This is a genomic window from Stenotrophomonas sp. 1L-E-5-B-C3 (genome assembly GCF_057292075.1).
The window spans coordinates 1-115343 of the sequence record NZ_JBXAWS010000012.1 but is presented as its reverse complement, the minus strand read 5'-3'; the positions used below and the strand labels follow the sequence as shown (position 1 = coordinate 115343).

General features: G+C 64.1%; 94 protein-coding genes and 2 pseudogenes. 38 read left to right on the top strand and 58 right to left on the bottom strand.

Translation table 11 applies throughout. The features are described 5' to 3' along the window. The first annotated feature begins 101 nt into the window (after positions 1–101). Both AC0Z6F_RS15560 and AC0Z6F_RS15555 read left to right on the top strand, forming a co-directional pair. On the top strand, positions 102–1118 hold the full coding sequence (locus tag AC0Z6F_RS15560) for a class 1 fructose-bisphosphatase (protein WP_014035428.1): 1017 nt from the start codon (positions 102–104) through the stop codon (positions 1116–1118). Between the two features lie 107 nt (positions 1119–1225). Further along, positions 1226–1933: a 2OG-Fe(II) oxygenase gene (locus AC0Z6F_RS15555; protein WP_012509608.1), complete on the top strand. Its 708-nt coding sequence runs from the start codon at positions 1226–1228 to the stop codon at positions 1931–1933. Positions 1934–1993: 60 nt separating this feature from the next. Here AC0Z6F_RS15555 and AC0Z6F_RS15550 read toward each other — a convergent pair whose 3' ends face one another. The 5 genes and pseudogenes from AC0Z6F_RS15550 to AC0Z6F_RS15530 all read right to left on the bottom strand — a co-directional run bounded on the left by AC0Z6F_RS15550 (position 1994) and on the right by AC0Z6F_RS15530 (position 9439). Continuing rightward, entirely contained in the window at positions 1994–2176 is a 183-nt protein-coding gene (locus tag AC0Z6F_RS15550; protein ID WP_012509607.1) for a hypothetical protein, read from the bottom strand. Between the two features lie 5 nt (positions 2177–2181). Then, positions 2182–4398: an RHS repeat-associated core domain-containing protein gene (locus AC0Z6F_RS15545; protein WP_485617593.1), complete on the bottom strand. Its 2217-nt coding sequence runs from the start codon at positions 4396–4398 to the stop codon at positions 2182–2184. Between the two features lie 194 nt (positions 4399–4592). Next, a complete protein-coding gene (locus tag AC0Z6F_RS15540) occupies positions 4593–7817 on the bottom strand; it encodes a DUF6531 domain-containing protein (RefSeq protein WP_012509605.1) in 3225 nt (1074 codons plus the stop codon). A 170-nt stretch (positions 7818–7987) separates the two neighbouring features. Beyond that, positions 7988–8842: pseudogene (locus AC0Z6F_RS15535) on the bottom strand (PA0069 family radical SAM protein); the annotation flags it as partial. Between the two features lie 120 nt (positions 8843–8962). Next, entirely contained in the window at positions 8963–9439 is a 477-nt protein-coding gene (locus tag AC0Z6F_RS15530; RefSeq protein ID WP_485619102.1) for a cyclin-dependent kinase inhibitor 3 family protein, read from the bottom strand. A 602-nt stretch (positions 9440–10041) separates the two neighbouring features. Here AC0Z6F_RS15530 and AC0Z6F_RS15525 point away from each other — a divergent pair. The 8 genes from AC0Z6F_RS15525 to AC0Z6F_RS15490 all read left to right on the top strand — a co-directional run bounded on the left by AC0Z6F_RS15525 (position 10042) and on the right by AC0Z6F_RS15490 (position 19296). Further along, a complete protein-coding gene (locus AC0Z6F_RS15525; protein ID WP_005411765.1) occupies positions 10042–10410 on the top strand; it encodes a hypothetical protein in 369 nt (122 codons plus the stop codon). A 91-nt stretch (positions 10411–10501) separates the two neighbouring features. After that, entirely contained in the window at positions 10502–11752 is a 1251-nt protein-coding gene (locus AC0Z6F_RS15520; RefSeq protein ID WP_005411764.1) for a TolC family protein, read from the top strand. After that, positions 11749–12984, top strand: coding sequence for an efflux RND transporter periplasmic adaptor subunit (locus AC0Z6F_RS15515; protein ID WP_005411763.1), 1236 nt, complete (start codon positions 11749–11751; stop codon positions 12982–12984). The genes AC0Z6F_RS15520 and AC0Z6F_RS15515 overlap by 4 nt, the downstream gene beginning before the upstream one ends. Before the next feature lie 9 nt (positions 12985–12993). Next, complete coding sequence (locus AC0Z6F_RS15510) at positions 12994–16131, top strand: efflux RND transporter permease subunit (protein ID WP_005411762.1); 3138 nt, start codon at positions 12994–12996, stop codon at positions 16129–16131. Further along, positions 16128–16859, top strand: coding sequence for a HupE/UreJ family protein (locus AC0Z6F_RS15505; protein ID WP_005411761.1), 732 nt, complete (start codon positions 16128–16130; stop codon positions 16857–16859). The genes AC0Z6F_RS15510 and AC0Z6F_RS15505 overlap by 4 nt, the downstream gene beginning before the upstream one ends. Positions 16860–16878: 19 nt before the next feature. Further along, positions 16879–17517 (top strand): hypothetical protein, encoded by a 639-nt coding sequence (locus AC0Z6F_RS15500; protein WP_005411760.1) that lies wholly within the window; start codon positions 16879–16881, stop codon positions 17515–17517. A gap of 40 nt (positions 17518–17557) precedes the next feature. Continuing rightward, positions 17558–17797, top strand: coding sequence for a hypothetical protein (locus AC0Z6F_RS15495; RefSeq protein WP_005411759.1), 240 nt, complete (start codon positions 17558–17560; stop codon positions 17795–17797). Between the two features lie 164 nt (positions 17798–17961). Then, positions 17962–19296, top strand: a complete 1335-nt coding sequence (locus AC0Z6F_RS15490; RefSeq protein WP_005411758.1) for an MFS transporter — start codon at positions 17962–17964, stop codon at positions 19294–19296. A gap of 920 nt (positions 19297–20216) precedes the next feature. Here AC0Z6F_RS15490 and AC0Z6F_RS15485 read toward each other — a convergent pair. From AC0Z6F_RS15485 to AC0Z6F_RS15450, 8 genes are all read right to left on the bottom strand, one after another. Beyond that, positions 20217–20672, bottom strand: a complete 456-nt coding sequence (locus AC0Z6F_RS15485) for a hypothetical protein (protein ID WP_032966131.1) — start codon at positions 20670–20672, stop codon at positions 20217–20219. Between the two features lie 86 nt (positions 20673–20758). Continuing rightward, positions 20759–21460: a hypothetical protein gene (locus tag AC0Z6F_RS15480; RefSeq protein ID WP_005411756.1), complete on the bottom strand. Its 702-nt coding sequence runs from the start codon at positions 21458–21460 to the stop codon at positions 20759–20761. A 539-nt stretch (positions 21461–21999) separates the two neighbouring features. After that, entirely contained in the window at positions 22000–22230 is a 231-nt protein-coding gene (locus tag AC0Z6F_RS15475; protein WP_080052396.1) for a metallophosphoesterase, read from the bottom strand. Positions 22231–22232: 2 nt separating this feature from the next. After that, positions 22233–22703, bottom strand: coding sequence for an NIF family HAD-type phosphatase (locus AC0Z6F_RS15470; RefSeq protein WP_005411755.1), 471 nt, complete (start codon positions 22701–22703; stop codon positions 22233–22235). Positions 22704–23534: 831 nt separating this feature from the next. After that, positions 23535–25562: a hypothetical protein gene (locus AC0Z6F_RS15465; RefSeq protein ID WP_005411754.1), complete on the bottom strand. Its 2028-nt coding sequence runs from the start codon at positions 25560–25562 to the stop codon at positions 23535–23537. 36 nt (positions 25563–25598) lie between these two features. Then, the gene (locus AC0Z6F_RS15460) at positions 25599–27428 is read right to left on the bottom strand and encodes a hypothetical protein (RefSeq protein WP_005411753.1); all 1830 of its coding nucleotides are present in this window, start codon (positions 27426–27428) and stop codon (positions 25599–25601) included. Between the two features lie 23 nt (positions 27429–27451). Next, positions 27452–28771 carry a tyrosine-type recombinase/integrase gene (locus AC0Z6F_RS15455; RefSeq protein ID WP_005411752.1) on the bottom strand — a complete coding sequence of 440 codons (1320 nt, stop codon included), beginning with the start codon at positions 28769–28771 and terminating at the stop codon, positions 27452–27454. 323 nt (positions 28772–29094) lie between these two features. Then, positions 29095–29985 carry a hypothetical protein gene (locus AC0Z6F_RS15450; RefSeq protein ID WP_005411751.1) on the bottom strand — a complete coding sequence of 297 codons (891 nt, stop codon included), beginning with the start codon at positions 29983–29985 and terminating at the stop codon, positions 29095–29097. A gap of 164 nt (positions 29986–30149) precedes the next feature. On the opposite strand from AC0Z6F_RS15450, the gene AC0Z6F_RS15445 reads away from it, so the two are divergent. Beyond that, positions 30150–30701 carry a 3'-5' exonuclease gene (locus tag AC0Z6F_RS15445; RefSeq protein WP_005411750.1) on the top strand — a complete coding sequence of 184 codons (552 nt, stop codon included), beginning with the start codon at positions 30150–30152 and terminating at the stop codon, positions 30699–30701. Here AC0Z6F_RS15445 and AC0Z6F_RS15440 read toward each other — a convergent pair. The 5 genes from AC0Z6F_RS15440 to AC0Z6F_RS15420 form a co-directional block, all read right to left on the bottom strand. Further along, on the bottom strand, positions 30681–31190 hold the full coding sequence (locus AC0Z6F_RS15440; protein ID WP_080052395.1) for a Mov34/MPN/PAD-1 family protein: 510 nt from the start codon (positions 31188–31190) through the stop codon (positions 30681–30683). The genes AC0Z6F_RS15445 and AC0Z6F_RS15440 overlap by 21 nt on opposite strands. After that, positions 31183–32697 (bottom strand): ThiF family adenylyltransferase, encoded by a 1515-nt coding sequence (locus AC0Z6F_RS15435; RefSeq protein WP_232282084.1) that lies wholly within the window; start codon positions 32695–32697, stop codon positions 31183–31185. Before AC0Z6F_RS15435 ends, AC0Z6F_RS15440 begins: the two co-directional genes overlap by 8 nt. A 241-nt stretch (positions 32698–32938) precedes the next feature. Next, a complete protein-coding gene (locus tag AC0Z6F_RS15430; RefSeq protein WP_005411748.1) occupies positions 32939–34198 on the bottom strand; it encodes a nucleotidyltransferase domain-containing protein in 1260 nt (419 codons plus the stop codon). Then, a complete protein-coding gene (locus AC0Z6F_RS15425; protein ID WP_005411747.1) occupies positions 34195–35397 on the bottom strand; it encodes an HNH endonuclease in 1203 nt (400 codons plus the stop codon). The genes AC0Z6F_RS15430 and AC0Z6F_RS15425 overlap by 4 nt, the downstream gene beginning before the upstream one ends. A gap of 715 nt (positions 35398–36112) precedes the next feature. Further along, positions 36113–37204 carry a PA0069 family radical SAM protein gene (locus AC0Z6F_RS15420; RefSeq protein ID WP_005411746.1) on the bottom strand — a complete coding sequence of 364 codons (1092 nt, stop codon included), beginning with the start codon at positions 37202–37204 and terminating at the stop codon, positions 36113–36115. Between the two features lie 566 nt (positions 37205–37770). On the opposite strand from AC0Z6F_RS15420, the gene AC0Z6F_RS15415 reads away from it, so the two are divergent. After that, positions 37771–37995, top strand: a complete 225-nt coding sequence (locus AC0Z6F_RS15415) for a helix-turn-helix domain-containing protein (RefSeq protein ID WP_032966121.1) — start codon at positions 37771–37773, stop codon at positions 37993–37995. 151 nt (positions 37996–38146) lie between these two features. Here AC0Z6F_RS15415 and AC0Z6F_RS15410 read toward each other — a convergent pair. The 15 genes and pseudogenes from AC0Z6F_RS15410 to dnaA all read right to left on the bottom strand — a co-directional run. Next, positions 38147–38392, bottom strand: a pseudogene (locus AC0Z6F_RS15410) (radical SAM protein); the annotation flags it as partial. Between the two features lie 143 nt (positions 38393–38535). Next, positions 38536–39279: a pyridoxine 5'-phosphate synthase gene (locus AC0Z6F_RS15405; protein ID WP_004132724.1), complete on the bottom strand. Its 744-nt coding sequence runs from the start codon at positions 39277–39279 to the stop codon at positions 38536–38538. 9 nt (positions 39280–39288) lie between these two features. Further along, a complete protein-coding gene (locus tag AC0Z6F_RS15400) occupies positions 39289–39558 on the bottom strand; it encodes a hypothetical protein (protein ID WP_004132720.1) in 270 nt (89 codons plus the stop codon). A 40-nt stretch (positions 39559–39598) separates the two neighbouring features. Next, complete coding sequence (gene cls, locus AC0Z6F_RS15395) at positions 39599–41059, bottom strand: cardiolipin synthase (protein WP_004132717.1); 1461 nt, start codon at positions 41057–41059, stop codon at positions 39599–39601. 150 nt (positions 41060–41209) lie between these two features. Then, positions 41210–41623, bottom strand: coding sequence for an ExbD/TolR family protein (locus tag AC0Z6F_RS15390; RefSeq protein WP_004132666.1), 414 nt, complete (start codon positions 41621–41623; stop codon positions 41210–41212). A gap of 3 nt (positions 41624–41626) precedes the next feature. Then, the gene (locus tag AC0Z6F_RS15385) at positions 41627–42052 is read right to left on the bottom strand and encodes an ExbD/TolR family protein (RefSeq protein WP_012509603.1); all 426 of its coding nucleotides are present in this window, start codon (positions 42050–42052) and stop codon (positions 41627–41629) included. A 60-nt stretch (positions 42053–42112) separates the two neighbouring features. After that, positions 42113–42874 carry a TonB-system energizer ExbB gene (gene exbB / locus AC0Z6F_RS15380; RefSeq protein ID WP_004132614.1) on the bottom strand — a complete coding sequence of 254 codons (762 nt, stop codon included), beginning with the start codon at positions 42872–42874 and terminating at the stop codon, positions 42113–42115. A 95-nt stretch (positions 42875–42969) separates the two neighbouring features. Next, positions 42970–43638 (bottom strand): energy transducer TonB, encoded by a 669-nt coding sequence (locus AC0Z6F_RS15375; RefSeq protein ID WP_012509602.1) that lies wholly within the window; start codon positions 43636–43638, stop codon positions 42970–42972. A 143-nt stretch (positions 43639–43781) separates the two neighbouring features. Next, complete coding sequence (locus AC0Z6F_RS15370) at positions 43782–44969, bottom strand: tetratricopeptide repeat protein (RefSeq protein WP_006404770.1); 1188 nt, start codon at positions 44967–44969, stop codon at positions 43782–43784. Positions 44970–45101: 132 nt separating this feature from the next. After that, complete coding sequence (locus AC0Z6F_RS15365; protein WP_006404768.1) at positions 45102–45908, bottom strand: M48 family metallopeptidase; 807 nt, start codon at positions 45906–45908, stop codon at positions 45102–45104. 71 nt (positions 45909–45979) lie between these two features. Further along, complete coding sequence (locus tag AC0Z6F_RS15360) at positions 45980–46825, bottom strand: CPBP family intramembrane glutamic endopeptidase (RefSeq protein ID WP_485617602.1); 846 nt, start codon at positions 46823–46825, stop codon at positions 45980–45982. A 67-nt stretch (positions 46826–46892) separates the two neighbouring features. Then, entirely contained in the window at positions 46893–49352 is a 2460-nt protein-coding gene (gene gyrB, locus AC0Z6F_RS15355; RefSeq protein ID WP_006404690.1) for a DNA topoisomerase (ATP-hydrolyzing) subunit B, read from the bottom strand. 112 nt (positions 49353–49464) lie between these two features. Then, positions 49465–50559 carry a DNA replication/repair protein RecF gene (gene recF, locus AC0Z6F_RS15350; RefSeq protein WP_012509600.1) on the bottom strand — a complete coding sequence of 365 codons (1095 nt, stop codon included), beginning with the start codon at positions 50557–50559 and terminating at the stop codon, positions 49465–49467. A 997-nt stretch (positions 50560–51556) separates the two neighbouring features. Beyond that, complete coding sequence (gene dnaN, locus AC0Z6F_RS15345) at positions 51557–52657, bottom strand: DNA polymerase III subunit beta (protein ID WP_006404569.1); 1101 nt, start codon at positions 52655–52657, stop codon at positions 51557–51559. Between the two features lie 276 nt (positions 52658–52933). Beyond that, positions 52934–54265, bottom strand: coding sequence for a chromosomal replication initiator protein DnaA (dnaA, locus tag AC0Z6F_RS15340; protein ID WP_006404567.1), 1332 nt, complete (start codon positions 54263–54265; stop codon positions 52934–52936). 254 nt (positions 54266–54519) lie between these two features. Here dnaA and rpmH point away from each other — a divergent pair, with 254 nt between their 5' ends. From rpmH to AC0Z6F_RS15310, 6 genes are all read left to right on the top strand, one after another. Beyond that, positions 54520–54660 (top strand): 50S ribosomal protein L34, encoded by a 141-nt coding sequence (gene rpmH / locus AC0Z6F_RS15335; protein WP_006404565.1) that lies wholly within the window; start codon positions 54520–54522, stop codon positions 54658–54660. 5 nt (positions 54661–54665) lie between these two features. After that, the gene (gene rnpA, locus AC0Z6F_RS15330) at positions 54666–55160 is read left to right on the top strand and encodes a ribonuclease P protein component (RefSeq protein WP_006404563.1); all 495 of its coding nucleotides are present in this window, start codon (positions 54666–54668) and stop codon (positions 55158–55160) included. Then, a complete protein-coding gene (yidC, locus tag AC0Z6F_RS15325; RefSeq protein ID WP_485617606.1) occupies positions 55160–56875 on the top strand; it encodes a membrane protein insertase YidC in 1716 nt (571 codons plus the stop codon). Before rnpA ends, yidC begins: the two co-directional genes overlap by 1 nt. A 149-nt stretch (positions 56876–57024) precedes the next feature. Beyond that, positions 57025–59697, top strand: coding sequence for a polysaccharide deacetylase family protein (locus AC0Z6F_RS15320; protein WP_485617608.1), 2673 nt, complete (start codon positions 57025–57027; stop codon positions 59695–59697). A gap of 3 nt (positions 59698–59700) precedes the next feature. Beyond that, positions 59701–61050, top strand: coding sequence for a tRNA uridine-5-carboxymethylaminomethyl(34) synthesis GTPase MnmE (gene mnmE, locus AC0Z6F_RS15315; RefSeq protein ID WP_485617610.1), 1350 nt, complete (start codon positions 59701–59703; stop codon positions 61048–61050). Between the two features lie 290 nt (positions 61051–61340). Continuing rightward, a complete protein-coding gene (locus AC0Z6F_RS15310; protein WP_100435647.1) occupies positions 61341–62456 on the top strand; it encodes a glycerophosphodiester phosphodiesterase in 1116 nt (371 codons plus the stop codon). Positions 62457–62542: 86 nt separating this feature from the next. Here the strand turns inward: AC0Z6F_RS15310 and AC0Z6F_RS15305 are convergent, their stop codons facing one another. Together AC0Z6F_RS15305 and AC0Z6F_RS15300 are read right to left on the bottom strand one after the other, a co-directional pair. Further along, on the bottom strand, positions 62543–63313 hold the full coding sequence (locus AC0Z6F_RS15305) for a rhomboid family intramembrane serine protease (protein WP_485617612.1): 771 nt from the start codon (positions 63311–63313) through the stop codon (positions 62543–62545). 94 nt (positions 63314–63407) lie between these two features. Next, complete coding sequence (locus tag AC0Z6F_RS15300; protein ID WP_012512556.1) at positions 63408–64370, bottom strand: TerC family protein; 963 nt, start codon at positions 64368–64370, stop codon at positions 63408–63410. A 349-nt stretch (positions 64371–64719) separates the two neighbouring features. Here AC0Z6F_RS15300 and AC0Z6F_RS15295 point away from each other — a divergent pair, with 349 nt between their 5' ends. Then, a complete protein-coding gene (locus AC0Z6F_RS15295; protein WP_485617614.1) occupies positions 64720–65889 on the top strand; it encodes a class I SAM-dependent rRNA methyltransferase in 1170 nt (389 codons plus the stop codon). Positions 65890–65929: 40 nt separating this feature from the next. Here the strand turns inward: AC0Z6F_RS15295 and AC0Z6F_RS15290 are convergent, their stop codons facing one another. Together AC0Z6F_RS15290 and AC0Z6F_RS15285 are read right to left on the bottom strand one after the other, a co-directional pair. After that, a complete protein-coding gene (locus tag AC0Z6F_RS15290; protein WP_012512554.1) occupies positions 65930–66808 on the bottom strand; it encodes a hypothetical protein in 879 nt (292 codons plus the stop codon). Then, a complete protein-coding gene (locus AC0Z6F_RS15285; protein WP_012512553.1) occupies positions 66805–67614 on the bottom strand; it encodes a hypothetical protein in 810 nt (269 codons plus the stop codon). The genes AC0Z6F_RS15290 and AC0Z6F_RS15285 overlap by 4 nt, the downstream gene beginning before the upstream one ends. A 154-nt stretch (positions 67615–67768) precedes the next feature. Between AC0Z6F_RS15285 and AC0Z6F_RS15280 the strand changes: the two genes are divergently transcribed. Then, positions 67769–69010: a dipeptidase gene (locus tag AC0Z6F_RS15280; RefSeq protein ID WP_012512552.1), complete on the top strand. Its 1242-nt coding sequence runs from the start codon at positions 67769–67771 to the stop codon at positions 69008–69010. A gap of 92 nt (positions 69011–69102) precedes the next feature. On the opposite strand, the gene AC0Z6F_RS15275 is transcribed toward AC0Z6F_RS15280, so the two are convergent. The 3 genes from AC0Z6F_RS15275 to AC0Z6F_RS15265 all read right to left on the bottom strand — a co-directional run bounded on the left by AC0Z6F_RS15275 (position 69103) and on the right by AC0Z6F_RS15265 (position 72231). Further along, the gene (locus AC0Z6F_RS15275) at positions 69103–70530 is read right to left on the bottom strand and encodes an amino acid permease (protein ID WP_006404294.1); all 1428 of its coding nucleotides are present in this window, start codon (positions 70528–70530) and stop codon (positions 69103–69105) included. Positions 70531–70688: 158 nt separating this feature from the next. Beyond that, complete coding sequence (locus AC0Z6F_RS15270; protein ID WP_100435653.1) at positions 70689–71108, bottom strand: hypothetical protein; 420 nt, start codon at positions 71106–71108, stop codon at positions 70689–70691. Between the two features lie 52 nt (positions 71109–71160). Further along, positions 71161–72231 carry an aldo/keto reductase gene (locus tag AC0Z6F_RS15265; RefSeq protein WP_485617617.1) on the bottom strand — a complete coding sequence of 357 codons (1071 nt, stop codon included), beginning with the start codon at positions 72229–72231 and terminating at the stop codon, positions 71161–71163. A 112-nt stretch (positions 72232–72343) separates the two neighbouring features. On the opposite strand from AC0Z6F_RS15265, the gene AC0Z6F_RS15260 reads away from it, so the two are divergent. After that, a complete protein-coding gene (locus AC0Z6F_RS15260; protein ID WP_485617618.1) occupies positions 72344–73246 on the top strand; it encodes a LysR family transcriptional regulator in 903 nt (300 codons plus the stop codon). Between the two features lie 124 nt (positions 73247–73370). Here AC0Z6F_RS15260 and leuE read toward each other — a convergent pair whose 3' ends face one another. Together leuE and AC0Z6F_RS15250 are read right to left on the bottom strand one after the other, a co-directional pair. Next, positions 73371–74000, bottom strand: a complete 630-nt coding sequence (gene leuE, locus AC0Z6F_RS15255) for a leucine efflux protein LeuE (protein WP_005411716.1) — start codon at positions 73998–74000, stop codon at positions 73371–73373. 15 nt (positions 74001–74015) lie between these two features. After that, positions 74016–74987, bottom strand: a complete 972-nt coding sequence (locus AC0Z6F_RS15250) for a LysR family transcriptional regulator (RefSeq protein ID WP_485617620.1) — start codon at positions 74985–74987, stop codon at positions 74016–74018. A 91-nt stretch (positions 74988–75078) separates the two neighbouring features. Here AC0Z6F_RS15250 and AC0Z6F_RS15245 point away from each other — a divergent pair, with 91 nt between their 5' ends. Then, entirely contained in the window at positions 75079–76086 is a 1008-nt protein-coding gene (locus AC0Z6F_RS15245) for a zinc-binding alcohol dehydrogenase family protein (RefSeq protein WP_485617622.1), read from the top strand. Between the two features lie 67 nt (positions 76087–76153). Here AC0Z6F_RS15245 and AC0Z6F_RS15240 read toward each other — a convergent pair whose 3' ends face one another. Then, positions 76154–76759, bottom strand: coding sequence for a glutathione S-transferase family protein (locus AC0Z6F_RS15240; RefSeq protein ID WP_485617624.1), 606 nt, complete (start codon positions 76757–76759; stop codon positions 76154–76156). A 45-nt stretch (positions 76760–76804) separates the two neighbouring features. Between AC0Z6F_RS15240 and AC0Z6F_RS15235 the strand changes: the two genes are divergently transcribed. From AC0Z6F_RS15235 to AC0Z6F_RS15225, 3 genes are all read left to right on the top strand, one after another. Next, entirely contained in the window at positions 76805–78361 is a 1557-nt protein-coding gene (locus AC0Z6F_RS15235) for a DNA recombination protein RmuC (RefSeq protein ID WP_485617626.1), read from the top strand. Positions 78362–78432: 71 nt separating this feature from the next. Continuing rightward, a complete protein-coding gene (locus AC0Z6F_RS15230; protein WP_485617628.1) occupies positions 78433–78831 on the top strand; it encodes a hypothetical protein in 399 nt (132 codons plus the stop codon). 136 nt (positions 78832–78967) lie between these two features. After that, entirely contained in the window at positions 78968–79513 is a 546-nt protein-coding gene (locus tag AC0Z6F_RS15225; RefSeq protein ID WP_012512546.1) for a glutathione peroxidase, read from the top strand. 106 nt (positions 79514–79619) lie between these two features. Here AC0Z6F_RS15225 and AC0Z6F_RS15220 read toward each other — a convergent pair whose 3' ends face one another. From AC0Z6F_RS15220 to AC0Z6F_RS15195, 6 genes are read right to left on the bottom strand one after another with little or no spacing between them, the layout of a single operon-like run. Then, positions 79620–80630: an MlaA family lipoprotein gene (locus AC0Z6F_RS15220; RefSeq protein WP_100435660.1), complete on the bottom strand. Its 1011-nt coding sequence runs from the start codon at positions 80628–80630 to the stop codon at positions 79620–79622. 1 nt (position 80631) lies between these two features. Next, a complete protein-coding gene (locus AC0Z6F_RS15215) occupies positions 80632–80943 on the bottom strand; it encodes an STAS domain-containing protein (protein WP_012512544.1) in 312 nt (103 codons plus the stop codon). Further along, on the bottom strand, positions 80933–81595 hold the full coding sequence (locus AC0Z6F_RS15210; protein ID WP_006404092.1) for an MlaC/ttg2D family ABC transporter substrate-binding protein: 663 nt from the start codon (positions 81593–81595) through the stop codon (positions 80933–80935). Before AC0Z6F_RS15210 ends, AC0Z6F_RS15215 begins: the two co-directional genes overlap by 11 nt. Next, entirely contained in the window at positions 81592–82116 is a 525-nt protein-coding gene (gene mlaD, locus AC0Z6F_RS15205) for an outer membrane lipid asymmetry maintenance protein MlaD (RefSeq protein WP_006404090.1), read from the bottom strand. The genes AC0Z6F_RS15210 and mlaD overlap by 4 nt, the downstream gene beginning before the upstream one ends. 58 nt (positions 82117–82174) lie before the next feature. Then, a complete protein-coding gene (locus tag AC0Z6F_RS15200) occupies positions 82175–82924 on the bottom strand; it encodes an MlaE family lipid ABC transporter permease subunit (protein WP_006404088.1) in 750 nt (249 codons plus the stop codon). Beyond that, a complete protein-coding gene (locus AC0Z6F_RS15195; RefSeq protein WP_032973917.1) occupies positions 82924–83712 on the bottom strand; it encodes an ABC transporter ATP-binding protein in 789 nt (262 codons plus the stop codon). Before AC0Z6F_RS15195 ends, AC0Z6F_RS15200 begins: the two co-directional genes overlap by 1 nt. Positions 83713–83905: 193 nt before the next feature. Between AC0Z6F_RS15195 and recC the strand changes: the two genes are divergently transcribed. The 3 genes from recC to recD are packed head-to-tail and all read left to right on the top strand — an operon-like array spanning position 83906 to position 92804. Beyond that, on the top strand, positions 83906–87235 hold the full coding sequence (gene recC, locus AC0Z6F_RS15190) for an exodeoxyribonuclease V subunit gamma (RefSeq protein WP_448123600.1): 3330 nt from the start codon (positions 83906–83908) through the stop codon (positions 87233–87235). 11 nt (positions 87236–87246) lie between these two features. Continuing rightward, positions 87247–90927 carry an exodeoxyribonuclease V subunit beta gene (recB, locus tag AC0Z6F_RS15185; protein ID WP_485617631.1) on the top strand — a complete coding sequence of 1227 codons (3681 nt, stop codon included), beginning with the start codon at positions 87247–87249 and terminating at the stop codon, positions 90925–90927. Further along, positions 90924–92804 (top strand): exodeoxyribonuclease V subunit alpha, encoded by a 1881-nt coding sequence (gene recD, locus AC0Z6F_RS15180; RefSeq protein WP_485617632.1) that lies wholly within the window; start codon positions 90924–90926, stop codon positions 92802–92804. The genes recB and recD overlap by 4 nt, the downstream gene beginning before the upstream one ends. 46 nt (positions 92805–92850) lie before the next feature. Here the strand turns inward: recD and AC0Z6F_RS15175 are convergent, their stop codons facing one another. From AC0Z6F_RS15175 to AC0Z6F_RS15150, 6 genes are all read right to left on the bottom strand, one after another. Then, positions 92851–93249 carry a hypothetical protein gene (locus AC0Z6F_RS15175; protein WP_485617634.1) on the bottom strand — a complete coding sequence of 133 codons (399 nt, stop codon included), beginning with the start codon at positions 93247–93249 and terminating at the stop codon, positions 92851–92853. 94 nt (positions 93250–93343) lie between these two features. Further along, a complete protein-coding gene (locus AC0Z6F_RS15170) occupies positions 93344–95383 on the bottom strand; it encodes an FUSC family protein (protein WP_046988843.1) in 2040 nt (679 codons plus the stop codon). 3 nt (positions 95384–95386) lie between these two features. Then, on the bottom strand, positions 95387–96847 hold the full coding sequence (locus tag AC0Z6F_RS15165; RefSeq protein ID WP_180889606.1) for an efflux transporter outer membrane subunit: 1461 nt from the start codon (positions 96845–96847) through the stop codon (positions 95387–95389). Further along, complete coding sequence (locus AC0Z6F_RS15160; RefSeq protein ID WP_012512536.1) at positions 96844–97761, bottom strand: efflux RND transporter periplasmic adaptor subunit; 918 nt, start codon at positions 97759–97761, stop codon at positions 96844–96846. Before AC0Z6F_RS15160 ends, AC0Z6F_RS15165 begins: the two co-directional genes overlap by 4 nt. Next, the gene (locus AC0Z6F_RS15155) at positions 97758–97967 is read right to left on the bottom strand and encodes a DUF1656 domain-containing protein (RefSeq protein ID WP_010487502.1); all 210 of its coding nucleotides are present in this window, start codon (positions 97965–97967) and stop codon (positions 97758–97760) included. Before AC0Z6F_RS15155 ends, AC0Z6F_RS15160 begins: the two co-directional genes overlap by 4 nt. A 128-nt stretch (positions 97968–98095) precedes the next feature. Next, positions 98096–98551 (bottom strand): MarR family winged helix-turn-helix transcriptional regulator, encoded by a 456-nt coding sequence (locus tag AC0Z6F_RS15150; protein ID WP_012481667.1) that lies wholly within the window; start codon positions 98549–98551, stop codon positions 98096–98098. Positions 98552–99154: 603 nt separating this feature from the next. Here AC0Z6F_RS15150 and folE point away from each other — a divergent pair. The 4 genes from folE (at position 99155) to AC0Z6F_RS15130 (ending at position 105433) form a co-directional block, all read left to right on the top strand. Next, positions 99155–99766 carry a GTP cyclohydrolase I FolE gene (folE, locus tag AC0Z6F_RS15145; RefSeq protein ID WP_004141296.1) on the top strand — a complete coding sequence of 204 codons (612 nt, stop codon included), beginning with the start codon at positions 99155–99157 and terminating at the stop codon, positions 99764–99766. A gap of 112 nt (positions 99767–99878) precedes the next feature. Beyond that, a complete protein-coding gene (locus AC0Z6F_RS15140) occupies positions 99879–101348 on the top strand; it encodes a DUF3375 domain-containing protein (protein ID WP_004141298.1) in 1470 nt (489 codons plus the stop codon). Further along, positions 101335–102036: a DUF4194 domain-containing protein gene (locus tag AC0Z6F_RS15135; RefSeq protein ID WP_005411692.1), complete on the top strand. Its 702-nt coding sequence runs from the start codon at positions 101335–101337 to the stop codon at positions 102034–102036. The genes AC0Z6F_RS15140 and AC0Z6F_RS15135 overlap by 14 nt, the downstream gene beginning before the upstream one ends. A 16-nt stretch (positions 102037–102052) precedes the next feature. Continuing rightward, on the top strand, positions 102053–105433 hold the full coding sequence (locus AC0Z6F_RS15130) for an ATP-binding protein (protein ID WP_485617638.1): 3381 nt from the start codon (positions 102053–102055) through the stop codon (positions 105431–105433). A 133-nt stretch (positions 105434–105566) separates the two neighbouring features. Here AC0Z6F_RS15130 and AC0Z6F_RS15125 read toward each other — a convergent pair whose 3' ends face one another. Next, positions 105567–106346, bottom strand: coding sequence for a sulfite exporter TauE/SafE family protein (locus AC0Z6F_RS15125; protein WP_012512533.1), 780 nt, complete (start codon positions 106344–106346; stop codon positions 105567–105569). Between the two features lie 103 nt (positions 106347–106449). Here AC0Z6F_RS15125 and AC0Z6F_RS15120 point away from each other — a divergent pair, with 103 nt between their 5' ends. Then, on the top strand, positions 106450–106842 hold the full coding sequence (locus AC0Z6F_RS15120; protein ID WP_004141396.1) for a YchJ family protein: 393 nt from the start codon (positions 106450–106452) through the stop codon (positions 106840–106842). 3 nt (positions 106843–106845) lie between these two features. Here AC0Z6F_RS15120 and AC0Z6F_RS15115 read toward each other — a convergent pair whose 3' ends face one another. After that, complete coding sequence (locus AC0Z6F_RS15115) at positions 106846–108126, bottom strand: GGDEF domain-containing protein (RefSeq protein WP_485617639.1); 1281 nt, start codon at positions 108124–108126, stop codon at positions 106846–106848. A gap of 150 nt (positions 108127–108276) precedes the next feature. On the opposite strand from AC0Z6F_RS15115, the gene egtB reads away from it, so the two are divergent. The 5 genes from egtB to AC0Z6F_RS15090 all read left to right on the top strand — a co-directional run bounded on the left by egtB (position 108277) and on the right by AC0Z6F_RS15090 (position 113603). Next, on the top strand, positions 108277–109548 hold the full coding sequence (gene egtB / locus AC0Z6F_RS15110; protein WP_012512531.1) for an ergothioneine biosynthesis protein EgtB: 1272 nt from the start codon (positions 108277–108279) through the stop codon (positions 109546–109548). Next, positions 109545–110519, top strand: coding sequence for an L-histidine N(alpha)-methyltransferase (egtD, locus tag AC0Z6F_RS15105; protein WP_032968473.1), 975 nt, complete (start codon positions 109545–109547; stop codon positions 110517–110519). The genes egtB and egtD overlap by 4 nt, the downstream gene beginning before the upstream one ends. 84 nt (positions 110520–110603) lie before the next feature. Then, the gene (locus AC0Z6F_RS15100) at positions 110604–111872 is read left to right on the top strand and encodes a lytic murein transglycosylase (protein WP_485617642.1); all 1269 of its coding nucleotides are present in this window, start codon (positions 110604–110606) and stop codon (positions 111870–111872) included. Between the two features lie 40 nt (positions 111873–111912). Beyond that, positions 111913–112779 (top strand): D-hexose-6-phosphate mutarotase, encoded by an 867-nt coding sequence (locus AC0Z6F_RS15095; protein WP_485617643.1) that lies wholly within the window; start codon positions 111913–111915, stop codon positions 112777–112779. A gap of 50 nt (positions 112780–112829) precedes the next feature. Continuing rightward, positions 112830–113603 (top strand): DUF2628 domain-containing protein, encoded by a 774-nt coding sequence (locus tag AC0Z6F_RS15090; RefSeq protein WP_004141410.1) that lies wholly within the window; start codon positions 112830–112832, stop codon positions 113601–113603. A gap of 6 nt (positions 113604–113609) precedes the next feature. On the opposite strand, the gene AC0Z6F_RS15085 is transcribed toward AC0Z6F_RS15090, so the two are convergent. Next, positions 113610–114797 carry a benzoate/H(+) symporter BenE family transporter gene (locus AC0Z6F_RS15085; RefSeq protein ID WP_448123593.1) on the bottom strand — a complete coding sequence of 396 codons (1188 nt, stop codon included), beginning with the start codon at positions 114795–114797 and terminating at the stop codon, positions 113610–113612. Between the last annotated feature and the right edge of the window lie 546 nt (positions 114798–115343).

Here is a 115343-nt window from a genome sequence, read left to right as displayed (position 1 = left end):
GCGCAACGCATCTGGAAACGATTACGCCTTCCCGCGCTCACGCACGGCCCCGCCATACGGGCGACAATAGGCGTTTTCCCGCTGCCGAGACCTGCCCGCTCATGTCCCGTACTTCGTTGACCCGCTTCCTGATCCAGGAACAGCACGCCGGCCGCATCAATGCCGACCTGCGCCAGCTGATCGCGGTCGTCGCCCGCGCCTGCACCAGCATCTCCATTGCCGTCAGCAAGGGCGCCCTCGGTGGCGTGCTCGGCGACGCCGGTACCGGCAACGTGCAGGGCGAAGCGCAGAAGAAGCTGGATGTGATCAGCAACGAGATCCTGCTCGAAGCCAACGCCTGGGGCGGCCATCTCGCCGCTTGTGCTTCGGAAGAAATGGACCATAGCCAGCCGGTGCCGGACATCTATCCGCGTGGTGACTTCCTGCTGCTGTTCGATCCCCTCGATGGCAGCTCCAACATCGACGTCAACGTCTCCGTCGGCACCATCTTCTCGGTGCTGCGCTGCCCGACCAATGTCGAACTGCCGGGCGATGACGCCTTCCTGCAGCCGGGCAGCAAGCAGATCGCCGCCGGCTACTGCATCTACGGGCCCAGCACCCAGCTGGTACTGACTGTCGGCCACGGCACCCACGCCTTCACCCTGGATCGCGAGAAGGGTGAGTTCGTGCTGACCACCGAGAACATGCAGATTCCGGCGGCCACCCAGGAATTCGCCATCAACATGTCCAACCAGCGTCACTGGGAAGCGCCGATGCAGGCGTACGTCGGCGATCTGCTGGCGGGCAAGGAAGGCGCGCGCGGCAAGAACTTCAACATGCGCTGGATCGCCAGCATGGTCGCCGACGTGCATCGCATCCTGACCCGCGGCGGCATCTTCATCTACCCGTGGGACAAGAAGGATCCGTCCAAGGCCGGCAAGCTGCGCCTGATGTACGAAGCCAACCCGATGGGCCTGCTGGTCGAGCAGGCCGGTGGCGCTGCCTGGACCGGTCGCGAGCGCATCCTCGACATCCAGCCCGACCAGCTGCACCAGCGCGTGCCGGTGTTCCTCGGCTCGCGCGAGGAAGTGGCCGAGGCCGTGCGCTACCACCACGCGCACGACGACGCGCAGGGCTGATGCAAGTCTCCCGACAACGGTCATGGCAGAACGATGACATGACCGTAGGGTGACACCGAGGGCGGCAAACGGCACCATCAAGCCATTGCCGCCTAAGGAATGCACGCATGCACGAGCAAGGCCCGGTCGATTTCATCGAAGTCATCCACAACGCCGTCCCCAGCGAGGTCTGCGCGGCCATCGTTGAGCGCCTGCGCGCTACGCGTGGCCTGCAGCCCGGTGCGGTGGGCAGTGGCGTGTTCCCGGAACTCAAGCACAGCAAGGATCTGCGCATCAGTGGCCTGGGCGGCTGGCAGGATGTCGATCAGCAGCTGCAGATCGCGGTGTTCAATGGCCTGCTGACTTATCTACGCCGTTATCCACAGGCGTTGATTGCGCCGCTGATGTTGCAGATCCAGGACAGCAACGGCCAACCGCGACGCCTGTCTGCCGAGGACTTCCCCGACATGCCGCAGCAGCAGCTGGCCGATCTGGCCCGCACCTGCCTGCGCCCGGGCGCGATCAACCTGCAGTGGTATGCGGCGGGCGAGGGCGGCTACCCGTACTGGCACTGCGAGCTGTACCCGAAGGATGCGCAGGCCGAGACCCTGCACCGGCATGTGCTGTGGACGCTGTACCTCAACGACGACTTCGAAGAGGGCGAAACCGAGTTCCTGTTCCAGGGGCGGAAGATCGCACCTCGTACCGGCAGCTTGCTGATCGCGCCGACTGCGTTCACCCACACCCATCGTGGCAACAGGCCGCAAGGTGGAGACAAGTTCATCGCGACCAGCTGGATTCTGTTCCAGAGTGCGCAGAAGTTGTTTGGGGGGTGACGCCGAGCTGCTCGACGATATCGCTTGCTCGACTTCGTTCCACTTTCAGTCGAGCAATCTCTACCGTGGGCGACGGCGATAGAGGATCGTGCCCGCCGCTGCACCGAACACTGCCACACCGAAGCCAACGAGCTCTTCTTCTCCAAGCGTGCCACCCGACATCAGCTTGCCGGCCGTCAGCAACAGGACGTTCAATGGAAGCATCCACAGGAACGCGATGCCAAGCCAGTAGATAATCTTCATTTCATCTATTTCCCACCACAGTCACAAGGAGATGCAGGTCCGCCGCCATTTTCTTTGATGCCCTTGGCGATTTCGTGCGCATCCGACAGCTTAGCGGTTCCTTTCAGAACACTTCGAATTCCTTTGCTTAGACTGGTGATTGTATTGAAGTTACTCACGTAGCGACCTATCTGGGCTCCCTGCCATCCCAATAGTGATCCGCCCACTTTTTCCAAAGCCGGTGTCCTCTCTTTCCCGTCAAACGCGGTCGCCAGGTTGTTGGCTCCATCGTGGAAGGTGGCCAAGCCCATTGCCGCCACCGTCAAACCAACGAGTCCGCCATCTTCGCTTCCTGCGACCGCTGCAATGATGGAGTCAGCACTACCCGCAGTTATTGCACCGACGCCAGCCGCCATATCGGCTGCTCCCAGGATTGCTCCGACATAATCCGTCTTGCAGAGACCCAATGGATCGAACCCGGTGACTGGGTTTCCTTCGGCGTACGCGTAGGTATTCAGTCCCCCTGCCAACCCGATCGGATCACTCTGCACATACCGGCCGATGCTCGCGTCATAGTCGCGGAAGCCGTTGTACCAGAGTCCGCTTTCCACATCGTAGTACTGGCCCGGGAAGCCAATGTTCAACCCTCCGATCTCATCCTTCTGGACGCTGCGGCCGTACGCATAGTTGTACGCCTTCCAGACGGTCTGCTGGCTCGGGCTGGTGACGAACTCCGGGCGTCCAAGATGATCGGTATGCACATAATTGTGCTGCCCGCTGCGAGCCAAACCCACCAGTTCACCTTCGAACCAGAAATAGTTGGTCCACACGCCATTGTTCAGCTCGGTCATGAGCTGGTTCTGGCCAGCGTAGAAGTAGCGGCTGTTGATGTTCTTGTTGACCTTCGCAACGCGCTGCCCCTGCGCATTGAGCACATAGTCAGTCGCAGTGCCACCGATGTTGCTGCGGCTCATGCGATTGAAGGCGTCGTATTCGTAGGTGCTGATCCGGCTGCCTGCGGTCTCGCTGATACGATTTCCCAATGCGTCGTACTGGTACTGACGGCTGCCGTCCTGGTTGGTGTAGTTCAGCACCCGGTTGCTCCCCGGGTCGATGCTGTATTGGGTCAGCTGATTTCCTGCCTGATAGCGGTCGTGATTGCCGCCGGCATCGTAGGAAAGATTGTTGATGACACCGAAGCGGGTCAGCTTGGTCATACGACTCAACGCGTCGTAGCCGATCAACTGCGTCATGTTCGGGTCGACAGCGTCGACAATGGCGGTGATTTCGCCATCGCCGCTGTACTGATAGTCCCAATAGCTGACCTTGCTGCCATTGGGTCCCCAGACCGACATTGCGGTCAGCCGCCCCTCCTGATCGTGGTTGTAGCCCCGGGCAAGCCCGTTGCCGTAGGCCAGCCACTCATGCGCTCCCGTGACCTTCCAGTTGGCTTGGGAAATGATTGAACGCTGAGTCCCGTCGACCGTCGCCGTCAACGCACTTGGTTTTCCTTGGGAGCCATATGTGTAGGTCGCCTTGTCACCGTTGGGATAGGTGATCTGGCTCAGGCGATTGATGCCGTCGTATCCATAGGTGGTGCTGTAGTCCGTCTTCTGACCAGACAGATCGGTGAAGTCGCGCCGTATCTGCAGCTGACCGTTCGGTGTATAGGCAAAATGGGTGGCGGTTCCGGGCCCTGAAGTGCCGCACATCTGACCCTTACCGTTGCCGCACCAATCGTAGCTATAACCCATTGTTCGGCCTTCTGCGCTCGCAGAAGTCATTCGTCCCAGACCGTCGTAGCCGAAGGAGACAACGCTGCCATCGGCCCGCGTCGTCGATGTCCGCAGACCTGCAGCATCGTACTGGTGCTGTGTCGTTCCCGTATCCGGACTCACCTGTTTCCACATCTGGCCGAAACCATCGAATTCGTAGGTGGTAACGAGATTGCGGGGATCGCTCACACGGACCGGGCGATCTGCCAGGTCGTAGGCAATCTGGGTCGTGCCCCCGACGGCGTCGATTGATTTGATCAGGCGTCCACGCGGATCGTAGCTCATACGGGTGACACGATTCTGCGAATCGGTCACCTGCGTGACGCGTCCCTCCGCGTCATAGGCATAGCGTACGTTCTGTACCCCATTACCGCGCTCGACGATCACGCGGCCCAGTTCGTCGTACTCATATGTGTTGACGGAGACAACAGCGTTCAGCCCGATCAGGGCAAGCGTCAGTGCTGGCATATGGATGGTCCTTTCTTACCGAAGGCGTTCGCAGACGCTGCGACAGCAACTTCCCTTGTTGTTCTCGACCGACTGAAAGACGTTTGCTTCCACGCCCCAAGCCGCACCACCGGACGCAGTTCTCGCGCAGTACCTGTAGTTCACCCTCTGGATAACAGCATTCGATGGGATGAGGGGTAAGGTCAGTGTGGTCATCACATCGGCGCCTCGCAGGTGGTGCTGTTTGGCGGGCAGTACCAATCCGCGTTTTCTACCGCGATCATGGTGTAGGGCCGGGGTCCCCAAGCCATACCGTTGGTCGCCATCTGGGCAATGTATGCAAAGCTCCTGATCCCGATGCCATCGTGGTAGGGCGCGACGTCGATGCTGAACGATGCAATCCCTCCAGGGGACACCGGCCCGGCCAGTGCTCGGGATTGATCCAGCTGGTCCTGGCCCCATGCAAGGTAAGTGTTTCCATCCCATACGACGTTGCCTGTGTTGCGGACCTGTATGGTCAACGTGCTTTGCCGTCCATTGGTGATGTTGGTGGGATAGGCATTGAAGGAAACGAACTCCGCACTCCGCACAACGGCTGGGACGGTGAAAGTGCCCGAGCGATTGATGGTCAGATGATCACCACCCCACGGCGAGATGCCATGAACATAAAGCGCCTTGCCACCATGCGCTGATCGCAGATTGCCATCGAGTGGAATCTTGAACCAATACGCATTTCCGCGTGCTTGGCAAGCGCTGGCGACGTTGCCGTCCGTTGCGAGGTTGGCACGACCACTGGCAACAAAGGTGCCCCCTGCCCAAGCGGAGTTTCCTGCATAGACGTGCACATCGATCGATGAGTCCACGCCGATCGAGCAGGCCCAGCCTTCCAGGAAGAAGTTCCAGTTTCCGTCCTGGGTCACGCCGCCGATATCACCAACGATTTTTGCCGTTGGAATCGCGAGCACCCCAGAGTTCGGAAGCGGTCGGTCCTGGCCGCGCCCCTGCGGAGATTGGCCGTAGATGGAAAACTTGCGACCGCCCAACTGTTGCCTCTGGGCTAGCGATATCGGCAACTGATACCTATAGGCACTCCCTGATGCTTGGCACGCCGCGGCAACTCCTGGCTCGCTGGCAAGGTTTGCTTGAGTGCTACCCAGGTAGACGTTGCCATCGGCGTAACCATCCACCTGGATGGATCCCGCCGATCCGGTGGAGCAGGCCCAACCTCGAACGAACCAGTTCCACTGGCCGTCGTGGGTGATTTCATCAATCATCCCCTTTACGACCGTATCCATCGGATAGTCGGTTTGTGAAACCTCAGTGCGCGTGCGATTGGAAGCGTTGTTGTAGCTATGACGGATCCACGCCCACTTGCCGTCTCCCATCGAACGGACTTCCTGTGTCAGGCGGCGCCCTGCATCGTAGCCGTAGCGGACTGTCACGCCATCAGGCTGGGTAAGCGAGGCGATGTCACCTGCAGCGGTGTAGCCAATGGCGGTAGTCGCCCAGCCGGTTCCCGAACTGGTTCTGTCGGATACAACGCGGCCGCGGCCGTCATACGTCAGCTCTCGCACACCACCATTCGCATTGACGATGCGTCCCGGCAACCCCAATCCGTTGTAGTTGGAATAGCTGATCGTATGACCGAGTGCGTTGGTGACGCTGGTCAGATCGCCTTGGCCGTTGAACACGGAGGTGACGTCGTCCTGCGCAAGCGGTCCATCGACTTTGATCGAGGCCTTCAATCCGTTTGCGTGATAGGTATACGTGCTCCGGGTCACTCGTGTCTGGCTGGGTACGCCACGTGCCGTCAGATTGCGCTCGGTTGCGCTGGCCACGTTTCCGCGATCGTCATAGGAGTAGGCAACCTCGAGGTCACCCACCACCGTTGTCTTGAGGAGTCTGTTCCGCGTGGTATCCCACTCCTGCAACGTTGTACGTTCGGCCGAGCTGCCGACAGCTTCCACCCGCTTCAGCAGGTAACCCTGAGCGCTGTAGTCGAAGTTGGTCAGATTGTCCTGGAAGTCATGGACCAGATCCGGGTATCCATTGGCGTCATAACTCTGCTCCTTGTAGCTGGCAGGGCAGTTCGGCGACGGATCACCCTTGGTCGATACCATCTTTCCGTCCTTGAACGTGTAAGTGGTGCTACGGCCAAGAGGGTTGATCACAGTGACATCAATATCGACGGGCCGCGTAAGGCCCGGCGCAGCGGCGGCCGTCATACCGAGAGCGCTCTCCATCGGCAGCGAGTCAACAGGCAGCGAGCGCGGTTGATAGCAGATGCGTGAGCCTCCGGTGCGCTGTTCGCACCATCCACGCTCTTCGTCGGCGCGGACACCGCCGGGTCGAGTCGGTGCGGGCGGCGGGAGCACCGGTTCGGTGCTGCGCACGGCATAGCTGAAGCGGAATCGCTCAATGCCACCGTTGTGCTCCGTGCTGATGGCGCGCCGCTCCGCGTCGTACGCAAAAGTGGAATAGCGCACGCCATCAAAGGACTTGCCAGTCAGGGCACCCGGGAAGCGAGCATCTTCGTAGTGGTAGCTGATCGTCGTCGCTGGTGTGCCTGGCAGCGTCGAGCTGGCAAGCCGGCCACGTCCGTTCCCGAAAACATTGGGGGTATAGGTGTAGCGATAGACGTTGCCGGCTGGATCGGTCACCTGGCTTACCTGTCCATTGGCCCAACCAAAGCTGACGCTGCGTCCCGAGGAGTGGGTCACCTTCTGCAGATAGCGGTCAGCATAGGAGAACGTCCAGCTCACGCCCTGCTCATTGCTGAGTCGGGTGATATAGCCCTCGACGTTGTAGGTCTCCGTACCGTTGTTTTCGTTTCGAAGCGTAAACGTGCCATCGCCGTTCGCGGAGAGGTACGCGATGGGCTGGGCCTTGTCCTCATACCAGCGACCGCTGGCAGGATCCTTGAGGTACTTGATGCGGCGACCGTCAGGCCGTTGCACCCACGCCAGCTGATTTGCATCGGTGAATGCGAGCGAATAATCGAAGTTGCTCAGCCAGTGATTGCCGAACAGCCCGGTCGCGCTCCAATAGTGATTGTAGTTGCGCTGCAGGAACAGTCCCATTTCGCCCTGACTGGCGAAATCAAGTTCTGGTTCAACCTTGTTGCCGCTGTAGAGCACGACGGGATTGCCCTTACGACCATTGCAGTCCTTCTCTTTGTCATCGGTCGGCTGCTCCTTCGCGGTTTCGGTCGGAATTGCACCGCCGCCGCCGCCATTGTCCATTTGAGACTCGGACAGGTGGACACCACTGCCGCCGCCAAATCCAAAACCACCTACACCGCCACCTCCAGCAGGGCGTTTGGCGGTGACTTGAACGGTTTCGAGAGTGTTTGCCGCCGTTGCCAATGTCATCGGCAGGGAAAGCAGCGGCAGAAGAAGAAGACGGGACTTCAGAGTGTTCCGTGTTGCAAAGTGCATCATGCGCTCGCCTATCTCCTCATCCGAGACCGAGTCATTCAGTCATCGGGGATTCATGTTTGTGGCGAGTTTATGACGGCCCTACGTCAGCTTGCAATAGATGGAGACGTACTTTCATGCATTGCGCGTCGCTGGGCGAGCGATGGTAGGTAGGTAGCCAAGTTGTACGTGCGTCAGAACAACGACCCCTGCGGCGAATCCTTCCTCGGTGGCAACGGCTTCTGGAACCGGCTGCAATCCAGCTTCGGCCAATGGCTGTTCTGCGCATTGAAGCCCAGACGTTTGCGCGCCAGCTTGAAGCGGTTGTTCAACAGATCGGCATACACGCCTTGGCCCCGCATGCGCGTGCCGAACTGGCTGTCGTAGTCCTTGCCGCCGCGCAGCTGCTGGATGGTACTCATCACATGTGCGGCGCGATCGGGATGATGGGTGTCCAGCCACTCGCGGAACAGCGGCGCCACTTCAAGCGGCAGGCGCAGCAGCACATAACCGGCGGTGCTCGCACCTGCGTCGTGTGCGGCCTCCAACACCGCTTCCAGTTCGCTGTCGTTGATCCACGGAATCACCGGCGCCACCATCACGCCCACCGGAATGCCGACCTCATGCAGACGCTTCATCGCGCGCAGCCGTGCGTGTGGCGCCGACGCGCGCGGTTCCAGCTTCGCGGAGAGATGCGGGTCCAGCGAGGTCACCGAGAAATGCACGCTGACCAGGTTCTCCGCGGCCAGCGGCGCAAGCAGATCGATATCGCGCTCGACCAGCGCGTTCTTGGTGATCAGCGAGAAGGGATGCTTGGTCTCCAGCATCACTTCAATCAGCTGGCGGGTCAGTTTGAACTTGCGCTCGATCGGTTGGTACGCATCGGTGTTGATGCCCAGCGCGATCGGTTGCGGCACGTAGCCCGGTTTCGACAGTTCCTTGCGCAGCAGCTGGGGCGCATTGGTCTTGGCGAACAGCTTGGTCTCGAAGTCCAAGCCTGGCGACAGGTTCAGATAGGCATGCGAGGGGCGCGCGAAGCAGTAGGAGCAGCAACACTATATGTGTTCGAGGAAAAGTGCTCAGCACTGCGTCCCCTACGGCGGCTTCCCTACAAACTACCTGCGGAGTTCCGTCCTCTTGTATTCCAGCCCAGGGCGGTAAAGGGTAGGTTAGCGGGGCATTGCGGCTCCCCCCAGACTTGAGGTTCCGCGAGCAGGCCAGTTCAGGATGAATTCTTCCTGCTCCGCAGTCTCCACTGCACCAGGCCGCACTGAGCGCACTTTAGCAATCGCATCGATGCCGTCCGAAGCGTAGCCTGTGTCAATGAGAAGCATCGACGCCACGGTCCCCGCCCGGCCCAGGCCTCCTTTGCAGTGCACCACGATCCTGCGTCCGGACAAGAGCTCGGCTGCGAGCTGAGGTCCTAGGGATTGCCATGGCACAAGCAGTCGCGCATCAGGAGCCGCACCATCCGTAATCGGCAGGCCGTGCCACTTCAAGCCGTGCGCTTTGGCACATTCTGCCAAGGATGTAATTCGTAACTCCTCGAACTCCCACGGCTCAATCAACGTGATCAGATGCTGTGCTCCCCACGCAACTATCGACGCTACGTCGATGTCCAAGTCTCGAGCCCAAGACCCCGTCATTGCGACGTCCTGATGTTTTCCCGGTGCAAAGGTGACGCCGATCCCACCGCCGTTCATCCCGACAGGCAAGGTCGCAATCTGCAGTGGATGGGAGATACTTGTTCTGCTCACCTGCGCTCTCCGAAATCAACGGCCCCTTGGGGCGAGAACGAACGCTGCGCCCTTTTGATCTGAAAGTCCAACTGTGAGCCTAGTGGTGCGTTTAGGGTCTGACTGAATGCCAGAAGCAGCGCGGAATCGCCCAACGCTTGAGAGAGGACCCAAGCCCCATTCGACGTTGGAACGAGCCTGCGGGACGGCGCTCCAGAGATCAGTGAGGCCTAGTTCCAGCCTCGCCGCGTCTCGGGATGCACGCTTATCGGACGTCCGCGTGCCGCCGCTAGTAAATCGCCCAGGGAGCGAGAGGCAGGCACCATCCTCACTGGGCACCCGCTATCGGCCAGAACCGGCAGCAGGCGCGGCGACGCCTGAGGCAAGGCGATCTGATCGGAGTTGGCTTAAGCGACACCCTCCCTCGAGAGCCAAGTCGTAATCGGAGCAGGCACCGACCCGCAACTCAGGACTCTCGACAACCCAGGTCGGGTACGACTATTCTTCCTTTCATGTCCGCCTTCTCGGCCCGCCACCGTCGACTCATCCAGCTCAGCATCTTCGTGCTGATGCTGTTGAGCATCGTTGTTCGGCCGATTGTGATCCAGCAGGGCGAGCTCCACACTGCCGAGCACGACATCGCTGCAACGGCAGAGCACGGGCACTCACACACCCCCGGAAATGGCGACAACGTAGATCCCAAGCATGCATCAGGTGTCCACAGCGTCCTTCACCAGGCCGATGTGAGCTTTGCCGGCATGCTGGTGTTTTCGAATCTGAACCTGGCTACTGTACCGCCGGCATCTTTACTGCCCGGCCTGCGCTCCGTTGATGAGCCATTGGGCCACCACGGCTCACCTTTTAGACCTCCGATCGTCTGACGACTCCTGCCGCGCTGTAGCGGCCTGAGCGCGCTGTTCACCAAATGGTGGCCGGCAGCGCGTCGTCATGACCATTTGTCGGAGATTTTCCGTGAAATTACGTAGTTTGTGGGCGCTGGCTATTGCCGGCGCCTGCGGTGTGGCCGTGCCTGGCCACGCCGCTGAAGTGCTGCGCCTGGAGGATGCGGTTGCCCGTGCCCTGGGCACCCATCCCAGCGTGCAGGCAGACGCTGCTCAACTGGAAGCTGTCAGAAGCCGTGCGGGCCGGGAGGCGTTGCCTACGCCCCTCGTGCTGGGAGGCGAGCTTGAAAACGTGGCAGGCTCAGGTGGCCTGAGCGGCCTGGACGCCGCCGAATCCACGTTCCGCATCTCCAAGGTCTTGGAACTCGGTGGGAAGCGGGCAGCGCGCCAAGCGCTCGGTGGCGCGGAGGTGGACGCCGCCCGAAGCGAGGCGGACGTCACCCGTATCGCCATTGCCACCTTGGCTGCGGGGCGCTTCGTCGATGTGCTGGCCGCCCAAGAGCATGTCGAGCACGCCGAAGAGCGCATCAAAATGGCCCAGGCCATGCGCCGTGAAGTGGCCCGCTGGGTAGCGGCCGCCCGTAATCCGGACTCGGACCTGAGAGCCGCCGAGATCGCCCTGCTCGATGCCGAGCTGAAGCGGGAGCAGGCGTTGCAGGCGCTGGAAGGCGCGCGGATGTCACTTGCCGCCACGTGGGGGGCGCCGAGCCCGGACTTCGGCTCGGTTGCCGGGGATACCGGGGTCCTTCCCTCTTTGGATGATTTCGATGATCTGAGCCTACGCCTCGCCACGACACCACAGCAGCGGGCCATGGAGGCCCAGGCCGGGGTTCTGGGTGCAAGAAGGGAGATCGCCCGGGCCAGCGCCAAGCCGGATGTCAGCGTTGGCCTCGGCATTCGCCGACTGGAAGCCACCAAAGACAGCGGCCTGGTGATGTCCATCTCTGTCCCGTTGGGAAGCCGGCGGCGATCGGATTTCTCCGTCGCCGAAGCGGACTACGAGCTGACCTCGCTCAAGTACAGGCGCGAGGCGCAGATGCTGGAGGTGCGTCAAGAGCTGTTTGGCATCTACCAGCAGCTCAAGCAAGCGCAGTCCGAGGTGGAGTCGGTGCGCCAGCGCCAGTTGCCAAAGGCCCAGCAGGCCTTTGATCAGAGCCGCAGAGGCTTTGAGGAAGGTCGCTTCTCCTTCCTGGTACTCAGCCAAGCGCAGCAGCGGCTCTTCGACCTTCGCGAACGGGAAGTCGAATCTGCCGCGCGCTATCTCCGTCTCCTGGTCGAGGCCGACCGCCTCACCGCTTCTGCCTTGGACATCCGCCCATGAACCGATACGTATTCCTGATCATGCTTCCGTTCGCCTTGGCTGCATGTGGCGGCAACGAACCGTCGCAGGGAGACAAGCCTGAAGCCACTGCTGCGGCCGCAGGCGACTACGAACGAGGGCCGCATCGCGGGCGCATGCTTCGCGACGGCGACTTCGCCCTTGAAGTAACTGTTTACGAAACCAATACCCCGCCGCAGTTCCGACTGTATGCCTATCGCAACGACAAGCCGCTGGCACCTGGCGAAGTCAAAGCGACGATGCAACTCAAGCGACTGGACGGCGAAGTCAACAACTTCAGCTTTGTTCCAGAGAACGATTACCTAGTGGGCAACGGGGAGGTGGTTGAACCGCACTCCTTTGACGTCAAAGCCGATGCAGTGGTGGGTGGGAAGAACTACACCTGGGCCTACGCCTCGTACGAAGGTCGCACAACCATAGATCCGAAAGCCGCTGCCGACGCAGGTGTCGTGGTTGAGTCCGCCGAACCAGGGGTCATCCGGGACACTGTCTCGCTTATGGGCAACGTCGCGGTCGACACCGGTCGCTTTGCTGCGGTGAAGGGACGCTTCCCGGGCGTGGTCCGCAGTGTGACGGTCGAGATGGGACAACGCGTCTCGGCCGGTCAGACGCTGGCCACGGTGGAGGGCAATGACAGCATGCGGACCTACTCCGTCACGGCGCCTTTCAGTGGCGTGGTGCTCGCACGCAATACGGCGGTAGGAGATGTCGCTGCCGACAACACGCTGTTCGAGATAGCTGACCTTTCCGAGGTCTGGGTGGATTTGCGTGCGCTGGGAAGCGACGCCGAGCGCCTGTCCCCGGGCCAAGCGGTGACCATCCGTTCGGCAACAGGTGGTTTGGAAACAACGGGAAAGCTGCAGGGCATCCTGCCGCTGGCCAGCGCGGGCCAGACCGTGGTGGCACGCGTGGCCCTTGCCAACGGTGAAGGCAGATGGCGACCGGGAATGGCCGTATCCGCCGAGGTCGTCATCGCGGAAACGGAGGTTCCTTTGACGGTAAAAGAATCGGGCCTTCAGCGTTTCCGGGACTTCACCGTTGTGTTCGCCCAGGTGGGCGACAGCTATGAGGTGCGGATGCTTGAACTGGGTAGGCGCGATGGCGAGCGCGTGGAGGTTCTGAAAGGACTGAAGCCAGGCACCCGTTACGTGTCCGAGCAGAGCTACCTGATTCGTGCCGACATCGAAAAGTCCGGCGCAAGCCACGACCACTAAGGACGCCCCATGCTAGAGCGAATCATTCGCGCGTCCATCGCGCACAGATGGCTTGTGCTCGTTCTGGTCCTGGCCTTCTCAGGCCTTGGGATCTGGAACTACAGCAAGCTTCCCATCGACGCCGTTCCTGACATCACCAATGTCCAGGTGCAGATCAACACCGAAGCTCCCGGCTACTCACCGCTGGAGGCCGAGCAACGGGTCACGTTCCCCGTCGAAACAGCGTTAGCCGGGTTGGCAAAGCTGGAATACACCCGTTCCATCTCACGCTACGGCCTGTCTCAGGTCACGGTGGTGTTTGAAGATGGCACGGACATCTACTTCGCCCGTCAGCAGGTCGCAGAGCGGCTTCAGCAAGCGGCATCCCAATTGCCCGAGGGACTCAAGCCAAGCCTTGGACCGGTAGCGACGGGCTTGGGCGAGATCTTCATGTACACCGTGGAGGCTGAGCCGGGTGCTGAGGAGACGTGGACACCAATGGCGCTTCGTACGCTGCAGGACTGGGTGGTCCGACCGCAGATGCGCCACTTGAAGGGCGTAACGGAGGTCAACACCGTCGGAGGCTATGTTCGCCAGTTCCACATCACGCCGGACCCGAAGAAGCTCCAAGCCTACGGACTGACGTTGCAGGACGTGCTGGAAGCCGTGGCACGCAGCAACGCCAACGTGGGCGCCGGCTACATCGAGAAGAGCGGTGAGCAGTACCTGGTCCGCGTGCCGGGCCAGGTGGCCGACATGGCGGGCTTGCGCAAGATCGTTGTGGCCAACCGTGATGGCATGCCATTGCGCGTTGGCGATCTGGCGGACGTTGTAGAAGGCACCGAACTTCGCACAGGCGCGGCAACCAAAGATGGCAAGGAAGTAGTCCTTGGCACGGCCTTCATGCTCATCGGTGAAAACAGCCGAGACGTGGCTCAGCGAACTGCCGCCAAGCTCAAGGACATCGACGCCACCTTGCCTGACGGCGTGCGGGCGCATGCCGTCTACGACAGAACCGAACTGGTGGACCGGACCATCGAGACGGTGAAGAAGAACCTTCTCGAAGGCGCCCTGCTCGTCATCGCGGTCCTCTTCCTGCTTCTGGGCAATCTTCGTGCGGCGCTGATCACTGCGGCGGTCATTCCATTGACGATGCTGCTGACGATCACAGGCATGGTTCAGAATCGTGTCTCCGCGAATCTGATGAGCCTGGGCGCACTGGATTTTGGCTTGATCGTCGATGGGGCGGTCATCATCGTGGAGAACTGCCTGCGCCGCTTTGGCGAGCGGCAACATCTTCTGGGCCGTCTGTTGACCCGGGAAGAACGATTCTCCTTGGCGGCAAGTGCCAGTGCAGAAGTGATCAAGCCAAGCCTGTTCGGCCTTTTCATCATCGCGGCGGTCTACATCCCGATCTTTGCCCTCTCCGGCGTGGAAGGGAAGATGTTCCACCCGATGGCGCTTACCGTGGTCATCGCGCTTACCGGTGCCATGGCGCTGTCCCTGACATTCGTGCCGGCCGCTGTGGCTCAGTTCGTAACGGGGAAGGTTTCGGAGAAGGAAACCAAGGCCATGCGCGGGGTTACCAAGCTGTATGGCCCGATGCTTGAGCGAGCCGTCAACGCACGCAAGGTGGTGGTGGCCTCGGCCGCAGTGCTCACCGTCCTGGCGGGCCTGCTTGCAAGCCGTCTCGGCACTGAGTTCATTCCGAACCTGGATGAGGGCGATATCGCACTGCATGCGCTCCGAATTCCAGGGACCAGCTTGACTCAGGCCATCGGCATGCAACGTCAGCTGGAAGCGGCAATCAAGCAGTTCCCCGAGGTGGACGAAGTCGTCGCCAAAATCGGCACTGCCGAGGTGGCGACCGACCCCATGCCCCCCTCCGTAGCCGACACCTTCATCATGCTCAAAGATCGGGACAAATGGCCTGATCCGCGCAAGCCGAAGGCGCAGCTTGTTGCCGAGCTCGAGAAGGTGGTTCGCGCCATTCCTGGCAACAACTACGAGTTCACTCAGCCCGTGCAAATGCGGATGAACGAGCTCATTGCCGGCGTTCGGGCTGAGGTTGCCGTCAAGCTGTACGGCGACGACTTGGAACAACTGGCAGCCATCGGTAGTCAGGTGGAGAACGTTGCCAGTGGGATCCAAGGAGCGGCCGACGTGAAACTTGAGCAGGTCACCGGTCTGCCCTTGATGACGATCACGCCGGACCTGGATGCACTTGCACGATACGGTGTAGCCATTGATGACGTGCAAAAGACCATCTCGGTGGCGTTGGGAGGTGAATCGGTCGGCCAGGTGTTCGAAGGCGATCGCCGCTTCGACATCGTGGTTCGTCTGCCGGAGAACCTGCGTCAGGACATCGGAACACTGGCGTCACTACCTGTAGCCGTCGCGCCAGGGGCGAGCACCGGCCAGGAGCGTAGCTTCGTTCCCTTGGGGCAGTTGGCCAAGGTCGAGATTGCGCCCGGTCCCAACCAGATCAGCCGCGAGAATGGCAAACGCAGGGTGGTGATCACCAGCAATGTGCGCGGACGCGATCTGGGGTCCTTTGTCGAGGAGTTGCGCAGCAAAGTCGGACAAGAAGTCCAGCTGCCCGAAGGCTACTGGATCGAGTACGGCGGCACCTTTGAGCAGTTGATCTCGGCAAGCAAGCGCCTGTCCATCGTCGTGCCAGTGGTTCTGGTAATGATCTTCGGATTGCTGTTCATGGCATTCGGCTCAGGAAAGGATGCTGCGATCGTGTTCAGTGGCGTGCCACTCGCGCTAACCGGAGGCGTGGTGGCGCTATGGCTGCGCGGCATTCCCTTATCCATCTCCGCAGGCGTGGGGTTCATCGCGCTTTCGGGCGTTGCCGTGCTCAACGGCCTGGTAATGATCAGCTTCATCAAGAACCTGCGAGAAGAGGGCATGCCCCTGCATAGGGCTGTCACCGAAGGTGCCCTTACCCGCCTCCGGCCGGTCCTGATGACGGCCTTGGTGGCGAGCCTGGGCTTCCTTCCCATGGCTCTGAACGTCGGTGCTGGCGCGGAAGTTCAGCGCCCGCTCGCAACCGTGGTGATCGGCGGAATCATCTCTTCAACGCTGCTGACACTGCTCGTGCTGCCGGCGCTCTATCGACTGATCCACCGCGAAAAACCTGATCTGGAAAGTCGCTCCCCATGAATCATCCATCTCCTTTCCGCACAAGGAACTCGTCTTTGACTTCCCCCACCAAGCTCTTTGCATGGCTTTCGATGCTTGCCGCAGTCCTCCTGCCGTTTGCGGCGTTCGCGCACGGTGTCAGCGAGGGCGACCAGGCCTTCCTTGAAGAAAGCACCGGTAGGCAACTGATCGCGTTCACCTACCTCGGCGCCAAGCACATGGTGACTGGATACGACCACCTTCTGTTCCTGTTCGGGGTGATTTTCTTCCTTTACCGCATGCGGGACGTGAGCATCTACGTCACCTTGTTCGCCATTGGTCACAGCACGACGCTGCTGCTCGGCGTGCTCGGCGGCTTTCACGTCAACGCCTATCTGGTCGACGCGATCATCGGCCTGTCGGTGGTCTACAAGGCCTTGGACAACATGGGCGCGTTCAAGCGCTGGTTCGGCGTGCAACCCAACACCAAGATTGCGGTCCTTGTCTTCGGCTTTTTCCACGGCTTCGGCCTGGCCACGAAGCTTCAGGACTTCTCGCTATCGCCGGACGGGCTGGTCCCCAACATGCTTGCGTTCAACGTGGGCGTTGAGCTCGGCCAACTGCTAGCGCTTGCCGGCATCCTGATTGTGATGGGCTTCTGGCGTCGACTGCCGTCCTTCAACCGTCAGGCCTACGGCGTTAACACCATCTTGATGATGGCCGGCTTCGTGCTCATCGGCATGCAGCTCACCGGCTACTTCGTTTCCTGATTTCTGAACGAGACCCATTATGTCGATCACCACCAATCAACCACTTCCCACCACTGGCCGCCTGCTGAAGTCGACCCTTCTTGCCGCTGCCATTGCCGGCGCGCTTCTCGTCACGGCCGTTCTGCCGGCGGAGTACGGCCTTGATCCCATCGGGATCGGCCGGGCGCTGGGCTTGACCGCCCTGGCGGACGGCGGAAGCACCGTCATCGACCCGTCCACGCCGACGTCCTCAACAGCATCGGGGGCAGAGGCCGCCTTGGCGGAGAAGGCCGCGGCCGCATTCGGGGCGAACAAAGGGCAATCGCTTGATCCAGGCGCGGTATCGCTCACCAACGGTGAGCTTCGCCAGGACGCGATGACGATCACGCTGGAGCCGGGCAAGGGAAAAGAGGTCAAGTCCCACATGGTTGCAGGCACCGGAATGCTGTTCCGCTGGAAGGCAACCGGGGACGTGGCAGTCGATATGCACGGCGAGCGACCCGACGTGAAGGGCGCATGGACCAGCTACGCCGTCGAAGGTGCGCAGCGGGAGGCGCGCGGCACCTTCGTCGCGCCATTTGAGGGAACTCATGGGTGGTACTGGCAGAACCGAGGCGACAAGCCAGTGACCGTGAGCATCGAACTTATTGGCTACCAAGCCGACATCTATCAGCCGTAACACCCCGGCACTTCGCCGATCCTAACCTAGGAGAATCACCATGAAGACTCATAGCGCAGTAGTTGCCGGCCTGCTTCTCAGCATGTCCCTTTTCACCACAGCGTCCGCCCATGATCCGGCGCTTCATGCCGATCCGGCAACCCCGGCTGCTCCCAAGGCCAAGCCGGCGACCTGCGAACAGTTGGCCGACCGTTCGAAGTTCAAGGTGGACCTCAATGATGCCCAGACCAAGGCGCTGAAGGAACGTTGCGAAGCGCAGGCAACACCGAAAAAGAAGTAAATCCATTCGCGTTTAGCGAACGACCCCGCCATGCCGGCGGGGTCGTCACCCCGACCCGAACAATGGTGGGCGTACACTCCGCCTGCCCGCCGCCTCTGTCCTGAAACCGGGCAGAGGGGGCACCCGGGTTGGTGCCGTCAGAACGTTGATATCAGGACAATCCCATGCTCGAAGTACTGAGTCACCCAACGTTTCGCCGCCTGTTTGGTGCGCAGATAGTCGCACTCGTCGGAACCGGCTTGGCAACTGTCGCCCTTGCCCTCCTGGCCTATGACCTGGCGGGCGCCGAGGCGGGCGCGGTGCTGGGCACCGCACTGGCCATCAAGATGGTCGTGTACGTAGCCTTGGCGCCCGTTTCAGGAGCGTTGGTCCCGGCACGGCTGCGCAAGCGGGTGCTGATCGCACTCGACCTGGTTCGCGCCGCTGTGGCGGTTTGTCTGCCCTTCGTCACCGAGATCTGGCAGGTGTATGTCCTTATCGCTGTGCTGCAGTCGGCGTCGGCATGCTTCACGCCGCTGTTTCAATCCACGATCCCCGAAATTCTTAAAGAAGAGCGCGATTACACCCGCGCGCTCTCACTTTCCCGATTGGCATATGACCTTGAGAGCCTGCTGAGCCCGGCGCTTGCTGCTGCACTGCTGACGGTCATCAGCTTCCACGGGCTGTTCGCTGGTACCTCGGTAGGTTTCATCCTCTCGGCGGTGCTCGTCGCGTCCACCACATTCCCCGCCCTCGCTTCCGTCTCTTCCAAGGACGGTCCCTATGCCCGAGCCATCCATGGAATGCGAATCTACCTTCGCACCCCGCGATTGCAGGGCCTGCTTGCATTGAACCTTTGTGCCGCAGCTGGCGGCGCGATGGTGTTCGTCAATACGGTGGTCATGGTCCGTACCGTTCTGGGCGGGGCTGAGGAACAAGTTGCGTGGGCGCTGGCGGCCTTCGGCGGCGGCTCCATGCTGGTAGCGCTTCTTCTTCCGAGAGTTCTGGACCGCATTTCGGACAGGACAGTGATGCTGACTGCAGGGCTGTTCATGTCAGCTGTCCTGATCACCTTCCTCGGCGTCTGGTTTGCCCTGAAAGGAAAAGTTGGATGGGCGGCGGTCATTCCGACCTGGTCGCTGTTGGGCATGGCGTATGCCGGTCTGGTTACGCCCGGCGGACGGCTGCTGCGACGTTCGGCTGAGTCCGCCGATCTGCCATTCCTCTTCGCCGCCCAATTTTCCCTATCACACGTTTGCTGGTTGATCGCCTATCCGCTGGCCGGCTGGGTTGGTGCCCGCTACGGCCTGCATGTTGCCTTGGCCGCCTTGGGGATTCTGGCTGCACTCGGTCTGGTCGCCGCGTGGCGCAGATGGCCGGCGCACGATCCTGAGGAGATAGCGCATCAGCACGAACATCTTGCTGAGGACGACCCGCACCTCTTGGCACACCGCGACGCGGATGGCACTCACCGCCACCGGTTTGTCATCGATCAACTTCACACTCGCTGGACAGGCTGACCAAGGCACCAGGCGGGCGGCGAGCACGGAGCCACCTACTTGCGAGTTTGATCGCAGACGTACATGTCCATGTCGACGTCATATCGACACGCGCGCCCACATTCGTAAGAGCCTACATCCTCCGACCCGGGCACTGGAGGCTTGTCTCTGAGGGCAGCTACTGCAGCTGCCTGGCAACGTTCGAAGGTGTCGTAGTCGCCATAAACGGCGTGTCGGACTTCCTGAGTAGATGCGTCCGGCGGATAGACAAAAGCAGTCCAGCGCCCCTGGGACCCGCCGCAGGAAACTGCGACTATGGCCACGCCGACGGTTAAGGTTGTCCGACCGATGTCCATGGCCGAATCCTAGCACCACCTCTAGCCGGGCAGAGATGAGCTGAAGCGTATTCAGCTTTTCAGGCCAATTAGCTTCTCTCAGCGAAGTCCGCTGTCGGCCAGAAGGGGACATCAACCTAAAGTCAAAATCCTACTGGGAACCCAACTGGCAGATGTTTGCTCTGAAAGCGCCACTAGCTGCTCCACTTGCCATCTTGTCCGTTACGTCAGTTGATTGCGCAACCACTGATGGGCGGGAAACCGTCCTGAGCTCGTTTGAGGGATTGCCTGCTGCCGAAGATCGGCACTGTGTTGTTGTGTGGTGCGGCGCTGATCAGCACTCCAGCCAAGAGCAACCGCTGCGTCCGCAACTTGGAGAGCGGCCACGTGCTCACACAGAACCGTCGATATCGTTTTGGCGCAATGCGCTCACCCGACCGCTTGATGTTGTCAGAGAACTACGGCTAAGAGACCTTTGAGGTCAAGATGCACGCCAATCGGCGATCTGGACGAACCGGTGTCCGCGGGTGGACAGAAGACTCTGCAACTCGCGTCCGATTGGCAGCAGTAGTGATACGGCCCATTGGCGGCTGACGGGCAGCGTGGTCAGCCTTCGCACTCCAGCTCTGTACGAGCTGCCTGCAAGACTCTTTCCGGACTTATCGCCAGCTCTTCGGCCGGACTTCTTTCGTCGAGCAAGGCATGCGGGGACAGGAACCACTCGACCTCACCCCATCCAGTTGTGCGAGCCAGCCCGTCTGGCTCGCGCTCGAAGGACCCCAAGTTACGCAGCACTCTCAAGATGTCAGCCAATCCGTCTATGGGCAGGCCTTCAGCTCTGAACTGCCAGGTCGGATAGCGGTAGCAGGGTACCGGCTGCGCCATGTAAACGGCCAGCAGTTTTCCTTGGCGACGTAGCTGAGTTGCATCGTTGTCGCCATGAGGGGATATCAGACCGAGCCTGGCGCTCACCTGCGCGCCGCTGAGCCATTCTGCGGCGAGTGCTTCGCGTTGGGCTGCGGCATCTGACTGAATCTGTAGCTTGGGATCAAGAGTGTCCATGTTCACCACGGCTGCGCGCCGGTACATGCATCGGCCTGACGGAAGTATCAGCGAGAACACAGGTTCTTCATCTGCGCTTGCCGATCTCAATGCTTTCGCCAGAAATCAGTACTGTAGTTGTTGAGCTGACTGCTGTAGCTGTCCAAGACCACCGGGAAGACCTTGGGCACAGTGGCAGCGCTCCCGCCGTCTCGGAAGTGCTTCCTAAGACTCGATAGCGCCAACAGCTTAAGATGTTCCCATTCCGAATAGAGGTCATCTTGTAGTTTTCTCTCCCGCGCCGCGGCACTGGGCTTACGCTTTGCGACTGGAGCGAGGTAATTGTCCCGGGGGACTACGGTGTGAGTGAAGACGATTTCTCCGGAAGTCCAGGCATCGCCAGCTGAAGCTCTCCACTGATAGCTGATACGTATGGACATGGTTGCTGCCAAACGGTCTGGGGGCATCATGTGGTCATATACACGGAAGACCTCCGCATCGTGAATCTCCTGCTCTAGCGCCACTTGTGTCTGTCTGAACGCCGAGCTTAGAGAGGAGCCAGCCTTAAGAGCTGCATAGTGCGTAGCCTCTGTCTTCTTCGGCGCTTTGGCTGCTGCGAAGGCCTGCAGTGCAGAGTCGAATTCGCGCGCTCGTCTAGCAACATAGTCACCGCAGAGATCAAGGCGAAACGGGATCAGTTCAAGACGGCTCCGGTTCTCGACACAGCGCGAAATGGCGTCGTCCAAGCCCATGGCATCGATGACCTTTAGCGCATCTATTTCACTCTTCAAGAAGTTCAGATGACTCACAAGCAGCTCCTTGCAATGACTCATTCGATCAAACAGAGAAGTGTTGCGTCGCCAGTATGCAGGAGACTTGGCTACCTTCGTGTGCCTGTCTTTCTCCCCAGGGTGCCACGGGCTTGATGATGTTCCAGTTCATAGCCCCTGCTGCGGTCTGGTGCAGCTGCGCATGGCGCGGTCGCCCGACTTGCCAGGGCACAGTAAGTGGATGGGATGAGTATGCCTATGTGGTCGGGTGCAGTTGCCTTCTGGGTCCCCTGTCGACGCTTGCTGTGTCATCAATACCCTACAGCTAGACTTCGATGAGCATCGCGGAGTCGAACCTAGTGTTCTCCGTTATCCAGGTCCCATCCGGCAACTGAACCGGATAGCCCATCGGGTAGGAAACAACCCTAGTGCTGCCAATGCCGTAGTCCGCCGAGTCGTGGACGTGACCATGGATCCATAGATCCGACTTCTCGACCAATGCGTCCAAGTTGGATGCAGAAGCTGTTGACGACAACTGGCCCTTTAGCGTTCGTGTATCGATCGCTCAGATGGTGACATTACCCGGACGCTTCATTGTTTCCGGGGACATAGACCGCGGGAATGTCAGCAGACGCGGTCTGTGCCCATGCCACCGCGCGATCGCCCAAGTCCATGTCGCCTGCCAAAACCACAGCATCTGGAGAACTAGAGCTGAGGTTCTTCAGTAGAGTGCTGGCAAGATGTTGAGCATCGGCCGGCGCATCGCGCCAGACCTCCAGGTGTAGATCCGACATCACTATTACTCGCATACTTACAGATGCTCTGGTCTCGCTTTGCTAGCCACCAAGTTCCCGAGAGTTGAGAGCCTCTCCTTCAGCTGCTCAGTGGCGACATTCAGCCCTTTGTCATCGTCCGAGTACGGCGATCCAAACAGCGGAATTTCAACCCAGAACTGCTCCTGTCCCGGATGCACGTAAGGGCCATAGTCGTCCAAGAGAAGTGCAGATCCAAGGCGAGGACAGACGTACGACAAGTCCTTAGTCTTGCCCGACCATTGAACGTACGGGAGTTGAGAGAACCACTCTGGCACGCTGCCTTCACGAACCAACAGCCCAGCAATACTGTGCGTAAGGGGCTCCGGTACGGTCGTAAACATGACGAGCTCTTCGAACTGAGCACGTACGTTCTCCAGAAACAGAAAGAGACCAGGCCTGGGAATCTGGCTTATGGCATTGGAGATCAGCGTTCCTTCCAGGTCCAACGCCAAGATGGTCGGCCTCATGGGATTCTCTATAGTGATTACGTATGCCTACATTGCCGTTTACAAGCAAGCCTGTCCATTGCGTGAGCCTAGTGGCACGCCCAAGCCGTGAGCCTACTGGTAGGCTATCTCCCTCGCAGTTGAAACCAACTGGTCTGAGCGGGGAAGACGTCTGCGGATCTGGCTCTCTTCACCCCAGCTTTCAGTACAAAGCGATGCTCGGTACAGGAAGGGCATAGTGACCAGCTAGGCGTTCTTGTTTCCCTTGAAGATGCTGATTGAGATTGGAATTCGGTGCACGAGGCAAATTTCCGAATAGCTGAACAGCCCAGTGTTGTTTTCTCCCCAGCATGAGCGCAAATTCACTACGGAAGGAGCCTAGGCTCCGTTTTCCTACTCCCGTACCTACAATCGTACTAAGGCATGGGCTCCGGCATAGTCAACGGCCTTAGGGAGTTCACATGAAGAATGGTCTTTCCACCGAAGCACGAATCACGGCCGGTCTAGCGCGGCTGGTGCAGAAGACGCCTGAGCATCCAGCGAATGTTGCAAAGCTATTGGCTGGGCAACGCCTTGTCTCCGTCAAGGGAGTTGAGAGGGAATCCGGGGTTAGCAGGTCCAATTTTGGCTCTTCCAACTCTCGCTACTCAGGCCAATGGAAGGCAATTAGGGAGGCATCGAAGGCCGAAGCCAATCGCGGCCTCAGCGCACAGCTTCTTGAGGAAAAGGCGGAGAGTCGTCGGCTGAGACGACTGCTTCATCTGACGCAGGTGCACAATGCGTCACTCCAACTTCGGCTTAGCAGGCTGAAGGCTCGATCGGAAGAGGACGATACGGTTACGCCTTTCCGCGTCAATCGTCGGACTCGGAAGCGGTAGCCTCCCTTAGATGCCTGAGTATAGATTGGCTCTGCGCAACCCGACGCTCCGCAATGGAGCGCCCGGATCTAACCCCACCCAGTCGCTTCTCCTCGGCAACAATCGCCTGGTTTTCCTTCATGCGACGTTGCCAGAACTCTCGGTGTTCAGGAAGAATCAAACAACAGCGGCATGAGGCACACAACGTAGGGGATCGAACCCCAAAGTCTGGTTGACGCCAGCCTGTCAGCAAGTCCGCATGCGGATTACAGGCAGACTCGGCAGGAAGGATGTTGATCAGGCAGCTAGCGTAGGTTCCCGTCCACATCTCAAAGCCCGAAATTCTGACGAGCGCTAGTGCCTTGTCTATGGCGGTGTCACCATCCATGCTGTTGATCGAGCTCGCTAGCTCACTTGCGTGCTTGGCGATTAGCTTCTTCGCAGGGCCGGCCGCCACAGCGTGACCTGTCATGACCTCGAGGAAGAACTGCCCCGCTTCCAGCGTCCGTTCTCCCTGCAGGTCTTCAAGCAGCGCTGCATCGCTTCCGATGTAGCCCGTCTCGGTGATTCGCTCGCTCATATGGCGGTAGTGATCGCGAAGCGCACCGAGCAGCTCAGGCTTTGTCCTGTAGATGTAGTGGGCAAACGTCTTCCTCCAGCGAAGAGGCCGAATGCTCCTAGTTCTATGCCATGCGTCCTGTGCGCTCAGCCCGTACTTTGACACTAGTAGCTCAGCTGCAAACTCTCTCTGCAATGCAGCGATGCGCATTGCCGTGAACCGACCCAGATGCTTCGCATGGGAAGGCAATGACTTGGCTTCGGAGAAGCTGAGCAGAAGGTCTTTGGTTCCTTCCCCCTTGAGCAGTCTCCACGGTTCAAGCACACGACACAACGCCTCAAGCGCCGCTATTGGTATGGGTTCATAGTCCGTACCGGAGGGCCTCAAACCTGCGGTCCATGCGTGATCAGTCTTCTTCCCCTTTGCCGACACTCCATTGATCATGAAGATGTCCATCAGTCCGTCAGAGGACTGATGGATCGTAACGAGGCCATCAAGCGGGTCGTTCACATGACTGATCTTTAGGCCAATCAGCTCATGCGATCTGAGGCCAACGCACCCCTGGATGCAGATTGTGGCCGCGGCAACGGTGTTCATGACGAGCCGGCGCACGCTCTGCACTGTGCTAACTTCAACTACTGTTCCTTCCTCATCGACTCTTGTCCGTGGATGAAGCGGTGCGTGCCATGGCAGGCCGGTATCGGGCACGATGGCCATTTTGTAGTCGCGAAGTTCCTCGCTGAGATGCTCGAAGGCTTTCACCCTCGCTGGTCCTCTTTCAGGCATCTGGGACCTTCTCTGGAGGAAGTGGTTCTGGATCTTGATCACATCATCAAGGCCATAGCGAATCCATTCCCAAGCTCTGCTTAGCAACGGAACGGCAACGTCATCTGGTATTGGTGCCAGCCCGCCCCCCTTCTTCAGACCCAGGTCAATCTCGACTACTCGATTGGCGGACTTCCCATCGAAGGGCGCCTCTGGCAGACAGTCGATTCCGGCTTCTTTGTACTTCGTCTTAAGCTCATAGATTTGCGCGAGCGGTCGCAGCAGCTTGTAGGCCGTGGCGTAGCTCCAGTCCCTGGGTCTCCCTTCATCGAAGCTACCTTCCAAGTACTGGTTCTCCAAGTGATCAATGAAGTCCCAGCTGTGGAAAGAGGTGAGGCTTACAAATGAGTCTATCTTTCGCCGGATCATGTAAACGGCAATCTCTCTGATGCTCATCATGGTCGCGGGAAGTGATCCAACGGAAAGCACACCATTGTCGAGAGCTGACCGCAGGTAGAAGGTCATCTGCTTATGAAGTGTTGCGTGCGCTTGATCGGTGAAGCGACCACCTCCAGGCACCTCGAAGCTCCAGTCCAGGATGACCTTCTCGTTCTGCTGGCCTTCTATGTCTCTCGCGAACGTCCAGTTGCCTGAGGCGACCTCATCATCAGGCTTTGTTGATCTCCGAATCGTTGCCATGGTCAGACTCCACTTTGGGCTAGCTCATCGCTGTCGCTACTCGAGAGCGGGCAGCGCACTCAGCGTCACGAGGACAGCCTGTTCTCGGTTCTCGGTTGAGTCGAGGTTGGGGATCCAGCGGGTGATAAGGGCATTGTATGGGCGTTGGAACTTGCACCTCCAAATCCCGATCCCCAACCGTCCGCGGGCGCATTCGTACTCTTCTTTAAGCTGAAGCGCTCTAGCGAATGCGTAAGGTTCATCGGTATCTGAGCCTGCCAGAGGACAGGATGGGCACATGCCATAGGCGGTGCACAGTCGCCCTTCGACTTGGCCACCAATAGGGCTGTGAAACGCATCAAGGCAGGTGAATCCTGGCGTGGCTGCAGTGGAGTCTCTGGCACTGGGCTTTGAGCGCGTGTCAACCTTCCCTTGAGAGGTAATCCATCGCTGATGCGCGGCTATTGCACCTGCCATATTTTCCTTACTCCGCTGCAGCATGGCCACTGTTCGGTAGTGGTCCTGCCCGGTGTCTATGAGTCGGTGGCCCAGGAGGTTCTTAAGCTGTACCGCATCTCCGTTTGTAGCTTTGTCAATCAGCTCTGCCATTCCCATTCTGAGTGCTGATGCGCCGCAGTACGGAATTCCTTTGCTCTTGCAGTACACCATGATGTAGTTGGTAACCCGAGTTGGTACGTTGTCGAGCCGTCCCGCGTAGGAGTCAATGCGAAGTCCTGGTACTTCGTTGCGGCCACCTTCGGACACCACGTGGAGGAACAGATCCCTACCTAGAGGCTCGGCAGCGTAGTCGCGTAGAAGCATTGTCCATTCGAGCAGGAAGCTGATGATGTTGTTGACGGACAGCGAGTTGTTACTAGTGTTTGCGGCCCACTGGATGGTACTTCTAGTACCTGGTCGGCCCCTGGAACCACCACGACGCTTCACTGACTGCAAGTGGATCCTTTCAGCTCCCAGCACCTCCACAAACTGAATACCGCCTAGTTCCAGACAGTTCAGTACTTGGCCATTCCACCCCGTATGCGAGAGGAGCAACAGATAGAGTGGCGTCAGCTCACCTCCGAGCGGGTAGGCGAGGCTCCGATAGGCTTGGTACGTCCTGTATTCTTTGCTCCAGCTGCCGGTATTCCTACCGAGATTCATTGGTGCGGGGAAGTTGCCTTTGTTGTCGAAGAGCACGCGAGCCACTTGGGCCTCAGGGCTATTGATCGGCACGTGATTGCCAGCTTTCAGGTCTGATAGCGCATTTCGCACAGTTGCCAGCCTAGGCCAGACCTCCTTCATAAGTCGTACGCAGTCCTTTGCTGCGACGAGGAGTGTCTCGGTCATGCCATCCGCGTCCAGGGTCTTTGTCGCTGAGCTGCTCTTTGTTTTAGCAACTGCATACCGCGGGACCTCAATGTGACTCCACCGGCTGTCGAGGCGAATGAGTTCTGGCACCAAGAGAACGATTGCCTTCAGGTAGTTAGTTCTGGTGCTCTGGCTCAGGATCTTGTTAGTTCTGGGATCAGACTTATCAAGATCTTGCTTTATTTGAGTGATGAAGTTTGCTGGCACCTCATCGGGAGTTTTGAAGTGCGGTTCTTGTGCCAGAAAGTACTTTAGTGCCGCCTGCTTGAAGTTTCCCGCGGCGGAGTACCTGCCAGCCTGCTGCTTGTCTGCTTGTGTGTTGGCAAATGCCGTGGCGAGAGAATCACACAGCGGGCCAATGGCTAGCCAACTTGAGAGGTTGATCTTGGTCCGTGACCCGTCTCTGTTGTCGAAGTGAACTTCCAGCACTCGGGGTGCTCTTTTGAACCACCAGTTCTTCTGCTCACTCGGTGCATCTGGTTGTTTTTCTGGTCGCATCCGCTTCTTGCGTCGGTCCATAACTGAGCCTTTCCCAAGTGAACTTAGGTACCAGGATGCGCTTTAGGCTGACCGAGCTGCATGTGAGGCCTTTGCTCGTTGAGCATCCGGATGCGCTCGCGAATCTTGCTCTCGTATGTCACAGCACTATTCAGATAGATGTTTTCGGTGGTCTCTACCGAAGCATGTCCGAGGATGGAGGCAACGTACTTGCTCGGTTGCGTGTCGCCGCTGAGCCTGCGGCTGATGTACTTGATGATTGCGAACGTGTGCCGAAGCGAATGAACTGTGATTGCCTCTGCTACAGCCATCCTGTAGTAGGCATTGTTCTCAAGTTTTGCCAGCTTCATTAGGAACCGTTCACGGCCTTGGGCAAAGTGACGATCGAATGTCTGCTCGGACACGCGGCTGCCGATGTAGCGTGCATTTCCGACCTGGTGCACGAACACGTAGCCATGATCAGGTTCGGACATCAACGCTTGCCTTTTCGCCATTGCAATCACTCGCGCTGTATTGACGTATAGGTTGATCGCGCCGAGCAGCCAGACAGGAAACGGGACGTTTCTCGCCTTGTTCCCCTTGCCCACTATCACCACCGGAAGCTCCGACACTGGGTCCAGCTGATCGAGCGGCATGGTCTCAACATCGGTGAGCTTTAGATTGCAGACTTCGGCTCGTCTGAGGCCCGTGTGCAAGCAGACCTCAGCCATAAGTCGGTCAGTGGTTGCGGCGTGGCAGAGAACTACCGTCTGATCAACTATTTCCTTCACAGGAGGCCCCAATTCCTCAAACAAGTGGTCTAAGGTTTGGGGGTCAAGCGCAGTGATGAGCAGGTTGCTGCCTGATCCGGAGATGCCTGCGTCAACGTCGAGATAGGTGAACTTTCCGCGTTTTGTGTCTCGCTCGCCGGTAGGGATCACGTTCTTCAGATATCCACGCCGCATGCAGTAGAGGATGAACTTGGTAAGCGTCGACCAGCGACGATTAACTGTGCTCGCGGACAAGTTCTTTCCTGTAGCTGCGGACTTCGAGTGACAGAGGTCTGTGGCATAGCCCCTCAAGTGTGCGGACGAGATATCGGCCACCCTGATGCCCGAGGCGTCCATGTAGTGATGGAAGTCGGCCATGTCAGCCAGGATGGTTGGCGCAGTGTTCCTCCCCCCTTTCAGGCACGGCTTCGCCGCCCTGGTCAGGTAGGTGGCACACATGAAGTCGAACGCCGGCTCTATGACTTTCCCGTCAGTTCGGCTGGTCAAGAAGCAGAAGTGATTCGGTAAAGGACTACCCCAGAGTCCTCCGTTTGAACCAGGACTCTTGCCCTCGTTGTTCCTGACCACCCTGATTTCGGCGTCGTAGGTCTTCATGGGCGTGGAACCTACCACTCCGAAATCGGAATGCAAGTGCGTGAGCCTACTGGTACGCTTCACATGCTAATGCTATTCAATTGCGTTTATTACACTTATGCTTCATGCACTTAGCGCGTACCTTTAAGTATGGATATTTTCGCTAAGGAGATCCTCTATTCATAATGAATAGGCATTCCAGTGCGCAGAGTTTTTGCTTGTCCGCGCTGTCACGTGACGATTGATGTGGGGTCGCTCACGACGCCGCAGGGCAGACATCGTGAGCAGTACGTCTAGTGCCGTTGTCCGCCTGAGGCATCACCCAAGATTGACCTGGATTGCGATCATCGTCGCTGAATCGCCTCTGATATTTCCAGAGACCAACGTGCCGTGTGGATGATCCTCGCCTCCTGCAGATTCTCTTGAAGGATCTCGCGCTTGGTTAGCTGTGACACTTCTTCCCACTCATTTCTAAAAATGTAGGTCGCGTTCCCGACTTCTGGACTCTCGAAAACAAACCTACGCTTGCGTGTGAATCCGAAGACGATGTAGTCGCTGAACCCGCCAAGCCCAACTGCCAGGAAGTCAGGCTCGTGCCGTGTGATTGTTCGTATGCGGGCTGTGGCTGTCTCGCGATCGGTATCCGACAGCTGCTCCAGATAGCCTTCCAAGACCTCCATGGCCCTTGCGAATGGAAAGGCCCCAGGTGGAAGAATCCGCCAATTGATCTTTTGAATCCTTAGAGGTACGGCTAACTGGGGGTCAACGATGTCAAAACGGGGGAAGCACTCCAAGTAGAGGTTGAGCAAATTTACGATTGCTTCTTCCGGCTCTGTTCGATCAACTACCCTCGTTGCCATCGCGATTCCACCTGCAGACTTCACTGCCGTGAGGTACTCCCCAGGAGGGGCGATGTGCTCCCTGGGATAGGTGTCATAGGATCTTGTCTGCGTCCCGTGATGGGTGTGCCCGTGCCAGTCCTTCCAAGAAGTATTGATCATTCGAGACTTGCTGATCATAGGAAGATCCCTTCTTATGACCTCTCTTCCACGGGCATTGAACAGCGTAGCGGGGCCTTGGGCACTCGGCACGATGGAAGCACCCTCTGCAGGAATTTTCTCAAACCCCAGAAGCAGTGCTTCTTGCTTTGTCACCGGTGGGCTAAGCAGCCGAAACTGTTGTAGCCGTTCAATTGTGGCTCGATAGATGGATAGCGATCTGACTTGCTTTGGCATGTTCTACTCCTGCGGTTGTAAGGAAATAGATACACAATTGGCGTGAGTCTGAGCATTTGGCACTACTCTTAGCCTGTTGCTAAACGGTTGGTGCGGTGTTCCCACAATGCATGGTTTCGAGTCTTCCCTTCTGATTCTCACAACGTAGATCGTGGAGTTTCCATATGACCATTCCTGAGCTCTTTGTTTCCGTTGATATTGAAGCTTCCGGACCCATACCCGGCGAGTTCAGCCTGCTCTCTATTGGTGCGGTTCTTGTGGATCGACCTGAAACGACGTTCTACATTGAGCTGAAGCCAGAAGGTACGCGGCATGATTCGGAGGCACTTGCTGTCACAGGATTTAATATCGATGAGCTGACACTCAGTGGCATTGAACCAAGTGCAGCCATGCAAGACTTTGGCAATTGGTTGTCAGATTCCTGTACGCAAGGTCAGAAGCCGGTCTTCGTTGGCCTTAACGCAGCGTTTGACTGGTCCTTCGTTAACTACTACTTCCACAAGTACTGTGGAACCAATCCATTTGGATTTGCTGCTCTAGACATCAAGGCGCTCTACATGGGAGTAGTGGGATGCCGTTGGGACCAGACCAAATCCAGCCAAATGGCGAAGCTACTTCATCCAGAGCTCTCAGGGACGCACAACGCCCTCGACGATGCGCGGTATCAAGCCGAACTGTTCCTTCGACTCCAAGAGCTAAGAGCTAGCCAGAGTTGAATCGCCTCTCAGCAGCCGCTTCTGTGCCTGGATCAGAACTCCGTCTCGATGTATCCAGGCTTGGATTCCGTCTGGTTCCTTTGATTGCCCCACAATCACTGCCAAGGGGCTAGCGATAAGCCCATTCTTTTTTGCGAACTGCGCGACACTCCTCACATCCGTAGGCGAGATCCGAGGAACTTTTTGGGGATGTGTGTGCCAGTGTCCTACCAATCGGAGTCCTGCCTCGTTCTGGACTCGGATCTCCTGGCGGCATCGCTCGGGATCCAGCTCCAACCAAGTCCAACCAGCCCGGTCATCAACGTGGGGAGGCGTGGCAACGGCAAGAACTAGACCACGGGCGTCGTTTGGATCCACGAATAGCTGTCCACCCCGCTCGCTATGCCATGCGCGCTGCCGGTGCATGGCCAGGGTGTTCAGTAGCTTTCCAGTTACCAGTAGAGCCCCATCAACGGAAGGCCACTCCCATTGCCACAGAGACTCAGGCATTGGGGGCAGTCCCAGGCCATGCTCGTTTCAGAGTCATCTCAGTCGCCCCACTGGATAGTTTGGGGCCAACGTACTGTCCCTCCAGTTCTGAAGCCCTCTGTGGGTTGCTGATACGGCTTATCCAAAGTGGCTCGGTCGAGCTGGATGTCAGCTGTTCGATTGCTTCGGCGGCAACCATCGAAGCGATTGCACTCACTCCAAGCCCACCGCCGGGTATGAAGCTCTGTCCACAGGCAGGTAGCGGTACGCTGTCGCCTCCGTTCCAGTTGGTGAACTTGTGTCGGAATCTCCCGTTGTCCTCGAACAGCGACCTAGCATCTGCTTCAACGTCCGCAGCGACTAATGCATGACCAACAAGAGCATGCGGCTCGCTCCAGGCCTGAATCAACTTCCAAGGGGCTCCTACGCTCTTAGCCCGCCACAGCATTTCTTCTGACTCCCAGTCCGCGCTGGTCACGATGATGAGATCCGCCTTCTGGAAGTCCGCGTGATTCTTGACGAGAGCCAGTTCAACGTATGTTGGAATTGCCTTGATAGAGACGATCGGAACGTCTGACCGTAGGCGGTCGCACATTGCTTCTGCCTTGTTCCTACCCAGATCGCTGGCACCGAGAACGTGCCGCCCAAGGTTGCTGGCGGTGAGTTCATCGGGATCGATCAGCGTTAGGTGTCCCACACCTGACCTCGCCAGATGAAGCGCGACGGGCGCTCCAAGTGAACCTTGCCCGACTACAATGACGCGCGCCTTGGAGAGCGAGTCAAGTTTCGGGGTTCGGTCGCGCGACAGGATCTCCGCGCGATCAAGAATGTTGATCGCAGAGTGACTCAGAGTGATGTCTGGATTTGACGCTTTTGATGTCACTCTACGCCCCGCCCGAACTCCTAATTTGACTGGCTTGTTTCTTGCGAGTGAGCGATCCCGCAGGGTCAAGCAGTAGATCGGTGCACCGGCGTCACCTGGCAGTTCAAGAGCAACCCAGCGACTGGCAATGGGACTGGTCTCACCAAACCAGAATAACAACCGCGCGTAGTCGTCACTTGCGAGATGAGGTCGCAGCCATTTGAACAGCTCGCTTGGTGCCGGAGCTTTAATATCGGGGTAGCTTTGTAGCTTGACGTAAAATCCGGCGCGCGCAGCATCTCTTATCTTGACCCGCTGTCCGACTACCGTTTCAAGATGGCTGGCGATTGCGTCTGGGTCTTGGGCTAACCAGACGGGCTCTCCGCCAATTCTCTGATCCAGGCGCGGGTCACTTACAGCAAAGAGCGACCCTGAGCTTGACGGTCTTTGGACCAAGTTGACACTCTGGGCGGATGCGTGATGTTGCAGCTTCCAGTATGAAGTGGACTCTTGCTCGAATTCGCGGCTTCTCGCATCAGAGCTCGATGTCGGCAGCGACAGCTGAACGATCTTTGCAAAGCGGCGCAAAGTGTCGGTGACGATCGCCTCCGGGCTACCGGAGACGGGCTTCTCCTGAAATCCATGCAGGCACAACCCCGTCTTCATGGCGTGGGGCCAGACGAGCCAAGGCGAAGGTTCCACGCGGAGAATCAGAGAGTTGCGAGGAAATCCGACCGGGAAGGATAGCCGCAACCAGCGTTGCGCTCCCACATAGTCCACCGGAAGTGGCAGCCGAAAGCTTGCTGCCTCGCCGGGTCTCATTGGCATTGGCTGCAGGAACCCAATGCCTTCTGGACCGAGATAGGCCTGGAGCGCGGCTATTCCGCGCTCCAGGGCCGTGACTTCCTCAACCAAGGCGTTCAGGCGATCCAGCGCCTTCTTGTGCCTGATGACCTGCGACGCCCCCGCCGAAGACCGATCCCATCGTCGATACGTTGCGAGTGAGACCAAGCTTGCGTCCTGGCAGAGTCCAGTTGGCAGGAACGTCGTTGTTCACCGAAACCACGAAGTTGCTACTGAGTGCAAAGCGTTCTTTAACCGCTTCACTGAAGGACTCGACAGATGGGAACTCTTGTAAGCCAAGAGAGATCGAGTGCTTGGCATCGTCATGCCACTTGCGGAATGCATTGACGTAGCGGATTCCCTCATCTGGCCTGTTCCATTTTTCAGCGAAGTTCTCTGCCGCGTCCGCCGGGTTGCAGACAAGGTACTTACCGCTGGCGTATTGGATGTGATTGCTCATGTTGGTCACGATCTCGATGATCGCGTCCAACGGGCGCCGCGGGCGGCGGCTGGAATCGGCTGCCACCTCTTCGTAGGCTCGCGTAGCGAGCGTTGTGATGACCGCAGAGATAGGCCGATGGGACGCATCGCCGTTTCGAATCGCCCACTCGTCTCGATGCCGCTTGAGGAGCTTGATCGTAGCGCGCAACGGGTCGTTGTCGATGTACTTTTCGTAGTCTGGCAGAGGGGCCAGCGTCGCCTCGTCCATTGCGATGGCTTTTGTGGCCAGAACCTCAGTGCTTTCCAGCGAGATCTGCTGCTCAGACGCTTGCTGAAGCCAACCCAGGTACGGGATCGGGCTGCTTGCCTTCCAAGCTTGAATCTCACGATCAGGCACTTCGAGCATGCCTTCGCCGTGCGTTTCTTCGTTTCCAGAGATTGCACGTGCAGGCGTGATGTCGATATGGAATCCCGGGCTTTCGTCGGCGTAGACGATCCTGACCCCTCGACGGAGCTTCTCTACTTTCGCTTCGACCCGCGTTCCTTCCTCAATTCGTTTATGGATTTCATCGAGCACTGATTGCGCCGAAGCCCCGCCGGCATTGGGCAGCCATACGATTGCGTCTGCATCAACTGTGCCCAGGTCGGCCGGAGCCCCGTTCACTGGCTTGATGGTAGTCCGCAGGCCAATGGAGCCTTGGACGAAGATATGGGCACTTTGCAGCAGTGGGCTGTCTGCAGCGTTGAGAATGCGCTCCAGCACTTTGTACCTAGCATTGATCTTCTCGTACTGAGGCTCGGACAACGATATTTCGCGGGCGGCGCGCAAGAGGAAGTACTCCCAGCTTCCACGCTTGGATTCGAAGTCGGACAGCAGGGTCATGCGCGATCTCCTGGTGTAATGGTCAATGTTTCTACAAAGCGCCCTCCGTTGTTCCGATCACGGTCGTAGAGCACATAGGTGTGCTGGTGCTCAGTAGTCATCAGAGCCCCGAGTTCAATGCAGAACGCGGCAGGCGCCGCTATGAAGAGGTGTATCGGATGAGGAGTTGCGGCCTCGAGCTTGCTCAAGCGCATCTGCAAGGCGTCCCTGAATGCGTGAATCACGCGACGATTGCGAACTGCGGTATAGGTCGGGTCATCCATCGTGAACGTTGCAATACGGGCACGCGGCAGCCGATCCAGTACATCGCGTTCGGGGATTGCTGCGGAGATGGACACTACAAGTGCGATCTCTTCATCTCCGGCTGGCGGCTCCACGAAGCGGTACTCCGGGGGGAGTGCCTCACTGTCCGGCCACTTCAATCCGTGCTCACGATTGGATGAGAAGATGACGCGGTTAGATCGATCCCCGATCGTCTGGCCCAGGACGACGAGTGAGGGTATGTCTGCTAGGCCAACCACCGCGAGTGTGGGGATGTCGCCGTAACGACCACCACGGCGGCGGAGTTCGCGATCGATTCTGTAGCGAATGTCTTCCCGAACCTGGCGCCAGTAGTCCGAGTTACGGCCCTCTTCCCCTGGCGGCCTAAGCGTATGTTTGATGATGTCCCCGAACGCGACCAAGCCCTCCCCGGACATCGCCATGGCAAAGTCGCGCTCGGAGATGTCATTGATCGTTACGAAGTGATCGCTTTGAAAAATGAGGCCGACCGCTCTACCCGCATCTGGGACGGTTGCGGCTAAGCGGATTCGTTCGAGGTAAGCAAGGTGGAGCCCCGTCATGTCTGACTTGGGGTAGCCTTCTGCGTCTCTGTCAGCCTTGTCATGGCAGCCGGGACATAGCAGCATGAGGTTAGCCGGGTCATTGGTCAGCTCACTTGCCGCCTTGGCATCATGGCTAGATTCGGCTCGGGGACCTTTGGGGCTGGCTGGCATGATGTGGGCTACTTCACCCCACTGCATGTCGGCCCCGACGCGGAAGTCGCGAGTCAGATCGGTCCCGCAGAGTTCACAGTGTCCCGCCGATCTCGTCCAGACGAGCCTCTTTATTGGCTCGGACGTGTGATACCGCCCACCTTTACCTGCTGCCGGCGCAGCGGTTGAGGATACGTCCTGCACTTCGTCACTTGTTGCTTCCATGTGATCGCTCCGTGATGACATGTATATCTTTTGGGCTAATTTATTGTGGTTCAAGCCCCAATTTACTCTGTAAACGCTTTCATTTTCGAACCACCCCGTGTTAGAGGCGCGCCAACGCCAGCACATCAGTTCATAAAGCCCAGGCAGCAAGGCAAATAGTCCGGGGCTTCTTCATGCCCTTAGCGCAAAGGACTTCGATACTTGGCGTGGCTCTTCATTTCGGTTGTGGCACCGTTAGCTCTCAGTCGTTTGTCATAGAGCCGCGATCAGGGATTTTAATCAGCGGTAGTGGCGCTCGTTTGCGTGCTTCCCACATACCATGCAAGTCCTATGGGGGCTGTATCTGCCGCTTTTTTCGGGACCTAGCGGCCCCCGGCAATGAGGACAAATCGGTCCTGTGCCAAGTTCCGCTTGGCGAGTCCGATGGAATGTCCACAAACTATGAATGAAGGCAAATGCCAGGCCCGCGATTGGTAGCCACATGGCCATTTGATAGAAGCCTTTGGTCAAGGCGTTGTCGCCAAGGGGATGCACGACCATCGCGAATGCGAAGGAGATGGTCGCCACCAGGCCAGCAGGGTAGTAGAGGCGTATCAGCTTCAGCCAGCTCATTGCCATTCTCTCGGTGCAGTTGTTTCCAGCAAGGCTAGCTTTTGCTTATCTCAAGGCTTGAGACAGCTTGCCAACGCGCTTGGAGTGAGCTCCATCTTATTTCTCAGAATAGTTGGCCCTGGGGCGACAGCTCCCTTGGGGGCTGAAAGAGTTGGGTGTTCAGGGGAGGGAGCTTTGCGAATCCCAAGCTTCTGTGCGCCTTCTTGAACCTTTGGGCCAGTAGATCTGCAAAGGGGCCTGTGCCTCGCATTCTGGTACCGAATGCGGCGTCGTACTCCTTGCCACCATGCAACTGGCGCATAAGGCTGAGAACGTGTTCTGCCCGGTCCGGATAGTGCAGTTCCAGCCACTCTTTCCAGATGTCCTTGATCTCGTTGGGTAGTCGCAGCAGCACGTAGCCTGCAGCCCGCGCTCCATGGCCGTGCGCTTCTTCGAGGATCGCCTCGAGTTCGTGGTCAGTGATGCGGGGGATGACAGGAGCCACCAGTACACCAACAGGCACGCCGGCCTTATGTAGTGTCTCCATCGCCCTCAGCCGTGCGTGCGGAGCAGCAGCTCGTGGCTCGAGCTTAGCTGATAGCTTTCGATCAAGGGTGGTGACTGAGAAGTACACCGTGACCAGGCGGTCCTTAGCCATGGCCGCGAGTAGATCGATGTCACGAGTGATCAATGCACTCTTGGTCACGAAGCTCACGGGGTGGCGCGTTTCGGCCAGAAGCTCAAGGCATTGGCGGGTAATTTGGTAACTCCTTTCGATGGGCTGGTACCCATCCGTGTTGATGCCCAGGGCAATGGCGGCGCATTGGTAGTTGGGCCGACTGAGCTCATTGCGCAACCGCTCTGCGGCGTTGGTTTTCGCAAAGAGCTTGGTCTCAAAGTCCAGCCCTGGCGATAGGCTGAGGTAGCTGTGGGAAGGTCGGGCGAAGCAGTAGACGCATCCGTGCTCGCATCCCCTATAGGGATTGACCGACGCACCGAATCCAACGTCGGGGGAGTTGTTGCGGCTGATCACAGTCCGGGCGCGTTCTTCGGTCACCTCAGTTCTCAGCCGCGGCAACTCCTGCAGGTCTTCGTAGATCGATTCCCAGCCATCATCGACGCCGACTGTCGTCGTCGCATCGAAGCGGCTTGGCACGCGTGAGGCGGAGCCTCGGCCTTTGATAGGTACCTGGACCTTTCGAGCATCCTGTTCCATGCCGCCCTCTGCCCTTAGTAAGCAGTTAGTATTATTGCTAACCACAGGGACCGCAAGGTGCGGGGATTCAGCTAGCTGTAGGCCTCATGCTTCATCGCGACGTGTTGTATTCCCAACCTTATCCACAGGGGGGTTGCGGCTGGGCAACCATTAGTCCCGTTGGCCAACAAGTGCTTTGGCTTCAGCCAGGAAGGTCTGCATTAGGCCCCGTGATCGACGGGTAGCTGCTGGGAGCACAATTCCCAGTTGGGCACACAGCGAGACTGCGTATGCCATCTGCGCTCCTGTCGGGGGCTTGATGTCCCAGTCGGTGAGTTCTGGGATGAGCCTCGAGAGTTCCTCCGCTAGACGGTACTCAAAGCTTCTCGACTGTCCTTCGTCTTCTTGCATTCGACGAACCTGGCTGATCACTTGTTCCCTTCCTAGGGGAGAGAAGGGCAACTCTAGAGTGAATTCCAGTTCCGGGCACACGAGATAGAAATTCATGAAAATACAGGCCAGTACTTATAAGTAGACTACCTTTAAAGGCGTAGTCTTTAAAGTACTGGAGCCACAAGCTTGTTCGTATGGTCGAACATACGCATCAGGCAGCCTTGGCCGACGTCATCCGGGCAAGTCGCGTCGCTCTTGGATTCAGTCAGGAAGGCTTTGCAGACCATATCCAGATGCACCGGGCTTACTACAGCAAGATTGAGCGTGGCGAGAAGAATGTCACCCTCGCCACACTCGAACGTGTGGCCAACGGCCTTGAGAAGACCATGTCTGAGTTGCTGACAGAGGCAGGTCTCTAGAACGTTTCGCCTAGCTCTCACAGTCTCCAATCGACCTTTCCTGGCGGAATGACGCTGTTTGGCCGATTTTCGAAGCTTTGACACCGAGAGTGTTCACTTTTTCCTTCCCAAGTTGATGATTGGTAAGTACTTTCTCAGTGAACACTTATGGGAAATTCAGACCGTGCTCGCAACCGCGGTAGGGATTCACCGATTGACTGAAGCCGACGTCGGGCGAGTTGTTGCGGGTGATGATGCTGCGCGCGGTTTCGGCGCGCACTTCGGTGCGCAGGCGAGGGGCAAGGAACTCCTCGCTCTCGTCGACCGCCCAGCCATCGTCCACCGCCTCGCTGACGGTGCTTTCAAAGCGCCCGGCAAGGTGGGACGTGGAACCTCGGCCCTTGATCGCAATACCCATGGCGGCAGATTACGTCGCAGTCGTCTCAGCGGCTGCGACGGGCGCCTGAAGGGTTCAGCCCTCTTGTAGAGTCGCGCCATGCTCGACTCCCGCAGGGTGGCCAAGACTGAAGTCGAGCATGGCGCGACGCTACAGGGAAGGGGTCAGAGCAGCGCCAGGTACCCGCGCACCGTGGCATCCAGCCCGTCGTACAGGGCCTCACCGATCAGCGCGTGGCCGATCGACACCTCCAGCACGTCCGGCACGTTGGCCAGGAAATCGCGCAGGTTGTCCTGCGACAGGTCGTGTCCGGCGTTGACGCCCAGTCCGACGGCCTGCGCTCGACGGGCAGCAGTGGCAAAGAGCGTCAGCATCGCGCCGGCATCGCCCGCCGCATGCGCTTCGGCGTAGGGGCCGGTGTACAGCTCGATGCGGTCGGCACCGACCTCGGCCGCCTGCTCCAGCAACGGGTTGCCGGCGTCGACGAACAGGCTGACCCGGCAACCCATCGCCTTCAGTTCGGCGATCAGCGGGCGCAGGCGCTCGGCATCGCGCTCGAAGTCGAAGCCATGATCGGAGGTGATCTGGCCGTCGCTGTCCGGCACCAGGGTAGCCTGCGCCGGACGGGTCTGTGCACACAGCGGCAGCAGCCCCGGATAACCCTCGCGCGGTGGTGCGAACGGATTGCCTTCGATGTTGAACTCCACCCCACGCGCACGGGTCAGCGTGGACAGGGCCAGCACGTCCTCGGCGGTGATGTGGCGGCGGTCCGGCCGCGGGTGCACGGTGATGCCATGCGCGCCGGCATCCAGGCAGGCCTGGGCGGCACGCACCACGTCCGGTTCGGCACCGCCGCGCGAGTTGCGCAGGACGGCGATCTTGTTGACGTTGACGCTGAGCTGGGTCATGGAACGGAACTACTTGGAAAGAGGGGACGGATCGTGTTCGTCGGGGGCGGCACTACGACGGGCCTGGGCCTGTTCGCGCAGGCGGCGCAGTTCCTCGGCGTCGACCAGGGTAGCGGGATCGCGCTGCAGGTCGCCGAAGCGTGCCACGTAGCGGCCGCGTACCCAGGCCAGCAGGAAGGCGAGGGCGGCCAGCAGGCACAGGGTCATCAACCCGGCATTGGGCGTCTTCAGGGCGAAGGCGAAACAGCCCAGCGCCAACAGCAGGTACAACCAGTACATAGTCGGGCTCCCCGGATGATCGCCGCAGTGTAGCGCTGCGTCAGAGCAGCGGCGAGGCCAGCCGTGCGAAGGCCTCGGGCAGGCGGTGCAGCCACAGCGAACGGCCGGCCTGGTCATTCACCCGGGTGGCCCTTTCAAACTCGCCCTCCAGCAGTTCGGCCAGGGCGGCAACACGACCTCGATCGCTGATCATCATCGATAGTTCGAAGTTCAGCCGGAAGCTGCGGTGGTCGAAGTTGGCGCTGCCGACGATGCAGACGTCGTCATCGGCGATGAAGGCCTTGGTATGCAGCATGCGAGGGCCGTACTCGTAGATCTTCACCCCGGCATGCAGCAGCTCGTCAAAGTAGGAGCGGGCGGCCTGGGTGACGAACCAGGAATCGCTCATCTTCGGCACCAGCAGGCGGACGTCCAACCCGCCCAGCGCGGCCGAGGTCAGTGCCATCCGCGCCGCTTCGCCCGGGACGAAGTAGGGCGTGACCAGCCAGACCCGCTCGTGCGCTTCCTGGATCGCTGCTACGTGCAGGCGATGGATGGTCTCCCAGCCCGAATCCGGGCCGGACACCAGTACCTGGGCATTGATCGGGCCATCGCCCCGCAGGGGCATGTCGGCTGGCCACAGACGCGCGATATCCATCCGCGAGGGGTCCTGTCCACTGGCGTACAGCCAGTCCTCGGCGAACACCAGCTGCAGGCTTCGCACCACGTGACCACGGATGCGCATGTGCAGATCACGGTATGCGTCGGTCCTGCGGCTTTCGTCCTCGTCGTCGGTGATGTTGATGCCACCGGTGAAGGCCAGGCGGCCATCGACGATCACCAGCTTGCGATGGGTACGCAGGTTCAACCATGGGCGCTTGAACGGCTTCAACAGCTGCCGTGGGTGGAACCAGATCGCTTCGCCACCGGCATCGAGCAGAGGTTGCAGGAAGCGCCGCGGCAGGGCGGATGAGCCCACCGCATCGAGCAGCAGGCGCACCTGCACGCCGGCCCGCGCACGTTCCACCAGCGCGTCGCGCAGGGCGGTGCCGGCATGGTCCGGGTTGAAGATGTAGTACTCCAGATGCACGTGATCGCGTGCCTGCGCGACAGCTTCAAGCAGCGCGGCGTAGGTGGCTGCACCATCCACCAGCCAGGTCACTTCGGTGGCACTGCTCGGTGCCAGCCCGGTGGTGGCCTGCGCGATCTTGGCCAGCTCGGTGCAGTCGGCATCGGGCGGGCACACGTCGCTGTAGTGCTCCATGCCCGAGCGCGCACGCCCACGACGCAGGCGCTGCCGCTTCACCTTCTGCGGGCCCAGCAGGTAATAGATGAAGAGGCCGAGATAGGGCAGCAGCGCCAGCGACAGGATCCAGCTCAGGGTGGCGACCGGCTCGCGCTTCTGCAGCATGATCCAGCCCGCCAGCGCGAACAGGTACAGCAGATAAGCCACCGCCAGGATCGTGCCGAGGTGGGCGATGCCATCCAGCCAGTGGCGCAGGGAGTCGAAGAGGGCGAGCATCCGCCGATCATAACGGGCGCGTGCAGCCTGATGGGGTCAGATCCCTCTTCCTGTAAAAAAGGGATCTGACCACGACAGGCAGAAAAAAGACGCCCCTGTTTCCAGGGGCGTCTGCAGTCGCGTCATGACTGTTGTATTGCGGTATTGCGTTTACTGCTGCACAAAACCGATCTTCTTCATCTGAGCGTTCTTCGCGGCGGCCAGGACCTTGGCCATCACGTCGTACTCGGAATCCGGGCTGGCGTCGATGCGCAGTTCCGGCTGGTTGGTCGGGTCACGCTGGACCTCCTGCTCCATCCGCTGCTGCAGCTCGCTCGCATTGATCGGGCTGTTGTTCCACGAGACCTGGTTGCTGGCGTCGATCTTCAACTCGATCGGCGGCGGCGGTTCGACCAGCTGCGGCGGTGGGTTGAGCACGCGCTGCGGCAGGTCCACGGCGATCGGGTACGTCATGATCGGCGCGGTCACGATGAAGATGATCAGCAGCACCAGCATCACGTCCACGAGGGGCGTGACGTTGATGTCGGCCATGGGGCCCTTGCCACCACCACTACTGAATGCCATGGCTTATTGCCCCTTTTCTTTGGTCGCAACGAAGCCGACGTCCAGCATGCCCTGTTCCTGCGCGATCTTGGTCATCTCGTTGATGACGCGCATCTTGGTGGTGCGGTCACCACGCAGGTTCAACGGCGGCTGCGGGGTCTGCTGGGCGGCGGTCGCCAAGCGCGACTCGAGAGTCTGCTTGTTGATTTCTTCGTCGTTCCAGTAGATCGAGCCATCTTCCTTGACTGCCAGGGTGATGGGACCCTTGCGATCGTTGGTGTCGTCCGGCTTCTGGACCAGGTTGGCCTCCGGCAGATCCACCTTGACCTTGTGGGACATCAGGGGCGCCGTGATGATGAAGATGATCAGCAGCACCAGCATCACGTCCACGAGGGGCGTAACGTTGATGTCGGCCATGGGGCCGCCGCTGTTACCACTACTGAAAGCCATAACGGGCTCCGTCTAGATCTTGGTGACTACTTACTTCGTCGCAGGTACAGCGCGTCGCAATTAGCGGACGCGCGAACCGGTGGCGAAGAAGTCGTGCAGGTCGTGCGCGAAGGTATCGAACTTGCTGATGGTCGCGCTGTTGATCTTGCTGAAGAAGTTGAAGGCGAACACGGCCGGGATCGCGACGAACAGACCGATCGCGGTCATGATCAGCGCTTCACCCACCGGGCCGGCAACGGCGTCGATCGAAGCGGAGCCGGTGGCACCGATCTTGATCAGCGCGCCGTAGATGCCCCACACGGTACCCAGCAGACCGACGAACGGAGCGGTCGCGCCGACGGTGGCCAGCAGGGTCATGCCCGACTGCAGCTTGTTGCTTTCGCGGGTCACGGCCTGGCGCAGAGCGCGGTCGACGAACTCCGAACGGCTCAGGTTCTCACCCACGCCACCGGTGGCGCCGCCTTCAGCGCGCTGGTGGTGGGCAGCTGCCTGGGCAGCGTCCAGAGCGATCTTCGAGAACGGCTCCGAAGCCGGCTGCTCTTCCATCGCACGGATGGCGTCCTGCGCGTTCGGGGTGTCCCAGAACAGGCTGACGACGCGATCAGCGGCGCTCTTCAGGCGGGTAGCACGGAAGATGTTGATGACGGTCCAGTACCAGGACATGGCCGACATCACGACCAGGGTCAGCAGCACGACCCAGGAGACCGCGAAATCACCCGGCTTGGTGGTCATTTCGTGGATCAGATGCTCGAAGCCCATCTGCGACAGGGCGTTGGACGGATTGCCCCCGGCAGCAGCGGCGATGAAAATTTCCTGCAGCATGACGCTTACCTTTGTTGTGTGTGGTGATAAAGGGTGTAGCTAAGCTAAACAATCGAACTGCGGGCGAGGGTGGCCAAGAGGCCACCCGGGCCGAATCAGTTCAGTGCAAAGTTGACCGGGACGCGGACGCGGCCAGCAGCCTTCTTACCGCCAGCTTCGGCGGCGTTGAAACGCCACTTCCGGGCAGCTTCCATCGCAGCACGGTCCAGGTCGCGGTTACGGCTGGACTTTTCCACCGTGACATTGGTGACGTTGCCACTGGCATCGACATCAATGATCAGGATCACTTCGCCCTGGATACCAGCGCGGAAGGCTGCCGGCGGGTAGCGCGGCGGATTCATGGCCTTCGACGAGATGTCCACGCTGGCCTCGATCGAGGTCGGCGGGGCCGGCGGCGACGGCGGCGACGGCGGGGTGACGATGTCGCTCGGGCGCGGCTCCGGCACGTCCACGACCGGCGCCTGCGGCGGCGGCGGAACCGGCGACGGCTTCGGCGGCGACAGATTCTTCACCGGCGGCGGCGGAGTATCCGTCGGCGGCGGCGGCGGCGGCGGCGGGGGTGGCGGCGGCGGCGCGTCTACGATGGTCACCATGACGTTGCGCTCCTTCTCTGCCACGGCCTTGGGAGCCACGGCGGGGATGAGGAGCATCATGAAGGCGGCCAGATGCAGGGCAATTACAAACGCGATGCCGACGATGCGAGGCCAGCTCAGCCCCTTGTCATCGGGTTGTTCGTACCGGTGAACGACTAGTTGTTCCGTCATGCGCCAAGAGCTCAATAGTGGGGCCGGGATGCCGGGGGCGGAATCCCTGATCAGCGGTGCATGACACCGCAGGAACCTCCAAGCTTATACCAATCCTGAGCGCCTGCGCATCAACTGAGCAGGCATTCAGGCGTTATTCCTACTTACTTCAGGTTGATGATTTTCTTGGCATCAGCCTGGTTCTTCACGCCCTTCGCCAGCGCCTGCTGGGCGGCCTGCTTGGCCTCGGGGACGCGACCTTCGGCATGCAGGACGCGTGCCAGGTTCAGGTAGGTCTCACCGTCCTTGGAAAGCGGGGCGGCCTTCTGCCACGCATCGATCGCCTGCGGCACCTGGTCGGAGTAGTAGTAGGACTGGGCCAGCGCCAGGTAGACCTGGTAGTCCGGCTTCAGGATGCCCTTCTGCAACCCTTCGTTGATGACCGCGATGACGTCCTTTTCCTTGTGCTCGGTATTGGCATAGATCGAGTACAGCTGCTTGTACTCGCGCTCTTCGGTGAGCTGGCCGCTGCTGCGCAGCTTGTCCATCACCGTGGCAGCCTTGTCCATCTGGTCGGCCTGCATGTACATGCTGGCCAGGTTCAGCTGGGCCTTCTTGTCGCTGGGGTTCTTGGCGGCCAGCGCCTCGGCTTCCTTGACCGCTTCACCGGACTGGCCGGCTTCGGACAGGGCCGCCATCAGCAGCTGGTTCCAGTTGTCCTTCGGTTCAGCGGAGCCGGCGATGGCCTGCTTCAGCACCGGGATCGCTTCCTGGTAGCGCTCCAGCTGGTACAGCGCCTGGCCCTTGGCGATCAGTTCTTCCGGCTTGGTCGACTTGCTCTCGGCGAAGTACTTGTCCAGGGTCGCCAGGCCTTCGGCGGTCTTGTCTTCCTGCAGCTCCAGCTGGCCCAGCATCAGCATCGACTGGAAGTGGCCGTTGTTGTCCAGGCCGTTGAACTGCAGGACCTGCTTCAGGTAGGCCACGGCCGCCGGGGTGTCCTCGGTCTGGTAGGCAGCCTGCGAAGCCAGCTGCGCGGCCAGCGACTTGTCGTACTCGTTCGCGGCGCTGTCAGCCAGGATCGCGTCGGCCTGGGTACGGGTCTCCGGGAACTTTTCCTTGTTGTAGCTGTCGATCATTTTCTGCAGCTTGCTGCCCATCTTGGCAGAGGCCTTGACCGTCGGCTCCTGGCGGGTCGCGTTCGGGTACAGCGCCTCGGCCTTGGCCTGCTTGCCGCCGCGGTTGCCACGCTCGGAGGAGCGCGAGGACTGCGCGAAGGCATCGGTGACCACGGCGCCGGTCAGGGCGGTCGCGACGAGGACGGAAAGCACAGCTTTGTGGTTACGGAAAATCATCGTTCACCTCGATCGAACCGCCGGTTAGCGGCAAAGTCGGACTGTCAGAAAAATCTGAGCCGCCAAACGTATCAGAAACAGATGGCGTGAGAAATCGTTTTATGTGCTGCAATACAGCATGAAACTGCGCACTCATCCGCACTTTGGCCGCAGCCCAGCCGCCTGCGCCTGCTGATAGACCGGGGTCAGGCCCGGCGCATCGCGTCGCAGTTCCTGGATCCGGTTGGCCGGATCAGGGTGGGTGGAGAGCCATTGTGGGCTACGACCGCCGCTGGCGGCCATCATGTTCTGCCACAGATCGACGGCCTGCGCGGGGTTGAACCCTGCCTGCGCCATCAGCCGTTGGCCGATTACGTCGGCTTCGCTTTCCTGGGTGCGCGAACCCGGCAGCAGGAAAGCGGTCTGCGCGCCCATGCCGCCGAGCTGATTGACGGTACTGGCGGCGCCTTCTCCATAGGCGGCACCGGCCAGCGCACCGAGCACGGCGAGGCCGGTCTGTGCGCCCATCTGGCGGGTGATGCGTTCTTCGTGATGGCGGGCGATGACGTGGCCGATTTCATGGCCGATTACGGCAGCCAACTGGTCCTGGTTCTTGGCCACGGTGAAGATGCCGGTGTTCACACCGACCTTGCCCCCGGGCAGGGCGAATGCGTTGGGCTCCTTGTCGACGAACACCGCCGTCTCCCACCGTACGCCACGGTATTGAGGCGGGAGCTGCGCGACCAGGGCGTTGACCACGCACTGTACATAGCCGTTCTGGCGGCCATCGGTGCTGATCTTTTCCTTCTGCTTGGTCTCGGCGAACGCCTGCGCACCGAGCTGGTCCAGCTGCGCCTGCGACACGCCACCGACCATCTGCCGACGGCCGGTGGGTGAGGTTGTGGTCGCACAGGCGCTGACCAACGTGGTGATGACAAGGGCCAACAGCAGGTGTTTCATGGGTGCACCCCCGTGTTCATATGCGCAGTGTGTAGCGTAACGGCTTAATCTTTCGTCAAGCGGACACGGCGTTACGTTGATCCCAGGAACACCATCGCGGCAAGTGCGACAGCGTTGTTCAGTGCATGGGCTGTAATCGCCGCCCACAGCGTGCCGGTGCGCTGGTACAACCAGCAGAACGCGGCGCCCATGCCACCGTAGACCAGCCACAGCTGGGCCATGCCCAACAGCGAATTCCTGCTCACCCCAGGCACTTCGTGGACCAGCGCGAAGGCCAGGCTGCTGAGGATCACTCCCAACCAGGGACGGCCAGCCTGCCACAGGCGGCCGAACAGCACGCGGCGGAACAGCAGCTCCTCATAGGCAGGCGCCAGCACGACCGCGAACAGCACCAGGAACAGCGGGAAACGCGCGATCGCGTTCTGCATCAGTTCCACGTTGGTGGGCACCGGCGCGATGCCGAACTGTTTGGCCAGGAAGGCGATGCCGTTGCTGCCCAGCACGATCAGCAAGGCCACCAGCACGGTCCAGCCCCAGGTCGAGGGCTGCCGCAGCGCCTGTCGTGAAGCCAGGCGTTCGGCCGCATTGGCCGGGCGCCGCCAGAAGTACAGCAGCAGGGCGGCTCCACCGGTGGCGATCAGGGCCATCAGGATCTGCGCCAGGGCCCCCGGGTGGCCGACGGCCGCCGTTGTTTCTGCCGGCGACAGGGCGCCGCCGTTGGCCTGTGCATTGGCGTAGCCAACCACGATGGCGCGATAGAAGCCCCAGAGCAGGCCGGTGACCATGCTCAGGCCGAACAGGGTGACGGCAGCAATGCCCAGGTCGATGAAGAAGCCTGCCAACGGGGAACCCGCACGCGGCGCGGTGGACGCCGGCGGAACCGGAGGCGGGGCGGAAACCGGGGCGGAAGCGGACATCAGGTACCTGCGTTCAAGGGTCGAAAGCCGGTGCGCCTCCCCGCGCACCGGCCATGATCCGATTGTGTCAGATATCCAGGTTTGCGACCTTCAGCGCGTTGTCTTCGATGAAATCGCGACGCGGTTCGACGACATCACCCATCAAGGTGCTGAAGATCTGGTCAGCTGCGACGGCATCTTCGATACGCACCTGCAGCAGTCTGCGGGTCTCCGGGTTCACCGTGGTGTCCCACAACTGCTCCGGATTCATTTCACCCAGACCCTTGAATCGCTGGATCTGGCGGCCGCGCTTGGCCTCCTCGAGCAGCCAGTTCTGCGCCTTGGCGAACGTATCCACTTCGATCGACTTGGCGCCACGTGAAATGATCGCGCCTTCGCGGACCAAGCCATGCAGCAGCGAGGACGCCTGGTGGATCGCACGCAGTTCACCGCTTTCGAAGGCCGACAGCGGCAGCACCTGGATCAGCTCTTCGCCCATGTGGCGGCGGGTCACCAGCACGGCTGCCGGGCGCTGCTCGTTGGCTTCCTGCAGCTCCAGGGTGAAGCGCGGGCTGCCCAGGCTGCCCTGGTTGAGGCGCTTGGCCAATGCATCCAGGCCTTCGCCTTCGCCGGCATTGCGCAGGCTGTCCATGTCCATCGGGACGAAGTCGACCAGCGCTTCGAGCACGTTGCGGTCGTAGCGGTGTGCGTTGCGCTCGATCGAATCCTGCGCGGCGGCGTAGGTCAGCAGCAGCTTTTCCAGCGCCAGGCCTTCGATGCCCGGTTCACCGGTGGCCGGCACCAGCGCAGCGTTTTCCACCGCACTGCTGGCCAGGTAGCTGTCCAGCGCCGGGTCGTCCTTCAGGTACAGCTCCTGCTTGCCCTGCTTGATCTTGTACAGCGGCGGCAGGCCGATGTAGACGTAACCGCGCTCGATCAGCTCCGGCATCTGACGGTAGAAGAACGTCAGCAGCAGCGTGCGGATGTGGGCGCCGTCGACGTCGGCGTCGGTCATGATGATGATCTTGTGGTAGCGCAGCTTGTCCGGGTTGTACTCGTCGCGGCCAATGCCGGTGCCCAGCGCGGTGATCAGCGTACCGACCTGGTCGGAGGCCAGCATGCGGTCGAAGCGCGCGCGTTCCACGTTGAGAATCTTGCCGCGCAGCGGCAGCACCGCCTGGTTCTTGCGGTTGCGGCCCTGCTTGGCCGAGCCACCTGCCGAGTCACCCTCGACGATGAACAGTTCGGACAGCGCCGGATCCTTTTCCTGGCAGTCGGCCAGCTTGCCCGGCAGGCCGGCGATGTCCAGCGCACCCTTGCGGCGGGTCAGGTCGCGGGCCTTGCGCGCGGCTTCACGGGCACGCGCGGCGTCGACGATCTTGCCGGCGATCGCCTTGGCTTCGTTCGGGTTTTCCTGCAGGAACTCTTCCAGCCGCGCACCGAAGGCGTTTTCCACGGCGGGGCGCACGTCGGAGCTGACCAGCTTTTCCTTGGTCTGGCTGGAGAAACTGGGATCGGGCACCTTCACCGACAGCACCGCGATCATGCCTTCACGCATGTCGTCGCCGGTCAGGTTGATCTTGGCCTGCTTGGCGATGCCGTTCTGCTCGATGTAGTTGTTGAGCACGCGGGTCAGCGCGCCGCGGAAGCCGGCGAGGTGGGTACCACCGTCCTTCTGCGGGATGTTGTTGGTGAAGCAGTACATCGTCTCCTGATAGGAGTCGGTCCACTGCAGCGCCACATCCACCACGATGTTGTTGTGCTCGCCGGTGACCGAGATGACGTTCGGGTGCAGCGGGGTCTTCAGCTGGGCCAGATGCTCGACGAAGCTGCGAATACCGCCTTCGTAGTGGAAGTCATCGCGGCGGCCATCACCACGCTCGTCGGCCAGCACGATCTTGACGCCGGAATTCAGGAACGACAGCTCACGCAGGCGACGGGCCAGGATGTCGTAGTGGTATTCCACGTTGTCGTGGAACGCCACGGTCGACGGCCAGAAGCGCACCGTGGTACCGCGCTTGGTGGTGCTCTCCAGCTTTGCCAGCGGGGTGACCGCGGCGCCGTTGCTGAATTCCTGCTGGTAGTGGAAACCGCCCTGGAACACGTCCACCAGCAGCTTCTGCGAGAGCGCGTTGACCACGCTGACGCCGACGCCATGCAGGCCACCGGAAACCTTGTAGCTGTTGTCGTCGAACTTGCCGCCTGCGTGCAGGACGGTCATCACCACTTCGGCAGCGGACACTTCGCGGCCGAGCTTGGCGCTCATCTGCTCGTGCTTGCCCGTCGGAATGCCGCGACCGTTGTCGGACACCGAAACCGAGCCGTCGGCGTGGATCGTCACCGCCACGTGGTCGGCATGGCCGGCGAGGGCTTCGTCGATGGAGTTGTCGACCACCTCGAACACCATGTGGTGCAGGCCGGTGCCGTCATGGACGTCACCGATGTACATGCCTGGGCGCTTGCGGACAGCCTCCAGGCCTTCCAGGGCCGTAATGCTGTTGGCGTCGTAGTTGCCGTTGTTTGCCGGGGTGTTCTGTTCGTCGCTCATTGCGCTTGCCGTAGGCTCCGCAGGTCGGGCACCGCTTGGGGCGATGCGCCGAGAATGAAAGGATTCCAACCCGAATTATACCAGCCGGGGTCGAGCGGCCCTGTTGTGCCCACTATGGCACAGCCACGATCTGTGCATGTTCCACGTGGAACCGGGCGATATGGGTCAGCTCCTGCAGCGCCGCCGGGGTTTCGGTGGCGGTGACGAATATCTGGGCCGGCCCGCCGAGCAGGCGCTCCAGTACCCGTGCCTGGTGGGTACGATCCAGCTCCGAGGCCAGGTCATCCAGGGCGATGACCGGCCATTCCCCGCGCTGTTCCGCATAGTCTTCGGCCTGGGCCAGCAGGCAGGCCAGGGCTGTCAGCTTGGCCTGGCCACGGGACAGCGCATCACGGCCAGGAATGTTGTGGAAGTCCACGCTCCAGTCCGCCCGGTGCGGCCCGACGGAGGTGTAGCCCGCTTGCCGGTCGCGTTCGCGGGCCAGCAGCAGCGCATCGGCCAACGGCAACTCGTGGCGACGCCAGCCCGGACTCAGTTCCATCGCCTGGATACCCAGCTGGGGAGCCAGTTCCGCCGCAAGTGCCACGGTTCGTTGCTGCAGCCGTTCCAGATAGTGCTGGCGGCGGCTGGTCAGCGGTTCGCCTGCCTCGGCCAGCTCGTGGTCCCAGGTATCCAGCATCCGCGAAGGCCCGCCCTGTTTGAGCAGTGCATTGCGTTGCTTGAGCGCCCGGGAGTAGCGGCGCCACAGGGATAGAAAATCCGGTTCCACGTGGAACAAGCCCCAATCGAGGAATCGGCGGCGGGGTTCGCCGCCCCCGCTGACCAGTGCGTGGCTGCCTGGTTCAAAGGTCACCACCGCCAAGGCAGCACAGAGGTTGCCGAGCTGGGCAACGTCTTCGCCATCCAATCGTCCCTTCCAGTCCTGGCCACTGTGGCGCAGACCGGCCTTTCGCCGATGAGGAGGGTGGCTGGCGCGCTGTTCATCCCATTCCACGAAGATCTCCAACGCTTCCTGGCCCTGACGGACCAGACCATCACGTACCCGGCCGCGGAAGCTGCGCCCATAGGCCATCAGGTGCAGGGCCTCAAGAATGCTGGTCTTGCCGGCGCCGTTGTCTCCGGTCAGCAGGTTCAAGCCCGGCTGCGGAGAGAGCTCCACCGCATTGAAGCGACGCAGTTGGTGCAAGGCAAGGCGGCGGATCTGCATGGGGCGCGAAGGACCATCCGCACAGGGCGGTAGAGGAGCGGGGAATCCATCAGCTTACTGCATCGGTCAAGCCCGGCGGGTGCAGCGGGGTCCTTGCCACGCACGACACCGCCGGCGCTGACCTGATGCTGGGTTCCACGTGGACAACGGTTGCCGCAATGGCGATGCCAGGGCCCGCACTCGGCGCAAAATCCTTCAAATCTGTGCGCCCTGGCAGGGGGCTGACCCGCAGATTTCAACGATTTCAGTACCACTTCCAGGATCTTCAGCAGCGAGCACCAGCCGCCACCGGATCTACACCTGCACATTCCTTGAAATCCGGGAAGCCCCAGCCCGCGAGGTTCCACAGATTTCAAAGAAATTCGCACTGCCGTTTCACGCTATCCACAGCAGGACTGTATGACTTATACACAAGGTATGGGCAATCTGTGGATAAAAAAGGCGTTCAGCGCTCCGTCTGAAACTATCCACAGGTTCCCCCCCAGCCCCAGGGCCCGCTATACAGGGGGTTTCAGACCAACAAATTTCTTTTAAATCATATAGATAAGCTATTTTTCCACGAAATCTGGCCCTACCATCACCACCATGCTTTAGATTTATACCCAGATTTAAAAGCTTTGCAGGCCACGAATCATCCGCCACCAGCCCTGTGGACAGTGGCGTCAGCAGGCGCTGCAGATCGATCGCTGAGCCCCCGCAAATCGTCTCAACTTCAGCTTTCCTGGAAGCACTCCCTCGCTCTGCGGATTCACCGGCACAACTCGTTCTCGGCAACGTCGCGATGACGTTGGAAGCAGCCATCGAATTGGGGGCGCTCTTCGTCAACGGAGGCAGCACTTCATGCCACAAGTGATCGAAGATAAGCGGAGCATCCGAAAGAACCGGCAGGCAGGACTCAGTTCCGCAAATCCCTCGATGACGATGCTCCACGTGGAACAAAAAAAACGCCCGGGAAGATCCCGGGCGTTGTTCGGTTCCACGTGGAACAGCGCAGATGTCAGAGACGCAGCGGCATCACCACGTGGCGCGACTTCTCGCTGCTGGATTCACGCACCAGCGCCGAGGAGTTGGAATCGCGCAGCTGGATGATGACTTCCTCGTCGCGCAGGGCGGACAGGGCATCCAGCAGGTAGTTCACGTTGAAGCCGATGGCCAGGTCGCTGACGGTGGTGTCCGCCTCGATCTCTTCCTGGGCCTCTTCCTGCTCCGGGTTGTGCGCGCTGATCTTGAGGTTGCCCGGCGAGACTTCCACGCGGATACCGCGGTACTTCTCGTTGGACAGGATCGCCGCACGCTGCAACGACGCACGCAGCGACTCACGGTTCACCTTGACCTCGCGATCGGCGCCGATCGGGATCACTGCTTCGTAGTCCGGGAAGCGGCCATCGATCAACTTCGAGGTGAAGGTGACATCGTCGCGCTTGACGCGCACGTGGCTACGGCCGACTTCCAGCTCGATCTCGCGGTCGCCGCTTTCCAGCAGGCGCTGCAACTCGGTCACGCCCTTGCGCGGCACGATGATCTGGCGCTTGGAACCGCTGGGCTTGGCCAGATCGGTTTCGCACAGGGCCAGACGATGACCGTCAGTGGCGACCGTACGCAGCGCATCACCACGCAGGTCGAACAGCAGGCCGTTGAGGTAGTAGCGCACGTCCTGCTGGGCCATCGCGAACGCAGTGCGTTCGATCAGCTCCTTCAGGGTCGCTTCGCCGATCGCAACGCGCTCGGTGGCTTCCACTTCGTCCACCGACGGGAAGTCGTTGGAGGGCAGGGTTGCCAGGGTGAAGCGGCTGCGGCCTGCCTGCACGGTGATCTTGTCACCGGTCTGCGAGACGGTGATCCGGCTGCCATCGGGCAGGGCGCGGATGATCTCAAACAGCTTGCGGGCGGGGATCGTGGTTTCGCCGTCCTGCGCATCTTCAACCGCGATCCGCGACACCATTTCCACTTCCAGATCGGTACCGGTCAGCGACAGCTGGCCGTTCTGCACCTGGACCAGGAAATTGGCCAGAACCGGAAGGGTCTGGCGGCGTTCGACCACGTTGACGACCTGTGCCAACGGCTTGAGAAAGGCTTCGCGCTGCAGTGTGAAACGCATGTGGTTCCGTGCCCCTATGCTTTAAAAAGATGTGGAATAAATCAAAAGCTTGGTGGTGATGGTAGAGCCAGAATCGCTGGAAAACACAGCTAAGTCTTTGTAATAAAAGAAGTTTCAGGCCTCGAAACCCTCTGCACTACCAGCCCCCAAGGGGTGGGGAAAGCTGTGGATAAATTTACCGCGAAATCGAACGGCTTTTTTATCCACACCCTGTCCCGCGCTTGCTACCGGATTTTGCACCGTTTTATGCGATGACGCCTTATCGGCGGACGTGCATCATTCGCTCAGCTTCCGGATCAGCTTGTCCCAGTCCTCGCGGAGCTTGCCGTCGGCCTCCATCAGGGTGCGGATCTGACGGCAGGCATGCAGCACCGTGGTGTGGTCGCGACCGGCGAAGGCGTCGCCGATCTCAGGCAGGCTGTGCTCGGTCAGCTCCTTGGTCAGGGCCATGGCGACCTGGCGCGGACGAGCCAGCGAACGGGTCCGGCGCTTGGACAGCAGATCCTTGATCTGCAGGCCGTAGTAGTCGGCAACCGTTTTCTGGATGTTGGGAATGCTGATCGCCTGCTGCTGGGCGCGCAGCAGATCGCGCAGAGTTTCCTGGGCGAATTCAGTGGTGATCGCACGGCCGGTGAAATTGGCACGAGCGGTCAGGGTATTCAGCGCGCCCTCGAGGTCGCGCACGTTGGAGCGCATCTTCTTGGCGATCAGGAATGCAACATCATCGGGAATCTCGGCACCGCGCTCGCGGGCCTTGGCCAGCACGATCGCCGCGCGGGTCTCGAAGTCCGGCGGTTCGATCGCGACCGACAGGCCCCAGGCAAGCCGCGACTTCAGGCGCGCTTCCAGGCCTTCAACTTCGCGCGGATAGCGGTCGCAGGTCAGGATGATCTGCTGCTTGCCATCGAACAACGCGTTGAAGGTGTGGAAGAACTCTTCCTGGGTGCGGTCCTTGCCGGCGAAGAACTGGATGTCATCGATCAGCAGCGCGTCCACCTGCTGGAACTGGCGCTTGAACTGATCCATGGTCTTTTCCTGCAAGGCCCGGATCATCGCGCTGAAGAACTGTTCCGAGCGCAGGTACAGCACCTTCGCCCCCGGGTTGGCCTGGCGCATGGCGTTGCCGGCGGCGAACATCAGGTGGGTCTTGCCCAGGCCGGTGCCTCCGTACAGCAGCAGCGGATTGTGCGCACGGTCGCCCGGCTTCTGCGCCGCCTGGAAGGCAGCGGCCAGGCCCAGCTGGTTGCTGCGGCCTTCGACGAAGTTGGCGAAGGTGTAGTGATTGTCCAGGTTGCCGGCGAACGGTACCTGCGGTTCGCTGGAAACATGTGCCGACGGCGTGGAAACCGGCGCGTTCTGCGCCTCCACGGGCCGCGGGCGCGAGCCGATTTCAAGAAAAACGTCGCTGAAACCGGCGAAGTGGGCCAGCAGTTCGCGGATCCGGGCCAGGTACAGTTCGCGTACCTGGTCGACGATGAAGGCATTCGGTGCATACAGCACCAGGCTGTCCACGCGCAGATCGGCCTGCAGTGGCTTCAACCAGGTGTGAACGTCTTCCGGCGGGAACTCCGCTTCGAGGCGCTCGAGACTACGGGACCAGGCATCCATCAGCAATAATCGTCCGGTGGCCGGGGCATGGACGCGACAAGGCGCCCAAACACAGGCCGGAAAGGGGGGAAATGGATGGCTCAGACTACCACCGAGCGCAGGGCTTCGGAATGCTTGTCCCCTACTTATTCACAAAAACATCCACAGCTATTGCACAGGCCGGTGAATTCGCGTAGCTCCAAGGGGTTGACGCGGGGTGGGGTACCTCTCTAAAATTTCCGGTTCTTTCCGTCCCATTCATACGAGAGGCCCACATGGCCACCAAGCGCACCTTCCAGCCCAGCAACCTCAAGCGTAAGCGCGACCACGGCTTCCGTGCCCGTATGAAGACCGCTGACGGCCGCAAGATCCTGTCGCGTCGCCGCGCCAAGGGCCGCAAAGTCCTGAGCGCCTGATTGCCATGCCGCATCCAGCGGCAGACGCAATCCATTCGACAGTGAATACTGCAGACCCGCGCAAGCGATTCCCTCGCTCTGCGCGGGTTCGCACGCGTGCCGAATATTCAACGGTCTTCAACGGCGCCCGCCGTGTGTCCGATCCGCTGATGACCCTGCACTGGCTGCCGGCTGACCGGCCGGCCAGGCTGGGTCTGGCGGTTTCCCGCAAGGTCGATCCGCACGCCGTTGGGCGTAACCGGATCAAGCGCGTCCTGCGCGACGCCTTGCGTCAGACACGAACCGATATGCAGCCAGGCGACTTCGTCGTCGTGGCTCGTAGTGCTGCGCGTAACGCCAGCAACGACGATATCCGCCAGGCCTTCCTGCGCCTGTTGCGGCGCCTGCGTGCATTGCCCACGCCGGGCGTGGACGGCACAATGCCGCCGCCTGATGGCATCGCAACTCCCTCTTTGACCGAGCCGGCACCGCGTTCCGGCACCGCTGAGCCTGCCCGCTGATGAACCAGACCCGCGTATTCCTTATTTTTGCCTGGCTGATGGTGGCCGTGCTGCTGTGGATGGAGTGGAGCCGCGAAAAGGCTGCCCCGACCCCGGCACCGACGACCACGTCGGCTCCGGCCGCTGCACAGAGTGTTCCGGGCGCGACCCCGGGCAGCGTACCCAACGCGCAGGTCCCGGGCGCCCCGGGCCAGGCCGCAGTGCAGGCCCAGGCCAGTGCCACGCCGGCCAGCCAGCGCGTGACCGTCACCACCGACGTGCTGCGCCTGGTGCTCGATGGCGGCCGCGTGCTCGACGCCGAGCTGCTGCAGTTCCCGCAGACCAAGGACGAAGGCAGCCCGCCGGTGCGCCTGCTGACCGAAGACCCCGCGCATCCGTACAGCGCGATCAGTGGCTGGGCCAGTGAAGACAAGAACACCCCGGTGCCGGGTGCCGACGGCTTCAAGCTGGTCGGTGACACCAAGGACTTCGTGCTGGCCAAGGGCCAGAACGAGCTGCAGATCCCGTTTGTGTGGACCGCCGACAACGGCGTGACCATCAAGCGCACGCTGACCGTCTCGCGCAACGAGTATGCCGTGCGCTTCAAGGATGAAGTCAGCAACACCGGCGCCGCTCCTTGGAACGGCTATGTCTACCGCACCCTGGACCGCACCCCGACCATCCTGTCGCGGAGCATGACCAACCCGGATTCCTTCAGCTTCAACGGCGCCACCTGGTACGACAACGACAAGAAGTACCAGCGTCGTGCGTTCAAGGACTACCTGGAAGACGGCACGCTGAACCAGAACATCACCGGCGGCTGGCTGGCGATGCTGCAGCACCACTTCTTCACCGCCTGGATCCCGCAGAAGGACCAGACCGCACACTACGTGCTGTCGCAGGTGGCCGGTCGTGACCTGATCGAAGCGCGTGGCCCGGCCTTCACCGTGGCCCCTGGCCAGTCCACCAGCACCGAAGCCCGCCTGTGGGTCGGCCCGAAGCTGGTCAACCTGATTGCCAAGGAAGACGTGCCGGGCCTGGACCGCGTGGTCGACTACAGCCGCTTCTCGATGATGGCGGTGATCGGCCAGGGCCTGTTCTGGGTGCTGAACCAGGTGCACAAGCTGGTTGGCAACTGGGGCTGGGCGATCGTCGGCCTGGTGGTGCTGCTGAAGCTGGTGCTGTACCCGCTGTCGGCGACCCAGTACAAGAGTGGCGCCAAGATGCGTCGCTTCCAGCCGCGCATCGCGCAGCTGAAGGAACGCTATGGCGATGACCGCCAGAAGTTCCAGACCGCGATGATGGAGCTGTACAAGAAGGAAAAGATCAACCCGATGGGCGGCTGCCTGCCGATCCTCATCCAGATGCCGATCTTCTTCGCGCTGTACTGGGTGCTGGTGGAATCGGTCGAACTGCGCCAGGCGCCCTGGTTCGGCTGGATCCAGGACCTGACCGCACGCGACCCGTACTTCATCCTGCCGGTGATCAACGTGGCGGTGATGTGGTTCACCCAGAAGCTGACCCCGGCACCGGGCATGGACCCGATGCAGCAGAAGATGATGCAGTTCATGCCGCTGGTGTTCGGCGTCATGATGGCCTTCATGCCGTCCGGCCTGGTCCTGTACTGGGTGGTCAACGGCGGCCTGGGCCTGCTGCAGCAGTGGTGGATGACCAAGCGCCATGGCGGCGAGCCGGTTCCGGCCACCACCGCACCGGCCCCGGTCAAAAAGAAGTAATCCGACCGGCAGGTCACCTGCTTGGTAGAGTCGACTGTTAGTCGACTGCTCCTGGCCTGACCGACCAGCAAAAGCCCGCCGCAAGGCGGGCTTTTCGCATCCGGCGTTAGAATCGCCGGCACACCGTTCCTCCATCCATCGAGTCCGCCATGCCGCGTGCGTCGTCGTTCCGCCTGTTCCTGCCCTCGCTGTTGTTGACCCTGGTCGTTGCCGGCTGTGGCGACAAGGACGCGAAGGCACCGGTAACCGGCGTGACCCAGCCCAGCGCACAGGCCGCGGCCGCCGCCGATCCTGCCGCCGCGCCGTTGCTGGCTGCGCTGCAGAAGCAGCTGGATGGCTACCGCCGGATCATCGTGCTGCTGGCCGCCGAAGAACAGCAGTCGGCCGCCGACCGCGGCACCTCCACGCGTGTGGGCCAGCAGCTGTTCCACGATGGCCTGGAACAACGCACGGCCATCGCCGCGCAGTTCGACACCCTGCTGCGCGGTTCCAGCCCGCAGCGCTTCGCCACCCTTGGCACGGTGCTGGATTACATCGAATCCGCACCGGAACTGTTCGATGCCGATCGCCTGGCCTTCCGCGAAGTACTGCGTGATCTGCACGAGCGGGTCGGCGCCGATTCCTCGCTGCCGGCGGTGAAGCTGCACCAGCGCGTCGGCGAGGACCTGGAGGCACTCGACGAGATCGAGCGCAACTACAACCAGGAACTGACCCGCATCTTCAGCCGCTTCGAGCGCACCCGCGCCATCGAGCTGAAGCGCGAGAAGTGGGATGACTACATCGCCCACCTGCACAAGGACTACAGCCGCGAAGCGATCCTGCGCGACTACGGGGTGATCGAGCCGTACCCGATGTCGATGAAGGACAGCGACCGCGAGATCTTCGGCCGCGACCTGCCCGCCAAGACCGTGGTGCTGACCTTCGACGATGGCCCGCACAAGGCCTACACCGATGAAGTGGTGGCGATCCTCAAGCGCTACGACGTACCGGGCGTGTTCTTCGAAGTCGGCCGCAACCTCGGCAAGGTCGAGAGTGATGGCAAAGTCAGCCTCGGGCCGATGGCGAAGATCAGCCGCAACCTGATGGAAGAAGGCTATGCGGTCGGCAACCACAGCCTGACCCACGCCCAGCTGTCGCGCACCACCGGCGATGCGCTGCGCCAGCAGGTGCTCGACACCGATACGCTGCTGAAGGATGTCGACAGCAAGCGCGCGCCGTTGTTCCGCTTCCCGTACGGCGCGCGCAATGCCGAAGGCCTGCAGCTGCTCAACGAGGCCGGACTGAAGTCGATCATGTGGAACATCGACTCGATGGACTGGGCCGACCCGGTGCCGGAGTCGATCGTGCAGCGCGTGCTCGACCAGGTGAACAAGGAACAGCGCGGCATCATCCTGTTCCACGACATCCACGACCGGGCGGTGAAGGCGCTGCCGCAGATTCTCGACCGGCTGATTGCCGACGGCTACCAGTTCGCCGGCTGGAATGGCCGTGAATTCACTGTCGCCCGCGCGCGCAAGGGCGAGGCCCGTGCCGCCACCGTCACCACCGGCTACGAGAAGTCGTGGGCGATCGTGGTCGGCATCGACACCTACGCCAAGTGGCCGAAGCTGGAGTACGCCAGCCATGACGCACAGGCGGTGGCCGATACCCTGACCGGGCAGTTCGGCTTCCCGTCCTCGCAGGTGATCGTGCTGAAGAACGAGCAGGCCACCCGCAACAACATCCTGGCCGCCTTCCACGACCGCCTGGCCGATGACCGCACCGGCAAGAACGACCGCGTGTTCGTGTTCTTCGCCGGCCATGGCGCGACCCGCCAGCTCGCCTCCGGGCGCGATCTCGGCTACATCATCCCGGTCGATTCGGATCCGAAGGAATTTGCCACCGACGCCATCGCGATGACCGACATCCAGAACATCGCCGAGAGCATGCAGGCCAAGCATGTGATGTTCGTGATGGATGCCTGCTACAGCGGCCTGGGCCTGACCCGCGGTGGCCCGTCTTCGTCGTCGTTCCTGCGCGAGAACGCACGCCGCAGCGCGCGGCAGATGCTGACCGCCGGCGGTGCCGACCAGCAGGTGGCCGATGCCGGCCCGAACGGCCATTCGGTGTTCACCTGGGTGCTGCTGCAGGCGCTGGCCGGCAAGGGGGACCTCAATGGCGATGGCCTGATCACCGGCACCGAACTGGCCGCCTACGTGGCGCCGGCGGTGTCCGCGGTTTCACACCAGACACCGGCCTTCGGCAGCCTGCCCGGTTCGCAGGGCGGCGAGTTCGTGTTCCAGGTGCCGGACAGCCAGGAATTCCTCAATGCCGACACGCGCCAGCTGACTGCCGATGCGATCGCGCTGAACAACAAGGTGGATGCCGCCAGCGAAGCCAAGGGTGCTCAGGCGCCAGTGACCGTGGCCGACCTGCAGGGCGGCAAGGCCAAGCTGGTGGTGCCCACTGCCGGCCCGGCCTCGGACCGCCAGCGCGCGCAGCAGGCCAACGACCGTGGCCTGCAGCTGTACCGCGAGAAGCAGTACGACGAAGCCGTCGCGCAGTTCACCGAAGCGTTGAAGCTGCGCCCGGACTTCGCCCAGGCCGCCAACAACCTGGGCTTTGTCTACTACCGCCAGCAACGCTATGCCGAAGCTGCGCGCTGGCTGGAGAACACGCTGAAGATCGACCCGTCGCGTGCGGTGGCCTATCTGAATCTTGGCGATGCCTACTTCAACGCGGGCGACAAGGCCAAGGCGAAGCAGGCCTATACCACCTATCTGGCGCTGCAGCCGCAGGGCAGCGGTGCCGCGCAGGCGCGCGCGCAGCTGGAGAAACTCTGAGCCATGAATGACGCGATCCGCACCGACACCATCGTGGCCATCGCCAGCGCATCCGGCGCGGGTGGCGTCGGCCTGCTGCGGCTGTCGGGCCCACGCGCTGCGGCCATCGCCAACGCGCTGGGCGCGCCTGCACTGCGCCCGCGCCACGCGCATTACGCACGCCTGCGCGATGCCGACGGCGAGGTCATTGATGATGGCATCGTGCTGTGGTTCCCGGCGCCGAACAGCTTCACCGGCGAAGAAGTGGTGGAACTGCAGGGCCATGGCAGCCCGGTGCTGCTGCAGCAACTGGTCGCGCGCTGCATCGCGCTCGGTGCGCGTCAGGCGCGCCCGGGTGAGTTCAGCGAACGCGCGTTCCTCAACGGCAAGCTCGACCTGGCCCAGGCTGAGGCCATCGCCGACCTGATCGCCGCGGGTGACAACCGCGCCGCACGCGCTGCACGCCGTTCGCTGGACGGCGTGTTCTCCCGCCGCATCGACGCGGTGGTCGAGCAGTTGGTGCTGCTGCGCATCCACGTGGAAGCGGCCATCGACTTCGCCGACGAACCGCTGGATACGCTTGGTGGGGCGCAGGTACGGCGTGGGCTGAAGCAGGCGCGCAGTGACCTGGCCCTGCTGCGCCGCGATGCCGAACGCGGCCGTCGCCTGCGCGATGGCCTGCATGCAGTGCTGATCGGGCCGCCCAATGCGGGCAAGAGTTCATTGCTCAATGCCCTGGCCGGCAGCGAGCGCGCCATCGTCACCGACATTGCCGGCACCACCCGCGACACCCTGCGCGAGACCATCCGCCTGGATGGCCTGGAACTGACCCTGGTCGATACCGCCGGCCTGCGCGACGGCGGCGATGCCATCGAACGCGAAGGCATGCGCCGCGCCCATGTGGAGATCGAGCGCACCGACCTGGCGTTGATCGTGCTGGATGCGCGCGATCCGGCTGCGGGTGAAGCGGCGCTGGGCGATGCCGTGGCGGCGGTTCCGCACAAGGTCTACATCCACAACAAGTCGGATCTGCTGGACGCGTTGCCGGCACTGGACGATCCGGATCGCGTGTTCGTTTCCGCCGCCACCGGCGCCGGACTCGAAGATCTGCACGCGCGCCTGCGTTCGATTGCCTCGGCCGGGGCGGGCGAGCAGGTGGACGGCGAGTTCTCCGCGCGCACGCGGCATGTGGATGCAATCGAGCGTGCGCAGGAACACGCGCAGCGCGCCGATGGCGAGCTGGCCCACGAACACCTGGAGCTGGCCGCCGAAGAACTGCGGCTGGCCCACGACGCGTTGGGCGAGATCACCGGGCAGATGAGTGCCGATGACCTGCTGGGAAGGATCTTCTCCAGTTTCTGCATCGGCAAGTAACTGCAGAGCCGAGCGCATGCTCGGCTGGGGCAGCACCTCGGGGTCAGATCCCCGGAGGGGTTCTGACCCCGTCATCGATCAATCGCGCGGCTCACGCTCTGGTAGGTGCCAACCTTGGTTGGCACAGGGCGTCTGGGGTCGTGAACGCCCGCTGGCAGAGCGCCGACCAAGGTCGGCGACTACCGGATACATGAGGTCGGAGCCCCTTCGGGAATGCGACCCCAGGTCCCCCACCTGTCACATTCCCGCCGCATACTGACGCCCATCACATACCGCTTGGGGAAGTCGCAGTGAAGTCGTGGGGTTGTGCGTTGCTGTTGTCGCTGGCCGTGGCACCATCGGTGGCCATGAGTGCTGAATCCTCCACCCCGGCCGCGCACAAGGTGTCGGTCTATGGCCATCGCGGCGCAAGCGCGCTGCTGCCCGAGCACACCCTGGCCGCCTATGCGCAGGCCATCGCCGACGGCGCCGACTACATCGAACCGGACCTGGTGATGACCAAGGACGGGGTGATGGTGGCCCGCCACGAGAACGAGATCAGCGGCACCACCGATGTCGCCTCGCATCCGGAATTTGCCAGCCGCCGGACCAGCAAGGTCATCGACGGGCAGAAGGTCGAGGGCTGGTTCACCGAAGACTTCACCCTGGCCGAGCTGAAGACCCTGTACGCGCGCGAGCGCCTGCCGGAGCTGCGCAGCACCGCCTACGATGGCCAGTTCCGCATTGCCAGCCTCGACGAGATCCTGGCCTTCCTGGTGCAGCAGGCCGGTCGTGCCAACCGCGGCATCGGTCTGGTGCCGGAGATCAAGCATCCGACCTACTTCCAGTCGATCGGCCTGCCAATGGAAGACAAGCTGCTGGCCGCGCTGCGCGGCAACGCCTATACCAACGTCGGGCCGGTCACCATCCAGTCGTTCGAGACCGCCAACCTGCGCTACCTGCGCGGCAAGATCGGGCGGGACAGCAACATCCGCCTGCTGCAGCTGCTGTGGAAGGGCGATACCCAGCCGGCCGACGTCGCCAAGGCCGGTGGCAAGCTGACCTACGCGCAGATGATGACGCCGGCTGGACTGAAGGACATCGCCAGCTACGCCGACAGCATCGGCCCGGAGCTGCGCTCGATCATTCCGCTGGACGCCAAGGGCGCACTGGGGACACCGACCACGCTGGTACAGGACGCACATGCAGTGGGCCTGATGGTGATTCCGTATACCTTCCGCCCGGAGAACCATTTTCAGGCCAGCAACCTGCGCAAGGGCGCCGACAAGGCGCGCAATGCAGAGGGGTCGGTTGCCGAGATGCGCGCCTATCTGGCCACCGGCATCGATGCCTTCTTCACCGACGACCCGGCACTGGGCCGGCAGGCGGTGGATGGGATGGGCGCGGCGGGCAACGCGACGGACTGACCCGTCAATGACGCCGGGCATGGCCCGGCGCTACCCGAGAGATCCACAAACGGTAGCGCCGGGCCATGCCCGGCGGGTCCACCAGATCAACCGCGCGGCTCGTCCGGCCGGCGGAACGGGATCACCACGTAGTCCTGGCCCTCTCGCGGCTGCCACAGCACCGGCACGCGTTGCGGCGACGGCGGTTCCAGCTCGTCGTCGGCCGGCGGCTCGACCGTGTCCTCTTCGTCTTCCCAGCTGTAGCGCTGGCGGGGCTGCAGCGGATCGGCGTTGCGGAACAGCAGCGCAGCGATGATGCCAGCGAAGGCGCCGCCCATGTGCGACTGCCAGGAGACGCCATCGGCGTGCGGCAGGATGGTCATCAGCATGCCGCCGTAGAACAGCATGCCGATCAGTCCAGTGGCGATTGCCGCACGGTCGCGGCGCAGCAGGCCGAGGCTGGCCAGCAGGAACATCAGGCCATGGGTCACGCCGCTGGCACCCAGGTGCACGCTGCCCGGATTGCCGAGCATCCACGCGCCGATCCCCGAGCCCAGCCACAACAGCGGCAGTGCGCGCAGGGTGGCCTTGGGATAGACGCTGCCGGCCAGGGTGCCGAGGATCAGGATGGCGATGCTGTTGGCGGCGATGTGCTCGACCGAGGCATGCAGCAGCGGGCCGCCGATCAGGCCAAGCAGGCCCTTCGCTTCCAGTGGCGCAACCGCCCATGGCCGCCAGTCGAACGTGCCCTGCAGCGCGAACACGGCGATCAGTACCAGCACCGCGGCCAGGCTGACGTTGAACGCCCGCAGGATACGCATGCGGTCATTGCGGGGGACTGGCGCGTCGCCAGCGGGCAGGGGCGCGTTGCTGTTCATACCTCAGCAATGGCGGTGACTGGCGCGAAACCAAGGCCACCGCCGCGGGAGAGTGGGGTGCGGCCGGCGGGACAATCCCGCCGGCCGGCCGTGATCAGGCGTGGCCGGAGCCTTCCTTCGGCGGGTACTTCAGGCTCAGCACCACGGTCGCGGCGATGATCACCGCCACCACGCCCAGCGACACCGGGGTCGGGATCTTGAACAGGTCGATGATCATCATCTTGATGCCGATGAAGCCCAGCACCAGTGCCAGACCGTACGGCAGCAGGTGGAAGCGGTCGGCCATGCCGGCCAGCAGGAAGAACATCGCACGCAGGCCCAGCACCGCGAACACGTTGGAGGTGAGCACGATGAACGGGTCGGTGGTGATGGCGAAGATCGCCGGGATGCTGTCCACGGCGAAGATCACGTCGGTCACCGCGATCAGGATCAGCACCGCGAACAGCGGGGTGAACCAACGCACGCCGTCGCGCTTCACGCTCATCGCGTTGCCGGCGTAATCCGGCAGCAGGCGCAGGTGCTTGCGCATCCAGCGCAGGGCGGGGTTGGCCTCCAGGTCCGGCTCCTGGCCGGCGGCGAACCACATCTTCCAGCCGGTGAACAGCAGGAAGGCACCGAACACGTAGAGCAGCCAATGGAACTGGGTGATCAGCACGCTGCCGGCGAAGATCATGACCGTACGCAGCACGATCGCGCCCAGGATGCCGATGATCAGCACCTTCTGGCGCTGCTCCTCCGGCACCGCGAAGTAGCTCATGATCATCAGGAAGACAAAGATGTTGTCGACCGCCAGCGCCTTCTCGACCAGGTAACCGGTCAGGAATTCGAGCCCGACCTTGTTGGCCACGACCTGGCCGGCGGTCTCATTGAGGTAGTACCAGAGGCCGGCGTTGAACAGCAGGGCCAGCGCGACCCAGCCGATGGACCACCACAGGGCCTCCTTGAAGGTGACCTTGTGCGGTCCACCATGGCGCATCAACACGAGGTCGACCAGCAGGGCGATGATCACCACTGCTCCGAAGCCGCCCCACAACCACACGTTACCGATCGTCTGCATTGGGAATGTCCGTTGGAAAAATGAATGCCAGGCCGGACGGCGAGGATCTGCAACGGAGGATCGGGAGGGGGATCCAGGGACAGAGCTTCGCCAGTACGGCGAAGGTCTCGCTCGCAGTTCCAGTCGGCTGGAACTGCCGTTGCACCGGAGCCTGCGGGCTCGAAATGACGGCGACAACGTCTGGGAGCTACTCCCCTTCTGGCGCCGATTCTGCGGCCTGGCCGGGCTGCCGTCAAATGCCCGGTGGCCGGGGTCCCCGCTCTGGTAGATGCCAACCTTGGTTGGCATGCCGGCCGGGGTCAGAGCCCCTGCGGGGATCTGACCCCGGCGCCCGGTTTACAATAGGTGGATGAATACCCCCCTTCCGATTGTCCGCCTCAAGAATGCGTGGCGTTCCAGCCACCCGTGGATCTTCCAGAAACTGGTCGAGAAGCCGACCGTCCGGCCCAAGCCCGGTTCCATCGTCGACGTGGTCGGCGTGGACGGGGAGTTCATCGGCCGCGGGTTCTACAACGGGCACTCGCGCATCGCCGTGCGCATCCTCGAAACCGATCGGAACGTGCCGGTGGATGCCGGCTGGTTCTCGCGCAAGATCGCCCAGGCCGTGTCGCTGCGCCGTGAGGTGCTGAAGCTCGATGCGGTGTCCGACGCCTGGCGCGTGGTGCACAGCGAAGGCGATGGCCTGTCCGGCCTGGTGGTGGACCGATACAACGATCTGGTGGTGGTCGAGTTCTTCGCCGCCGGCATGTTCCGCCACCGCGAGTGGATCTACGACGCCCTGCGCGAGCAGTTCCCGGGCTGCCGCTTCCACAGCTTCGCCGACGAGCACGTGCAGAAGCAGGAAAGCTTCGACTTCCACGGCAACACCACCACCGAAGCGGCAGTGATCACCGAGTACGGCATCAAGTTCCGCGCTGACCCGGCCGGTGCGCACAAGACCGGCTTCTTTGCCGACCAGCGCGAGAACCGCGAGTGGCTGAGCCAGCAGGTGGAAGGCAAGAGCGTGCTCGACCTGTGCTGCAACACCGGCGGTTTCGCCGTGTACGCGGCGGCGCGTGGTGCCACTGAAGTGGTCGGCATCGACATCGATGAAGACGTCATCCAGATCGCCAAGGGCAATTCGCGCCTGAACAACGTGCGCCCGAAGTTCGTCCAGTCCGACATCTTCCCGTGGCTGCGCGACGCCGCCAACCGCGGTGAGCAGTACGATGTGGTGATCCTGGACCCGGCCAAGATGACCCGCGACCGCGACCAGGTCATCACCGCGCTGAAGAAGTACCTGGACATGAACAAGCTGGCGCTGGGCGTGGTCAAGCCCGGTGGCCTGTTCGCCACGTTCTCCTGCACCGGCCTGGTGGCTGAGGATCAGTTCCTCGACATGTTGCGTCGTGCGGCGTACTTCTCCGGTCGCACGATCCAGATCCTGAAGGTGGCCGGCGCTGGCCCGGACCATCCGTTCATGGCTCACGTGCAGGAATCGCGTTACCTGAAGGCCGTGTTCTGCCGCGTGGTGGACTGATCCATGGCAGGTGTGTTGCCGGTCGCCGGCCGGTAACACCTCAGGGTTGTGCGCCGGCCTGCGGGGGCGGCGCCTGCAACTGCTGCAGCAGGCCGTTGATCACCCGGGCCCGGCCGCGCACGTGATAGCCCAAGGTGGTCAGGCCGATGCCAGCGATGACCAGCAGCAGCAGTGACCAGGCGATCGCTGTGCCGATGAAGTGCAGCGCGCCCATGCGCAGCCAATGGTCACGCAGCCACGCTTGGCTGCGCACCGAATAGGGGACCTTGGCTTTGGCTTCAAAGCGCGCACGGATGACATCAGGCACCGTGATACCGATGTCCTCGCCGCGGGCGATGGCCTGGCCGATATCGTTCAAGGGGATGCTGGGTCTTGCCAGCGAGCGCTGCGCCTGCAGGTAGCCCTGCCATTGCGGGCTGAGCGTCGTGAAACCCGGGCTGTCGATGAGCTTGCCGAGCTGGCTGCTGTCGAGCTTCGTGCCATCGCCGGCGTCAGCCCGGCTGAAGTCGGGACTGACGATTCCGTTGCCGAACAGCAAGCCGACCAGCAACGAGCCACCAATCACGAACGAGAAGGTGAAGTGGCGTACGCCGCGGTTGAGCAGCACCCTGCGCAGGCCGAATCCCATCCAGAACAGCAACCCGCCAAAGAGGATCAGGCTGGCAAGCAGCAGCATGGCAGACGTGCCGGGATCAGTACCGTAGCCGGCCGGCACGTGTGCCGAGGGCGGACTGCCAGTCAGCCCCTGCAGGAATATCATGGACAGCAGCGCAGTGGCCGGCAGCACCGCCAGACACGCCAGACCCAGGGTGCGTGCGAACGAACCCCGGCGATACAGCGCGCGCAGTCCGGGAACGGCTTCGACCCGCGGCTGCAGTTCCGCCGGTACCCTCAGTGGGTCGGGCCGGGACGTGATCATGCCGGTTCTCCGGAAGTGCGCAGCAGCTGCTGCAGGGCCTGTTTCAACTGGTCCTGTGCCTGCGAGGCGCGGGCGACCATCTGCGGGCTGGCGTTGTCGTTGTTGTGCAGGGCGAGGATGGTCTGGCGCCAGATCGGCAGCAGGATCTGCACCGTCTCGCTGTAGCGGTCCAGCAGTTCGATGGCGTGGTTGCGCGCCAGCTGCACCTGGATCCGGCTCATCGAATGGCTGGCCAGCAGCGCGGTCAGGTTGGCGATGCGGCGCTGCAGGCGTTCCACCGGTCGATCCAGCACCATCGGATCGTCACTGGCACCACTGCCCGGAGGCAGTTCCTGCAGGAACTGCACGCCCGCATCGATGTAGATCTGCAAGTGGGCGCCCTGCACGTCATGCAGCTCCAGCTGTGCGTTCAACCGATCGACGCTGCCGCGCACCGCGATCGCCTGGCGCTCGATCTCGGCCAGCACGTCACCGTTTCCCCCCAGCGCGATGCGTCGACGCAGGCGCTGCTCGATGTCGGCACCGGTGAACCGGTCCCACCAGCCAGCGCGTTCCAGCAGTGCATTGGGGTCATGCTCGGAAAGGCGGTTGACCAGTTCGGCCAGCGCCTTGGCCAACGCGTTGGCACTACCGTCCTGCCATGCGGGCTCCGCACTGGCGCTGGCCAGTTCGGCCGGGCCATAGCGACCGATGTCGATGCGCCCGGCGAACAGGACCGGCAGCACATCGCGCTTGAGTTGTTCGACGTTGGGCCCGGCGGGTACCGGGTGTTCGCTGGGAAGTGGTGGAGGGACAGGATGCGACATCAAGGTTCCGTTCCAGGAGCAATGCAGCGCGAGGCTGCCAGTGCCGTTAGCGGCTGCCACCGAGTGTAATGGAGCACGCGCGCTGTCGTCCGGCACTACCCCGGGTCACCCTCACGGCGCTATGGTCGGCGTCTCCCAACATCGGTGGATGCCCATGCCTTCGTTGCGTCGCTTGTCCGTAGTGCTTGCCCTGGCGCTTTGCGCGCCGCTGTCCGCCAACGCCATTGAGTTCAGCGCGCAGGAGCTGGCCCGTGCCAAGGCACTGCAGCAGCGCCTGGTCACTCTCGACAGCCACCTGGATACACCGGCCAACTTCGGTCGCAGCGGCTTTGACATCGAGCAGCGCCACGACCGCAACGCGCTTTCGCAGGTGGACTACCCGCGCATGGTCGAAGGTGCGCTGGATGGTGGCTTCTGGGCGATCTACACCGACCAGGGCGATCGCAGTGCCGCCGCGCACTTGGCCGAGCGTGACCACGGCCTGCAGCGGCTGCTGCAGATCCGCGAGATGCTGGCGGCCAATCCCGATCGCTTCGCGCTGGCGCTGACCGCCGATGATGCGGCGCGGATCAAGGCCGCGGGCAAGCGCGTGGTCTACATCAGCATGGAAAATGCCAGCCCGCTGGTGGCCGATCCCAGCCTGCTGTCCTTCTACCATCGCGCCGGCCTGCGCCTGCTCAGCACCGTGCACTTTGCCAACAACGAGTTCGCCGATTCGGCCACCGACCCCAAAGGCGCGGAGTGGAAGGGCCTGAGCCCGGCCGGCAAGGATCTGGTACGGCAGGCAGTGAAGCTGGGCATCGTGATCGACCAGTCGCATGCGTCCGATGCAGTGTTCGACGACCTGCTGGCGATGATGCCGGTGCCGTTCGTGCTCTCGCACAGTTCGGCCAAGGCGGTCTACAACCATCCACGCAACCTTGATGATGCGCGGTTGCGCTCGCTGGCCAAGGCCGGCGGCGTGATCCAGGTGAATGCCTATGGCGGCTACCTGATCGACACGGCAAAGACGCCCGAGCGCAAGCAGGCCGAAGAAGCGCTGAGCAAGCAGCTCGGCGGCTGGGAAGGCATGGGCATCGAACAGGGCGTTGCGCTGTTGAAGGCCGAGCAGGCGCTGGACCACGAGCATCCGGTGCGGCATGCCAGCCTGGACGATTTCTTCGCCCACTTCGAGCACATCCTCAAGGTGGTCGGTCCCGAGCACGTGGGCATCGGCCTGGACTGGGACGGCGGCGGTGGCCTGAGTGACCTGCCCGATGTCAGCCAGCTGCCGAAGATCACCGCGTGGCTGCTGCGCAAGGGCTATACCGAGAAGCAGATTGCCGGCATCTGGGGCGGCAATCTGCTGCGGGTGATGCGCCAGGCGCAGGATTACGCTGCAAAGCAGGGCGGTTGACCGCCCTGCGGTAGTGCCGGCCGCTGGCCGGCATTGCCCGTATCAACAGGATCCGAGTTGCCGGCCAGCGGCCGGCACTACCGGTGAACCGGTTATTTCGCGATCAACGCGTGGCGGCGGCTGTACAGGAAGTACAGCACCAGGCCGGCCACGTTCCACAGCAGGAAGTACAGCTGGGTGCGGTGTGGCAGGCTGATGAACAGGTAGATGCAGCCCAGCGCGGCCAGCGGACCGACTACGAAGGCCAACGGCGTGCGGAAGCTGCGCTCACGGTTCGGTTCGCGCAGGCGCAGCACCACCAGGCAGATACCCACCGCAGTGAACGCGGCCAGGGTGCCGGCGTTGGCCAGTGCGGCGATCTCGTCCAGGCGCGCCACGCCGGCCAGCGCCGACACCACCACGGCGGTGAACAGCGTGGTCGCTACCGGCGTGCCGGTGCGTGCGTTGACCTTGGACAGGCCGCGCGGCAGCAGGCCATCGCGGCTCATCACGAAGAAGATGCGGCTCTGGCCGTACAGGAAGGCCAACAGCACGGTCGGCAGGGCGATGATCGCGATCACACCGATCACCATTGCTGCGGTCGGGTGGCCGAGCTGGCGCATGATCAGCGCCAGCGGCTCGGCGCTGTGGCCGAACACGGCGTAGCTCATCGCACCCACGGCCGCCAGCGCCACCAGCACGTAGACGATGGTGCAGCCGATCATCGAACCGATGATGCCGATCGACAGGTCGCGGCTGGGGTTCTTGGTTTCCTCGGCTGCGGTGGAGATCGCATCGAAGCCGTAGAAGGCAAAGAAGATGATCGCCGCCGCCGCCATCACGCCGTGCTCGACGCCGTCAGGGCCCATCGACTTGGCAAAGCCATAGGGCATGAACGGCTGCAGGTTGTTGCTGTCGAAGGCGGGAAGGGCCACGGCCACGAAGATGGCCAGCGCGATCAGCTTGAACACCACCAGGATGGCGTTGAGGGTGGCGCTTTCCTTGGTGCCGGCCATCAGCATCAGTGCCACCAGCCAGGTGATGACGATCGCCGGCAGGTTGATCATGCCGCCTTCCACGTGCGGACCGGCAGCCAGCCAGGCAGGCAGCTGCACGTTCCAGCCGAACTGGGTGTGGACCCATTCGAGGAAACCGACGAAGTAACCCGACCAGCCGACCGCCACCGTACTCACCACCAGCGAGTACTCCAGGATCAGGCTCCAGCCCACCACCCAGGCGAACACTTCGCCCAGCGCGCTGTAGCTGTAGGTGTAGGCGCTGCCCGCAGCCGGCATCATCGTCGACAGTTCGGCGTAGGACAGCGCCGCGCAGGCGCACACCGCGCCGGCGATGGCGAAGGAGATCAGTACCGCCGGGCCGGCCAGGTTGGCGCCGACGCCGATCAGCGTGTAGATGCCGGTACCGACGATGGCGCCGATGCCCAGCGCGATCAGGTGCGGCCAGCTGAGCGTCGGGACCAGGCGCCTGCCGGCTTCGTGGACGGTGACGGAATCTAGGGACTTGCGCCGGAACAGGGACATGCAGGCCTCGGAAGGGGTGACTGAGAACGACAAGTTCCCGAGTGTGACCGAACGCAGCGCAGCATTACCACTGACGGGGGTCATACCCGACACGACGCGCGCTGCACCGCGACCAGGCCGCCGGAATCGGCATAAAGGGAGGCCAGTCCGGTTCAGGCTCAGGAGGCGCCGGGCCAGTGGCAGCCGTCTTCCTGCCACGCCTCGCTGTCATCGTGGAAGGAGGTGCGGCGGCCATCACGGGCGCGTTCGTAGCGCAGATCCAGCACCAGCGCGCCCTGCGTGCTCAGCAGGTAGCGACCGTTGAGGCGGCCGTCGACGTGCTCTTCCCAGACGCTGTCGAACTGGTACGGGCGGTCTTCGGCCAGCACCGTGGTCTCCATCGAAACCTGGCGCAGCAGCAGGCGTTCGCGGCGTCCGGCATAGCGAACGTCGGCCTGGCCGTCATCCAGCCAACGCCATTCCAGATGGATGCCGTCATTGCGGCCGCCGCTCAGGCAGCGATGGTCCTGCGCGGTGGCCGCAGAGGCGGCACCGGCCAGCAGCAGCAACAGCAGGGTGAAGCGGGCCAGGCGGGCCATCCTCTCGCATCCATCCGGCAGGGGCTGCCAGCATAGCGCTGCTGCCGCGACCTCAGCGCGCGCGTGGACGCAGTCGGGTACCCCCGCTCATCAGCATTCGCGGCAACGGCATCTGCAGGAAATCGTGCGGGAATGCCGGCGCGACCGCACTGATTGCATCGAGGCGGGCCAATGCCTCGGTCGGCAGCTCCAGATCCAACGCGGCCAGATTGTGCTCGAACTGTTCCAGAGTGCGGGCGCCGATGATCGGCAGCGCACCTGCACCGGGTCGTTGCAGCAACCAGGCCAGTGCCACCTGCGCGGGGGAGTGCGAAAGATCGGTGGCGATTTTCCGGACTTCATCGGCAATCTGCAGCGAACGGGGTGTCAACGCGCCATTGATCAGGGCCACGCTGCGGCGCGATCCGCCCGGCGTGGCCTGCAGCGTATCGGCGCTGGCCAGATCGGCCGTGCTGTACTTGCCGGTCAGCACGCCGCTGCCCAGCGGCGACCACGCCACCACGCCCAATCCCAGCGCGTCGGCCATCGGCAGCAGTTCGTGTTCGACGCTGCGCTGGATCAGGCTGTACTCGATCTGCAGCGCCACCAACGGCGACCAGCCGCGCAGGTCGGCCAGGGTCTGCATGCGCGCGATCTGCCAGGCCGGCGTATCGGAGATGCCGGCGTACAACACCTTGCCGCTGCGGACCAGATCGTCGAAGCCACGCATCACCTCGTCCACGGTGGTGGTGTCGTCCCAGGCGTGCAGGTACAGCAGATCCAGATAGTCGGTACCCAGCCGGCGCAGGCTGTCCTCCACCGAGCGCAGCATGCTCTTGCGATGGTTGCCGGCGTTGTTCGGGTCGCCGGGCACAGTGGCCAGGGTGTACTTGCTGGCGATCACCAGCCGGTCGCGCTGGCCCCGGGCAAACCGTCCGAGCAGGGTCTCGGCGCTGCCATTGGTGTAGTTGTTCGCGGTATCGATGAAGTTGCCGCCACGTTCGACGTAGCTGTCGAAGATGCGGCGGGCCTCGGCTTCGTCCGCACCCCAGCCCCAATCGGCGCCGAAGGTCATCGTGCCCAGTGCCATCGGGCTGATTCGCAGGCCGGAGCGGCCGAGCAGGCGGTAGTGGTCCAGCGACATGAGAGGTTTTATCACAGGAAGGCGGGCATACCGCCGGGAGGCACAGCATCCGCCGCCCGATCCTGTGGATAAACTGGATGGAACCGGACTCACCATGAAGGTTGGCTTCACAATGAATCCCTCCGCACCGTTGTCGGCGGTGGTCGCCTTCGTCCACGTCGCCGACCATGCCAGCTTCACCCGCGCTGCCGATGCGCTGGGCATCTCCACCTCGGCGCTGTCACAGAGCGTGCGCGCGCTGGAAGCGCGGATGGGGGTGCGCCTGCTGCAACGAACCACGCGCCGGGTTGGCCTGACAGAACACGGTGCGCGCTTCCTCGAGCGTGTACGCGGCGGGCTGGAGCAGATCGAGTCGGCGTTCGCAGATCTCGACAGCGCGCGCGCGGTTCCTGCCGGCAAGCTGCGCATCACCCTGCCGAGGATCGTCGCCGAGCGCCGGGTGCTGCCGGCACTGCCCTCGTTCCTGGCGCGCTACCCGCAGGTGGATGTGGAGCTGTGCGTGGAGCCGGCGTTGACCGATCTGGTGGCCGAAGGCTTCGATGCCGGCATCCGCCTCGGCGAATCACTGGCGCGCGGCATGATCGCGGTACCGATCGGGCCGCCGGAACGGCAGGTGGTGGTGGCCACGCCCAGTTACTTCGCGCAGCACGGCATTCCGGCCAGCCCGCACGATCTGCAGGGCCACGCATGCATCGTCCACCGTCGTGCCAACGGCCGCTTGATGCCCTGGGAGTTCAGTCGCGATGGCCACGACATGGAAGTGGAGGTTGATGGGCGGCTGGTGTTCAACGATGCCGAACTGGCCTATGCCGCCGTGCTGGGCGGGCTCGGCATGGCGCAGGGGTTCGCGTCACTGGTGGCCAATGATCTGGCGGCAGGGCGCCTGCAGGCGGTGCTGCAGGACTGGCAACCGCCGTTCCCCGGTTTCCACCTGTATTACCCCGCGCGCGAGCATATGGCGCCGAAGCTGAGGGTGTTCATTGACCACCTGCGCGCGGAACTGCACGGCGGGTAGAGACCCGCCTCATGAACGCCGATGGCGCCAGCGCCGACCAAGGTCGGCGACGACCGCATCCCGCCCTCTGGTCGATGCCAGCCTTGGTTGGCAGACGTAGCGCCGAGCCTGCTCGTCTGCGGTATCAGCCGTTCAGCCCCAACCGGATGCCGAACCCCACCAGGAACAGGCCGGCCACGCGGCGCAGCGCATCGCTGATCCGCGGGTGCTGGATCAAGCGGCGACGCGCCAGGTTGCCCACGCCGATCAGCATCGAGCAGTAGGCGATGCTGACTACCAGGATGATGCCGGCCAGCGCGGCGAAGGTAGCGATACCCTGGTGCGCCTTGGGATCGATGAACAACGGCAGGAAGGCCATGTAGAACAGGATCGCCTTCGGGTTGAGCAGGCTGACCAGGATCGCCTGCTGGAAGTAGCGACCCGGCTGCATGCGGATCGGGCCGGCGTCACCGCCCTCATGCTTGGGCGTGCGCAGCAGGCTGATGCCCACCCACACCAGGTAGGCCGCGCCGAGGTACTGCACCGCGTGGAACACCAGTGGGTTGGCCTTGAGCAGCGCGGCCACGCCGGCCAGCGCAAGCCACATCAGGATCTGGTCACCGACCAGCAGGCCGGCCAGCGCGGTATAGCCGCCACGCACGCCGCCACGGCCGGTGGCGGTCAGCAGGGTGAAGGTGCCGGGGCCGGGCAGGGCGAGAAACACCAGCACGGCGACCAGAAACGTCCACAGGTCCTGGATGCCCATCCACGGCATGGCGGCGTTCTCTTGTTACGGGGGGCCGCCATTGTCGGCCAGCGCCGCAGTTGGCGACAGGGGGCGGGTGAGGCCACTGGGCATGCCAGACAGCAGCGGTTGCAGGTGCTGGCGCAGCTGCGCGTGCAGTTGCCGTACCGCCGGCGAGAACTGCTTGCGGTGCGGGCACACCAGCTGCAGCGGAATGCTGCTGCCAACACCGTCCAGCAGCAGCTGCAGGCGCCCGGCCAGCACGTCCTCGCGCAGGTCCAGCCAGGATTTGTAGGTGATGCCTTCGCCGGCCACCGCCCAGCGCCGCACCACGTCGGCATCATCGCAGACCAATGGGCCGCGCACCGGCATCACCACGCGGCGTCCATCCACGTCGAACGACCAGCGATCGTAGGCGCGGCCATTGAGTTGATAGACCAGGCAGTCGTGCTCGCGCAGATCCTCCAGGCGCGTGGGTGTGCCGTGCCGCTGCAGGTAATCGGGTGCGGCTGCCAGCACGCGCCGGTTGCCTTCCAGCAGGGGCAACGCCACGTAGCTGGCGTCGTCGAAGTGGCCGATGCGGATCGCCACGTCGACCGGATCGCGGAATACGTCGGCCACTTCGTCGGACAGGCGCAGATGCAGGCGCAGCCGCGGATGCGCGGCGCGGAAGGCGCTCAGCCACGGCAGCAGCAGGTTGCGGCCGAAGTCCGATGGCGCCGACAGCTGCAGGGTGCCGTGCAGTTCGGCATCCTCGCCCTGCACGCGCGCCTGGCCCTCACGCAGGGTGGCGAGCACCTCCTGTGCATAGGGCAGGTACAGCGCGCCCTCGCCGGTCAGGCGCAGGCTGCGGGTGGTGCGCACGAACAGGCGCAGGTCCAGCTCGCGCTCCAGCCGCGCCACTGCCGCCGCAACCTGGCCAGGCAGCAGATCGGCCTCGCGGGCCGCCTGCGAGAAGCTGCCCAGTGCGGCGGTGCGGACGAACAGCTGCAGATCGTCGAAGCGGATCATCTTCATTGCCAGAGTGAAAGTGCTGCCCGATTCTGCGCCTTTCTGCGGGAGCGCGCGCGGCGCAACCTGTTGCTTCCTTCCCCACTGGACCGCTGCCATGCGCGCCATTGCCTACACCCAAGCCGGCCTGCCGATCGATGATGCCCGGGCCCTGATCGACATCGAACTGGAGCTGCCGCAGCCTGGCCCGCGTGATCTGCGCGTGGCGGTGCGCGCGGTGGCGGTCAATCCGGTCGATACCAAGGTCCGCCGCAACATGACCACCGACGGCCCGCGCGTGCTGGGCTGGGACGCGGTCGGCATCGTCGACGCGGTGGGCAGCGAGGTGACCCTGTTCCAGCCCGGTGACGCGGTCTACTACGCCGGCGTCATCGACCGCCCGGGCAGCAATGCCGAGTACCAGCTGGTGGACGAACGCAGCGTCGGCCGCAAGCCGGCCAGTCTGGGTGATGCCGCCGCCGCCGCGTTGCCACTGACTGCGATCACCGCCTGGGAGCTGCTGTTCGACCGCCTGCGTATTCCCGAGGGCGGTGGCGAAGGGCAGGCCCTGTTGGTGATCGGTGCTGCCGGTGGCGTTGGTTCGATCCTGGTGCAGCTGGCGCGGAAGCTGACCAAGCTGACCGTGATCGGCACCGCCTCGCGTCCGGATACCCAGGATTGGGTCTATGCGATGGGCGCGCATCATGTGATCGACCACAGCCTGCCGTTGGCCGAAGGCCTGGCACGGCTTGGCATCAGCGAGGTACAGCACGTGGCCAGCCTGACCCATACCGGCCAGCACTACGCGCAGATCGTGGAACTGCTGGCGCCGCAGGGCCAGCTGGGGCTGATCGATGATCCGGGCCAGCTGGATGTGATGGCACTCAAGCGCAAGGCACTGTCCCTGCACTGGGAATCGATGTTCACCCGGCCGCTGTACCGCACCGCCGACATGCAGCGCCAGCACGATCTGTTGAACCGGGTGGCCGAGCTGATCGATGGCGGTGTGCTGCAGACCACCCTGGGCAAGCACTTCGGCCGCATCGACGCGGGCAACCTGCGGCGTGCCCATGCGCTGCTGGAGAGCCATCGCGCCAAGGGCAAGATCGTGCTGGAAGGATGGTAAGGCAGGTTGTTTCCGCGCCCAAGGGGTCAGATCCCTTTCCCCTTGGGAAAGGGATCTGACCCCTGCCTCAGGCCACACCGTTGTCGACGTACTCGGCGAAACCGGGTTGTTCGTGCAGGCGCTCGAACCAGGCATCTACGTGTGCCAGTACCGGCTTGCTGCCGGGCGTACTGCGCCAGCGCTGGGTCGACAGCCCGAGCACGATGTCGGCCAGAGTGAAGGTGTTGCCCGCCACGTAGCCGTCGGTAGTGGCCAGCTGTGCATCAAGGACGCCCATCAGCCGGTTCCACTGCACCAGGCTGGCCTCGGCGCGGGCGTCATCCGGATGATCCGGATGCTGGCGGACACGGGCCATGAACACCTGCCGCCAGGCACTGTTGAGGTCGCTGGCCTGCCAGTCCATCCATTGCTCCACCCGGGCGCGGGCCTGGGGGGCGGCGGGCAGCAGGTCGTCGCGGCCGCCACGCACGGCCAGATAGCGGCAGATGCTGTTGGATTCCCAAAGCACGAAGTCGCCATCGCGCAGCACCGGTACCTGCAGGTTCGGATTCAGCGTGGCCAGCAGCGCCGGCGATGGCGCCGGTTCGTGGTGGAGCGGGAGATCCAGCCCGGCGCCCAGCCACAGCACCTTGCGCACGTTGATCGAGGTCGCCTTTCCGTACAGGGTGAGCATGGTCCTGACGCAGCAGTTGAGACTCGGCCAGCCTACACTTGCCCCATGCAAACCGAATATCTGCTTATTGGCGGCCTTCTATTGGCCGTGCTCATCCTGCAGCTGGTCGCCCTGCTGCGCCGCCCGCCGCACGACCGCCTGGAACAGGCCGTGCGTGAGGAAGCGCGCTCCGGGCGCAGTGAACTGCGCGAACAGCTCGATGGCTTCGCCCGTGCGCTGACCGATCTGTCCACCCGCACCGACCAGCGCCTGGACCTGCTGCGCGAAGCGCTCGGCGAAGACGCGCGCAAGGCGCGTGCCGAAGCGGCTGAAAGCCAGCAGCGCAGTGGTGCGCTGATGGGCCAACGCCTGCATGAACTGCGCGCGCAGCTGGAAGTGTTCGGCCAGCAGCAGGAGGCACGCATCCATGCCTTCGGCCAGCAGCTGCAGGAACTCACCGGGCGCACCGATACCCAGCTCGGCGCGCTGCGCCAGACCCTGGTGGACGATGCGCGCAAGGGTCGCGAGGAAGGTGCGCAGTCGCAGCAGCGCCTGACCGAAAGCCTGGGCCTGCGCCTGCAGGAACTGACCCAGCGCAACGAGCAACGCATCGCTGAAATGCGCACGACCCTGGAAGAACAGCTGCGCGCGCTGCAGAACGACAATGCGCAGAAGCTGGAGCAGATGCGCCACACCGTGGACGAGAAGCTGCAGTCGACGTTGGAAACCCGCCTGGGCAATTCCTTCAAGCTGGTCTCCGAACGCCTGGAGCAGGTGCAGCGCGGCCTCGGCGAGATGCAGCAGCTGGCCACCGGCGTCGGCGACCTCAAGCGCGTGCTGACCAACGTCAAAAACCGCGGCAGCTGGGGCGAAGTGCAGCTGGAGAACATTCTCGAGCAGACGCTGACCCAGGAGCAGTACGCACGTGCGGTGAAGGTGCGCCCGGACAGCGGCGAGATGGTTGATATCGCGGTGCGCCTGCCAGGTCGCAGCGGCGACGACACGCCGGTGTGGTTGCCGATCGACTCCAAGTTCCCGCGTGAGGACTACGAGCGGTTGCTGGACGCGCAGGAGCAGGGCGACGCCGAGGGTGTGCGCCTGCAAGGCATCCAGCTGGAGCGCGCGGTACGCGTGCAGGCGAAGTCGATCTGCGACAAGTACATCGCGCCGCCGCACACCACCGACTTCGCGGTGATGTTCCTGCCCACCGAAGGCCTGTATGCCGAAGTGATCCGGCGCCCGGGCCTGGTTGATCTGCTTCAGCGCGAGCACCGCGTGGTGGTGGCCGGGCCAACCACGGTCACCGCCCTGCTCAACAGTCTGCAGATGGGCTTCCGCACGCTGGCCATCGAGCAGCGTTCCAGCGAGGTGTGGAGCCTGCTGGGTGCGGTGAAGAGCGAGTTCGGCAAGTTCGCCGGCATCCTGGAAAAGGCCGAGAAGCAGATCACCACGGTTAGTCGCAGCATCGGCGAGGCCAGCCGCAAGACGCGTACGATCGAACGGCGCCTGCGTGGCGTGGAGTCGCTGGCATCCGAACAGGCGCAGTCGCTGCTGGGCGATCTGGCCGAGAGTGATGCGGCGGGCGAGGACGAAGGCAGCGACGGCGACACCGACGAGACCTGAGTCACGCGGACACGCCGCCTGCATCGTCGATGCGTATGCTGGCGGCCTGTCCGTCTCGATCAGGTACCGCCATGCGCCTGTGCCTCTGTACCAGCCTCGTCCTGACCGCGTTGCTTGCCGCCTGCAGCAGCGCACCGCCGGCTGCCGATACGGCGGCGACACCTGCCGCAGCCACCAGCCCTGAAGCAGCCGAGGCGTACCGCGAAGCGCGTGACGTCGACTGCCAGGCAGCGGGTGGCACCCTGCAGCGGCTCGGCCGGCTGCAGCGCGAGCAATGCGTGATTCCCCATGCTGATGCCGGCAAGGCCTGCAGCCGCAAGAGCGACTGCACCGGCCAGTGCCTGGCCACGGGCGAAGTGGCCGCCGGCATTGCGGCCACCGGTACCTGCCAGCGCGACGCCAGCCAGAACTTCGGTTGCCGCCAGCGCATCGAGGATGGAAAGGCGCTGGGCACGATCTGCGTGGATTGATCGTAGTGCCGGCCGCTGGCCGGCAACCTCATGAACCCTTGCGAACGGTCGCATGATTGCCGGCCAGCGGCCGGCACTACCGGCATCGCGCGGCGCTATGCTGGTGGGCCATTCCCCGCTGTTGCCGGAGCCCCGCGTGAGCACCCCGATCCAGGACATTTCCCTCACCACCATCGACGGCCAGCCGTCCTCGCTTGCCGACTACCAGGGCAAGGTACTGCTGCTGGTCAACGTCGCCTCCAAGTGCGGCCTGACCCCGCAATACGAAGGCCTGCAGGCGCTGTATGCGGAAAAGCACGCACAGGGCCTGGAAGTGCTGGGCTTCCCCGCCAACAACTTCCTCGGCCAGGAGCCGGGCAGCGAGGCGGAAATCCAGCAGTTCTGCCAGCTCACCTACGACGTCAGCTTCCCCATGTTCTCCAAGATCAGCGTGGCCGGTGACGACACCCACCCGCTGTACCAGCAGCTGACCGCCGCCCAGCCGCAGTCGATCGGTGAAGGCCCGCTGCGCGAGCGCCTGGCCAGCAAGGAGATTCCGATCCATCCGGCACCGGCGGTGCTGTGGAACTTCGAGAAGTTCCTGGTCGGCCGTGATGGCAAGGTCATCGCCCGTTTCGCCCCGGACGTGGCCGCTGACGATGCGCGCGTGCGCGAGGCGATCGAAGCCGCGCTGGCCGCCTGATCGGTCGGGGTCGGATCCCTTTCCATGGGAAAGGGCTCCGACCCCATCCAGGGCCGCAAAAGAAAACCCCGCCGAGGCGGGGTTTTTCATGCGCCGATGGAAGGACTCAGTGCGTCCACTGCGGCATCGGCATCGCATCGACCGGGATCGGCGAATTGGCATCGTCGTGGCCACGGTCGCGCTTGCTGCGCAGATCGTTCTCGATCTGGTAGTTGCGGCGCTGCATCCACGCGTCGCGGACCAGCGAGTACTCGTCCACGGCGGTGTCGCGCAGGTCGTCGATCGCCAGCAGCTGGGCGCGGGTATCGACCAGCTGCAGGCCCTGCAGGCCGATGCGCAGCTTGTCCTCTTCGATGCGGCGGATCGGCGACAGCGGAATGTCACCGGCCAGGCCGAACACATCGCGCACGGTGCGCGGGCCGAAGAACGGCAGTTCCACGTAACGCGAACGACGCCAGCCCCAGGCACCCAGGGTCTGCCCGAAGTCCTCATTGCGACGCGGCACCATCGCCTTGCTGGCTGGATCGAACAGGCCGCCGATACCCAGCGTGCTGTTCATCAGGAAGCGGCCCAGGCTGTCCCAGGCATCGCCACCGCGGCCCTGCAGCAGCTGGTTGGTGATGGTCACCGGCGCACGCAGGTTGCTGAAGAAGTTGCTGACGCCGGTACGCGCAAAGCGCGGCACCACGTGGGTATAGGCGGTGGCCAGCGGACGGGCGACGCCGCGGTCGACTGCGTTGTTGAACTTGTGCACCTTGCGGTTGAACGGTTCCCACGGGTCGTAGGCCGCTGCACTGCCGGTGTTGCCGGCACCGCCGTAGAGGGCGTCGAAGTCGTCGTCACCGCCCGGTGCGGTGGCGGCTGCGGTCTTCGCAGCGTCGGTGTCGGCGCTGGAAGCGGCCGCGGCCGGAGGCAGACTGGCCGCAGCCGGCGGGCTGGCAACGGGCGCTGCCGAGCCGGCTTCGGCCGTTGCAGTATCGACGGCTGGCGCCTCGGCGGTGGTGCTGGCCGGGACCACGGTGCTGGCAACCGGTGCATCGCTGCGCGCGGGCTTGCCGGCGCAGGCGGTGAGGGCGGTGGCCAGGACGATCAGGGGGAGAGTGCGTACGACGTTCATGTCAGCTCGCAGCAGAAGTAGCGTTGAAATCCAGGTCGGGCGACAGCCGGTAGGCCGCGCTCAATTCGTTGTAGCCGGCCGGCGCGCCGGAGATCGCCAGCGGATGGCCGCTCGTGCGTGCACGCGCGGCCAGCTCGGCCAGCAGGGCCAGGCCGGCGCTGTCCACGCGCTCGACCTCGCCCAGCTCCAGCCGTGCCAGTTTCGCCGGCAGTGCCTGCAGTTGCGGCCACAGCGCGATCACCGCGGCACGGTCCAGCACCCCGCGCAGGCGCAGGGTGTCGCCTTCCAGCAGCGCCAGCGCGTTACTTGCCATTGCCCGCGGGCCCGGCCTGCATGCTGCCGCTCTGCAGCTCGGTGGCCACCTGCTTGATGCCCTTCTGGCGCAGCGGAGCATCGAACTGGTTGCGGAAGGTCTGCACGTAGGAGATGCCTTCGATGTTCACATCGAAGATCTTCCACTGGCCGCCTTCATTGCGCATCCAGTACTCCACCGGGGTCGGTTCGCTGCCGGCGCGCACCAGCTCGGTGAGCACGCGCACGCCACGGTTGCCCGGCAGCGGGCTCTCGCTCTTCAAGCGGAAGCTCGGCTTGCCCTGGATGTTGAGCAGGGTCGAACCGTAGCGCTGCATCAGGTTATCGGCCATGGCATTGGCGAACAGCTTGATGTCCGCATCGGCGGCACCGCGTGCGTGGGTACCCAGCACCAGGCGCGCGGCATAGTCGCGGTCGAAGGTGCGGTTGAGTTCGCTGTCGATGTAGCTGCGCAGGCTGGCCGGGTTGCTGGTGAACTCGCTCTTGCGCTGCTGCAGCGTCGCCAGGATGCGGCTGCTGGCATCGATCACCACCTTGCCGGCCTGGCCCTGCGTCGCGGCAGCGGCGGGAGCGCTGGCCTGCGCCTGGGCCAGGAACGGGGTGGCCAGCAGCAGCGACGAGGCGAGCAGGGCCGGGATCAGTTTCATCTTCATGGTTGCGGTTCCGTTGCAGGCGCCTGCGCGCCATCGTTGGGCTTCGGAGCAGCGCCGCCACCGGCGCCGCCACTGAACATGTATTTGCCGACCAGCTGGATCAGGTCCACCGCCGGCTGGGTGAAGACGATCTCCTCACCGGGCTTGAGCACGTCCGGATCGCCGCCGGGCTGAAGACCGATATAGCTCTCGCCCAGCAAACCACTGGTGAAGATGCCGGCGGAAGTGTCGGCCGGCAGATCCTTGACCTTGCTGTCCATGCGCAGGGTCACGATCGATTCGAACTTCACCGGGTCCAGGTCGATCGCGGCGACCTGGCCAACGGTGACGCCGCCGATCTTCACCGGCGCCTGCTTGCGCAGCTGGCCGACCTGGGAGAAACGGGCCTTGAGTTCATAGCCTTCGCCACCCCAGCTCCAGCGCTGGTTGGTCGAGGCCACGGCCAGCACCATCAGCGAGGCCAGGGCCAGCAGCAGGAAAGCGCCGACAGAGAATTCAAGTCTGGGACCGCGGATGGCCATGTGGAGTACCTGATCAGTCGTGGTGGCCGCGCGCCGATGCGCGCCGCCGATGGAGGGGTTAGGTGAACAACATTGCCGACAGCACGAAGTTGAACATCAGCACCAGCAGCGAGGCGTTGACCACCGCGCGGGTGGTGGCGACCGAGGTGCCTTCAATGGTCGGTTCGGCGTGGAAGCCGACATAGGCGGCCACCAGCGCGGCAGTGCCGCCGAAGATCGCCGACTTAAGCATCGCCACGCCGAAGTCGTCCCAGAAGTCCACGCTGCCACGCAGCGCCGACCAGAACACGCCATTGTCCAGGCCGAGCACGTGCACGGCTTCGAAGTAGCTGGCGCTGATTGCCAGCGAGCAGAAGATGCCGGTCAGCAGCGGCACGGTCAGCACCGCCGCCCAGAAGCGTGGCGCGACGGCCTTGGCCACCGGGTCGATGGCCATCAGCTCCAGCGCCTTGATCTGGTCGGTGGCGCGCATCAGGCCCAGTTCGGCGGCGATCGAGCTGCCGGCGCGGCCGATGAACAGCAGCGCGGTCAGCACCGGTGCCAGTTCGCGGTACAGCGACAGGCCAAGCAGGGTCGATAGTGCGTCGGCCGCACCGAACGTGGTCAGCGTGCGGTAGCCCTGCAGGGTCAGTACCAGGCCGACGAAGGCACCGCCGACGGCGATGATCGGCAGCGAGCGCGCACCGATCTTGTAGATCTCGCGGGTCAGCTCGGCCAGGAAATCACGGGTCGGCAGCGAACCGCGCAGCACGGTCAGCGAGAACAGGCCGGCGCGGCCCAGTGAACGGGTGGCTTGCACGAACGGCATCAGGCAACCCTCGCACGCGGTGCGGCATCGAACGGGATGGGGCCATCGGGCTGGCCATGCAGGAACTGCCGCAGCAGCGGATCCTGGCTGGACTGCAGCGCTTCGGGAGACCCCTGGAACACGACACCGCCATTGGCGATCGCGATCACCTGGTCGCAGATCGGCAGGGTCTCGTGCACGTGGTGGCTGACGATGATGCTGGTCAGGCCAAGGCTGTGGTTGAGGCGCTGGATCAGGCTCATGATCACCCCCGAGGCGATCGGGTCCAGCCCGGTCAGCGGCTCGTCGTAGATCATCAGTGGTGGGTCCAGTGCCAGCGCGCGGGCCAGCGCCACGCGGCGCGCCATGCCGCCGGACAGCTCACGCGGCCAGGCATCGGCGGCGGCCAGCAGGCCCACCGCATGCAGTTTCATCTGCACCAGCCGGCGCAGTACCGCAGTGGGCAGGCGGGTGTGGGTGCGCAGCGGCAGCGCCACGTTCTCGGCCACGGTGAGGTCGGTCAGCAGGCCATTGCCCTGCAGCAGCACGCCCACGCTCTTGCGCATTTCCAGCAGCGCGCCGCTGTCGTGCGGAATCGGCTTGCCGAACAGGGTGACCTCGCCGGCGACCGGGCGCAGTTCGCCGGTCAGCGCCGCCAGCAGGGTCGACTTGCCACTGCCGGACGGACCGAGCACCGCCGTGATGCTGCCCTTGGGCACCTGCAGCGACACGTCGCGCAGGATCGTGCGCCCGCTCCGGTCGATGCGGACGTTGGATAACTGCACCAGACTGGAGGCGGAAGCCGACATGGGCACCATTAACGTTTTTTAGACATCGAAGGATCGGGCCCGTCTGCTGAACATAAGCAGACTGGACGGTCCAGTATTGTTGCACGGCAAGGCCTCGCGCAGGCCGGGACAATCGGCAGGGGTCCCGGAACAATCCGTACCGGCGATGGCCCGGATCATTGAATACTGCGCGCCGTGCTGCACACTGTGCACGATGAGTGACCCGGGCAGCGATTTCCGCCTCTACCATTCCAACTCCCTGGACGTGCTGGCCGCGCTGCTGGCACGCAACGTGCGTGCGCCGGTACCTGGCCAGCCGCTGCTGGCGCCGGAGGTGGTGCTGATCCCGCAGGTGGCGATGCGGCGCTGGCTGCAAGCGACACTGGCCGCGGAATTCGGCGTTGCCGCCAACCTCGAATTCCTCACCCCGGGCGAATTCGTGGCCCGCGCGCTGAAGGCCAACATCAGCGGCGAGCAGGACGACCTGGATGCAGCCGGCCTGCACTGGAAGCTGTACCAGGCACTGCGTGACCCGGCACTGCTGGCGCAGCCACCGATGCGCGCGCTGCAGTCCTATCTTGCCGGTGGCGACGCGTTGAAGCCGTGGGCGCTGGCCGGCGAGCTGGCCTCGGTGTTCGAGAAGTACCAGGCCTGGCGCCGTGACTGGCTGCTGCGCTGGGCCGCCGGTGCCGATCCGGCCGACCCACAGGCGATCCTGTGGCGCACCATCACCCACGGCCACGACTATCGCGCGCGCCGCATCCAGGAATACCTGGACCGCTTCGAGGGCGCCGGTAAGCCGTTGCCGCAGGGCTTGCCGCTGCGCATGTCCGCGTTCGCGACGCTCAACATCTCGCCCGATGTGCTGCGGGTGATGGCCACCCAGGCACGGGTCGGCGAGCTGCACTTCTATATGCCCACCCCGGTGCAGTCGTACTGGGGCGATCTGCAGACCCTGGCCGAGCGCCTGCGCAGCGGCGCGCCTGATCCCTTCGGTGAAGCGGCCGGCGAGAACCGCCTGCTGGAAGCCTGGGGCGCGGCGGGCCGCGACTTCATGGCGGTGCTGGGCAGCTACGAGGTGGTGCACCCGGCCGGCGAGATTGCGGCCTATTCCGATCCGGAGGAGGACACCCGGCCGACCCTGGACGAAGGCGGCCTGTCCGACAGCCTGCTGCATCGCCTGCAACGCGATCTGTTCCACCGCCGCGCGCTGCCCTCGGGCGAGCTGCGCGACGGCCTGCGCAGCGACGACCCCAGCCTGCAGGTGCACGCCTGCCACACCCGCCTGCGCGAACTGCAGGTGCTGCACGACCAGCTGCGCAGCCTGCTGCAGGACCCGCGCTTCGACCCGCCGCTGCAGGCGCGCGAGATCGCGGTGCTGGCGCCGGACATCGATCCCTACGTGCCGTACCTGGAAGCGGTGTTCGGCGGCCGTGGTGGCGAGGAGGAGCACATCCCCTATGCGCTGGCCGACAGCAGCCCGCTGGCCGGTGAACCGCTGGCCGATGTGTTCGTGCACCTGCTGGGCCTGCCGGTATCGCGATTCGGGCTCAATGAAGTGCTGGACCTGCTGGCCAGTGCACCGCTGGCCGAAGCGGCCGGGCTGGAAGCGGTGGACTTCGACCGCTTGCACGGCTGGCTGCAGCAGGCCGGTGCACGCTGGGGCCTGGATGCGAAGCACCGCCACCAGCACCAGGCGCCGGCCGACGACGCCTACACCTGGCAGTTCGCACTGGACCGCCTGGTGCTCGGTCACGCCACCGGCAGCGAGGCCGACCTGGCCGGTGTCGCGCCGTGGATCGAACTGGAAGGTGGTGCACTGGACGCGCTGGACCGGCTGCTGCGCCTGTTGCGCGTGCTGGCGGTCTATCAGCGTCGCCTCGGTGAGCTGCTGACCCCGGCGCAGTGGCGGCAGCGCCTGCTGTCGCTGCTCGATGCGCTGCTGCCGACCGCGCCGAGTTCGCCCAACAGCCAGCGCGCGCTGGAGCGCCTGCGCAAGCTGCTGAACCAGTTTGCCGACGATGCCGCCAAGGCCGGTTTCGAAGACGGCGTGCCGCCGGAGGTGGTGCGTTCGCATTTTGCCGGTGCACTGTCCGAGGCCGATACGCGCGCACCGCTGCTGACCGGTGGCATCAGTTTCGGCCGCATGGTGCCGATGCGCCTGCTGCCATTCCGGGTGATCTGCGTGCTGGGCCTCAATGATGGCGATTTCCCGCGCCGTGACCCGGCGGCCGGTCTCAACCAGCTCACCGCCGAACTGGACACGCCGCGCCGCCGACCGGGCGACCGCTCCACCCGCGAGGACGACCGTTTCCTGTTCCTGCAGCTGTTCGCCGCCGCGCAGGAGGTGTTCTATCTCAGCTATCTCGGCGCCGATCCGCGCGATGGCAGCGTGCGCGAGCCGTCGGTGCTGGTCAGTGAACTGATCGATGCCGCCGCTGCGTATCACCTCGATCCGCCTGCGGCGGTCCGCGACTTCACCGTGCGCCATGCCTTGCAGCCGTTCTCGCCCGCCGCATTCGGTGATGGCGACCCGCGTCGCTTCAGCTATCGCCGCCAGTGGCATCCGGCTGCCGGCCGCCTCACCGGCCAGCGCGGCGGCCTGCAGCCGTGGTTCGACGCACCGTTGCCGCCGCCGCTCGACGATGCAGTGGAAGACGAGGTCGCGCTCGATACCCTGCGCCGTTTCCTGTGCGACCCGGCCGGGCAGTTCCTCGCGCAGTCGCTGGGCCTGCGCCTGGCCGACGATGTCGAGGAGGTCGATGACCTGGAACCGCTGGTGCTGTCATCGCGCGGCCCGGAAAAGCGCAGCGTGCAGGCGGCCGTGGTGCGCGCCACGCTCAGCGGCGATTCCGAGCCGCTGTATCCGCGACTGCGCGCGCGTGGACTGCTGCCGTCGGGTCCATTGGGCGAGCGCCAGTTCGAGGTGGAGCAGTTGAAGACGCGCCCGTATGCCAGTGCGCTGCTGGGCTGGATGCAGGGCGAACCGCTGGAAAGCCGTCGCTACGAAGTGGACATCGACGGCGTGCGCCTGCACGGCCGCGTGGCTGATCGGCATCCCGAAGGGCTGGTGCGCCTGCGGGCCGGCACGCTCAATGGCAATGCAGTGATCCGCCAGGGCCTGGACTGGCTGCTGGCCAACGCCGCCGGCGATGCGTTGCCGCTGGTGCAGTTCCACGATGGCGGTGACGCCGGTCCCGGCCCGCATGTGCTGCCAGCACTGAGCGCCCCCGCTGCACGCGCCGCGCTGCGTGCGCTGCTGCAATTGCGCCAGCGCGGCCTGCGTGAGCCGCTGCGCTTTGCCCCGTATACCGGCTGGGTGCTGTACAACGCACCGGCAGAAAAACAGCGCAGCGAAGGCTGGAAGCAGTGGCATGGCAGCGACCGCAGTTGGGGCGAATCCAGCAGCGACGCCTGGCAGCTGCTGCTGCGCGGTGCCGACCCGTTCGCCACCGATGCCAGCTATGCCGAGCTGCTGCGCAACAGCCAGGTGGTCTTCAGCGCGGTGCGCGAAGGCCGCACTCTCGGTACCGAAGCACGCTAGGAGGGCAACGCATGAACACCGCCATCGCCGATCAGGAAACCCAGCGTATGGCGGGCGATCCCTACCTGGTCCTGCCGCTGGACGGCATCCGCCTGATTGAAGCCAGCGCAGGCACCGGCAAGACCTTCACCCTGGCCACGTTGTTCACCCGCCTTGTGGTGGAGCAGGGCCTTCGCATCGGCCAGATCCTGGCGGTGACCTTCACCGATGCGGCCACCCAGGAACTGCGCAAGCGCATCCGTGAGCGCCTGGCGCTGGCCGCGCGCCTGGTCGATCTGGAACCGGCCGAGGGTGAAGCACCCGACGCGAGATTGACCCGCGACGTGCTGCAGCGTCATCTGCAGGGCGGCTCCGAGAGCGCCTCTGCATTGAAGCGCCGCCTGCAGGTGGCTGCCGACGAAATCGACCTGGCATCCATCTTCACCATCCACGGCTTCTGCACCCGCGTGCTGCGCGAGCATGCGCTGGAAAGCGGCCACACCTTTGATCCGCCGGAACTGCTGGCCAGCGATCGTGAACTGCTGGAGGAGCTGGCCGCTGATCTGTGGCGCGTGCATGCCAATGACCCGGCCACGCTGGAGCCGCTGACCTGGCTGTGGTCCAACCCGGACGCGCTGGCGGCCGATCTGCGCGCGCTGCTGGGCACGCCGCCACTGCACCCGTTGCCACAGCCGGTGACGCTGGCTGATCCACACCCGGCGCTGCAGAGCGCGGCCGAGGCACTGTCCGCAAGCGTGCGCGAACATGGCGAGCAGTTCTTCATCGACCTCTGCGATGCCGTCGACAACAAGTGGATCAACGGCGTGTCCTACAAGCTGGGCTGGCTGCACCCGCTGGGCCGGCAGCTGCTGGCCTGGGCTGAGCGCGGCGACCCGCGCGAGCTGCTGGCCAGCGAGCGCCTGCCGGCGCTGCTGCCGGATGTGCTGGCCGACAAGACCAACAAGAAATTCCTCGACCGCACGCCGTCGTCGCTATTGCAGGAACCGTTGGCGCGCTATGTAGCGCTGCTGGCCGAACGCGATGCCTGGTTGCGTGCCACTGCATTGAATTTCCTGCACGCGCTTCGCGCCGAAGCCACGCAGCGCCTGCAGGCGCTGAAGCGCACGCGCCGGGTACAGACCTACGACGACCTGATCGATGGCGTGGCGTTGGCACTGGAAGGCCCTCAGCGGCTGACGCTGGTCAAGCAACTGCGCGCGCAGTACCGCATCGCGCTGGTCGATGAGTTCCAGGATACCGACGACCGCCAGTGGGGCATCTTCCATACCGTGTTCGGCGATTCGCCGGAGGTGCGCGAACTCGGCCTGGCGCCGGCGCTGTTCCTGATCGGCGACCCCAAGCAGGCGATCTACGGCTTCCGCGGCGGTGATATCCACACCTACCTGAAGGCCAAGCAGGTGGCGCAGCAGGCGCCGGTGCTCGACCAGAACTTCCGCTCGCGACCGTCTGTGCTGCGCGCGTTGCAGGCGTTGTACGACAACGGTGGCGAAGACGCCTTCCTCGAACGCGACATCCAGTTCGAGGCGGTGCGCCCCGGTGGCGTGCGCACCGATGAGGATTACCTGCGCGACGGCCATGCCGCCACGGCACTCACCCTGCGCGTGCTGCGCAGCGGCGGGGACAAGGCGATGAGCGCCGATGCCTCGCGCGATGCGGCGACCCAGGCCTGCGTGGCCGCGATTCACCAGATCCTGGTCGAGGCGCGTGCGGGCAATGCCGCGTTGCGTGGGCGCCCGGTGCAGCCCGGTGATATCGCGGTGCTGGTGCGCTCGCATCGCGAGGCCACCCTGGTGCAGCGCGCGCTGGCTGCGGTCGGCATTCCCGCGGTGGCAGCCGGCAAGCAGAGCTTGTTCGCCACCAGCGAAGCGCGCGATCTGCGCGCGCTGCTGCTGGCGCTGCTGCAACCCGCCGACGAAGGCCGCCTGCGTGCGGTGCTGGCCACTGTTCTGCTCGGTCAACGCGCCAGCGCGATCGCGGCGATGGAGCGCGAGGGCGACCTGCAACGCGAGTTCCAGGCACAGCTGCTGCACTGGCGAGAGCGCTGGCAGCGCGGCGGACCGTTCGCAGTGATCGCCGACGTCTGTGCCGCACAGGGCGAACGCTTGCTGGCGCTGATCGACGGCGAGCGCCGCCTGACCAACTACCTGCAGCTGGGTGAACTGCTGCAGGAAGCCTCGGCGCAGGCGCTGGGCATGCATGGCCTGCTGGACTGGCTGCAGGGCCAGATGGCCAGTGCCGACCAGGATGACGAGCAGCAGCTGCTGCGCCTGGAATCGGATGCGCGCCGGGTACAGATCATCACCCTGCACAAGAGCAAGGGCCTGGAATATCCGCTGGTGTTCCTGCCCTTCGTCGGCATCGACGGCGGCGCACCGAACACCGCCTCGCACTGCACCGTACACGTCGGCGGCCAGCGCCAGCTGCACTGGAAGCTGGACAAGGACGAGGCCTGGGAAGCGGCCAGCAGCCAACGTGAGCGCGAGCAGCGCGCCGAGGATGCACGCCTGCTGTATGTCGGCCTGACCCGCGCCGAGCATGCGCTGTGGATCGCCGTGGGTGATCTGGCCGGGCTCGGCAGGACGCGGCTGGCGCCGCTGTTGGGTGACCTGCAGGCGCTGCGCGCGCACGCCGATGTGCACATCGATGACAGTGAGGCAGCGGCCGCGCTGCCGCAGCTGGCGGCCGAAGTGGAAGGTGACCTTCCGGCGGTGCGTGCCCTGACCCGGCGCGTCCCGCACGACTGGTGGGTGTACAGCTTCACCCAGCTGGCCCACGCCGATGCCGGCGCGGGCAGTGATATCGAGGCCGCCGCCACCGAGCTGCCGGCGCCCGCTGCCGACGAACCCGCTGGCCCGGAACTGCCACTGGAACCGGCGCTGCCGGAACCCGCCGCGGCGGCCGAAGACAGCACACCGGTCGACCCGCGCTTCATGGGCAGTCGCTTCGGCAACGTGCTGCACGAAGCGATGGAGAACGTCGACTTCGCTGCATGGGGTGACTGGCAGCCGGGTCTGGAAGCCCCAGAGGGCCAGGCCGAAGTGCTGCGCAAGGCGCTGCACGACGAAGGCTATGCCGACGTTGATCTGGACGATGGCGTGGCGGTGCTGGTGCCGCTGGTCGGTCACACGCTCACCGTGCCGCTGCCCGAAGGCGGTGCGCTGCACAGCCTGGGTGCAGGCGAGCGCCGCGCGGAAATCGACTTCCATTTCGCCATCGAACCGACCACGGTACCGGCGCTGTTGCAGGTGCTGCATGCACATGGGGTTTCCAGTACGCGTCGCGGCTTCGGCCAGCGCCGCCGCCTGGAAGGGCTGATGACCGGCATGATCGACCTGACCTATGTGCGTGATGGCCGCTGGTACGTGCTCGACTACAAGTCCAACCGCCTGCCTGGTTACAGCCCGGACCTGCTGGCCATTGCCATGCGCCACAGCGAGTACGACCTGCAGGCGCTGATCTACACCGTGGCCCTGCATCGCTGGCTGCGTTTCCGCCTGGGTGCGGCCTACGACTACGAGTGCGACATGGGCGGAATCCGCTATCTGTTCTGCCGTGGCCTGGATGCCGCCGGCAACGGTGTGCATGTGGACCGCTTCCCGTTGGCGCTGGTGGATGCCCTGGATGCGTTGTTCGCCGGTGGCGAACAGGCCCAGGCCGAACTGGCTGCGCGTGCCCGTGGAGCCAGTGCATGAGCCTGCTGAAGGAACTGCACCAGAAGGGCCTGCTGCGCACCCTCGACCATGCACTGGCGACCAGCCTGCAGCGGCTGCGCGACGACACGCCCGAGAGCGTGGCGCTGGCGGCTGCGCTTGCGTCGCTGGCGGTATCGCAAGGCCATGCTGCGATCGATCCGGCGCAACCGCAGCGGTTGCTGGAAGGTGTACCCGAGTGGCCTGCCGCGCAGGATTGGCTGGCACAGCTGCGCGCATCGCCGTGGGTCGCGACGCCGGAGCAGGCCGACGCCATCGCCGAGGATGCGCCGCTGGTGTTGGAGAACGGCCTGCTCTACCTGCGCCGCTATCGCGAGTACGAGCGTCAGCTGGCGGCTGGGCTGCAGCGCATCGGCCGGCATCCGCTGCCGGCGCCGGACATGGCAGCGTTGGCGCCTTTGTTCGCGCAGCTGTTCCCGCAGGCACTGGGCGGCGAAGATCATCAGGCACGCGCCGCCGGCGTGACCCTGCGCCATCCGCTGGCGCTGGTCACCGGCGGCCCCGGCACCGGCAAGACCACCACCATCGCGCGCCTGTTGCTGCTGCTGGCCGCGCAGGCCCGGCACACCGGCCAGCCGCTGCCCGAGGTGGCGCTGGCCGCGCCCACCGGGCGTGCCGCCGAGCGCATGGCCGAGAGCCTTCGCGTCGCCGTGCAACGGCTGCAGGAACAAGGACTGGACCCGGCGTTGTGCACGGCGCTGCCCAGTACCGGCACCACTCTGCATCGCCTGCTCGGCGTGATTCCCGATTCACCGCGCTTCCGCCACCACGCCGACAATCCGCTGCCGGTGGACGTGGTGGTGGTCGACGAAGCCTCGATGATCGATCTGCCGATGATGGCCAAGCTGGTCGACGCGATCGCCAGCGGCACCCGGCTGATCCTGCTCGGCGATCCCGATCAGTTGCCCTCGGTCGAGGCCGGTGATGTGCTCAGCGCGATCCTGCGTGCCAGCGGTGACGGCATCGGCACCCGCGCCGATGACGCCCAAGCGCTGCACGGCCTGCTGGCGCCGGCCACCTTGCAGCCACAGGCCGCACCACGCGCCTTCGCCGGCCGCCGCGTGCAGCTGCAGCGCGGTTACCGGCAGAGCGATGCACTGGACCTGGCACCGCTGGCCCACGCCGTGCGCGAGGGCGATAGCAGTACCGCGCTGCAGCTGCTGCGCAGCGGTGAACTGGCCGGCGTGCATTTCCACGAAGGCGAAGCCGATCCGCTGCGTGGCCAGCGCGAGCACCTGCTGGGCCACTGGCGCGCACTGGCCGATGCGGCTGATCCAGTGCTTGCCCTGCAGCAGGCCGGGCGCCTGCGCGTGCTGACCGCACTGCGCGAAGGCCCGCAGGGCGCGCGCGGGCTCAACAGCCGCATCGAACAGCTGCTGGCCGGCAACACCCCCGGCTACTTCCAGGGTCGCCTGTTGCTGGTCACCGAGAACAGCTACCGGCATCGCCTGTTCAACGGCGATATCGGCATCTGCCTGCGCGATGGCAGCGGTGCGATGGTGGCCTGGTTCCCTGGCGACAGCGTCGACCAGCCGCGCGCCTTCCATCCGGCGGCACTGCCCGCGCACGAAAGCGCCTTCGCGATGACCGTGCACAAGGCGCAGGGTTCGGAGTTCGATGAAGTGTGGTTGCAGCTGCCACGCCAGGACAGCCGTGTGCTGTCACGCGAACTGGTCTACACCGGCCTGACCCGCGCCCGCCAGGTGCTGCATGTGGCGGGCAGCGCCGATGTGCTGCAGGCCGCATTGAAGCGCCACGCCAGCCGATTGGGTGGTCTGGCCTGGCGGCTGGGTGCGGAAGAGGTGGCTGAAGCACCGGCGCGCATCGAACAGCCCACCGTGCAGGGCCAGCTGTTCTGACGCGGGGTCGGATCCCGTCCCCAACGGGAACGGGCTCCGACCCCAGTTACTCCGCGATCAACACCAGGCCATCCGGGAACACGATCGCCGCTTCGTCGGCACTCACGTCGAAGAAGCCCACGCCGTGCTTCTCGGCCAGGTCCTGCACGCGGCCATGCGCACGTTCGGCCACCGAATAGGCGAACGCGCCGTAGATCACCTGACTACCGATGCTGTACTCGGTCACCTCGGCACGGTCGTCCTCGTCATTGCTCAACGGCCCGTTCATTGGCGGGAACTCCTGCGCCATCTCCGCGAACCACGCCTGCAACGCGGGACTGCTGACCACTGGGTCGTCGTACTCGTGGCGCTCGTTCCACTGCGTCTGCTTCTCGAACCAAGCGATGAAGGCCGCGGCCTCGCGTGGGGCGGCACTGGCCTCGAACACCATCATGTCGTAACTCATTGAACCGTCCTGTTGCAGCGGCAGGGTCGGATCCCTCTCTGCAGGAGAGGGCTCTGACCCCTGCGCGGAGTCTGTGGTCGCACAGGGTATCGCGCTACGGCTGTGCGTCCGCACTCATCGCCAGCCCCGGCGCCAATGCCTTGGCCTCCGGGAACAGCGCGAAGCGCAGGCCGATCAGGCCCATCAGCGCCTCGTCGCGTGCCTTGCACGCGGCCACGCTGCCGACCCGGCCCAGCGAGGTATCCAGCCGCTCGCGCAGCGCTTCGGCCGCCACAATCGGCTTGCGCGCGGCGATCTGTCGCCGGTAGTGCACGGCCACTTCTTCCAGGATGTGCTCGACCGCTTCGCGGCTGCGCTCGGGCAGTTCCAGTCGCGCGCGGCGCAGCTGCAGGATGTTCAGGCCGATGCGCGCTTCGTTGAGCATGTCCACCGAGGCGATGTCGCTGCCCTCCGGCGTCGCCGCCAGTCGTGGGGCGAGCAGGCCCAGCAGGTCGAGCATGCGTGCGGCGAAGCGCTGCCGATCCTGCTGGCCCCGCCCCTCGGCGGCTTCGGCCAGCGTGGTCCAGCCCTGCCGCACCAGTCGGCGTGCGGTCCACTCGGCACCCACCGAACGGAACAGGCGGGTCATCACCACCGCAAAACCAATGCCGATGAACATCGCGATCGACGAGTTGAGGAAGGTCTGGATGTTGGCGCTGTAGGTGTTCTGCAGGCTCAGCAGCGCGGCCAGGTTCACCGTCAGCGGCAGTGCGAACAGCGCGCTCTTCGGATGGTGCAGCATCAGCCCCAGCGGCAGGAACGCAACCGCCAGCACCAGTGCCAGCAGGCCGAAGTCGTGCACCGCCGGGAACACGCCGAACAGGTACACACCGGCCACCACCGAGGCAACCATCGCCCACACCAGGAACGACACCATGCTCGGTGCCGGGTCGTCCTGTGCGGCGAAGAACGCGGCGGTCACCGCGGCCATCATCGCGCCGTTGCCGCCGCCTTCCCAACCCAGGCCGATCCACAGCACGCAGTAGCTCATCAGCGCCACGCCGGCGCTGAGCGCGGAGAACAGCGCCATGCCGTAGTCGACGTGCTTGTCGGCGGGCACTCGTTCGGTGCGGATGCGGTAGTGCGCGCGGTCCAGCGGCGCAGTGCCGTGGTCGATCGCATGCTGCAGGGTACGGCAGTCCTGCCACAGGTCCACCAGCTCCTCCAGGCGCAGCAGCAGGCTGGCCAGCTGCAGATGCTGCAGGTCGCGGTCCACCTGCGGCTTCAGTGCGCTGATGCGCGCGCGCAGGCGGGCGTACTCGCTGGCGTTGGTCGGCCCGTCCAGCCAGTCGTGGATGTCATCGACCAGCGCCGGCAGGCCTTCGGGCAGGGCGTGGCCATCGCTGCGCAGCGCGCTCAGGCGGTCGGCAATCGAGGACAGCACCGGCAACAGCAGCAGCATGCGCTCGCGCAGGCGCTCCATCGACACCGCCGAACCGGCATGGCGTGGATCATCGCGGCGCAGGAACTCGATCAGCGCCTCGAACTGCACCAGGTCGGCGGCCAGCCGGTTGCGCGGCGCATGCGCGCGGCCACGTTCAAGGATCTGCCGGCACCACTGCGCGGCGTCCTCCATCCAGTTGCCGATGCGCGCGCGCAGCATCGGGCGTACCGAGGCCGGGAACAGCAGCGATGCGAACAGCACCGCCACCACCGTGCCGAGGATGATCTCCTCGCTGCGTGCCACCACCGTGTCGAAGATGGTTTCCGGCGAGGTCACGGCCGGGAAGCCGATGAAGGCCGTCGTGTAGCCGGCCAGCAGGAACGCGTAGCCGCGCGGGCCGCGGTTGAGCAGGGCCATGAACAGGCAGCCGGCCAGCCAGATCGACATCGCCGCGCTGAGCACCAGCGGCGTTTCCACCAGCGCCGGCAACACCAGCAGGGTGGCCAGGCCGGCCACGAGGGTGCCGACGATGCGGTACACGCCCTTGGCCCGGGTCGGGCCCAGCAGCGGCTGGCTGACGATGTACACCGTGCCCATCGCCCAGTACGGGCGCGACAGGTTGCCGGCCATGGCGATGTACAGCGCGGCCACCGCGGCCAGGTAGGTCTTGATCGAGAACAGCCAGGCCTGGCGGTCGGTCAGCGCGTTCATGGCTTACTTCGCTGCGGTCGAGGCGTTGGGCGCGGCGGCGCTGGCCTGCCAACCGCCACCCAGCACCAGGAAGAGGTGGATCTGGTCGCGCGAGACCTGCGCTTCGGCGGCCGCCAGGGTGGCATCGCTGGTGGCCAGGCTGCGGTCGGCATCCAGGCTGGACAGGTACGGCGTGCGGCCGCCCTGGTACAGCCGGCGGTTCTGCTCGGCGGCCAGTGCGGCCTGCTCCTGCGCGATGCGCAGCGACTGCAGGCGGCGCAGGTCCTGCGCATAGCGGTCCAGCGCGGTCTGGGTCTCGCGCAGCGCCTGCAGCACGGTGTGGTCGAACTCGGCCAGGGCCGCATCGGCACCGGCTTCGGCGGCGTGGATGCGTGCGTGCGTGCCGGACGACGGCAGCGTCCACGAGATCAGCGGGCCGATCGACCACTGCTGGGTCATCGGCGTGCCGAAGTCCTCGAGCAGGCCAGCGGCACCGAGCGAGGCCCCCAGGCGGATGTCCGGATACAGCTCGGCGGTGGCCACGCCAATCCGCGCGGTGGCCGAGGCCAGCTTGCGCTCGGCCTGGCGCACGTCCGGGCGACGCTGCAGCAGTGCACGGCCATCACCGACCGGCAGCGGCTGCGCCAGGCTGGGGGCATGTGCACAGTCGATTACACCGGCCGGCAGCTGGCCCGGGGTCTGTCCAAGCAGGGCGGCCAGCGAATAGGCGGCGGCCGAGCGCTGCGCCTGCAGCGGCGGGAGTGCAGCTTCCAGCAGCGCCACCTGGGCATTGGCGCGGGCCAGTTCCGGCGGCGTGCCGCGGCCGGCCGCGATCAGGCGCTCGGTAACGCTGCGGCTGCGCTGCTGCAGCTGCAGGGAATGCTCGGCCACGTGCAGTTCGTGGTTGGCGTGGCAGATTTCCAGATAGCTGTCGGCCACCTGCGCGACCACGCTGACCTGGGCCAGATCGCGTGCCGCAGCGACCGACTGCTCGTCGGCACGGGCCGCTTCGGCGCCGCGCTTGAGCTTGCCGAACAGATCGAACTGGTAACTGACCGCGAACTTGCCATCGGCCAGGTTGATCACCGGCAGCTCGTGCTCCTGCAGGAACGATTCGGCCGACAGCTGCGCGCGGCTGGCACCGGCTTCGGCTTCATACTCGAAGCCACCGGCATCCAGTGCCTGTTCGTACACCGCCGCGGCACGGCGCAGGTGCGCATCGGCGGCCTTCAGTTCCACGTTGTCACGCAGCGCCTGGGTGATCAGGCGATCCAGCACCGGGTCGTTGTACAGCGACCACCAGCGGTCGGGCAGCGCCTGGTTGGCGGCAATCTGCGGGTTCTGCGTATCGATGAAGGCGGCATTGGCCTGCGGACGCTTGAACGCCGAACCTTCCGGCAATGCGTAGTCGGGGCCGACGGTCCTGCACGCGGCCAGGCTGGCCAGCGCGACGATCAGGCCGAGACGGGGCAGGGCGGCGTTCACAGGCCCGCCTGTGTCGGCGCGGTGCCGGCCTTGTCGTTGTGCGGGTGGCGGCCGGTGTCCACGGTCACCGTGGCGGTGCGGCCGGCGATCAGTTCGACGCCCTTGGGCACCTCGTCGATGGCGATGCGCACCGGGATGCGCTGGGCCAGGCGCACCCAGTCGAAGGCCGGGGTCACGTTCGGCAGCAGGGTGCTGCCATTGCTGCGGTAGCGGTCCTCGATGCCGGCGGCGATGCTCTCGACATGGCCGCGCAGCGGGGTCGATTCACCCATCAGGCGGATGTCCACGCGCTGCCCCGGCGCGACGCCACGCAGTCGGGTTTCCTCGAAGTAGCCATCGATGCGGAACGAGCCGGTATCCAGCAGCGCCAGCACTGGCTTGCCGGCCACCACGTAGTCACCCACGCGCATGGTGCGGTCGTTGACCCGGCCATCGGCCGGTGCGCGCACCTCGGTGCGGCTCAGGTTGAGCTCGGCCAGGTCGACCGCGGCCTGTGCGGTGGCCAGCGCGGCCTGTGCGGCCTGCAGCTTGGCGCGGCGCACTTCGGCGTCCTCGGCGGCGACCAGGTCCTGCAGGCTGCGGTCACGGCCGATCTCGCGGCGCAGCTGTGCCACCGAGGCCTGGCGCTCGCCCAGGCTGGCCTTGGCCTGCTCCAGCGCGATGCGGTAACGGGCTCGGTCGACCACGAACAGCAGGTCACCCTTCTTCACCGCTTGGTTGTCGGCCACCTGCACCGTTTCCACCAGCCCGGACACGTCCGGCGCCACCTGCACCACGTCGGCGCCGACATGGGCATCGCGGGTCCACGGCTCATCCATGTAATAGACCCACAGCTGGCGCAGCACCAGCAGGGCGACGATCACGGCTGCGCTGGTGAGCAGCACCGGCAGGGTCTTCTTCACGATCTTGTTCACGATTGCATCCAACGCAGGAGGTGGAACAGCAGGCCAAGCACGATCCCGTACAGGGCCAGGTTGAACAGCGCCGGGTGCCATACATGGCGATAGGCGCCGGCACGCTGCAGCAGCGCGTGCAGGCCGCTGTTGACCAGATAGGCCAACAACATCAACCCGAGCAGGGTCGGGACGAACACTCCGTGGAGACTGAATTCACCGGGCATCGGTAGGGGCGGGGGCGAGGTGGGGGAGGGGAGGGGAGGGGAGGGGAGGGGAGGAACAACGAAACAACAGCAACGGGCAAAAGCCGCTGGCGTGTGCACGGCAGCGGCGGTATTCGGGGGCAGCGGTCTTACGTGATGCGGTCGGCAGCCTCGGCCAGCAGGCGCCATGCCTTCAGCACGGCGTGCAGTTCATCCATGGAAAGCTCGCCGAACACGTCCTGGCGCAGGCCGATCAACTGGTCTTCCAGCTCGCTGACCAGCGCGTGTCCCGCGTCGGTCAGCCACAGCAGGTTGGCGCGGCGGTCGCTGGCGTCGCTCTCGCGGCGGACCAGGTCGCTGGCGCACAGCTTGTCCAGCAGGCGGACCAGGGAAGGACCCTCCATGCCCAGCTGCTGGGCCAGCGCCACCTGGCGGATGCCACCACCGGAGCGGCCGATCATCAGCAGCGGCATGGTGCAGGCGGTGGAGATGCCGTAGCTGCCGAGCCGGCTGTCGGCCAGGCGCTGCCACTGCCGCCCTGCGTAAAGCAGGCCGGAGCTGAGCTGCATCTGCAGCACGGTGCGCTCGTCGAGGGGTCGGTCCATAAGAGATAGATAGGATACTACTAATTTCATTCCTATCAATAGATTTTTCTGAATGGGCGGGTGTGTTGAGGAAAGCGCTGCGCCTGCCTGGTGTCGGGTGGGGCTGCGGGGGCCGGACGGTGCAGGACACGCCGCAAGTACGTCCCTGTAGGCTCGGCCGCGGCATCCATGCCGCGGACGGTCCTGCCCCGCCCGGCCCCCGCTGCCCTCCCATCACCCGGCGGGCGCGGTGGGTTGGCTCTTTAAAGGCAAGGGCGGGAGCCGAAGCAGTGCGGACCAACGGTCCGCACCCACCAGGGCAGCGGCGCGAGCCGTTTCCGAAGCCATGAACCCCAGCTTTTGACCCCGCTTCCGGGCGGTCCGGCCGCGCCCGCAGGAAACTGTCAGGGATGGGGAAGGGCGACAGGGCAGGACCGTGAGGCGCATGGATGCGCCGACCGAGCCCCCATGGATGGGTTTACGGCGTGTCCTGCCCTGTCGCCCTTCCCCATCCAGATCCGTAACAGGCAGGCGCCGCCAGACCCCCCGATGAACCCGACCAACAGGACGACCCACCCCCCGGTCGGGTACGATGCTCGCCCCCCGTTCGGGACGCTGTACGCAATGAGCAAGAACAACGAAAAGGCCGCCCCGCAGGGCGACGTGACCCAGGACCAGGCCGAGGATGCCGTGCGCACCCTGCTGCGCTGGGCCGGTGAGGACCCGTCCCGTGAAGGCCTGCTGGATACCCCCCGCCGTGTCGCCGAAGCCTATGGCGACTGGTTCAGCGGTTACCGCGACGACCCGCGCGCCTACATGGAGCGGACCTTCGAGGAAGTGGCCGGCTACGACGAACTGATCGTCCTGCGCGACATCGAGTACGAAAGCCACTGCGAGCACCACATGGCGCCGATCATCGGCCGCGTGCATGTCGGCTACCTGCCGGCCGGCAAGGTGGTGGGCATCAGCAAGCTGGCCCGCGTCGTCGAAGCCTACGCCCGCCGTTTCCAGGTGCAGGAGAAGATGACCGCGCAGATCGCCCAGTGCATCCAGGATGTGCTGCAGCCGATCGGTGTCGGCGTGGTCGTCGAAGGCGCCCACGAATGCATGACCACCCGCGGCATCCACAAGCGCGGCGTCAGCATGGTTACCTCCAAGATGCTGGGCAGCTTCCGCGACGACGCGCGTACCCGCGCCGAGTTCCTGCGTTTCATCGAAGTGGGCGGCAAGCGCTGAGCCGCTTGCCTGCACAGCGCCGACCCTGCGTGGCCGGCATGCCCACGGCTGCCCTTGCGGCGGCCGTGCGTGGCGGCTCGTCCTCGCCAGTCACCTCTATTACTTTCGCTGCATGAAGCACCGCGAACGAATTTCCCGTTACCGCCATCTGCGCGAACAGCCCCAGTGGAAGCTGCTCGCCGCCGACCATGCCCCGGAAATCATCGGCCTGCTGCAGGGCCTGCTGATGGATGGCGAGCGCACGCTGCCCTCATCGGTGCTCAGTGAGCGCCTGCAACGCGCGCTGGACCAGCTCAACGGCGATGAACTGTCGCGCGACCTGCCGCGCACCGCGCAGGCCTACATCGCGCACTGGCTGGCCCAGGGCTGGTTGGAGCGCCGTTTGCCCGAAGGTGCCGACCAGGAGCAGTACGAACTGTCGACCGCGGCGCTGCAGGCAATCCGCTTCGCCGACGGCCTCGAGCAGGCCCGCGTGGCCGCCACCGAAAGCCGCCTGGCGCTGGTCATCGAACAGCTCTCGCAGCTGGCCGCGCAGACCGAATCCGATCCGGATGCACGCCTGTCCGCGCTGCGCGACGAGCGTGACCGCATCGACGCCGAGATCGCCCGCGTCGGCGCCGGCCGCGTGATCGCGCTGGACGGCAAGCGCGCGCTGGAACGTGCGCGCCAGATCATCGGCCTGGCCGACGAACTGACCGAGGACTTCCGCCGCGTACGCGACGACTTCGAGCAGCTCAACCGCGATTTCCGCGAACGCATCATCGACGACGAGGGCGAGCGCGGCGATGTGCTGTCGCAGCTGTTCGAAGGCGTGGACGTGATCGGCGAGAGCGATGCCGGCCGCAGCTTCCAGGCGTTCTGGCGACTGCTCAACGACGCCGAACAGAGCGCCCAGCTCGACGCCGCGCTGGAAGCGGTGCTGGCGCGTGGCTTTGCGCGCCGCCTGGACCGCAACGAACGCAACTTCCTGCGTGGCTTCACCAGCACCATGCTTGAGCGAGGCGGCCAGGTGCACGATGTGCTGCAGAACTTCGCGCGCAGCCTGCGCGGCTTCGTGCAGAGCCGTGGCTACCTGGAACAGCGCCGTCTCAACCAGTTGCTGAAACAGGCGCAGTCCGAAGCGCTGGCGCTGCGCGACGAGTTCCCCGCACAGCGTGGCATCGGCCGCGACCTGCAGCTGACCACCAGCCGCCTGCGTTCGTGGTCGCAGTGGAAGCTGCATGATCCGCGCAGTGCCCAGGTCGATGGCAACGTCGAATACAACGACGCCGCCGCGATCAGCCTGGAAAGCGTCGGCGATCTGGTCGCTTCATCCGAAATCGACTTCCGCACCCTGCGCCGCGACCTGCACGACCTGCTCGATGCACAGCCGCGGCTCAGCATCGCCCAGGCCCTGTCGCAGCGCGAGGCGCCGCAGGGTCTTGGCAGCGTCATCGGCTATCTGTCGCTGGGCACGCGCTTCGGCAACGTGGTCGCCGGCGAGCAGGAGCTTGCCGAATGGCGTGGTGGCGACGGCCAGGTCCGTCGCGCCCGCATCCCGCTGGTTTGGTTCACCCAGGAGAGACGCCATGAGCTGGCATGAAGATCCCATCGACGCAGCCCAGGCCGACGTGGCGGAAGACGCCTACGAGGCCGAGCCGGTGGCGGCCGTGGCGCAGCCCCGCCGTGGCAACGACGTGTACTACCTGGGCGATACCGGACGCCTGCCGCTGGATGCGCGCCGCGCGCTGTGCCAGCTGCTGATCGGCCCCAGCATCGACCAGCTGCGCCACGCCAAGCTGTGGCCGGCGCTGATCCGCAGCGAGGCGGCCATCCGTTCGTCGCTGGCCGACCTGTTCCTGGAACTGGTGCTCGACCGTGACAGCGGTGTGGCCTTCACACGCCAGGCCGATACCGAAGACGTTGATGCGCCGGTGCTGCTGCGCACCTCACCGCTGACCTTCATCGATTCGGTGCTGCTGCTGTACCTGCGCCAGCAGCTGGCCGAGGCCGATGCGCGCGGCAACCGCGCAGTGGTGGCCGACGCCGAGATGGCCGAAGCGCTGGCCATCTACGAAAAGAACCTGTCCACCGACCGCGCCGGCTTCAACCGCCGCGTCGCCTCGGCGGTGCAGAAGATGAAGGACAACCACATCCTGACCCGCCTCAGCGGCCAGGAAGACCGCCACGAAGTCTCGCCGGCGCTGAAGCTGCTGTTCTCCGCCGAAGACGTGTCCCAGCTTTCGGCGGTCTACCGCCAGCTGCGCGAAACCCCGGCCGCCGAGGCCTGAGAGACCCTAACATCGCATGGCTATCTCCAAGCACACTCCCGCCCTGTTCAACGAAGGCCTGCCGGATCCGCGCCTGCAGCAGTTCCGCATGCGCCGCCTGCAGGTGCACAACTGGGGCACCTTCAACGGCCTGACCGAAGTGCCGATCGCCGAGCGCGGCTTCCTGTTCGTCGGCCGTTCCGGCTCGGGCAAGTCGACCCTGCTCGATGCCATGTCCGCGCTGCTGACGCCGCCGGCCATCGTCGACTTCAACGCTGCCGCGCGTGAAGCCGAGCGCAGTGGCCGCGACCGCAACCTGGTGTCCTATGTGCGTGGCGCGTGGGCCGACCAGCAGGACAGCGGTACCGGCGAAATCGCTACGCAGTACCTGCGCAAGGGCGCGACCTGGACCGCACTGGTGCTGGAATACCGCGCCGGCGACGGCCGCGTGGTCAGCCTGGTGCGCCTGCTGTGGATCTCCGGCAACGGCACCTCGGCCGGCGACGTGCGCAAGCACTACATGATCGCCGAGCGTCCGTTCGACATCGCCAAGGATCTCGGCGGCTTCGACCTGGACCTGCGCAAGCTCAAGCAGAAGCTGGCCGACCTGCACCACTTCGACACTTTCTCCGGCTACGCCGAGCGCTTCCGCGACCTGCTCGGCATCGACAACGAGATGGCGCTGCGCCTGCTGCACAAGACGCAGTCGGCGAAGAACCTGGGCGACCTCAATGTCTTCCTGCGCGACTTCATGCTCGACACGCCGAAGACCTTCGACGCCGCCGAGCGCCTGGTCAGCGACTTCGCCGAACTCGATGGCGCGCACCAGGCCGTGGTCACCGCTCGCCGCCAGGTGGAAACCCTGCTGCCGGCACGCGCCTACTACGGCGACCTGAAGCAGATGCACCGCCAGCGTGGCGACGATGAAGCGCTGAAGCTCGGCGTCGACAGCTTCCGCGAAAGCCGCCGCCAGGCACTGATCGAAGCACGCCTGCGCGAGATGGACGTGCGTGACCGTGGCCTGCTCGGCGAAGAAGCCCAGCGCCGTGCCGCGCTCGACAACCACACCGAGCGCCTGGCCGAACTGGAGCTGCAGCGCCGTCAGCAGGGCGGTGAGCGCATCGAGGAACTGGAACGTGAGCAGGGCCGTGCCGAAGCCGAGCGCGACCGCCGCAAGGCCAAGCGTGACCAGGCCCAGGAAGCGGCACAGCAGCTGCAGGCCGAACTGCCCGATGACGCCCATGGCTTCGCCGAACTGGTCGAGCGCGCGCAGAACGAACTGCAGGACCGCCAGCGTGCCTCGGCGGCACTGGACGATGCGATCAGCGATCGCCTCGGCGGCAAGCGCGACGACGAGCGCCGCTTCGGTGAAGTGCGCAGCGAACTCGAAGCGATGCAGCGCACCCCCTCCAACATTCCGGCGCCGATGCAGAAGCTGCGCGCACGCCTGGCCGAGGAAACCGGCATCGCCGAAGCGGCGCTGCCGTTCGTCGGTGAGCTGATCCAGGTCCGCTCGGAAGAGCAGGGCTGGCAGGGTGCCATCGAGCGCGTGCTGGGCGGTTTCGCGTTGTCGCTGCTGGTCGATGACAAGCACTACAACGAGGTCGCCGAGTGGGTGAATCGTACCCACCTGGGCATGCGCTTCACCTATTACCGCGTGCGCCGCAACGATGATGCGTTCGCCCGTGAGCCATCGGCGAAGTCGCTGCTGCACAAGCTGGAACTGCGCGACCACGTGTTCGAAAGCTGGCTGCGGCGTGAGCTCGGCAAGCGCTTCGACTACGAGTGCGTGGATGCCAAGCAGCTGCGCAACGTCGACCGCGGCATCACCCGCGAAGGCCAGGTCAAGCATCCGGGCGACCGCTTCGAGAAGGACGACCGCAGCGCGGTGGGTGACCGCCGTCGCTGGATCCTTGGCTTCAACAACCACGACAAGGTGGGCGCCTTCGAGCGCGAAGCACAGGAACTGGCCAAGCGCATCGCCAGCTGCGAGACCGATATCGCGCGGCTGCGCGGCCAGCGTGACCGCGACAATGAACGTCGCCTGGCCTGCCACGAACTGGTCAGCATCAGCTGGAACGAGATCGACATTGCCGCCCCGCAGCAGCGCCTGAGCGACATCGAGGCCACCCTGCGCGACCTGCGCGAAGGCAATGCCGATCTGGCCAAGCTGGCCAAGCAGATCGACGCCGTGCGCGCCGACATCGAGCAGTCCCGCCGCACCTATGAGGACGTCCGCGTCGAGCGCGGCCAGCTGGTCAAGGAACGAGATCGCTTGGACCGTGCACGCCAGCAGAGCCGTGCACTGGTGCTGCCGAGCCTGGCCCAGGAGCACGAGGCTGGACTTGCCGAGCGCCTGCAGGAGCAGGGCCCGCTCAGCCTGGAAACGCTGGAAGCGCACATGCGCCAGGTCAGCAACGCACTGAACGAGCAGCTGTCGTCTTCGCAGCAGGACCTCAACCGCATCGAGAACCAGCTGATCGGCTGCTTCCGCCGCTTCATCCAGCAGTGGCCGGAGGAATCGGGCGACTTCACCGTGTCGGTGGCCTCGGCCGAAGACTTCCTGGCCCGCCTCGAACGCCTGGAGCGTGATGGCCTGCCGCAGCACGAAGAGCGCTTCTTCGACCTGCTGCAGAACCAGAGCAAGAACAACCTGCTGGCGCTGCAGCGTCACAGTGCCGAGGCCCGCAAGTCGATCGGCCAGCGCCTGGACGAAGTGAACGCGAGCCTGGAACAGGTGCCGTTCAACCGCGGCACGCTGCTGACCATCGAACTGAACGACCGCCGCCTGCCGGAAGTCGGCGAGTTCCACCTGCAGCTGCGCGAGGTGCTGTCGCAGCAGCAGACCGAGCAGCGTGAGCTGGCCGAATCGCAGTTCAGCGTGCTGCGCCAGCTGGTCAACCGCCTGGGCTCACAGGAAGGCGAGGACAAGCGCTGGCGCGAGCTGGTGTTGGACGTGCGCATGCACGTGGAGTTCATCGGCGTCGAGCTGGATGCGGAGACGCGCCAGCAGGTCGAGATCTACCGCAGCGGCGCCGGCAAGTCCGGTGGCCAGCGGCAGAAGCTGGCCACTACCTGCCTGGCGGCGGCCCTGCGCTACCAGCTCGGCGGCGCCGACAGCCAGCTGCCCAGCTACGCCGCAGTCGTGCTCGACGAAGCCTTCGACAAGGCCGACAACGAGTTCACCGCACTGGCGATGAACATCTTCGACAACTTCGGCTTCCAGATGGTGGTGGCCACCCCGCTGAAGTCGGTGATGACGCTGGAACCGTTCATCGGTGGTGCCTGCTTCGTCGAAATCAGCGGCCGCCACGACTCCGGTGTGCTGCTGATCGAGTACGACGAAGAAGGCAAGCGCCTGAAGCTGCCCGAGCGCAGCCGCCAGCAGGCCAACGAACCGGAAGAAGCCGAGGCCTGATCGCCTCGGTCTGCGGTAGCGCCGGGCCATGCCCGGCGGTGTTCCCTGTAGAGCCGAGCCATGCTCGGCTGCTGTTCTCGACCGGAAACAACGCGCCAACCAAGGTTGGCACCTACCGGGTCATAGCGTGGCTTCACGCTCCGCGCAACGTATCCCACGCCATCCGCGCGATCAGCACCACCACCAGCCCCACGAACAGCTTGCGGATGAACGGCGTACCGCCCTTCAGCGCCAACCGCGTGCCCACCACCGATCCAATGATGTTGGCCGCCGCCATCGGCAGCGCGAACAGCCACAGGATGTTGCCGGTCGGCACGAAGAACGAGATCGCCGCCACATTGGTCGCCAGGTTCACCACCTTTGACGCGGCCGATGCGCGCAGGAAATCCAGGCCGAAGAAGCGCACGAACAGGAAGATCAGGAAGCTGCCCGTACCTGGCCCGAAGAAGCCATCGTAGAAGCCGATCGCCGCACCAATGGCCAGTGCGATGGCCAGCTCGCGGCGGCCGATCTCCTGCGGCCGGTGCAGTGCACCGAAATCCTTCTTCCATAGCGTGTAAGCCAGCATCGCGATCAGCAGCACCAGTACCAGCGGGCGCACCGCATCCTTGGGCAGCAGGCTCACCGCGGTGGCCCCGGCGAAGGAGAAGATGAAGGCCGTGCCAGCCGCGAACAGCACCGGCTTCCACGGGAAGCGCACATTGCGTGCATAGCGCCAGGCCGCTGCACCCGTGCCGAACATCGAGCTGAACTTGTTGGTACCGAACAGCATCGCCGGCGTCTGCTGCGGCAGCACCGTGAACAGGCCGGGCAGCTGCACCAGGCCACCGCCACCGACGGCGGCATCCACAAGGCCGGCGATGAAGGCGATCACCACCAGCCACCACAACTCAGGGGGAACCAGTTCCAGCACGGCGATCAATCAAGGTGGGGGGCGCGACAGCATACGCCTGTCCTGCATCAGCTGACCCGTGCCGCGCGTGGATCAATCCGTGCAACCCGGCGACAATGCCGGCATGAGCCGAAAACCCGCCGATCCCTGTCCCTGCGGCCTGCCCGCCGACTACGCCGCCTGCTGCGGCCGTTTCCATGCTGGCGACGCGGCGCCTGATGCCGAGCGCCTGATGCGTTCGCGTTACAGCGCCTACGTGCGCGGTTTGGCCGACTACCTGCGCCAGACCTGGCACCCGGACACGCGTCCGGCCGAGCTGACGCTGGACGATGCGCCGGGCCAGCGCACGCATTGGCTGGGCCTGACCGTGCACGAGCACACCATTACCGGTGCCGACAGCGCCGACGTCCGCTTCACCGCGCGCTACCGCATCGGCGGCGGCAGCGCGGTGAAGATGACCGAACACAGCCGCTTCCAGCGCATCGAAGGCCGCTGGTACTACCTCGACGCGGTCTGAGCCTCAGCCGCCACGCATGGCCAGCACGCGCTGGCCGGCCTGCGCATGCACCTGGTTGCGGCCCCCGTCCTTGGCCGCGTACAGCGCCTGGTCGGCGGCCTTGACCACCGCCGTCGGCCGCTGGTCCACACGACTGTCGGCCAGGCCGATGCTCACCGTCACCTGCACGACCTGGCCGCTGCCACCGCGTCCGCGTTGCTGTCGACCGGCCTCGTCGTCGCGGCTGCGGGTGCTGCGGTCGCGCAGCTGCATGCGGGTGTCCTCGATACTCTGCCGCAGGGCTTCGACCGCATCGACGCAGGCCGCCGCCGGACGGTCCAGGAACACCACCGCGAATTCCTCGCCGCCATAGCGGAATGCCCGACCACCGTCGCCGACCTTCGCAAGCCGCGAGGCCACCAGTCGCAGCACGTCATCGCCGGTGTCGTGGCCATGGGTATCGTTGAATGACTTGAAGTGGTCCACGTCCACCATCGCGATGCTGTAGGTGCCGCGTGCCCGCTGCAGGGTCTCGTTGAACGCGCGGCGCCCCGGCAGGCCGGTCAGCTCATCGCGGAAGGCCATGTGGAAGGACTCCTGCAGCATCGCACCCAGCACCAGCAGCAGGGCGGCGCAGCTCAGCGCCGGCAGCAGCACCGGCTGCAGGAACACCCGTGGCAGCATCCACCACAGGCACAGCAGCGCCAGCAGCATTGCCGTGTGCAACGGGCGCGGGTGCCGCCAGGCCTGCCAGCCCAGCGCGGCGGTCGCCAGCAGGAACAGCAGCGCCGGTAGCTGCGCCAGCGCGTTCCAGTCGGCCGGGATCCACGCCCAGTGACGGTTCGACAGCAGATCGTGCATGCCGCGCGGCTGCTGCGTGGCCAGCAGCAGGAAGATCAGCAGCGCCACGCTGCATACCACGCCGCGCAGCAGCAGGTCCTGGCGTCGGCGCCCGCGCTCCGGCCACAACGACAGGCCGGTGAACAGCAATGGCAGCCACGCCGAGATGGCATGGAAGCGCAGCGGTGTCAGCGCGCCGACATGGCCGCTGCGCAGGAAGCCGCCGACATCCTGGTGCAGCAGCGCGAACATGACCGCCACCACCAGCAGCAGGCAGAGCGAACGTATCTGGTGGTAGAGCAGGGCCAGCCCCGCGCCGAGGCAGGCCAGCAGCCAGGGCAGGATGCGCTGCGCCGGGCTGGCCACGTCTGCGGTATCCAATGCGGTGCACAGCACCACGGCAACCAGCATGGCGGGCAGCACGAACAGGTAATGCGCAGGCTGGCGGAGCGGATGCAGGGGCAAGCAGGAATTCCAGCGCGGTGACGACGCGGCCGCAGCATTGCCGTTAGCGGCGTTCGTGGCGGCTTCTTGAATGCGGCAGGCTCATCCATGTGAACGAAGTGACGCCGAACCATGACGTCGCACTCACCGTCCAGCGCCGATGCTGCCCACATGGACAGCGTACCCGCCGCCGTCGCTGCCCCGCAGCACGATCTCGCCCGCCAGTTCGCCCATGTACGGACGCGCAGCCTGCAGCTGGCCGCGCCGCTCAGTGCCGAGGACGCCATGCTGCAGAGCATGGCTGACGCCAGCCCGAGCAAATGGCACCTGGCCCACACCACCTGGTTCTTCGAACGCTTCGTGCTGGCGGGTTTCGGCACCGCGCCAGCGCATGACCCGGCCTGGGACTACCTGTTCAACAGCTACTACAAGAGCATCGGCCCGGCGCATGCGCGGCCACAGCGCGGGTTGCTGTCGCGGCCCTCGCTGCAGCAGGTGCGCGACTACCGCAAGCAGGTCGATGCGCAGGTGCAATCGCGGTTGGCGGCGGGCGATCTCGATGAACAGGCACTGCAGCATCTGCAGCTGGGCCTGCAGCACGAGCAGCAGCACCAGGAACTGCTGCTCACCGACATCAAGCATGCGTTCTGGTGCAATCCGCTGCAGCCGCCATATCGCGAAGACCTGCAACCCGTCGCAGGCAACGCCAGCGCTCAGGGCTGGATCGAATCACCCGAGCGCATCGTCACCGTCGGCGCCGCGGCATGGCCGCAGCAGGCCGCGTTCGCCTATGACAACGAATCGCCAGCGCACCGCGTGGTGCTCCCCGCGCACGCACTGGCCGAGCGTCCCGTCAGCAATGCCGAGTACCACGCCTTCATCGAGGCCGGTGGTTACCGGGAGCCGCGCTGGTGGCTCAGCGAAGGCTGGGCGCTGCGCGAAGCCGAGGGCTGGCAGCACCCGCTGTACTGGGATGACGACCTGCAGCGCGAGTACACCCTCGGCGGTTGGCGTGCGCTGGATCCGCACGCGCCGGTCTGCCATCTCAGCTACTACGAGGCTGACGCCTGCGCCCGCTGGGCCGGTGCACGCCTGCCCAGCGAGTTCGAATGGGAAGCGGCTGCGACGTCGCAACCGGTCAGCGGCCACTTCGCCGAGGATGACCACCTGCACCCGTTGGCGGGGCAGGGCAGTGGACTGCGCCAGCTGTTCGGCGATGTCTGGGAATGGACCCAATCGGCCTACGGCGCTTATCCCGGTTTCCGCCCGTTCGCCGGCAACCTGGGTGAGTACAACGGCAAGTTCATGTGCGGGCAGTGGGTGCTGCGCGGCGGCAGCTGCGCCACGCCGCGCGGACATGTGCGCGCCAGCTACCGAAACTTCTTCATGCCGCCGGCGCGCTGGCAGTTCTCCGGGCTGCGCCTGGCCAGGGACCTCACATGAGCACCGTGCATGACGCGCTGCAGGCATTGACCGATCTCACCCCCGGGCGGCAGCAGATCCTCTCCGACGTAGTGGCCGGACTCTCACGTACGCCGCGCCAGCTGCCGTCCAAGTACTTCTACGATGCGCGTGGCTCGCGCCTGTTCGAGCAGATCACGCAGACCCCCGAGTATTACCCCACGCGCACCGAGCTGGCCCTGCTGAAGCGTGTGCTGCCGGACGTCGCCCGAACCGTCGGCCCACGCCTGCATGTGGTGGAGCTGGGCAGCGGCAGCGGACGCAAGACCGCGCTGCTGCTGGCCGCACTTCACGACCCGGTGGCCTATACGCCGATTGAAATCTCGCGGGCCGCGCTGCTGTCCAGCATCGATCATCTGGCGCCGGCGTTGCCGGAGGTGGAGATGCTGCCGGTCTGTGCCGACTTCACCCGCCCCGTCGCCGTTCCCATGCCCGAGCGCGAACCCGCGCGACGGCTGCTGTTCTTCCCCGGTTCCACGCTGGGCAACTTTGAAGGCGAAGACGCGGTCGCACTGCTGCGGGCGATGCGCCAGACGATGGGCCGCGACGGCCTGGCCCTGGTCGGCATCGATCTGCACAAGGACCCGGCTCTGATCGAAGCGGCCTACAACGACGCGCAGGGCGTCACCGCCGCGTTCACTCTCAACCTGCTGGCCCGGCTCAATCGCGAGATCGGCAGCGACTTCGACCTCGACGGCTTCCACCACCGTGCCTGCTACAGCACCGCGCGGTTGCGCATCGAAACCGATCTGGTCAGCCGCTGGGCGCAGGATGTGCATCTGGACGGCCGCACCTTCCACTTCGCCGCCGACGAACCGATCCGTGTGGAGTACAGCCACAAGTACACCGACGACAGCTTCGAGGCGCTGCTGCAGCAGGCGGGCCTGCAGGCCACGCAGCGCTGGAATGCCGACAGTCCCGCCTACGGCCTGCGCCTGCTGCGTGCCATCTAGGGTGGCCGGCCAGCCGGTACCCCTTCAGGTTCTGCAGCACCGCTACCCCTAAGATGGCCGTGCAACGGCAACACGGAGGACGCCATGCCCATTCTGACCACCCTCGGCCTGGCGGCCGCTCTCGCCTCACCCCCCGCGCTGCCTGCAGCACCGGATGCCAGCGTCGATCCGGCCTTCAGCCGTTGCCTGGTGGGCCTGCAGGCCACGGCCGCCAGCCAGGGCATCAGTGCCGAACGCTTCAACGAAATCACCGCCGGCCTCACCCCGGACCCCAGCGTGCTTGGCCTGCTCGATGCGCAGCCGGAATTCACCACGCCGATCTGGGATTACCTGGCCGCGCTGGTCGATCGTCAGCGGGTCGATGATGGTCGCGCGATGCTGCAGCAGCATCGTGACCTGCTCGATCGCGTGTCCGCACAGTACGGCGTCGATCCGACCACCATCGTCGCGGTCTGGGGCGTGGAGAGCGACTATGGCCGCGTGTTCGGCAAGCGCCCGCTGCTGCAGTCCCTGGCCACGCTGTCCTGCGCCGGCCGTCGCCAGGCCTTCTTCCGTGGCGAACTGCTGGCCCTGCTCAAACTGATCGACCGGGGTGACCTGCAGGCGCAGGGGCTGACTGGTTCCTGGGCGGGCGCGTTCGGCCATACCCAGTTCATGCCCAGCACCTATGCACGCATTGCCGTGGACGGTGATGGCGATGGCCGCCGCGATCTGGTCGGCAGCATTCCCGATGCACTGGCGTCCACCGCCAACTACCTCAAGCGTGCCGGCTGGCGCAGTGGCGAGCCATGGGGCATGGAGGTCCGTATCCCGGCCGGCTTCAATGCCGGCCTGGCCGGCCGTACCCAACGCCGCGCGCTGGCCGACTGGCGCGCACAGGGCGTGACCGCGCTGGATGGCAGCGCGCTGGCACCGGCCAACCTCCCGGCCGACGCGCGCGCCGCGCTGCTGCTGCCGGCAGGGATCAAGGGTCCGGCGCTGCTGGTGTTCCGCAACTATGATGCGATCTACAGCTACAACGCCGCTGAAAGCTATGCGCTGGCGATCGCCACCCTGGCCGACCAGCTGCGCGGCGGCGCCGGATTGGTCACCGCCTGGCCGACCGACGACCCCGGCATCGGCCGCGATGAGCGCCGCCAGCTGCAGACCCTGCTGCTGGCCCGCGGCCACGATATCGGCAGCGCCGATGGCATGATCGGTACCGCCACGCGTCGCGCGATCCAGTCCGAGCAGCAGCGCCTCGGCTGGGCCAATGCCGATGGGCGTGCCGGCCAACGCATCCTGCGCGCGCTGCAGGAAGAGGCGGCCGCCATCGCACCCGCTGGGCAGAAGGCCTTGCCGACGGCACGCTGACCACGACATCATCGCCGCGGTCTTCAAGGAGCGTCATCGCATGCAGTCGAATCCGGACATCAGCACCGGCCTGTATCACGGGCTGGAGGCCTGGGAGGTGCGAACCGCCAATGCCACGGCGGTCATCAGCGTGTTTGGTGGTCAGCTGCTGTCGTTCATTCCGGAAGGGCAGCACGACCTGTTGTGGCTGTCGCCCACGCGCGCCGAACTGCCCACGCCGATCCGTGGCGGGGTGCCGGTGTGCTGGCCGTGGTTCGGCCGCCAGGGCCAGGACGCTGATGTTCCCGCACACGGGTTGGTGCGTACCGCGCGCTGGGAGCTGCTGCAGGCCCTCCAGGGCGATGACGGTGAGGTGAAGCTGCAACTGGCGCCACCTCCGTGCGTCGACCTCGGCCTGCGCCTGCAGATGCAGGTGCGCATCGGCCACCAGCTGCATCAGCAGTTGACCAGCGAAAACATCGGGGCTTCGCCGGTGACCTTCACCCAGGCCCTGCACAGCTATTTCCGCGTTGGCGATGCCGGTCGCGTCGAGGTCGATGGCCTCGATGGACTGCAGTATCTCGACAAGTACGAGGATTACGCGCAGGCGCGCCTGCAGCAGGGACCGTGGTCATTGCGTGATCCGCGTGATCCCGGCCGCTGCGATCGCATCTATACCGGTGCCGGCGGCCATTACGTGCTGCGTGATCCCGTACTGCAGCGGCGGATCGAGATCCGCAGCGAAGGCAGCCAGACCCTGGTGGCATGGAACCCGGGTGCGGACGCGGCGGCGAAGATGGCGGACGTTGGCGACGGCTGGCACGATTATGTCTGCCTGGAGGTGGCCAATGCCGGCCCCGAGCAGATCACCCTCGCACCGGGGGAGCGCCACCGGTTGGCACAGACCCTGGCCAGTGCCCCGCTATAGGTGGTGGCAGCAGTTCCAGTTTGATGATGTACGCAGGAAGGATGGAGAACATGCAGGAAGCACAGTGGTGGTATGCCAATGGCAGGCAGAGCAGTGGGCCGGTCGACCTGGCCGGTCTTCGCAAGCTGCAGCAGGACGGGACGGTAACGGCACGCACGCTGCTGTGGTGCGAAGGGATGCCGTCGTGGCGTCCATTGGCCGAGCTGGATCAGGTTTCAACGCCCATCGAAGTGGTTCCGGCCCCGGATATCGACGCGGCCCCTGTCGTTGAGGGCATCGCGCCGAGCGTCGGCGATCCCTCCGATCCGTATCGTGCGCCGGCCACTGCACCGGATACGGCAGCGGCGGCTGGGCTGGAGGGCGAATTGGCGCTGTACGCCAGCGTGGTGGGAGGCAACTTCCCGATCTATCGCCAGCGCTGGCGGCTGGATCAAGGCATCGCCACGGGCACTGGCACCTGGCACTGGCCGGCCTTCCTGCTCGGCCTGGTGTGGATGATGTACCGCAAGATGTACCGCCTGGCGGCGATGTGGGCTGGCCTGCTGCTGCTGATCAGCGTGGTCGAGACCTTGCTGGATGTGCCGGATGGCCTGTCGCTGGTCATCACCTTCGCGCTCAGCATCACCACCGGCATCTTTGGCAACAGCTGGTACCTGGCACACTGCCAGCGCCTGATCGCCCAGGCCCGTACCGTGACCGGCGGTGATGACACACGGCTGCGCAGCGAGCTGACTGCACGCGGCGGCACCAGCGTGGTAGCCACACTGATCGCCATCGTCATCGCGGTGGTGCTGAGTACGGTCGGCGCTGCGTTGGCGGGGTAGGCCGGATCAGCCGGCTTGGCGTGGCCGCAGTACCAGCAGGCACAGGGCTCCGGCCACCAGCCCCCAGAACGCCGAGCCGATGCCGGCCAGGCTGACCCCGGAGGCGGTGACCAGGAAGGTAACCAGTGCCGCCTCGCGGTCACGTTCCACCGCCAGCGCGCTGGCCAGGCTGTTGGCGATGGTGCCGAACAGCGCGATACCGGCCACGCAGGCCACCAGTTCCTTCGGGAACGCGGCGAACAGTGCCGCCACGGTGGCACCGAACAGTCCGATCACGATGTAGAAGGCGCCCGCCGCCATGGCCGCGGTATAGCGTCGCGCCGGATCTTCATGGGCATCGCGGCCCATGCAGATCGCGGCGGTGATTGCGGCGAGGTTGAGCGCATAGGCGCCGAAGGGAGCCAGCAGCGTGTTGACCACACCGATCCAGCCGATCAGTGGCGACACCGGTGCTTCGTAGCCGGATGCGCGCATCACCGCGACGCCGGGAATGTTCTGCGAGGCCATGGTGACCACGAACAGGGGCAGGGCGATGCCTGCCACGGCCGTCCACGATAGTGACGGCGTGATCCACTGAGGTACTGCCAGTTGCAGTTGTACCTGTTGTGCGTGCAGCAGACCGCGGCTGGCCGCCACAGCGATACCGACCGCCAGGGTGGCGATCACTGCATAGCGTGGGAACAGGCGGCGCCCGGCCAGCCAGGTGGCGAACATTGCGAGTGCCAGCACCAGTTGGGTGTTCATCGCCACAAACACATCCAGGCCAAAGCGCAGCAGCACGCCGGCCAGCATGCCGGCGGCCAGTGCCATCGGCACCCGTTGCATCAGGCGGGCGAAGATACCGGAGAAGCCGGCCAGCATGCCCAGCACCGCGGCAAGCAGGAAGGCGCCGGTCGCTTCAGACAGTGAGGCGCCACCGGCACCGACCACCAGCATCGCCGCGCCCGGGGTCGACCATGCGGTCACCACCGGCACGCGATAGCGCAGCGACAGGCCGATGCAGGTCACGCCCATGCCCAGCCCCAGCGCCCACATCCATGAGGCGATCTGCGCCTGGTCGGCACCGACGGCTTGTGCAGCCTGGAACACGATCACGGCCGAACTGGCGAAGCCGACCAATACAGTAATGAAGCCAGCGACGATCGCCGGCATCGAAAGATCGCGCCACCACACCCGCCGCACCTGCATGTTCATTGCCGTCCCTCTACTGTGCATCCGTGCATTGATAGCCCCTGCGGTGTTGACCGCGCAACGCGCGGTCAACACCGCAGCGATCTTCGAGCGTACGTCATGCGTGATGTCATGGCGGTTCTGTCATCACCCTGCAAAAAAAGGCTTGACGAAATCTGCAGGATCTCTAGAATTCGCTCCCTTGCTGCAGCACACCGCTTCTTCGGAAACGGCACGCGAACAGCGACGCCACCACCGACGAACGAGATGATCGAACGAAGGTGTTGACGGACTCGAAAAGTCCGGCATAATAGGCGGCTCGCAACGACGAAAGGCCCTCGGGTCCAACGACGAAGCAGCATCGGCAACAACGTCCACCCCGGTGAGACGGCCTTGAAAAAAGGTGTTGACGAAGCGGAAAAGCCGGCTATAATGGGCGGCTCGCTACGAAGGAAACTTCGCAGCACACGGGAATGGCGCTGAGGCCACTTCCCCGGATCTTTGAAAGTATGCGCAGGTATCTTGTGAAGGCGCCTGCAGGAAGGATGATTGTCCATCTTGCAGACGTTT

Bases quoted from the DNA above. Each gene is read 5' to 3' on its own strand.
- yidC (WP_485617606.1), top strand. From the start codon at position 55,160: ATGAACCAGACCCGCGTATTCCTTATTTTTGCCTGGCTGATGGTGGCC.
- AC0Z6F_RS15515 (WP_005411763.1), top strand. From the start codon at position 11,749: ATGAACCGATACGTATTCCTGATCATGCTTCCGTTCGCCTTGGCTGCA.
- AC0Z6F_RS15090 (WP_004141410.1), top strand. From the start codon at position 112,830: ATGCAGGAAGCACAGTGGTGGTATGCCAATGGCAGGCAGAGCAGTGGG.
- AC0Z6F_RS15305 (WP_485617612.1), bottom strand. From the start codon at position 63,313: ATGAACAGCAACGCGCCCCTGCCCGCTGGCGACGCGCCAGTCCCCCGC.
- AC0Z6F_RS15150 (WP_012481667.1), bottom strand. From the start codon at position 98,551: ATGGACCGACCCCTCGACGAGCGCACCGTGCTGCAGATGCAGCTCAGC.
- AC0Z6F_RS15510 (WP_005411762.1), top strand. From the start codon at position 12,994: ATGCTAGAGCGAATCATTCGCGCGTCCATCGCGCACAGATGGCTTGTG.
- AC0Z6F_RS15545 (WP_485617593.1), bottom strand. From the start codon at position 4,398: ATGCCAGCACTGACGCTTGCCCTGATCGGGCTGAACGCTGTTGTCTCC.
- AC0Z6F_RS15240 (WP_485617624.1), bottom strand. From the start codon at position 76,759: ATGCTCACCCTGTACGGAAAGGCGACCTCGATCAACGTGCGCAAGGTG.
- AC0Z6F_RS15215 (WP_012512544.1), bottom strand. From the start codon at position 80,943: ATGGCAAGTAACGCGCTGGCGCTGCTGGAAGGCGACACCCTGCGCCTG.
- AC0Z6F_RS15100 (WP_485617642.1), top strand. From the start codon at position 110,604: ATGCCCATTCTGACCACCCTCGGCCTGGCGGCCGCTCTCGCCTCACCC.
- AC0Z6F_RS15420 (WP_005411746.1), bottom strand. From the start codon at position 37,204: ATGGAACAGGATGCTCGAAAGGTCCAGGTACCTATCAAAGGCCGAGGC.
- gyrB (WP_006404690.1), bottom strand. From the start codon at position 49,352: ATGAGCGACGAACAGAACACCCCGGCAAACAACGGCAACTACGACGCC.
- AC0Z6F_RS15200 (WP_006404088.1), bottom strand. From the start codon at position 82,924: ATGCCGTTCGTGCAAGCCACCCGTTCACTGGGCCGCGCCGGCCTGTTC.
- AC0Z6F_RS15460 (WP_005411753.1), bottom strand. From the start codon at position 27,428: ATGGACCGACGCAAGAAGCGGATGCGACCAGAAAAACAACCAGATGCA.
- exbB (WP_004132614.1), bottom strand. From the start codon at position 42,874: ATGCTGCAGGAAATTTTCATCGCCGCTGCTGCCGGGGGCAATCCGTCC.
- AC0Z6F_RS15270 (WP_100435653.1), bottom strand. From the start codon at position 71,108: ATGGCCCGCCTGGCCCGCTTCACCCTGCTGTTGCTGCTGCTGGCCGGT.
- AC0Z6F_RS15485 (WP_032966131.1), bottom strand. From the start codon at position 20,672: ATGGACACTCTTGATCCCAAGCTACAGATTCAGTCAGATGCCGCAGCC.
- AC0Z6F_RS15445 (WP_005411750.1), top strand. From the start codon at position 30,150: ATGACCATTCCTGAGCTCTTTGTTTCCGTTGATATTGAAGCTTCCGGA.
- AC0Z6F_RS15530 (WP_485619102.1), bottom strand. From the start codon at position 9,439: ATGACGGGGTCTTGGGCTCGAGACTTGGACATCGACGTAGCGTCGATA.
- AC0Z6F_RS15550 (WP_012509607.1), bottom strand. From the start codon at position 2,176: ATGAAGATTATCTACTGGCTTGGCATCGCGTTCCTGTGGATGCTTCCA.
- AC0Z6F_RS15220 (WP_100435660.1), bottom strand. From the start codon at position 80,630: ATGAACGTCGTACGCACTCTCCCCCTGATCGTCCTGGCCACCGCCCTC.
- AC0Z6F_RS15365 (WP_006404768.1), bottom strand. From the start codon at position 45,908: ATGAAACACCTGCTGTTGGCCCTTGTCATCACCACGTTGGTCAGCGCC.
- rpmH (WP_006404565.1), top strand. From the start codon at position 54,520: ATGGCCACCAAGCGCACCTTCCAGCCCAGCAACCTCAAGCGTAAGCGC.
- AC0Z6F_RS15390 (WP_004132666.1), bottom strand. From the start codon at position 41,623: ATGGCATTCAGTAGTGGTGGTGGCAAGGGCCCCATGGCCGACATCAAC.
- AC0Z6F_RS15430 (WP_005411748.1), bottom strand. From the start codon at position 34,198: ATGACCCTGCTGTCCGACTTCGAATCCAAGCGTGGAAGCTGGGAGTAC.
- AC0Z6F_RS15170 (WP_046988843.1), bottom strand. From the start codon at position 95,383: ATGAACGCGCTGACCGACCGCCAGGCCTGGCTGTTCTCGATCAAGACC.
- AC0Z6F_RS15250 (WP_485617620.1), bottom strand. From the start codon at position 74,987: ATGAAGATGATCCGCTTCGACGATCTGCAGCTGTTCGTCCGCACCGCC.
- recD (WP_485617632.1), top strand. From the start codon at position 90,924: ATGAGCCTGCTGAAGGAACTGCACCAGAAGGGCCTGCTGCGCACCCTC.
- AC0Z6F_RS15265 (WP_485617617.1), bottom strand. From the start codon at position 72,231: ATGTCGCTGGACCACTACCGCCTGCTCGGCCGCTCCGGCCTGCGAATC.
- AC0Z6F_RS15085 (WP_448123593.1), bottom strand. From the start codon at position 114,797: ATGAACATGCAGGTGCGGCGGGTGTGGTGGCGCGATCTTTCGATGCCG.
- AC0Z6F_RS15300 (WP_012512556.1), bottom strand. From the start codon at position 64,370: ATGCAGACGATCGGTAACGTGTGGTTGTGGGGCGGCTTCGGAGCAGTG.
- AC0Z6F_RS15320 (WP_485617608.1), top strand. From the start codon at position 57,025: ATGCCGCGTGCGTCGTCGTTCCGCCTGTTCCTGCCCTCGCTGTTGTTG.
- AC0Z6F_RS15370 (WP_006404770.1), bottom strand. From the start codon at position 44,969: ATGATTTTCCGTAACCACAAAGCTGTGCTTTCCGTCCTCGTCGCGACC.
- AC0Z6F_RS15155 (WP_010487502.1), bottom strand. From the start codon at position 97,967: ATGCCCGGTGAATTCAGTCTCCACGGAGTGTTCGTCCCGACCCTGCTC.
- mlaD (WP_006404090.1), bottom strand. From the start codon at position 82,116: ATGGCCATCCGCGGTCCCAGACTTGAATTCTCTGTCGGCGCTTTCCTG.
- AC0Z6F_RS15540 (WP_012509605.1), bottom strand. From the start codon at position 7,817: ATGATGCACTTTGCAACACGGAACACTCTGAAGTCCCGTCTTCTTCTT.
- AC0Z6F_RS15120 (WP_004141396.1), top strand. From the start codon at position 106,450: ATGAGCCGAAAACCCGCCGATCCCTGTCCCTGCGGCCTGCCCGCCGAC.
- AC0Z6F_RS15415 (WP_032966121.1), top strand. From the start codon at position 37,771: ATGGTCGAACATACGCATCAGGCAGCCTTGGCCGACGTCATCCGGGCA.
- AC0Z6F_RS15235 (WP_485617626.1), top strand. From the start codon at position 76,805: ATGCAAACCGAATATCTGCTTATTGGCGGCCTTCTATTGGCCGTGCTC.
- rnpA (WP_006404563.1), top strand. From the start codon at position 54,666: ATGCCGCATCCAGCGGCAGACGCAATCCATTCGACAGTGAATACTGCA.
- AC0Z6F_RS15095 (WP_485617643.1), top strand. From the start codon at position 111,913: ATGCAGTCGAATCCGGACATCAGCACCGGCCTGTATCACGGGCTGGAG.
- AC0Z6F_RS15360 (WP_485617602.1), bottom strand. From the start codon at position 46,825: ATGTCCGCTTCCGCCCCGGTTTCCGCCCCGCCTCCGGTTCCGCCGGCG.
- AC0Z6F_RS15400 (WP_004132720.1), bottom strand. From the start codon at position 39,558: ATGTACTGGTTGTACCTGCTGTTGGCGCTGGGCTGTTTCGCCTTCGCC.
- dnaN (WP_006404569.1), bottom strand. From the start codon at position 52,657: ATGCGTTTCACACTGCAGCGCGAAGCCTTTCTCAAGCCGTTGGCACAG.
- AC0Z6F_RS15140 (WP_004141298.1), top strand. From the start codon at position 99,879: ATGAAGCACCGCGAACGAATTTCCCGTTACCGCCATCTGCGCGAACAG.
- AC0Z6F_RS15135 (WP_005411692.1), top strand. From the start codon at position 101,335: ATGAGCTGGCATGAAGATCCCATCGACGCAGCCCAGGCCGACGTGGCG.
- recB (WP_485617631.1), top strand. From the start codon at position 87,247: ATGAACACCGCCATCGCCGATCAGGAAACCCAGCGTATGGCGGGCGAT.
- AC0Z6F_RS15425 (WP_005411747.1), bottom strand. From the start codon at position 35,397: ATGGAAGCAACAAGTGACGAAGTGCAGGACGTATCCTCAACCGCTGCG.
- AC0Z6F_RS15505 (WP_005411761.1), top strand. From the start codon at position 16,128: ATGAATCATCCATCTCCTTTCCGCACAAGGAACTCGTCTTTGACTTCC.
- AC0Z6F_RS15555 (WP_012509608.1), top strand. From the start codon at position 1,226: ATGCACGAGCAAGGCCCGGTCGATTTCATCGAAGTCATCCACAACGCC.
- AC0Z6F_RS15290 (WP_012512554.1), bottom strand. From the start codon at position 66,808: ATGATCACGTCCCGGCCCGACCCACTGAGGGTACCGGCGGAACTGCAG.
- AC0Z6F_RS15175 (WP_485617634.1), bottom strand. From the start codon at position 93,249: ATGAGTTACGACATGATGGTGTTCGAGGCCAGTGCCGCCCCACGCGAG.
- AC0Z6F_RS15495 (WP_005411759.1), top strand. From the start codon at position 17,558: ATGAAGACTCATAGCGCAGTAGTTGCCGGCCTGCTTCTCAGCATGTCC.
- folE (WP_004141296.1), top strand. From the start codon at position 99,155: ATGAGCAAGAACAACGAAAAGGCCGCCCCGCAGGGCGACGTGACCCAG.
- cls (WP_004132717.1), bottom strand. From the start codon at position 41,059: ATGCTCGCCCTCTTCGACTCCCTGCGCCACTGGCTGGATGGCATCGCC.
- AC0Z6F_RS15280 (WP_012512552.1), top strand. From the start codon at position 67,769: ATGCCTTCGTTGCGTCGCTTGTCCGTAGTGCTTGCCCTGGCGCTTTGC.
- AC0Z6F_RS15475 (WP_080052396.1), bottom strand. From the start codon at position 22,230: ATGCGAGTAATAGTGATGTCGGATCTACACCTGGAGGTCTGGCGCGAT.
- AC0Z6F_RS15455 (WP_005411752.1), bottom strand. From the start codon at position 28,771: ATGAAGACCTACGACGCCGAAATCAGGGTGGTCAGGAACAACGAGGGC.
- AC0Z6F_RS15195 (WP_032973917.1), bottom strand. From the start codon at position 83,712: ATGTCGGCTTCCGCCTCCAGTCTGGTGCAGTTATCCAACGTCCGCATC.
- AC0Z6F_RS15490 (WP_005411758.1), top strand. From the start codon at position 17,962: ATGCTCGAAGTACTGAGTCACCCAACGTTTCGCCGCCTGTTTGGTGCG.
- AC0Z6F_RS15440 (WP_080052395.1), bottom strand. From the start codon at position 31,190: ATGCCTGAGTCTCTGTGGCAATGGGAGTGGCCTTCCGTTGATGGGGCT.
- AC0Z6F_RS15525 (WP_005411765.1), top strand. From the start codon at position 10,042: ATGTCCGCCTTCTCGGCCCGCCACCGTCGACTCATCCAGCTCAGCATC.
- AC0Z6F_RS15275 (WP_006404294.1), bottom strand. From the start codon at position 70,530: ATGTCCCTGTTCCGGCGCAAGTCCCTAGATTCCGTCACCGTCCACGAA.
- recF (WP_012509600.1), bottom strand. From the start codon at position 50,559: ATGCAGATCCGCCGCCTTGCCTTGCACCAACTGCGTCGCTTCAATGCG.
- leuE (WP_005411716.1), bottom strand. From the start codon at position 74,000: ATGCCGTGGATGGGCATCCAGGACCTGTGGACGTTTCTGGTCGCCGTG.
- AC0Z6F_RS15230 (WP_485617628.1), top strand. From the start codon at position 78,433: ATGCGCCTGTGCCTCTGTACCAGCCTCGTCCTGACCGCGTTGCTTGCC.
- AC0Z6F_RS15405 (WP_004132724.1), bottom strand. From the start codon at position 39,279: ATGACCCAGCTCAGCGTCAACGTCAACAAGATCGCCGTCCTGCGCAAC.
- recC (WP_448123600.1), top strand. From the start codon at position 83,906: ATGAGTGACCCGGGCAGCGATTTCCGCCTCTACCATTCCAACTCCCTG.
- AC0Z6F_RS15260 (WP_485617618.1), top strand. From the start codon at position 72,344: ATGAATCCCTCCGCACCGTTGTCGGCGGTGGTCGCCTTCGTCCACGTC.
- AC0Z6F_RS15470 (WP_005411755.1), bottom strand. From the start codon at position 22,703: ATGAGGCCGACCATCTTGGCGTTGGACCTGGAAGGAACGCTGATCTCC.
- AC0Z6F_RS15375 (WP_012509602.1), bottom strand. From the start codon at position 43,638: ATGACGGAACAACTAGTCGTTCACCGGTACGAACAACCCGATGACAAG.
- AC0Z6F_RS15450 (WP_005411751.1), bottom strand. From the start codon at position 29,985: ATGCCAAAGCAAGTCAGATCGCTATCCATCTATCGAGCCACAATTGAA.
- AC0Z6F_RS15500 (WP_005411760.1), top strand. From the start codon at position 16,879: ATGTCGATCACCACCAATCAACCACTTCCCACCACTGGCCGCCTGCTG.
- AC0Z6F_RS15435 (WP_232282084.1), bottom strand. From the start codon at position 32,697: ATGAAGACGGGGTTGTGCCTGCATGGATTTCAGGAGAAGCCCGTCTCC.
- AC0Z6F_RS15130 (WP_485617638.1), top strand. From the start codon at position 102,053: ATGGCTATCTCCAAGCACACTCCCGCCCTGTTCAACGAAGGCCTGCCG.
- AC0Z6F_RS15245 (WP_485617622.1), top strand. From the start codon at position 75,079: ATGCGCGCCATTGCCTACACCCAAGCCGGCCTGCCGATCGATGATGCC.
- AC0Z6F_RS15465 (WP_005411754.1), bottom strand. From the start codon at position 25,562: ATGGCAACGATTCGGAGATCAACAAAGCCTGATGATGAGGTCGCCTCA.
- mnmE (WP_485617610.1), top strand. From the start codon at position 59,701: ATGAATGACGCGATCCGCACCGACACCATCGTGGCCATCGCCAGCGCA.
- AC0Z6F_RS15285 (WP_012512553.1), bottom strand. From the start codon at position 67,614: ATGTCGCATCCTGTCCCTCCACCACTTCCCAGCGAACACCCGGTACCC.
- AC0Z6F_RS15295 (WP_485617614.1), top strand. From the start codon at position 64,720: ATGAATACCCCCCTTCCGATTGTCCGCCTCAAGAATGCGTGGCGTTCC.
- egtD (WP_032968473.1), top strand. From the start codon at position 109,545: ATGAGCACCGTGCATGACGCGCTGCAGGCATTGACCGATCTCACCCCC.
- AC0Z6F_RS15210 (WP_006404092.1), bottom strand. From the start codon at position 81,595: ATGAAGATGAAACTGATCCCGGCCCTGCTCGCCTCGTCGCTGCTGCTG.
- AC0Z6F_RS15560 (WP_014035428.1), top strand. From the start codon at position 102: ATGTCCCGTACTTCGTTGACCCGCTTCCTGATCCAGGAACAGCACGCC.
- dnaA (WP_006404567.1), bottom strand. From the start codon at position 54,265: ATGGATGCCTGGTCCCGTAGTCTCGAGCGCCTCGAAGCGGAGTTCCCG.
- AC0Z6F_RS15385 (WP_012509603.1), bottom strand. From the start codon at position 42,052: ATGGCTTTCAGTAGTGGTAACAGCGGCGGCCCCATGGCCGACATCAAC.
- egtB (WP_012512531.1), top strand. From the start codon at position 108,277: ATGGACAGCGTACCCGCCGCCGTCGCTGCCCCGCAGCACGATCTCGCC.